The following is a 113,933-nucleotide window of genomic DNA, read 5'->3' as shown; positions in this document are numbered from 1 at the left end:
GGGCAGGTGCGTACGTAGTCGTCCGGCGGCACCTCGTGGCGCAGCGCGGAGGCGCCGCCGGGCGCGGCGGTCTCCAGGTGGATGCGGTCGGTGGCCAGCAGCACGGCGGCGACCGGCCGGCCCCCGCCGTGGCCGCGCCCGATCAGTTCGAGGCGGCCGGTGAGGACGACCGCCACCTCGCCGTGGCCCGGACCGCCGCCGCGGACCGTGAGCGTGGCGAGCTCCAGTCTGCGCGCCGCGTCGGCCACCCTGGAGCCCAGGTCGCACCAGAACACCGGCCAGCCGTTGTCGTCCTGGATCGCCACCACCGCGGCGTCCGTGCCGGGCTCGCCGCCGAGGACGCGGAGCACCGCGCGCTCCGCGCCGCCGACGGTCTCCCGCGCGAGCATCGCCAGCTCATGGGCTTCTGTCGTCATCGACCACTCTCCACCGATCCACCTCCGGACATCCCCCACTACCACTAAGGCAAGGCTTACCTTAGTTTCCATGGGCGATTTCCGAAAGCACCACCCGGCGAACCGCGCCGCCGCTCAGAACTCGTCGTCGAGACTGACCGAGCCCTCCACGGCGACCTGGTAGGCCGAGGCGCGGCGCTCGAAGAAGTTGGTCAGCTCCTGGACGTTCTGGAGTTCCATGAAGGTGAACGGGTTGCGGGAGCCGTAGCGGACCGGCAGGCCGAGGCGGGCGAGCCGCTGGTCGGCCACGCACTCCAGATAGGCGCGCATGGACTCGGTGTTCATGCCGGGCATGCCGTCCCCGCACAGGTCGCGGGCGAACTGCAACTCCGCCTCGACGGCCTCCTCCAGCATCGCGGTGACCCTCCTGCCCAGCTCCTCGTCGAAGAGGTCGGGCTCCTCCTGCCGCACCGTGTCGACGACCGAGAAGGCGAAGTCCATGTGCATGGACTCGTCCCTGAAGACCCAGTTGGTGCCGGTGGCCAGGCCGTGCAGCAGGCCGCGGGAGCGGAACCAGTACACGTAGGCGAAGGCACCGTAGAAGAAGAGCCCCTCGATGCAGGCGGCGAAGCAGATCAGGTTGAGCAGGAAGCGGCGGCGGTCGTCCTTGGTGCGCAGCCGGTCGATGTCCTCCACGGAGTCCATCCAGCGGAAGCAGAACTCGGCCTTCTCCCGGATCGAGGGGATGTTCTCGACGGCGGCGAACGCGGCGTTGCGCTCCTCGGGGTCGGGCAGGTACGTGTCGAGCAGCGTCAGGTAGAACTGGACGTGGACGGCCTCCTCGAAGAGCTGGCGGGACAGGTAGAGCCTGGCCTCCGGGGAGTTGACGTGCCGGTAGAGGGTGAGGACGAGGTTGTTGGCGACGATCGAGTCACCGGTGGCGAAGAACGCGACCAGACGGCCGATCAGATGCTGTTCGCCCGGGGAGAGCCGGGCGAGGTCGGCGACGTCGGAGTGCAGGTCGACCTCCTCCACCGTCCAGGTGTTCTTGATGGCGTCCCGGTAGCGCTCGTAGAACTCCGGGTAGCGCATGGGCCGCAGGGTCAGCTCGAAGCCGGGGTCGAGCAGGTTCTTCACGGCGGTGCGGGTGGTCACTGGCATGCCTCGCAGGACTCGGGGTTCTCCAGGGAGCAGGCGACGGCCTCCGCCTCCGGCGGGGCGGCCGCGGGTGCGGCGTCCGGCGGCGGTGCCGCCGAGCGCGCGGACTGGGCGATCCTGGTGGCCGGCCGGGAGCGCAGGTAGTAGGTGGTCTTCAGGCCGCGGCGCCACGCGTACGCGTACATCGAGCTGAGCTTGCCGATGGTGGGCGAGGCCATGAACAGGTTGAGCGACTGGCTCTGGTCGAGGTACGGGGCGCGGGCGGCGGCCATCTCGATCAGCGCGCGCTGCGGCAGCTCCCAGGCGGTGCGGTACAGCTCGCGCACGTCGGCGGGGAGCCCTTCCATGTCCCGTACCGAGCCGTTGGACTCGCGCAGCAGTTGCCTGGTGTGCTCGTCCCACCTGCCGAGCCGCTTCAGCTCGGCCACCAGGGAGGTGTTCACCTGAAGGAACTCTCCGCTCAGGGTCTCGCGCTTGAACAGGTTGGACACCTGCGGCTCGACGCACTCGTGGACGCCCGCGATGGAGGCGATGGTGGCGGTGGGCGCGATGGCGAGCAGCAGCGAGTTGCGCAGCCCCGTGGCGGCGATCCTGGCCCGCAGCGCGGCCCACCGCTCGGGCCAGGTCACGGACGGCGGGTAGTGGTCCGGGTGCAGGACGCCGCGGGCGGCGCGGGTGGCGGACCAGGCCGGGTGGGGGCCGTGCCGCTCGGCGAGGTCGCAGGACGCCTCGTAGGCCGCGAGCATGATCCGCTCGGCGATCCGGGTGGACAGGGCGAGGGCGCCGGGCGAGTCGAAGGGCAGCCGCAGCGCGAAGAACACGTCCTGGAGGCCCATCGCGCCGAGGCCCACGGGGCGCCAGCGGGCGTTGGAGGACGCGGCCTCGGGGGTGGGGTAGAAGTTGGTGTCGACCACGCGGTCGAGGAAGACCACCGCGGTGCGCACGGCCCGGTCGAGGCGGTCCCAGTCGACGGCCAGGGCGGGGTCGGCCGTCTCCCCGGCGCGGGCGTCGTCGGTGAGGAAGGCGGCGAGGTTGACCGAGCCGAGGTTGCACACCGCGGTCTCGCCGTCGTCGGTGACTTCCAGGATCTCGGTGCAGAGGTTCGACGAGTGGATGACGCGGCCCGGCTCCGCGGTCTGGTTGCCGGTGCGGTTGGCGGCGTCCTTGAAGGTCATCCAGCCGTTGCCGGTCTGTGCGAGGGTGCGCATCATCCGGGCGTAGAGGGTACGGGCGGGCAGCCGCCTGACGGCGAGCCCGCGCTCCTCGGCCGCGCGGTAGGCGGCGTCGAACTCCTCGCCCCACAGGTCGGTCAGCTCCGGCACGTCGGAAGGGGAGAACAGCGACCACTCGGTGTCGGCCTCGACGCGGCGCATGAACTCGTCCGGAATCCAGTGCGCCAGGTTGAGGTTGTGGGTGCGGCGCGCCTCCTCGCCCGTGTTGTCGCGCAGTTCGAGGAACTCCTCGATGTCCGCGTGCCAGGTCTCCAGGTAGACGCAGGCCGCGCCCTTGCGGCGGCCCCCCTGGTTGACGGCGGCCACCGAGGCGTCCAGCGTGCGCAGGAAGGGCACGATGCCGCCCGAGTGCCCGTTGGTGCCGTGGATCAGGGAGCCGCGCGAGCGCACCCTGGTGTACGGGATGCCGATGCCGCCCGCGTGCTTCGAGAGCCTGGCGACCTGGTGGTAGCGCTCGTAGATGGAGTCGAGCCGGTCCTGCGGGGAGTCCAGCAGATAGCAGGAGGACATCTGGGGGTGCCGGGTGCCCGAGTTGAACAGCGTCGGCGAACTGGGCAGGTATTCGAGGCGGTTCATCAGCCCGTACAGCTCGGCCACCTCGTCGGCCGCGGCGGCGCCGCCGTCCTTCGCGAGCCCGCACGCCACCCTGAGCAGGAAGTGCTGGGGCGCCTCGACGACCTGACGGGTCGTCGGGTGGCGCAGCAGATAGCGGCTGTGCAGCGTGCGCAGCCCGAAGTAGCCGAAGCGGTCGTCGTGGGCGGGGTCGGCGAGCGTGTCGAGCCGTGCGGCGTGCGCGCGGACGAAGCCCGCGGTGGCGTCCGCGATCAGGCCCTCGCGGTGGCCGACCGCGACGGACGCGGAGAACGAGACGGCGCCCTGCCCCGCGGCCTCCGCGGCGATGTCGTGCGCGAGCAGCCTGGCGGCGACGCGGGAGTACTGCGGGTCCTCGGCGATGAGCCCGGCGGCGGCCTCGGTGGCGAGCGCGCGCAGTTCCGCCTCGTCGGGGGCGGCGCCCGCGCCGCGCAGCGCGGCGGCCACGATCCGGTCCCCGTCGGTGTCGCGGAGGCCGGTGCACGCCTCGGCCACGGCGCGCGCGAGGGCGTCTGCGGGGCCGGTGCCGGGCGGTGCGGTGCGCGCGGTGGCGGGGGCCGCGGGCGCGATGGTCATGTGTGCTCTCCCTCGTACGACGGCCGTGGGAGGGCAGGGGGGTACGCGGGAACGCCGCGGCACGCCCGCCGACCCATCCCACGGGGCCCGGACTCGACGGCACCCGCGGCCGGGGCCGACGGGTGCGCTGCCGGCAGGCGACCGGACTCGCGGGCATGCGTGAGCATGCCCGCTCACCGTTGCGGGACAGTCCCGGACTCGCACCGGGTTCCCCTGCGGCGGCAGCGATCAGAGCATACATCTGGTGGGTGCTTATCCAAGCAACCCCCAGATATTGTGTCGCCGGGGGCCGGTCCGGTCGTAGGCCCGGCCCCCGGCCGCGCTCACTTCACCGCACGGTAGGCCGCGCCCGCCTTCGTGGCCCGGGTGCCGCGGTAGAGACCCGTGCCGTCGCCGCGGCTGGTGGAGAGGGTGAACCAGGCGTACCGCTTGACGTACGGCAGGGAGCGCAGCATCGCCGTCGACTTCTTGACGAACGCCGCCTGTTGGGCCTGGGTGGGGTAGCGGGCGGTGCCGGACGAGAAGTCCGTCAGGGCGTACTCGGTGAGCCAGACCGGCTTGTGGTAGCGGTTGTGGACGGCGGCCAGGTAGCCGCGCAGTTGGCCGGTGGCGCGCTGGGCGTCGAAGTCGCCTCCGTACCAGTGCAGGGGGATGAAGTCGACCTTGTAGTGGCGGGAGGCGGCGCCCTTCATGAAGCGGTCGAGCCAGCCGCCGGGGGTGTCGCCGCCGGTGGCCACGGAGGGGGCGCCGAGCCGCAGCCCGGTCGACTGGAGCCGGGGCCAGAGGTCGAGCGCCCGGTTCACGGTCATGTTGGCCTGGTCGCCCCGGTCGGGCTCGTTGAAGCCGAGGAGCGTTTTGCCCTGCTTCTTGGCCCGGGCCAGTTCCGCCTTGGTCACCGAGCCCGCGTCATGGATCATCGGCACGAACTCGACGCCGCGCGGCGCCTTGATGCCGAGCCTGCCCGACGACCAGGTGTAGAACCAGCCCGCCCGGGAGTTGGTGAGCGCCTTGCTGACGCCCTGGAACTGCCAGGCGCTGACGCCCTTCTTCGTCCCCGCGGCGGCCGTGGCGGCCGTGGCGGCGGGCGGGTGCGTGCCGGGTGCGTGGGCGGGGGCCGCGGCGCCCTGGCCCGCGGCGGCGAGCAGCGCGCCGAGCGCGAGCGGCACGGCGGCGAGGCGCGTGGTGTGTCGCATCGGGTCTCCTCTCAGCAGCTCAGGTGCTTGCCGGGGGCCGCGCCGAGCATCCTGGCGGCCTTCTTGTACCGGGCGACACGGTCGCGCACCTGGGCGGGGTTGCGGCCGTCGCACTCGACGGCGCCGTTGATGCTGCGGATCGTCTGTCCGAAGCCGCCGCCCGCGGTCATCGCGTGGTGGGAGGTCATGGTGCCGGGGCCCGACTGGGTCATCCAGTACCAGAGCGCGAGCTTCCAGGTCACGGCGGGCTTCTGGGCCGCGAGGTTCGGGTGGTGCAGCAGATCGGTGTGGAACGCGTCGCCCGCCGCCTTGTAGTTGTAGTTCCAACTGATCTGGAGGGGGCCGCGGCCGTGGTACGCGGAGCGGCCCGCCGGGCAGCCGTACGGCTCGGCGGCGCAGTAGGTGGGCCAGGCGGCCTTGTTCTGCTCGTTGACGTAGATGAGCCCGCTGGTCTCGTGTCCCGCGTTGGCCAGGAAGGCGGCGGCCTCGCGCTTCCTGGTGGCGGCGGTGCCGGTGTGCGCGAACGCGGGGAACGCCTTGGCGGCCTTGACCAGGCCGTCATAGCTGTAGAGCTTCTTGTGCCTCGGGAACATCGTGTTGTACTGCGCCTTGCTCACGACGAGGCCGGCGCGCTGCGCGGGGGCGGCCGACGCGGCGGCGGTGGCGAGTCCGCTCGCGGTCGCCGCCAGGGCGAGGGCGGTCAGCGCGGCCTGGACGGCGCGTGCTCTTGGCATGGTGGGGGCTCCTTGGGTCACTACGGCGAGGTCCTGGTTCTCAGAGCTTCGCGCCGAAGTCCTGTGTCCAGTACGTCCCGTACCTGGTGCCGCTCTTCTTGGCGTAGCCGACGCCTATGTGCTTGAGGGAGCAGTTGAGGATGTTGGCGCGGTGGCCGGGGGAGTTCATCCAGCCCTTGACGACCGCCTTCGGGGTCTGCTGCCCGCCGGCGACGTTCTCGGCGAGCGCGCGCCAGCCGGTGTAGCCGGCCGCCTGCGCCCTGGAGACGAGGGTGCTGCCGCCCGAGCCGTTGTGCCCCACGAAGTCGTGGTTGGCCATGTCGGCCGAGTGCCGCCGGGCGGCCTTCCCGAGGGCGGCGTTGCTCTTCAGCTTGGGACAACCCGCCTTCGTGCGCTCCGCGTTGGTCAGTTTGATCACCTGGGCGCGCCGGTTGACCGCCGTGGGCGCCGCGGTGGCCGACGCCGCCGGGGTGGCCGTCAGCGCGGTCGCCGCCGCTGCCAGGGCCGCCACGGCCGCGAGGTGTCGGGGCAGGGACATGGGCTCCGTTCCCTTCCGTCGTACTGCTCGGATTCCGGCCGGGCGCACACCGCGGGGCGGCGCCTGGCCCTGGGGCGTGAGCCTGCCGTTCCGTGCGGCGCGGCGGCTATTTTTTCCGCCGCGACCGCGGTTTTGTCCGCGCCGGGACCGGCGGTGCGCGGCCCATGTCACCGGCGCGGGGCCGGTGTTCACAAGAAACCCACAAAGAGTGCCCCTACGTTCCTGATTCCGCCCCGTTCCGCGGCGGCCGAACCGGCCGTCCGCGACGCCCACTCACGGAGGGGCCCGCCCTGCCATGACGACACCCACCCCGCCACCGCCGGCGGCAGCGGTACGGCGGCGCGATCCGACGGCCCGGCCCCCGGGCCCGCACGCGGATCTGGTGCTCCGGCTGCTGCACCGTCACGGGCCGCTCACCCGGGGCGAGTTGGGCGCGCTGAGCGGGCTGACGCGGACCACGCTGCACGATGTCGTCGGCGCACTCGTGGACGGCGGCTCGGTCACCGCCTCGGTGCCGAAGGCCGCGGCGCGCGGGCGTGGCAGGCCGCCGGAGCGGCTGGCGCTGAACCCGGGGACCGGGCGCGCGGTCGGGATCGAGTTCGCCAGGGCGGCGGTGCGGGTCGCCGCGACGACGGCGGTGCGCGGCGGTGTCGCCACCGCGAGCGCACCGCACTCCCCCGGCGTCCCCTGGCCGCGGCGCGTCGCGCTCGCCCGGGCCCTGGCCGCCGAACTGGCGGGGGACACGCGGCGGTGGGACTTCGTCACCGGGGTCGGGATCGCGCTGCCCGCCCCCTTCGGCGCGTCGGCGCCCGGCGGCCGGGGCGCGGTCGACCACCGGGCCCTGGCGGCGTCGGTCGGGCGCGCCTTCGGCTGCCGTGTCAGGCTTGAGCGCGCGGCGCGGCTCGCCATGCTCGCGGAGAGCGTGTGGGGCGCGGCGCGGGGCCGGGAGGACGTGCTCTATGTGGCCCTGTCGCACACCGTCGGCGGCGGCCTGATGACCGGGGGCACACTGCACCGCGGCGCCCACGGCCTGTCGGGGGAGTTCGGGCACATCGTCGCGGAGCCGGGCGGGGCGCCCTGTGTCTGCGGCCGCAGGGGCTGCCTCCAGACGCTGGCGTCGACCCCCGCGGTACTGCGCGCCGCGGGTGTGGCGGATGTGCCGGCGCTGCTGGCCGCGCTCGGCGGCGCCGGTTCCGCGGCACGCTCCGCGCTGGGCGTGGCGGCCGTCCAGGTGGGCCGGGTGCTCGCGGGTCTCGTGACCGCGCTCAACACCGGCACGGTGGTGGTGGGCGGTGAACTCGCCGCCGCGGGGCCCGCCCTGCTTGAACCCCTGGAGCAAGAGCTGCGGGCGAACGCGATGCGGGGCGCGGCATGGCCGCCGCTGCTGGTGTGCCCCGCGGAACTCGGCGACTTCGCCGCCGCGCGTGGCGCGGTCGCCCTGCTGGGGCGGGCGGGGTGTGCGTAACATCGGGGTCGCAAGTGCCTTCGGCAAGCGAACCGTTGAGGGGAGTGCGGATGGCCGGCAGAGCCGGGAGGGTACTCGTCGCCGACGACGACGCGAGCACCCGGCGCTCGCTGGAACGGGGCCTGCGGCTCGGTGGGTTCGACGTGGCGCTGGCCGACGACGGCCGTGCGGCGCTGGAGTCCCTCGACCGGTTCCGGCCCGATGTCGTCGTTCTCGATGTGTGCATGCCGGGGCCGACGGGGATCGACATCTGCCGGGCGCTGCGCGAGAGCGGCGACGACATCCCGGTCCTGATGGTGTCGGCGCTCGACCAGGTCGGGGACCGGATAGCCGGGCTCCAGGCGGGCGGCGACGACTACCTCGTCAAGCCGTACTCGCTCCAGGAGCTGACGCTGCGACTGCGGGCCCTGCTGCGCCGCCGCCTGCCCGCGGGGCCAGGACCGGGCCCGCTGCGCGTGGGCGGCCTGGCCGTCGACGCGGCCGGGCACCGGGCGAGCCTCGACGGGACGCGACTGCACCTGACGCCGCGTGAGTTCCGGCTGCTGGAGACGCTGGCCAAGCACCAGGGCATGGTGCTGACGAGGCGTCAGTTGCTGGACCTGGTATGGGGTCCCGACACCCGGGTGCGCGCCGACGCGGTCGACACCTACGTCAGCTATCTGCGCCGCAAGACCGAGTCCGACGGGCGCCCCCGCATCCTGCACACCGTGCACGGTGTCGGATTCGTGCTCAGGGCCGAGGCGGCCGGGGCGGGAGCGCCCGCGCCGTCGTGAGGCTCTCCACCCGCCTGGCCCTGTCGGCCGCCGTGATCATGCCGCTGATGGTGCTGGCCACCAGCTATGTGCTGGTGCGCTGGTTCGCCTCCGACCTGCGCCTCGAACAGAACAGGCAACTGCGGTCGAGGGCCACGGTCATCACGCACAACGCCCAGGCGTACCTCCAGGCGGTGGAGGCCCACAGGCCCGTCGTCGCCCGGCGCGCACGGCGCCGGCTGATCGCCTCGTCGCTCGACATCGGCTTCCGTCTGAAGGGTCCCGAGGGCGTCGTCAGGGGCGGCTCCCAGCCCGGTGCGCCCCTGCGGTTCCCGCCGCACGCCGGGCATCCGGTCACGGTGGGCTCGGGCGCCGCCGACGGCACGCGGTGGGTCGCCCTGTCGCGGCGCGTCGCCCCGCGGAACCACCCGCTTCCCGTCCGCCCGAACCTGTGGATGTACTCGCCCGACACCGCCTACCAGCAGCGGCTTGCGACGGTACGGGAGCGCGCGCTGACCGCGGCCCTGGTGTCGGCGCCGGTGACCGGCGCCGTCGCCTGGCTGGTCGCGAGCCGGGCCGCGCTGCCGCTGCGGCGCCTCCAGCGCCGCGCGAGCGGGCTCGACCCGCGGGTCTCCGCCGTACGCCTCGACCACAGGCCGACCCGGGTCACCGAGGTCGACGACCTCGCCCGCACCCTGGAGACCGTGCTCGACCGCTACGACGAGCAGGCGGCGCGCACCTCGGAAGCGCTCGCCACGGCGCGGTCGTTCGCGGCGGCGGCCTCCCACGAGCTGCGCAACCCGCTGACGAGCATGCGCACCAACCTCGACATCCTGACGGAGTACGGGGACCTCGACGCCGCGGAACGCGACGAGGTGCTGCGCGACCTCGGCCGCGAACACACCAGGCTCCTCGGGCTGTTGGTGATGCTGCGCACCCTCGCCCAGGGCGACCTCGTGGAGCTGGACGCCTTCGCACCGCTCGATCTCGGGGAGCTGGTACGGGAGTCGGTCACCGGGCTGCGCGACACCCACCCCGGCGCGAAGGTGACCACGCGGATCACCGGCGGGCTGCTGGTGCACGCCTGGGGCCAGGGGCTGCGCAGCGCGGTGGACAACCTGCTGGCCAACGCCGCGCGGCACGGCCGCTCCCCGGACGGGCGGGCCCGGATGGAGGTGGGACTCGCGGCGGTCCTCGACGGCGGGCGGCAGACCGCGGTGCTGACGGTCGACGACCACGGGCCCGGCATCCCCGCGGACCGGCGCGCCGAGGTGTTCCGGCGTTTTTACCGGGGCCCCGACAGCCCGGGGTCCGGCCTCGGGCTCACCCTCGTCGTCCAGCAGATCGCCCTGCACCAGGGGCGGGTGGCCGTCCAGGACAGGCCCGACGGCGCGCCCGGCACCCGCTTCGAGGTACGGCTGCCCGTCACGGGACCCAAGGACGTCGAGCAGGGGCTGCCGCTGCTGCGCAGGGACTGGACCGTCCTGTCGTGAGCCGGGGGCGCGCTCAGCTCTCCCCCGGGGCGCGGTCCGTCCCGGTGCTCCTGGCGAACTCCGCCGCCAGGGTGTCGAGTTGGTGCGCGGTTCCCTGTTCGCGCCACTCCGGGCGCTCCTGGCCCGGCAGGTACATCCCGTGCTCGGTCAGCACCACGAGGGTGCCCGTACCGTCCGCCGAGAACTCGACGCTGGTGACGGACACGGTCGACAGCACGTCCCCGGTGCGCAGGGTGGACGTCGTGAGGATGCGCTCGTCGGCGACGATCTCGGCGTAGCGCGCCTCGTGGGTCAGCGGGCGGCCCTCGCCGTCGAAGCCCCTGACCGTCTCCAGGCCGCCGACCGCGAAGTCCTGGGAGTACTCGGCTCCCTGGGCCATCCAGCGGCCGCGCGCCTCCGCCGAGGCCCACGCCTCGAAGACGCGCGGGACGGGGACCGGGTACCGGCGTTCGAGCGTGAACGTCGCATGGGTGACCTCCATGATCACTCCTCCTTGAGATAGTCGTCGAGCCGGTCGAGCCGCCTCTCCCACTCGGTGCGCTGGGCACCGAGCCACCCCTCGGCCTCGCGCAGCGCCGCCGGTTCGATCCGGCAACTGCGCACGCGGCCGGCCTTCTCGGTGACGATGACGCCCGCGCCCTCCAGCACCCGGAGGTGCTGCATCACCGCGGGCAGCGACATCGCCAGCGGCTCGGCGAGCACCTTCACGGCCGCGGGACCGCGCACCAGCCGTTCGACTATCGCCCGCCGCGTCGGATCGGCCAGGGCCTGGAAGACCCGGCCGACCCGATCGAGACCAGATTGGTTAGGCATGTACTTAACTATCACGCGGGACCGCCAAATAGTCAAGCACTCGCTTAACTATTGAGGGCGGGCCGGCCGCGGCTACGAGCGGCGTCGTAGCGCCGCGCGGGCGGGCACCGCGACCGCGAGCAGGGCGAGTCCCGTGCCCACGGCCGCGAAGGACCCGTACAGCAGCGGGGGCACGTAGGGGTTCTCGCCCGTCATGCCGCGCATCATCGGGACCAGGGTGGCCGCGGCGATCGCGGAGCCGATGACCACGCCCACCGCGGAGACCAGCAGGGCCTCCCAGCGCAGCATCGTCAGCACCTGGCGCCTGGTGGAGCCGACGAGGCGCAGCGCGCCCAGCTCGCGGCGGCGGTCGAGGACCGTCATCACCAGGGTGTTGACGGCGGCGACCGCGGCGAAGCCGCCGAGGACCGCGGCCATCATGTTGTTGGACCAGGCGCCCAGCTTCGCGTCGAGGCTCTGCTCGGTGGCGTAGCCGGAGGCGTCGGTGACGTCGCCCAGGGCGCCGAGGGCCCGCCGCGAGCCGCCGCGTACCAGCAGCGCGGAGTCGAAGCCCGAGGTGACGTGCCCGGCGAGGGAGGCGCGGTCCATGGTCACCGTGGCCAGGCCGAGGCCGCGGCCGTAGACGGCGACGACCTCCGGGCGCACCTCGGTGCCATCGGGGAGGTGGAGCGGGAGCCGGTCGCCGACGCCGACGCCCGCCGTGTCCGCCAGGGTCCTGTCGACGGCGACACGGCCGGTGCCGAGCCGTCCGAGGCTGCCCTCGCGCACGTCGAGGTCCTGCACCCGCGCGAGTTGTGCTCCCGAGCCGGTGACGCCCTGGGTCGCCGCGCTCTGCAACGAGCTGAACTCGCCGGAGCCGACGGGCACCAGCACCTCGGTGTCCAGCACGCCGACCGCGGTGTCCACACCCGGGGTGCGGGCGGCCCCGGCCGCGGCGTCCACGGGGAGCCCCGCCGGGTCCGTGACCACGTGGTCGGCGGTGAGGCCCGCCCGCAGTTGCGCGTCGGCGACGTGGTTCTCGCTCGTGTGCATGAAGACGAGGGTCGAGGCGAACGCCATGGCGAGCACGATCGGGGTGATCGCGGAGGCGAGACGGCGGGCGTTGGTACGGGAGTTGGCGGCGGCGAGCGCGGCGGCCGGGCCCGCGCCGCGCAGCGGGAGGCCGAAGAGGCCCGCGGACAGCCGTGCCACCAGCGGTCCGAGCAGCGCGACGGCGAGCATGAAGAGCATGACGACCCCGAGGGCGGCGCCCGCCGCGTCGTCCCCGGTGGCGGAGGCGGACACCCCGGTGAGGAAGCCGCCGCCGACGAGGGCGCCGACGCCCAGTGCCGTACGGACGGGACCAGGACGCAGCCGCTCCACCGACGCCTCGAAGAGCGCCTGTCCCGGCTTGGCCCTCGCGGGCCTGCGCCCCGCCGCCCAGCCGGCGCCGAGCGCGGTGAGCAGCCCGATGACGACGGCGGCGGCGAGGGGCAGCGCGGACACGTGCACCCGCACCGCTTCCGGGACCGCGCCGCGGTCCCCGAGCTGCCCGAACCACCAGTGGGCGAGCCCGATGCCGGGCAGGCAGCCGACGACCCCGGCGAGCGGTGCGACGAGCAGCGCCTCGCAAGCCACCGCGCGGCGCACCTGGCGCGGGGTGGCGCCGACGGCGCGCAGCAGCGCGAACTCGCGGGCCCGCTGGGACACGGAGAGGGCCACCGTCCCTGCCGCGGTGAAGACCGCGACGAGGGCGGCGATGCCGCCGAAGGAGCCGCCGATGCCGAAGAGGGTCTCCTTGGCGTAGCCGAGGCCCGGGTCCTCGACGGCGCCGCGGTCGTCGCCGACGTGCACCAGGGCGCCGGAGCCCGCCAGCGCCTTCCGCACGGAGCCGGCGAGCGCGCGGGTGCCGGTGCCGTGGTCCGGGAGCACGGCCACGGCGTCCGCCTTGCCCGGGTGGCCCGCGAGCAGCGGGGCCTGGGAGTCGGCGAACCAGGCGAGGGCGCTGCCCGCGGCGCCGTGTTTCGCGGTGTCCGCGGGCCCGGCCTCGGCGACGCCCGCGACACGGAAGTCCCGCCGCCCCGCGGCGGTCTCCAGCGCGACGGTGTCGCCGACGGCCGTCCCCGAGGCGCGGGCGGTGCCCGTGTCGAGCACGACCTCGCCCGCGCGGGGCGCCGATCCTGTGGTCAGCGCGGTGCCGGTGAAGGCGTGCGAGCCCCATCCGTGGGCGGTCAGCGCGCCGCCGGGCACGTGCGGCGTGCGGGCGCCCCGGTCCGCGCCGCCGTGCGCCGTGCGCACCGGGAAGGTGAAGTCCGGTACGGCGGCGGCCACTCCGGGCGCCCGCGCGGCCTTCGCCGCCAGGGCGACGCCCATCCGCGCCGTGTCGGGCAGCGGGGTCGCCTCCTCCTCGCGGTCCTCGCCGCTTCCCGTGACCACGCGCACGTACTGGTCGGCCGCCGCGACGACGGGCGCCTGCGCGTACCGCTCGGGCGGCACCGAGGCGCGCAGCCCGGTCTCCAGCAGGATGCCGCAGGCCGAGACGATCAGCGCGGACATCACCAGGGCGAGGAAGGTGCCCGCGAACGAGGCGGGCCTGAAGCGTACGGCCTCGCGGGCGAGTCCGTTGGGGCGCGTCATGCCGCGGCACCCGCCATCGCACCGGCCGGGGAGGTACGGGCGGCGAGCGCCGCCATCCGGGCCGCGATCCGCTCGGCGCCTGCACGCTCCAGGCTGTCGGCGAAGCTGCCGTCGGCGAGGAACAGCACGCGGTCGGCCCAGGCGGCCGCGGCCGGGTCATGGGTGACCATGACGACCGTGGCGCCGAGGGTGTCCACGGCGTGCCGCAGCAGGCCGAGGATCTCGGCGGCCGTGGTGGTGTCGAGGGCGCCGGTGGGCTCGTCGGCGAACACCACGTCAGGTCCTGTGACCAGGGCGCGGGCGACGGCCACCCGCTGCTGCTGGCCGCCGGACAGCTCCCCCGGGCGGCGCCGCGCCTTGTCGGCGAGGCCGACCCGGGCGAGCACGTCGCCCGCCAGGTGCCGGTCACGGCGCTGCCCGGCGAGCCGCATGGGCAGCAGGACGTTCTGCTCCACGGTCAGCGACGGCAGCAGGTTGAACGCCTGGAAGACGAAGCCGAGGCGGCTGCGGCGCAGCTCGGTCAGCTCGTCCTCCTTCATGCCGGTGATCTCCGTGCCGCCGAGGCACACCGACCCCGAGGTGGGCCTGTCGAGCCCGGCCGCGCACTGCAAGAAGGTGGACTTGCCCGACCCCGAGGGGCCCATGACGGCGGTGAACGTGCCGCGCGCGAGGGCGAGGTCGACGCCCGCGAGCGCGTGCACGGCGCCCGCGCCGCGGCCGTACTGCCGCCTGACACCGCGCAGTTCGACGGCGAGTCCCGGAGTGCCGGCCGGGGGCTCGGGCCGGTCGTCCTTCGGGTGCCGCCTGCCGATGCGTAGCCTCATGTTCCGCCCTTTCGCGTTCTCGTCGTGCCGACGGACGCAGCGTGCGGGGAAGGCGGTGGGCCCGGCGTCATACCGGGGAGCCGACCCGGGGGTGCTACCCCGGTAGGGGGTGGCGCGGGGCGGGCGCCGCGCCGGGGTGCTACTCGCCCGGGGCGACGAGGCCGGACTCGTAGGCGAAGACCACGGCCTGGGCGCGGTCGCGCAGGTCGAGCTTGGTGAGGACGCGGCTGACGTGGGTCTTCACCGTCTGCTCCGCCAGTACCAGGGTGCCCGCGATCTCCGTGTTGGACTGGCCGCGCGCCACCAGGACGAGCACCTCGGTCTCGCGTTCTGTGAGGGCCTTGAGCCGCAGCGCGGGCTTTCTGCGGGCGACGGGCCGCTGCCGGGCGAAGTCCGCGATGAGGCGGCGCGTCACGGAGGGCGCGAGCAGCGCGTCGCCCGCGGCGACGACGCGTACCGCCGCGATGAGGTCGGCAGGCGGCGCGTCCTTGAGGAGGAAGCCGCTGGCGCCCGCCCGCAGCGCCTCGTAGACGTAGTCGTCGACGTCGAAGGTGGTGAGCATCAGCACGCGCGGCCTGTGCTCCCCCGCGGCCCCGGCGTCCGCGCCGCCCGTGGGGGGTGACAGAAGGCGGCGGGCGGCTTCGAGGCCGTCCATCTCGGGCATGCGGACGTCCATCAGCACCACGTCGGGGTGGGTGCGCCGGCTCAGTTCGACGCCCCGCGCGCCGTCGGGGGCCTCCCCCACCACGTCGATGTCGGCCTGGGCGGCCAGCAGGGCGGCGAAACCGGCCCGCACCATGGCCTGGTCGTCGACGATGATGACGCGCGTCGTCACGTGATGTCCTCTTCCGTCACTGGTAGCCGGGCGGCGACGCGGAAGCCGCCGTCCGGCAGCGGCCCCGCGTCGAGGGTGCCGTCGGCGAGCCGCACCCGCTCGCGCATGCCGACGAGGCCGTGCCCGGTGCCGCCCACCTCCAGCGGGGCTGAACGCGGCTCGGGCGGGGGCCCGTTGACGACGAGGACGGTGAGCCGCGGGCCGTCCTCGGTGGCGGTCTCCGACACCGACACCCGGGTCGGCGCCCCGGGCGCGTGCCGTACGACGTTCGCCAGGGCCTCCTGGACGATGCGGTAGGCGGTGAGCGCCACCGCCTCGGGCACGGCGCTGTCGCAGGGGGTGAACTCCACCGGCACGCCCGCCCTCGTGGTGGCCTCCACCAACTGGCCGATCTGCGTCAGGCCCGGCTGGGGCGCGAGTTCGCCGTGCGCGTCCTCGTTGCGCAGCACGCCGAGGAGGCGCCGCATCTCGCCGAGCGACTGGCGGGCGGTGGCCGCGATGGAGGTGAACTCCTCCTGCATGTCGGGGGGCAGCCGGTGGAGGCGGTAGGCGGCGGTGTCCGCCTGCACCGTGATGACGGACATGTGGTGCGCCACCACGTCGTGCAGTTCGCGGGCGATACGGGCGCGCTCTTCGAGCAGGGTGCGGCGGCCGCGTTCCGCCTCGCTGATGGTCTCCTGCTCGGCCAGCCTGCGCTGTACGTCGTTGCGCTCGCGCAGCGCGCCCGCGAGGACGAGCGCGACACCGCTGAGGATGATGAGCAGGGTGCCGTTGCCCCTGGTGCCGTGGGGCGCGGCGAATTCGAGGCCGACGCCCGCGCCCACCGTCGCGAGCCATACGAGCAGCAGTGTCCTGCGCGGCTCGCGCAGTCCGAGTGCGATGCAGAGGGCGACGTATCCGACGATCTCCATGGGCGGGAACGGCCACGGCAGGCGCTTCTCGAAGTCGGCGCCGAGCAGGGCGAGCGCCCCCGCCACCTGGGCGGCGAAGATGACGTACCAGGACCGCAGCGGGCGGACGACGGCGGGCAGCAGCGGCGCCGTCTGGGCGACGGCGAGACCGCTCGCCAGGCCGCTGTTCATGCCGTAGTCGGCGGTGAGCACCTGGATGGTCGTGGGCAGCAGCGAGACGAACAGCACGAACGCGACGGCCCACGGCAGCAGCCGCACCCACCGACGGGAGGCACCCGCGAGCAGCGCGCGCGGGCGTGCCTCCTTCACTGTGGTCATGGGCTCCAGCTTAGGTGGGGGGCGGTGTCAGGGCAGGTGTGGCGAGTGGTGTCAGGGCACGCGCGGCTGGTGGGTGGGCCCGCTCGGGCGCAGCGGCTCCCCCACGTCGTGCAGGTGCCGCAGGGCCTGGCGGTAGGAGTCGAGGGGGCCGGTCTCCGTGTAGCGGACGCCGAGGTCGCGGCAGTGGGCCCGTACCAGGGGCCGGGCGAGCCGCAGATGGGGGCGCGGCATGCTGGGGAACAGGTGGTGCTCGATCTGGTAGTTGAGGCCGCCGAGGAGCCAGTCGGTGAGGGGGCCGCCCCTGATGTTGCGGGAGGTGAGGACCTGGCGGCGCAGGTGCCCCCACTTCTCGCCGCCGGGCTCCGGCATGTCCATCCCCTTGTGGTTGGGCGCGAAGGCGAGCCCGAGGTGGAGCCCGAAGAGCGCCTGGTGCAGCGCCGCGAACGCGAGCGCGTGCGTGAGCGGCATGGCCGCGAGGAGCAGGGCGGTGTATCCGGCGACATGGGCGGCCAGCAGGGCGCCCTCCACCAGGCGCGCGCGGCCCCGCTGGCGGCGCAGGTGCCGGAAGCCGTGGACCTTCAGGGCGACGCCTTCGAGGAGGGTGAGGGGGAGGAACAGCCACGCCTGGTGGCGGGTGAGCAGGCCGCGCAGTCCGGTGCGGGCGGCGGCCTGGGCGCCGGTGAAGACGAGGATGTCGGCGGCGACGTCGGGGTCCTTGTCGATGTGGTTGGGGTTCGCGTGGTGGCGGTTGTGCTTGTCGTTCCACCACGCGTAGCTCATGCCGAGGAGCAGGTTGCCGTGGACGAGGCCGATACGGCGGTTCGTGGCGCGGTCGCCGCTGATCTGGGAGTGGCCCGCGTCATGGCCGACGTACGCGGTGCGGGCGCACAGGACGGCGAGGGCGGGGGCGAGCGCGAGCACCCACCAGGAGCCGCCGACGAGTGCCATGGCGGTGGCGACGGCGGCAAGGCCGAGCGCGTTGGCCGCGATGCTGCGCGCGTACCAGCCGGTGCGCGGCTCCAGCAGCGTCTGCTGTCGCACGGCGCGCAGCAGGGGGGTGAACTCGCTGCCCCCGTCCGGTGGGTACTGCCCGGCGGTGGCCGTTCCTGGGTGCGGGACGAGGGGGTCTGCGGCCGGTGACATGGGTGCGCTCCTGGTGTTCGGCGGGACGGGGTGGACCGTAGGAGTGCGGCCGGGCGCGTGGCGTCACACCGGGGAGCCGGACCGGCGGTGGTACCCCGGTAGGGGGTGGGGTACGGGGCGTACGGCGTCGGTGCCCGGCCCGCGCCGTTCGGCCGGTCGACGGGCGGACGACACCGCACGGTCGCGCGGGGCGGGCATCTCCCAGGGGGAGTCCCCCGCCCCGCGCCATGGAAGGACGGCTGCGCCGTGTCGACGATCTCGCCCTCCGCGCTGCGGCGGTTGCCGCTGCGGCAGTTGGTCTGTCTCGTTTTCCTGCTCTCGGTGGCCGCCTGGGTGGCCGGGAACTGGCCGGTGATCCTCGCGGGCCTCGGCGAGCTGCGCGGCGCCGACCGCGGCTGGCTGCTCGCCGCCGTGCTGATGACCGCGGTGTGCTGGGTGCCGATCTGCCTGCTGCGCCAGGGCACCGTCGTGGAACGGCTGCCCGTGGGGCGGCTGTTGGCATCCCAGATCGCGGCGGGCTCCGCGAACCACCTGCTGCCCGCGGGGCTCGGCGCGCACATGGTGACGCTGCGGTTCCTGCGCCGCCGCGGGATACCGGCCGCGCGTGCCTGTGCCGCGCTCGCCCTCTACTCGCTGGTCCAGCCGGTCGGCCGGTACGGTCTGCTGCTCGCGCTGCTCGCCGCCCGCCCCGGCGCGGCCCCGCTGGGCGGGCCGCTGCCCGCGGAGTACGGGGTGGTGGCGCTGCTGCTCCTGGCGGGCGGGCTCGCGCTGGTGGCGCTCGTCCTGTGGTCAGTGCGGCCGCTGCGGGGTTTCGTCCTGGACCTGCTGCGCTCCGCGCTGACCGACGCGCGCGCCCTGCACACCAGGCCCGCCAGGGTGCTGGCGCTGTGGGGCGGGGCCTTCGCCTTCCCCGCGCTCCAGGGGTGTGTCCTGGTCGCGGTGGCCCGCGCGGTGGGGATGCCGGTGCCCGCCGTCGGCGTCGTGCTCGCCTATCTGGCGGCGAGTGTCGTCGCCGGGATCGTGCCGACCCCGGGCGGGATCGGCTCGATCGAGGCGGCGCTGCTCGTCGCGCTCGTCGGCGCGGGCTCCCCGGTCTCGGTGGCGACGGCCGCGGTCCTCGGGTTCCGTATCGTCACGGTGTGGCTGCCGCTGCTGCCCGGGGCCCTGGTGCTGGCCGCGCTGGTGCGCCGGAAGGTGCTGTGAGCCGGGGCGCGGCGGGCCGAGGGGGAGCGCGAGGAGCAGGGCGAGTTCCGTCCAGACGAACGCGTTGCCGCCGAGGAGGCCGCCGACGCCGCCCACGTGGAACCGCCACAGCCAGACGACGTAGCTGCACAGGACGGTGTACGCGGCGAGCGCCGCGGCCGTCGGGCGTGCGCGGCGCGGCGGCCGCAGGGCGCGGTCGGCGAGCGCGGCGAGCGCGGGGAGCAGCCAGACCAGGTGGTGCACCCAGGTCACCGGGCTGACCAGGCACGCGGCGGCGCCGGTGAGCGCGATGCCGCCACGCACGTCGCCCGCCGTCTCCGCCCTGCCGACCCGGTACGCCCACACACCGAGGACCGCGACGACTCCGCACACCCACCACGCCCCGCCCGGTTGCTCCGGTGCGGAGAGCCGGGCGAGCACGCCCTGCCAGGACTGGTTGGAGACGTACGAGAGGTCGCCGATGCGGCCGGTGTCCCAGAGCGCCGACGTCCAGTACGCGTGCGAGGCGCCGGGCGAGAGCCACAGGGCGAGCAGGGTGGCGCCAACGGCGACCGCGGCGGCGGTGCCCGCGGCGCGTCGGCGGCGGGTGACGACGAGGTAGCCCACGAAGATCGCCGGGGTGAGCTTGACCGCGGCGGCGAGCCCGATGCCGACGCCCGCCCAGCGGCTGCCGTCGGCGAGCAGCCGGGCGTCGGTGAGGACGAGGGCGAGCAGCAGCAGGTTGACCTGGCCGAAGCTGAAGCTGTCGTAGACCGGTTCCAGCATCGCGAGCAGGCAGCCGGTCAGGGTGTACGCGGTGGCGCGGTGCAGGCCGTGGCGGCGGATGAGCGGTCCCGCGAGCCGGTGCGCGATCAGTGCGAGGGCGCCGAGGTTCGCGGCGGTGCCCACGGCGAGCACGGCGGGCCAGTCGAGCGGCGACAGCGGCAGTACGCACAGGGCGGCGAAGGGCGGGTAGGTGAAGCCGTACGGCTGCCCGGGCACCCGGAAGTCGTAGAGCCCGGCGCCGCGCAGTCCCCCGGGCGAGCCGCCCCAGTAGCGCACCGCGTCGTAGTAGACCCGCAGGTCGAACCAGTCGCGGTGGTACGGCACGGTCACGACGAAGGCCGCAACGGCCGCGCACAGCAGGCCGAGGAGCGGGTACCTGCGGCGGGGCGGCCACTTCCACTGCCCGCGGCGCCGGGGCGGGTGCCCGCCGTGCGGGGACAAGTGCCCGCGGCCCCGCGCCTGTTGCCTTTTATAGGGGGACAAGTGCCCGCCGCGTGGGAGCCGTTGGCCGCGGTTGCGCGGCGCGGGCCGCCACCGCCGCGTCACGCCCCGCCGCGCCACAGCGCCCTCCCCGACTCCCGCCCCGCCAGGGCCACTTCGGCCCCCGACGTGACACGCGCCCACCACAGGGCGACCGCCGCGAGCAGCCCGCCGCTCGTGGCGAGCGCCAGTTGGAGGCCGTCCGCGGCGAGCCCGCTGGGCAGTTGGGCCAGCGCGAGCACCCCGCTCGCGACGGCCACCGCCCGCCGCGCCGCTCCCCGCGGGGCGGCCGCCGCCAGCGGGAACAGGCCCCACAGCAGGTACCAGGGGCGGATCGCGGGGCCGAGCACGGCGACCGCGACGAGGCTGAGGCCGAGCGCGTACACGGGGCTGTGCCGGGGGCGGCGCAGCCACACCAGCAGCACCGCGACGGCCGTCGCCACCAGGCCGACCGCGCGCCATGCCGCCGGGGCGAACGGCGCGAGATCGCTGCCCGCGCCGTGCAGCACCGACGCGGTCATCCGGCCGAGGAGGCAGGTGAGGGCCCAGTTGTGGCGGGACGCGGGGGTGCCGAGGGCGCCGAGCCAGCCGTAGCCGGTGCCGGTGGCCGCCGTCACCACGGCGGTGGTCACGAGGGCGACGGCGGCCACCGCACCGGCCGCCCTGAGCCACCGCCGGCGGCCGGTGAGCCCGCCCGCCGCGTACGCGGCGACGGCCAGCAGACCAAGCGCCGCGGGCGCCTTGACCAGCGCGGCAAGCGTCATCAGGACCGCGCCGAGCAGGGGGAAGCGGCCCTTCGCGGCCACCAGGCCCATACCGAGCAGCCCCAGCATCACGGCGTCGTTGTGCGCCCCGGCCACCAGATGCAGCAGGAGCAGCGGGTTGAGCGCCCCGAGCCACAGCGCCGCGGCGGGCGCGGTGCCGGCGCGGCGGGCGAGCAGCACGAGCGACAGCACCATCAGGCCCACGCCGAGCAGCGCGACGAGCCGCATGCCGAGCACCCCGGCCGACAGCTCGGCCCGCGAGGCGCGCGCGATCAGCGACGCGAAGGACAGGAACACCGGTCCGTACGGGGTCGGTGTGTCCTGCCAGACGGCGGGGACCTGCGCGGCGAGCGGGCCGCCGAGTTGGTCGGGGCCCTGGCTGTACACGTCGATACGGGCGTCCACCATCGCGCCCTGCGCCAGGTAGCTGTACACGTCGCGGCTGAACAGCGGCGGGGCGAGCACCAGCGGCGCGGCCCACACCACGAGCGTGACCACCATGCTCCGGGTGCCCGGGGGCCGCGGTCCCCGCACGGCGCGGCCGAGCCAGGCCCATGCCGCGACGAGCAGCACGAGCCCGAAGTAGGCGCCGAAGAGGCCCACCGCCGCCGCTCCCGAGGACGGTGCGAGCGACTGGCCGACGGGCAGGGCGCCCGCGCTCTCGCCGCCGACGGCCACGGCCGCGGAGCCGGCGAGCCCCAGCAGTCGGCACTTGTGTGTCTGCGGTTCGTCCCCTGGGCTCAGCACCTTGGGAGCGTGCCCGCGGCCAGTGGCGAGCAGGGAACGCGCGGTGCGCGGGAGGGAGTCAGGAGGGTGTCGGCCCGCCCGCGGCCACTATTGCAAAAGGTTTGCAGTTACGTGTTCAATGCATCGTGCTGCCCCCTCCGGGGCACGCCGTATCCGCACGTCCACCGCCGGAAGGGGCCCCACGTGCCGCCCGAACACTCCCGCCGTGGCCTCCTCGGGCTCGCCGGGGGCCTGTCGGCGGCGGCAGCGGGCGGGGCGCTGCTCACGGGCTGCGGCCCGGGCGCCGACGCCGGTTCGTCCACACCGAAGCGCGGCGGCACGGTGCGCGCGGTGTTTCCCGGCGCCGGGGTGAAGGAGACGATGGACCCGCACGCACAGCGGCAGTTCGTCGACATCGCCCGGCACAAGGCCGTCTTCGACAAGCTCGTGGACCTCGACGCCACCCTGCGCCCCGTCCCCCGGCTCGCCGAGCGCTGGAGCGCCAACGGCGACGGCACGGTGTGGCGCCTCACGCTGCGCCGGGCGCGCTTCCACGACGGGCACCTGCTCGACGGCGACGACGTGCTGTTCAGCCTGGCGCGCATCCTCGACCCGAAGGCCGCCGACCGCAGGGCGAAGGAGAGCCTGGCGCCCGTGCTCGACCTGCCGCGCTGCCGCCGCCTCGGCCCCCGTACCGTCGAACTCGCCCTCAAGGGCCCGAACGCCGAGCTGCCCGCGCTGCTCGCCATGACCGGCACCGCGGTCGTCCGCGAGGGGTACCGCGACCCGGCGCGGCCGGTGGGCACGGGCCCCTTCAGGTTCCGCTCGTTCACGGCGGGGCGCTCCTTCGCCGCCCGTCGCTTCGACGACCACTGGGCGGGCGCCCCGTACCCGGACGGGATACGGGTCCTGTCGGCGGAGACCGAGGCGCGGGCGAACGCGGTCCAGGCAGGGGAGGTGGAGTACGCGCACGAGATGAGCGCCACCTTCGCGCGGCTGGCCGAGGGCAACCCCCGTATCCGTGTCGTCGCGGCGCCGCACGCGGGCGCCGACGCGGTGGCCGCCAAGACCGACCGGCCGCCGTTCGACGACCCGCGTGCCGCGCTCGCCCTCAAGCTCCTCGTGGACCGCGAGCGCCTGGTGGAGGTCGTGTCGGGAGGGCGGGCCGCGCTCGGCAACGACATGTTCGGGAAGGGCTTCGCGTACTACCCGGCCGACGTGCCCCAGCGCGGGCGCGACGTGGCGGAGGCCAGGCGGCTGCTGCGGCGCAGCGGCGCGCTGGGCCGCCGTGTCACCTTCTACACCTCGACGGCCGCCGACGGGTTCGTGGCGGCGGCCCACCTCTTCGCGGAGCAGGCGGGCGAGGCGGGCCTGCGGGTCGACGTCGTCACCGGGCCGCCCGACACGTACTTCACCGACCAGTTGACCACGGGCACGCTCGGCAACCACCGCTGCGGCGCCATGCCCATCCCCACCTACCTCGGCGACCGCATGCTGACCAGGTCCCCGCAGAACGCGACGGCCTGGAAGCACCGCGACTTCGACGCGGCCTTCGACGCGGCCCGCTCCACGATGGCCGACGAACGCCGCCGCGCACGTTACGCGGCCCTGCAACGCCGGGTGCGCGACGAGGGCGGCCTCGTCATGTGGGGGCACTCCGACTGGCTCAACGCGGTGGCGGTCCGGCTGCACGGGGTCGCGGCGGCGCCGCCGAACACGGTCGACTGGGCGCGCTTCGACACCGTCTGGCTGGGCTGAGGGGGACGACGGTGCTCCGCTATCTCGCACGGCGCCTCGCGCTGTCCGCCGCCCAGCTCGCGGTGCTCGCCGTCCTCGTCTTCCTGCTGACCTCGCTGCTGCCGGGGGACGCGGCCACCGTCGCCTTCAACGAGCAGGCCACCCCGGGCGAGATCGCCGAAGCCCGGCACGCCATGGGGCTCGACGAGCCGCTGACCGCGAGGTTCGCGCACTGGGCGGGCGGCCTGCTCACCGGCGACCTCGGCACCTCCCTGGTCGGACACCGGCCGGTGAGCGGCATCCTCACCGGCTCCCTCGGCACCACCCTGGCGCTCGCCCTGCTCACGGCCGTCGTCCTCGTCCCCCTCGCCACCGCGCTCGGGCTGCTCACCGGGCTGCGCGAGGGCAGCCGTACCGACAGGGCCGTGTCGGCGGTCACCGTCGCGCTCAACGCGGTGCCCGACTTCGTGCTCGCGCTGTTCCTCGTCGCCGTCGTCTCCCTCAGGCTCGGCTGGCTCCCCTCGACATGGGTGGGGGTCGACGGCGGGAGCTGGTGGGGGCGGCCGCAGTTGCTCGTCCTGCCGCTGACGGTGCTGCTCGCCCGCACCGTCTGCCTGCTGTCCCGCCAGATCAGGGCGGGCACCGTCGACGCGGTACGGGCGGGCTACACCGTCCAGGCCCGCCGCCTCGGGGTCCCCCGCCGCTCCCTGGTGCTGCGCCATGTCCTGCCGAACGCACTGGTGCCCGGCGCGCAGGAACTCGCCAGGACCGGTGACCAGTTGCTCGGCGGGGTGCTGATCGTGGAGGCGGTCTTCGCCATCCCGGGCAGCGCCACCGCGCTGGTGGAGGCGGTGCGCAACCGGGACGTGCCGACCGTGCAGGCGCTGACGCTGCTGCTCGCCGCCGTCGCGCTGCTCCTCAACGTCGCCGCCGACGTGGCCTGCCGACGGCTCGCGCCCCGTACGGAGGTGCTGCGATGACCCCGCAGGCCGCTCCCCCGCGGCGCACCGGCCCCCGCAGCTCGGGGGCCTCGCGGGCCTCGCGGGTTCTCCGGTTTTCCCGGGCTTTCCGGGCTTTCCGGGTGCGGCGCGTGCCGGGTGCCGCACGGCGTGGGCGCTCGCCCGTACTGGCCGCGGTGGCCGCCGTGCTGCTCGCGCTGCCGCTCGGCGCCGCGCTGCTCGGGCCCCTCCTCGCCCCGCTGGTCACCGCGCCCGACGGGCCGCCGTACGCCCTCGGCGGCGGGCACCCGCTGGGCACCGACGGGCTCGGGCGCGACGTCCTCGTCCTGCTGCTGCGCGGGGGTTCGAGCACGCTGGGTGTCGCCTGCGGAGCCACCGCGCTCGCCTACGCCGTGGGCGGCTGCCTCGGGCTCATGGCGGCCACCACACCGCACCGCTGGGTCGACGAGGCCCTGCTGCGGCCCGTGGAACTGCTGCTACCGCTGCCCTCGCTCCTGGTGATCAGCGTGGTCGCGGTGGGCAGGCACGGCAGCCCGCTCGCGATCGCCCTCGCCGTCGCGGCCCTCAACGTCCCCGCGGTCACCCGTCTCGTGCGCGCCGCCGCGCTACGCGCCGCGAGCAGCCCGGTGGCCGAGGCGATGCGCGTCCAGGGCGAGTCACGCGCCCGGATCACCCTCGGATACGTGGGCCGCCGCACCCTGCCCGCCGTCGCCGCCGACGCCGGCACCCGGGTGACCGCCGCGGTGTTCACCGTCGCGGCCGCCAACTTCCTCGGCCTCGGCCTCGAACCCACCGCCGCCGACTGGGGAGTGACGGTGGCCGCCAACCGGGAGGCGCTCCTCGTGCAGCCCTGGGCGGTCTGCGCCCCCGCGGCGCTGCTCGTCCTCTTCACCGTCGGCGTGAACCTGCTGGCGGACGGCCTGCTCGCCCGCCGCGGCAGCGCGACCCCGGAGGCACGGTGAGCACACACGAGGTGGGCACACGCGAGGAGGTCGTCCAGGTACGGGGCCTGACCGCGCGGGCGGGGTCCGCGCCCCTGCTGCACGGAGTGCACATGACGGCCGCCGCCGGGCAGGTCACCGCCCTCGTAGGCCCGTCGGGCAGCGGCAAGACCACGACGGCGCTCGCCCTGCTCGGCGAGGCGGCACCCGGCGTCGAACTGCGCGGCACGGTACGGGTGGCGGGGGTCGACGTCGTCGACGCGCACGGTGTCACCGCCGACGCGCCCGCCGTGCGCGGCGGCACGCTCGCGTATATGCCCCAGCACCCGGGCGACGCGCTCAACCCGGTCCGCCGCACCGGTGCCGTACTGCGCGAACTCGCCAGGCTGCACGGGCGCGTCGACCGCGCCGGGGGCCTGGCGCGCGCACGGGCCGCCCTCGAAGCGGCCCAACTCCCCTCGGACCGGCAGGTGTTGCGGCGCCTGCCGCACGAGTTCTCCGGCGGGCAGCGCCAACGGGTGGCGCTCGCACAGGTGTTGGCCTGCCGCCCGCGCGCCCTCGTCCTCGACGAACCGAGCACGGGGCTCGACACGGTGACCAGGCTCGGCCTCGTCAGGGAGCTGTCCCGGCTCGCCGACGACGGCCTGGCGATCCTGCTCCTCACCCACGACCGCGCTCTGGTCGACGCCGTCGCCGACCACGTCCTCGTACTGGACGGCGGACACCTCGCCACCGGCCCGCCCGCACCCCGCCCCCTCGCCGCACCCACCGTCCAGGTCCCCGCCCCCCGGACGGTGTCCGCGCCACCGGCTCCCCCCGCGCTGCGGGTGCGCGGGCTCACCGCGTGGCTGCGCCCCCGCGGCCGTGACACCGTGCTGCGCGACATCGACCTCGACGTGCCCGCGGGCGGCTGCCTGGGCCTCGCGGGCCCCTCCGGCGGCGGCAAGACGACCCTGGCCCGCTGTGTGGCGGGGCTGCACGCCCGCCACACCGGGGCCGTCCTCCTCGACGGCACACCGCTGCCGCCGCCGCTGCGCTCCCGCGACCGGGAGACCAGGCGCCGTGTCCAGTACGTCTGGCAGGAGACCCGCGGCTCCTTCGACGAGCGCAGGACCGTGCTCGACCAGGTGGCGCGCACCGCCGTACGACTGCGCGAACTGCCGCCCACGCGGGCCGCGGAGGAGGCCGCTGACCTGCTGGAACGGCTCGGCGTCGACGCCGCCACCGCGCGCCGCGGCCCGGAAGGACTCTCCGGCGGCGAGTTGCAGCGCGCCGCGTTCGCCCGCGCCGCCCTCGCCCTCCCCCGGGTCCTCGTCTGCGACGAGATCACCACCGCCCTCGACCCCGCCGCCACCGAACGCGTACTCGCCGAACTGCGGCGGCTGCGGGACGCCCACGGCACCGCGGTCCTCTGGATCAGCCACGACCTGGCCCTGACCCGGCGGCTCGCCGCCCGTACCGCCGTCCTCGACGCGGGCCGGATCGTGGAGCAGGGCCCGACCGACGAGGTCCTGACCGCCCCCGCGTCGGACACCGCCGGGCTCCTGCTGCGCGCCGAGAGCCTGCCGCCGCGGGCCGCCCGCACCACCGCGCCGGGACACCGCCCGGCGGCACACCCACCACCGCCGCCCGAGAGGGAGACCCACCGATGACGACCACCACACGCCCCGCCGACTGGGCCGCCTGGCAGCGGAGTTGGGACCGCCAGCAGGAGTGGTACATGCCCGACCGCGAGGAGCGCTTCCGGGTGCTGCTCGACATGGTCGAGGCGCTGGCCGGGCGCTCCCCGCGCGTCCTCGACCTGGCCTGCGGCACCGGCAGTATCACGGACCGGCTGCTGCGGCGGCTGCCGCAGGCCCGCTCCACCTGCCTCGACCTCGACCCCGCGCTCATGGCCATCGCCCGGGGCCACTTCGAGGGCGACGCGCGGGTCACCTTTGTGACGGCCGACCTCACCGACCCCGACTGGCCCGGCCTGCTGCCGCACGACTCCTACGACGCCGTCGTCACGGCCACCGCCCTGCACTGGCTCGACACCGCGCCGCTGCGCCGCCTCTACGGGGCGCTCGCGGGCGTGGTGCGCCCCGGCGGCGTGTTCCTGAACGCCGACCACATGGAGGACCCCACCGCGCCCCGTATCAACGCGGCGGTACGCGCCTTCCACACCGCGCGCAGGGAGCGGGAGCAGGCGGGGGGCGCCGACGACTGGGCGGCGTGGTGGGCCCGGGTCGCCGCGGACGAGCACCTGCGCGAGCCCGCGCTGCGCCGCTTCACCCTCCTGGGAGACCCCCGCGACCCCACACCCCGGGGCCCGCGCACCGACCGCCCCACCACCACCCACTGGCACACGGAGACCCTGCGGACGGCCGGCTTCACCGAGGCCCGCCAGGCGTGGTGCTCCCCGAGCGACGCCCTGGTGGTGGCACTGCGCTGAGACGGGCGGGCGCCGGGGCGCGCAGGCGGTCGCCGTCAGTGGTTGCCGGTGTCGATGACGCAGAAGCGGTTGCCGTCGGGGTCGGCGAGCACGACGAAGTCCGCGTCGTCGGGGTACAGGTCCCAGTCGACCCGGCCGGCGCCCAGGGCCACCAGCCGCTCGACCTCGGCGGCCTGGTCGGCCGCGTCCCCGGCGTAGAGGTCCAGATGGACCCGCGGACGCTCCTGGACCGGCGTCCCACTGCGCATGAGCGCCACCTGCGCCCCGGCCCCCTCCGACGGCACGAGCACGACCCAGTCGTCGTCCATCCCGTCCCGCGGAACGTATCCCAACGCACCCATCCAGAACCTGGCCGCCCGCGGCACATCCGAGACACCCAGCACTACGGAACCGATTCTCAGCATGGGGGGATTGTCGCGTACCCCGCCGCGCACCACCTGCCCCCGCCGGAGGCCCAATGGTATAAATATTTTCTGGGTGGTCATTGCTGTTGCGACTGTGTTGCGGGAGTCATGAAGGGGTTCGACACCAGGGGGGACTGAATGCCGCGGTCCGGGGCGGACAAGACGCGTGACGGCGTTCTCACCCGGGAGGCGATTCTCTCCACCTATCTGCCCGCGTTCGTCCTCTCGCTCGGCGCGGGCATCGCGGTGCCCGCGGTGCCGACGCTCGCCAAGTCCTTCGGTGTCGGCTTCGGCGCCGCGAGCGGTGTCGTCACCGCGTTCGTCCTCGGCAGCCTCGCGGGCACCGTGCCCTCCGGCTGGCTCATCGACCGCTTCGGGCGCCGTGCCGTCCTGCTCGGGGGCCCGATCCTCACCGCGCTCATGGCCTTCGCCGTGGTGGGCACGCACTCCTTCGGCGTCCTGCTCGCGCTGCGGTTCTTCGACGGGGCCGCGGCGCAGATGTGGCTGATGGCGCGGCTCGCGGCGATCTCGCACGGGGCGGCGGCGGGCCGCAGGGGGCGCGAGGTCAGTTGGCTGTTCGGGATGAACAACTCGGGCAAGCTCGCGGGCCCCCTGGTCGGCGGCTTCCTCGCGAGCGGCAGCGGCGCGCGGGCCCCGTTCGTCATCTACGGCGCGCTCGCGCTCGTGGCGCTGCTGCCCGCGTACCGGTACGCGCAGGACACACCGCGCCGGGTGCGCGGCCGGGTACCGCGGGCGCCCCGGGAGCGGCTGGCCGCGCTGCGCCGTATCGTGCTCCCGCGGCTCGTCTACTTCGGCGTCGCCCTGTTCGCGGGCCTCACCCGCGGCCCGCTCCAGGCCGATCTGCTGCATCTGTACGCGGCGTTCGCCTACCACCTGGGCCCGGCCCAGATCGGCTACCTCTCGACCGCTGCCGCGGCGCTCACCCTCCCCATCGGCTTCATCAGCGGCTGGCTGATGGACCGTTACGGGCGCAAGCGCACGATGGTCCCCGGCTTCACGGGCGTGACGCTCGCCATGTGCGCGCTGGCCGCCTCCGCGCTCTTCCACCTGTCCCTCGCCTGGTACGTGGTCCTCTTCCTGATCGGGGTGGTCGCGCAGGCGCTGACGGGCGGTTCCATCCAGACGGTCGGCGCGGACGTGGCCCCGGCGGAGGGCCGCGGCATGTTCCTCGGCCTGTGGCGGTTCACGGGCCAGGGCGGCCAGACCCTGAGCCCCCTGCTCTTCGCCGTCCTCGCGGCGCAGCTCGGCTACGCCTCGTCCTTCCTGTTCACGGCGGTCTCGGCGGCAGTCGTCGTACTCCTCCTGGTCCGCTACGTCCCCGAAACCGGCGCCACCACCCCCCACCCCGGGAAACCCAGCACCCCCCACCCCACCCCGAAGCCCGACGGAACGGCGGCGGACACGGGGTGAGGACGCAGTCCGCGGGGCCGGGTGGGAGACCTTAGGGTCGCGTTATGCGTATCGTCTCTCTGTTGCCCGCCGCCACCGACATCGTCGCCGAGCTGGGGCTGTCCGGGCGGCTGGTCGGGCGTACGCACGAGTGTGACTGGCCGCCGCGGGAGGTGGCGGGCGTGCCCGTGGTGACCGGGGCGGACCTCGACGCGGACGTCCTCACCAGCCGGGAGATCTCCCTGGCGGTGGGCGGGGCCGAGCACTCCGGCTCGTCCCTGTACACCCTCGACGCCGAGGCCCTGGCCGCGCTGCGGCCCGACGTGGTGCTCACCCAGGACCTGTGCGAGGTGTGCGCGGTGTCGTACGAGAGGGTCAGCGGGACCGTGCGGCTGCTCGACGCGGACACCCGGGTCCTCAGCCTGGAGCCGCGCACCCTCGACGACGTGCTCGACTGCCTCGTCACCGTCGGCGAACTGCTCGGCGTCCGCGAACGGGCCGAGCGGCGCCGGGAGGAGCTGCGGGCGCGGCTCGACCGGGTGCGGGACGCGGTCGGGGGGCGGGAGCGGCCCCGTACCGCGGCGATCGAATGGCTCGATCCGCTGCGGCCCGCCGGGCACTGGGTCCCCGACCAGATCACGGCCGCCGGGGGCAGCCCCCTGCTCGCGGCGCCCGGGGAGCACACCGCGGCGATGGCCTGGGAGACGCTACGGGAGGCGCGGCCGGACGCGGTCCTCGTCATGCCGTGCGGCTTTCCTCCCGAACGGACGTTGCGCGAAACGGAGTTGCTGACGCGCCTGGCGGGCTGGGCGGACCTGCCCGCGGTACGGGCCGGCCGGGTCTGGGTGCTCGACGGGCCCGCCCACTTCAACCGCCCCGGCCCCAGGGTGGTCCGCGGGGCGGAGATCCTGGCCCGGCTCCTGCACGGTGTGGAGGCGGGTGCGCCGGTGGCGGACGGCGAAGCGCTTCCGTTCCCCCTCCCGCCGAACTGACCACCGTCTAGGGCGAATTCGCCACCGACGGCACGGCCTCGTCCCCACTCCCGGCGCCCGCCGTCACCTCAGCGGTGTCCGAACTCCGCCGGGCCCCTCTCGGCGAGGGCGGTCATCCCCTCCTTCTGGTCCTCGGTGGCGAACGCCTCGTGGAACAGGCGCCGTTCGAAGCGGACGCCCTCGGCGAGGGTGGTCTCGAAGGCGCGGCCGACGACCTCCTTGGCCAGCATCGCGACCGGCAGCGGCAGCTCCGCCACCGTCCCGGCGACCGCGAGCGCCTCCGTGAGCAGGTCGTCCGCGGGCACCACCCGGGAGACGAGACCCGCGCGCTCGGCCTCCTCCGCGTCCATGGTGCGTCCCGTCAGGCACATCTCCATGGCCTTCGCCTTGCCGACCGCCCGCGCCAGCCGCTGGGAGCCCCCGATGCCCGGGACCGCCCCGAGCCCGATCTCGGGACGGCCGAAGACCGCGGTGTCGGCGGCGAGCAGAATGTCGCACAGCAGGGCGAGTTCGCAGCCGCCGCCCAGCGCATACCCGGCGACGGCCGCCACGGTGGGAGTGCGCAGCCGGCCCAGCCGGTCCCAGGCCGCGAACCAGTCGTCGCGATACGTGTCAGGACAGCCGCGCGGCTGCCTCTCCTCGGTCTCGGCACCGGTGGCGAACGCCCTCGCCCACCCGGTGAGCACCAGGCAACCGCACTCCGGATCGCGGTCAAGTGCCTCGCAGGCGGCGACCACCTCGTTCATGAGCTGGAGGTTCAGGGCGTTGAGCACCCGCGGCCTGTTGAGGGTGAGCAGGGCGGTGCGGCCCTCGCGCTCCACGAAGATCGTCTCGTAGTCGTACTCGTACTCGTCTGTGGTCATGACGGCTCCCCGCCGGTGCGGTAGGTCAGTTCGCGCGCGGGGGCGCGAACGGGCGAAGACGCCGTCAGCCGACGGCGGCGGGGGACGGGAGGGGCCTTCGGCCCGGGTGCGGACGGCGGGGGCCGGGGAGTGGGGAGTGCGTGCGGCGCGGCGGTGCCATGCGTGTCAGCTCCATCCTCGTGGACAACACGGAACTTCCCGCGGCCGGTATCCTGACTCCCGGTTCAGCGCGCGCCGTCCGCCTTCCCGACATCTCGCTCGTCAGTGGCGTCCTGCTCGACAGCGTGCTCCCCGGTCACAGTGGCGGGACCGTGCCGGAATCACACCGGCTTCCCTGCACCGCGGGTCCGGCGGCATTCTACAGACGGGCTTTCCGGTAAATCCACCGGCCGAAAGCGCCGGGTCAGGCGGTGACGGGCCCGGCGGCCCCGGCCGCCCCATCCGCCCCGGCCGCCCCATCCGCCCCGGTCGGCGGCTCCGCGCCGCGCAGCAGATAGGTGTCCATGATCCACCCATGCCGGGCCCTGGCCTCGGCCCTGACCCGCCTGATGCGGTCGGCGACCTCGTGCAGCGGGCCCGCGACGAGCAGTTCGTCCGGCGTGCCGAGGTAGGCGCCCCAGTAGATCCACACGTCCTCGCCCCCGACCCGGGTGAAGGACTCGTGCGCGTCGAGCATGACGACGATGTCGCCGTCGCCGTCCTGGGCCGCCACGTCGGCCATGCGGCGGGCCGGGGTGATGTGGACGGGGCGCCCGACGCGGTTCAGCGGGATGCGGTGCCGGGCGGCGAGCGTCGAGACGCTGCTGATGCCGGGGACCACCTCCACGGTGAACGGGACGGCGCCGCGCTCCTCGATGGCGGCGAGGATGCCGAGCGTGCTGTCGTACAGGGAGGGGTCGCCCCACACGAGGAAGGCCCCCGTCCCGCCGGGCGCCAACTCCTCGGTCATGAGCCGTTCGAAGGCGTCGGCGCGGCGCCCGCGCCAGTCCTCGACGGCGGCGGTGTACTCGGAGCGGTTCATGGGACGGCGGTCCCGGCTCGGGTCCGCCACCTCGACGACGCGGTACGGGCCCCGCGCGTGCTCCTCGATCATCCGGTGCCGCAGATCGGTGAGGGACGCCTTGTCCCGCCCCTTGCCGACGATGAAGAAGACGTCCGTGCGGCCGAGGGCCCTGACGGCCTGGAGCGTCAGTTGCTCCGGGTCACCCGCCCCGATACCGACGACGAGGATCGCGCGCTGCTCCGTACTCATTCCCGCAGTCTCCCACCACGGCCCACACCCTCCGGCATTGAAAATGATTTCCGTTCTTTATTACGATGCCGCAACACCGGCCGCACCTCGCTGGCGGCTCGGAAATTAGGTTAGCCTAACCTAATCATCCACCGCGCCCGCCGGACCCGTACCGCGCGCGGTGGACACCAACGGGGAAAGGGGCTGCCATGGCCGGGACCAGTCAGGGAGCGGTGGGCAAGGAGAGCGGGGCCGTGGCCGGGGCGGCGCCGCCGCGGTCCGGGCTCGTGCTGGCGGTGGTGTGCCTGTGCCAGCTCATGGTGGTGATCGACATCTCGGTGGTGAACGTGGCGCTGCCCGCCATCCGCACCGACCTCGGCTTCAGCCCCAACGCCCTGCAATGGGTGGTGAACGCGTACACCCTCACCTTCGGCGGCCTGCTGCTGCTCGGCGGGCGCCTCGCCGACCTCGTCGGACAGCGCCGCGCCGCGGTGGCCGGTCTCGGCCTGTTCGCACTGACCTCACTGCTCGGCGGACTCGCCCAGAACCAGGGCGAGTTGATCGCCGCCCGCGCGGTGCAGGGGGTCTCGGGCGCCGTACTGCTGCCCGTGAGCCTGACCGTGATCACCACGACCTTCGCCGAGGGGCCGGCCCGCCACCGCGCCCTCGCCATCTGGGGGGCGGTCGCGGGCGCGGGCGGCGCCGTGGGGGTCCTGCTGGGCGGGGTGCTCACCGAGTACCTGAACTGGCGGTGGGTGCTGTTCGTCAACGTCCCCATCGCCGTGGTCGCCATCGCGCTCGCCGCCGTATGCATCCCCGGCGCGGGCACCGCACGGCGGACACGTCTCGACGCGGCCGGGGCGATCCTCGCCACCGCCGCCATGACCGCCCTCGTGTACACGGTGGTGCGCACCGACACCTACGCCTGGGGCTCGCCCCAGACCCTCGGCGGCCTCGCCGCTGCGGTACTGCTCGCGGGCGCGTTCCTCCTGGTCGAACGGCGGGTGGCGGCGCCCCTCGTACGCCTCGGGATACTGCGGGCCCGCTCGCTCTCCGTCGCCTGCCTGGTCGTCTTCCTCATCGCGTGCGGCCAGTTCGCCGCCTTCTACTTCGCCTCCCTCTACCTCCAGGGGGTGCTGCACTACAGCCCCCTCAAGACGGGGCTGGCCTTCGTGCCCTTCAGCCTCGGGGTGGTCGCCGGGACCGTCGTCGCGGGCAGGCTCATGTCCCGCACCGGGCCCAGGGCGCCGCTGATCACCGGCCTGGTGCTCGGCGCGGTCGGGATGGGCTGGTTCGGCCAGGTCAGCTCCCAGGGCAGCTTCACCAGCGACATCCTCGGGCCCTCCCTGGTCACCTCTGTCGGCCTCGGCATGTGCATGGTGACCAATACCGCCGCGGCCACCACGGGGGTCGCGCACGCCGAGGCCGGACTCGCCTCGGGCCTGCTCAACACCGCCCGCCAGGGCGGCGGCAGCATCGGCCTCGCGGTACTCGTCACGGTCGCCACCAACGTCACCCGCCACCACACCGAGCCGACCGGCCTCGCCGCGGCCACCTCCGGCTACGCCCGCGCCTTCCTCATCGCCGCCGTCCTCCTCACCGTCGCCGCCCTCGCCGCCCTCGCCCTCCTCCCGGGCAGGCCCCGCCCCACACCCGCCGACCGCTAGACAGTCCCGTACGTCCTCCGCCGGACGCGCGCGACCGCCTCCGGGGCACCGGCTCGACCCGACGCCGACACCCACTGTTCGCCCGGTGCGGCGTCGTGGCCGTCGGCCACCGGCGGCGGCAGGGGATGTCAGCGTTCTGTCGGCGCGATGTAGGCGTAGCGGTACAGGCTGGTGGTCATGGCTGAGCTTCTCGCACCGTCCGACGACGGCCGTACCGTCACCGCCCTCGACGAGGGAACGGGGCCGAACCTGCTGGTGGTCCACCCGGGCGGCGGGGACGCGACGGCCTGGGACGGTGTCGCGGGCCACCTCACCTGCGACTTCCGCGTCGTCAGGCTCCAACGGCGGATCTACGTTCCCGGAGCTGAGGTCGCGCTGCCCCACTCGATGGCCGTCGAGGCGGCCGACATCGTCGCCGTCGCGGCCCTCCTTGAGCGGCCCGTGCTGCTCGTGGGGCACTCCTCGGGCGCCGTCGCCGCCCTGGAGGCCGCCCTGCTGGACCCGTCCCCGTTCGCGGGACTGGTCCTCTACGAACCTCCCATGCCCACCAGGGAGTTGACGGCCGGGGCGGCGGGCGCACGTGCCCGCGCCGCGCTCGACGGGGGCGACCCGGTCGAGGCGATGCGGATACATATGCGGGACATCGTGCGCATGCCCGCGACCATGGTCGACGCGATGTTCGCCGACGAGCACGCACGAGCGGCGCTGGCCGCGAACGCGGCGGCACAGATCGCGGACAACGAGGCGATCGACGCGCTCGGCGTCGGAGTCGACCGCTTCGGTACGCTCGCCACCCCGACGACCCTGATCGAGGGCGACCTCAGCCCCGCCCACCTCCGTGAACGCGTGGCAGATCTGGCGGCAACCCTGCCGAACGCCCACACCCTCACCCTCCCGGGCCAGGGCCACATAGCCCACCTCACCGCCCCCACCGCACTCGCCGACACCATCCGCGCCGCGGCGGGACGGGTTCTCCACCGTTGACCGTTGACCGGTGAGCGGCGACCGATCCCGCGAACGCAGCACGCAATTCCCGGATCGCAGTGCCATTCCGCGAATCCACTCGCTGCGGGTACTCGGCTCGACAGGCAGGACCTGGTGACGGGACGGCGCGCGACGCCGCTGCCCGACAACTACTGCCCCGGGGACATCGAGGACAGCGCCCGGGATCGGGCCGCTCCTGTAGGACCAGATCAGGGACCCGGTCGCCTACCCGGCGTGAAGCTTGCGTCGGCCGTCCCGCTCCGAGGTGACGAGATGCGCGGCCTCCAGGAGTTCAAGGTGCTGGCTGACTGAACCAACTCGCCTGCCTGTCAAGGTGCGACGAGGCCGGCCGAGGAGTAATCGCAGGGCCCGGCCACAGCATCTCGCGTAGAAGGCAGGCAGAGCGTCCACGGACGCCTGTCGCGCGGGTGCAACGTGTGTCAACGGCCACCGAGCAGACCACCGAGCAGGTCGCCCAGGAGGCCGCCGCCGGGTGGGACCGACGGTTCCGGTTCGCCAGGTGACGGAGGTGAGTGCGGTTCGGGCCCCTTCGTCGCAGGGGGTGTCGTGGCCGGTTCGTCAGCTCCCGGCGTGCCTTCGGCACCATGCGGCGCCTCAGTGGGCTGCTCGGCCGCATCTGCCGCGGTGCCCCGTGTCGGCGCGCCAGAAGGGGACCGCGATGCCCCGGTAGAGGTTGCCGGGCCCGAAGCGACGTCGTGGGTCGGGGCCGTGACGGGGGACGAAGGGCGAGGCGTGGCAGCGTGAGCTGCTGCCCCGGTGTTCGTGGGCGCAGGGTGTTCGGGTCCTCGGCTGTCGCCTGAGCCTCGGTCGTCCTCGGAGAGGCCGGGGAGATTCCAGGGCGCGCGGGCGTCCCCTCCCATCACGGTGAACGCCATGGCCGCGGCGGCAGCGACACACCCTGCGACAGCCCCCCAGCCGATCCTTCGCAGCCGGAGGCCGCGTCGGCCCGAGTCGTCGACGAAGACGGGTTTCCGGGAGACGTCGCCTTGTGTGCTTGCCGCCCCGTCCAGAGGAGCCCCATGCAGGGGAACTCCCCCTCCGTCGCCCTTGTCCGCGTCTTCGGCACACCCGTTGTCGGCATCGGCGGCTGGTCCGACGGGAGCTTCCGGTTCTGGCCGCGTGCCTGGGCGGGTTGCTCTCCACGGCCCGTCGGAAGCGGCGGGTGGGGCGGAGCACGGGGGCCGGACTGCGTCGAAGACCCTCAGTTCAAGGAACGCGTTGCCGTCCGAAAGCGCGGCACTTCGGCTCGGTGTCTCTCTCCCGCCCCTGAGGGAGGCCGCCCTTGCGGCCACGCGGTGGGGTCTGTCGTCGTCGGACGACCGTCCTATGTCCTCGTTCATGATTTTCTCCACCGGCCCTCTGGGGCCGTGCGTTCGCGGAACATGGGCGCCGCCCGCGACTCGGCGGAGCGTGGGCCGACGGATGGGGGCATGAGCCGTGTCACGGCTCGTCGGAGAGAGTGGCGTAGACGACCACGTTGGAGGCGTAGCGGTGATCGGCCGCCGAGTAGCGACCTCCGCAGGTGATGAGGCGAAGCCCCGGGTAGTCGAGGTTCCTGTAGACCTCGACGGTGGGGAACGTCTGCTTCTCGTACGTGGCGACCCGGTCCACCGTGAACCGGGCAGTACGCCCGTCCCGCCGCTGTACCGACACCGTGTCGCCCCGGACCAGCTTGGCGAGGTCGAAGAACACGGCCGGGGCCCCGTTCCATGTGACGTGTCCCGCGATCACCGCGGGCCCGGTCTCGCCGGGTGTCGGGCCGGGGCGGTACCAGCCCGCGTCCGACGGAGTTCGCGGCGTCGTCATGGCATCGTGCCCGTCGGTATCCAGTGCTTCGAGCGGCGCCGACACGTGAAGGGCGGGGATGGAGACTCGCTGCGGACGCGACGCGGGCAAGGCCGGGGCCGCCGTCCGCGCCGTGCCCCCACCGTCGCCGGTGGAACCGGAGGAGGACGGAGCGCCCGAGGCGGTCGGGGTGGGCTCCGCGTGCCGTGCTTGTCGTCCCCCGGCGTCGGCGGGTGGGGCGGGCTTCTGCACGGCCACTCCACGGGCCAGGAGGAGCCCACCCACGACTACGAGCACGGCCGCGGCGGCGAGAAGAGCCCAACGCCGACGGGGATGATCGCGCCCGGAGCCGTCCAGCCGCTCGGGTGCCCGTGCCACGGGCCGTCAGCTCTGCCGGTTCGTACGGGAGTCGCCTCGCGGGTTGACGACCGCGGGCCGACTGCGGCGCCACACGGCAAGCAAGGCAGCGGCTCCGAGCAGCGCCGCGCCGCCTCCCGCCAGTAGCCCGGGCGACTCGACGCCGCTGGTGCTGCCGCTCCCGGTCTCGACGCCGCCGACCGGCATCGAACCTACCGCCGCGCCCTTGACCATGCCGCAGTCCGCCGGCGCCGTGGCCTCTTGTGGGAGCTTCGGGTCGAGTTCACTCTTGCCCTTGCCGAAGTCGTACTTGTCGTTGGAGTTCGGGTCGATGCCGTGTTGCACCAGGTGCAGATCCTTGATGTGGTCGGCGACGTCCTGCGAGACGGTGAGGGTGCGTGAGTACGACAGCTTCCCGTCCTTGTCGGCCACCGGCATCCGGTCGACGGCCAAGCCGCTGTCCTTGGACGTGTCCCCCTTGGTGGTCAGGGAGATGTTGATGTCCCCGTACATGGGAATGCCCTCGGCGGTCGTGACGATGCCGTCATGGTCCTTGTCCGCACTCGCGTCCGGGCAGTGGAAGTCGTGCCCGTCGGTCGAGCCGTGAATGTGCTGTGCGTGGGGCTGTCCGGGCACGAGTCCACTCGCGTCGATCTTCACCGTCAGCTTGGTGCCCTTGATGCTGAGCAGGGCCGCGCCTTTGGCTCCCGAGTTGTTGAGCGGGTCCAAGTTGATCTGATACGTATGCCCGGCGTCGGCCGCCTTCGCATTGTCGGCGGCGATCGACGGCGCCGTGCCGCACAGGACGAGAGCGGCGGGCACGGCGATGAGGGTGGTGAGGCGGGCGGTGCGGTGTACAGCCACGATGATGCATCCCCTTCGGACTGGCGTGGGCGCCTTCCCTGGGCGGAAACGGCCTACGTGGGGTATCCGGCGCGAACACCCATCCGGATTGGTCGCCGCTTCAAAAATTCTTACGAGGGAGGGCCGACCAGACGGAAACGGCCACGGCCCGGCCGCTATCGCCGACGGGCCGCCGCTTGCGAGGTGACGAAGGTCAGGAAGTCACGGACCGCGCCCGACGGCGGCACCTTGGGGCCGAGCCAGACCGCGCGCAGGCTGCGCCGCAGGTCGATGCCGTCGATCGGGATGCGGTGCAGTCTGCCGTCCCTGAGATCCGCATCGACCGCGAGCGAGCTGAGGATGGCCGGCCCCGCGCCCGATCGGACCGCGGCCAGGACCGCTGCGGTGGTGGGGAGCACCATCGTCGGCTCGGCCGGGCGCGCTTCGTCGCCCAGGGTTGCGGCGAGGGTCACCTTGAGGGTGGCCCATTGACCCGAGCCCTCCTCGCGCGCGACGAGCGGGGCCCGCAGCAGGTCGGTCGCGTCAAGGCGGCGGCCGGTGCGGGCCCACGGGTGGTCGGCGACGACGACCAGCATCAGCTCGTCGGCGGCCACGACGCGCGACCGGACGCCCTCGGGGATGCTCGGCCCCCCGACGAAGCCGAGATCGGTCTGCCCGGAGACCACGCGGTCGATCACCGTGGTCCAGTTCGAGCTGTCGAAGTGGATGTCGAGCGGCGCGACCCCACGCTCCCGCGCGTCCTGCTGCAACGCGGCGAGCCACTGCGGCAGCAGATGCTCCGCGATGGTGAAGCTGGCGCTGACGCGGAGTCTGCGCCGACGGTCGTTGCGCAGCTCGGCGAGTCTGTCGTCCATGTCGCGGGCCGCGGCGAGCAGGGCGTGCGCGAAGCCGAGGACCTCGGTCCCGTCCGGCGTGAGAGTGGTGCCGAGCCGTCCGCGGACCACCAGGGGAAGCCCTGTCTGGGACTCCAGCGATCTGACCCGCGACGAGATCGCCTGCTCGGTCACGCCGCGCTCGCGCGCGGCGCCCGACAGACTGCCCCAGCGGGCCACGGCCACCAGTACCTCAAGGCTGTCGAGGCTGGGCATCCGGCTCCGGAGCGCCATCGCGGTGGCCTCCCTTCGCCGACACGTGGTCCCTCGTCAGACCGCCACGCGGCCGGGCGATGCAACCGTACCCGTCCGGCAGGACACCGCCGCCCGCCTCGGCCCGGCCCCGGACGCCTGCCCAGACCGCGTGCACATGGCGCCGTGACGGTCGCAGGGGGCACCGGCGACGGGTGGCATACGCGGGACACTCGGCGGCGTCGCCTCCGTCGGCCCATGAGTCGGCCCCGGCCTCCCGGCTGCTCCTACGCCTCGGGCCGAGCCGGGCGGAGCACTGTCCGGGCGGCTCCTGAAGCACCCCTCCCCAGGGCGGTGTTGAGCAGTCCGCCGCCGAGCACCGAGCGCCGTTCGCGGGGGCTGAGGTCGGCGAGGACCTCGAAGCTGTCTCCGCCCTCGATCCGGGCGGTCAGCCGTTGTTCGCCGGCGGCCAGCGCCGTCCGTACGCCGTCGATCCGGATGCGGGCGCCGACCGGGATCGCCCCGAGGACCGCCGGGTCCGCGACGCGGAGCGGGAGGACGCCATAGTTCACGAGGTTTTTACGATGCGTGCGGGAGTAGCTCAGCGCCAGCGCGAAGCGGAGGCCCATGAGGCGCGCGCCGGCGGCGGCCTGCTCGCGGCTGGAGCCCTGGCCGTAGTTCCGGCCGCCGATGATCACGTGGCCGTCGACACCGGCAAGCGCCTCGGCCCGCTCGACGTACGTCGGATCGGTGCGGGAGAAGAGGTAGCGGCTGATCGCCGGGAGGTTCGAGCGCAGCGACAGTGTCCGCTCGCCCCCGGGGAGGATCTCGTCGGTCGACACGTCATCGCCCACGCGCAGGATCACCTCGCAGGTGACGGAGGCCGGGATCGGGTCGAAGATCGGTGCCCGGTCGGCGCGGCTCCGGGCTCCGTGCGCCCCCTCCGCCGAGGGCGGCACCAGAAAGTCGGTGCTGACGACGTACTCCTCGACGCTCGGCGGGGCGTAGGCCGGGTAGCGGATGCCGAGGTCCTCCTCAAGGTCGCGGGGGTCGGTGATGACACCGGTCAGCGCCGCGGCCGCGGCCGTCTCCGGGGAGCAGAGGTAGACCGCGTCCTCGGGGGTCCCTGAGCGTCCGGGGAAGTTGCGCGGCATCGTGCGCAGGCTGATCTGGCCCGGCTCCATCGTCTGCCCGATTCCCACGCAGCCGAGGCACCCCGACTGGTGGATGCGGGCGCCGGCCTGGAGCAGCGCGCCGGCACCGCCGAGCTTCGTCATGTTGAGGACCGCCTGTCGGCTCGACGGGTTCACGTCGAAGGAGACTCCGCTCGCCGCGGCCCTGCCTGCGACCAGTGCCGCCGGGACCATGTAGTCGCGCAGGCCGGAGTTGGCGGAGGAGCCGATCACCACCTGGGCGACGGGACGGCCGGTCACCTCGCGGACCGGTACGACGTGGGCGGGGCTCCCGGGAAGCGCGATGAGCGGTTCGAGCCGTGACAGGTCGAGGACCTCGCTCCCGGCGTCGTACGTCGCTCCCTCGTCGGCGGCCAGCGGGACCCAGACGTCCGCACGGCCCTGGAGGGCGAGGAAGTGCCGGGTCCGCGCGTCGGAGGGGAAGACCGAGCTGAGCGCCCCCAGCTCCGTACCCATGTTGGCGATGACGTGCCGGTCCATCGCGGAGAGACAGGCGAGGCCGGGGCCCGAGTACTCGATGACCTGGCCGGCCAGGTCGTCGACACCGTGCCGGCGGAGCAGCTCCAGGACGACGTCCTTGGCGCTCACCCAGGCAGGCAGGGCGCCCTCGACGCGGACCCCGAAGACCCGTGGGCGGTCGAGGTAGAGCGGGCTGCCCGCCAGGACCGTGGCGAGGTCGAGGCCGCCGACGCCGATGGCCAGCATGCCGAGCCCGCCGGCCGAAGGCGTGTGGCTGTCGGCCCCGGCGAGCAGGGCGCCCGGCACGCCGAACCTGGCCATGTGGACACAGTGGCTGACGCCGTTGCCCGGCCGGGAGAACCAGATGCCGAGCTTGGCACAGACCTTGCGGAGGTAGGTGTGGTCGGAGGCGTTGTCAGGACCGATCTGGAGCAGGTTGTGGTCGACGTACTGGACGGCGAGCGGCACCGCCACCCGCTCCACCGCCATCGCCTCAAGCGCGGCGCACACGGCCGGGCCGCCGGAGTCCGGCATCAGGGTCTGGTCCACCCGGAGCGCGATCTCCGTTCCGGTGGCCGCCTCGTCGGAGAGCACATGGGAGGCGATGAGCTTCTCGGTGAGGTTCTGGGGCACGTCCGCCTCTTCTGCCGGGTCTTGGTCGGATGCGGGGATCAGTCGGCCGTCGTGGCGCGATCGGGTGCGGTGCCGGGGCGCCGCCGCAGCAGCACGCCCCGTAGCGACGCGTAGCCGACCACGGCGGCGAGCACGCACCACAGGACGACGGCCGTGGTCGAGCCGAAGAAGTACGAGACCTGGTTGTCGCCGAGCCGAAGGGCGCGGTCGAGGTTCGACTCCATCAGCGGGCCGAGGACGAGGCCGAGGATCATGGGTACGAAGGGGTAGCCGCCCGCGCGCATCGCCAGGCCCACGAGGCCGAACAGGACCACGAGGAACAGGTCGAACATCATGCTCCGGGTCGCGTACGCGCCGACCAGGCCGAGGACCAGGATGGGCGGGACCAGCAGCCCGGGACGGACGCGGACCACCGAGCGCATCGGGATCGCCAGCAGGATGCCGAGCGGGAGGATGAGCAGGCAGCACAGGAGCAGGCCGAAGAGCACCGTGTAGACGAAGGGGCCGTTGTCGCGGATCAGCGTCGGTCCCGGGGTCAGGCCGTGCAGGTAGAGGGCGCTGAGCATCACCGCGGCGGTCGCGCTGCCCGGGATGCCCAGCGCGAGCGTGGGTACGAGCGCCCCCGCCGTCACCGAGGTGTCGGCCGCCTCGGAGGCGACGATCCCCTCGGGCGAGCCCTTGCCGAACAGCTCGGGGTGCTTGGACGTGCTCTTGGCGCGGGCGTACCCGACGAAGCTCGACACCGCGGTGCCGGCACCCGGGGCGATGCCGATGACCAGGCCGATGACCGCCGACCTGACGATCACCCAGGGGTACGAGACCGCCAGCCGCATGCCGTGCCCGGCCTCGCCGACCTCGCTCCGGAGAGCGGCGACACCGGCGCGGACGACGCCCGTGAACGAGCGGTCGGCGGACGCGGTGTCGGCGTCGGCCGGGTCGGCACGCCGACGCGACCGGCCGCCGGTCCCGACCGTGGCGGACAGGGCGACCATCCCGGCGACGGCGAAGAGCCCGACGATGATGGTGGGCAGCGGGATGCCGTCCGCGAGCGGGAGCAGGCTGAAGGTCATCCGGCTGGCACCGCTGACCGGATCGAGGCCCACGGCGCCGAACAGCATGCCGGTGGACGCGGCGAGCAGGCCCTTGACGACGCTGCTGCCGATGACCGTGGCGATGACCATGAGACCGAAGAGCAGCACGATGCACATCTCGCGTGAGCCGATCTTCAGCGCGAGCTGGCTGAGCGGGTGGATCACGACGACGACCGCTGCCGCCGCCAGGACGCCCCCGGCCGCCGACCCGGTCCGCGAGATCGCGATCGCCAGGGAGGACTTCCCCTGCTGGGCGAGCGGATAGCCGTCGAACGCCGTGGCGGCCGCGCCCGGCGTGCCGGGGATGTTGAGGAGGATCGCGGGGACGGAGCCCGAGAAGGTGTCGCCCGCGTAGATCCCGCCCATGAAGATGAGGGCGTTCGTCGGCGACATCGTCAGGGTCAGCCCGAGCACCAGCGCGGCGGCGTTCGAGGCGCTGAACCCGGGGAGCAGGCCGGCGCCGAAGCCGGCCAGCAGGCCGAGGACGACGAAGAGAAGGCTGGAGAGGGTGAACAGGTCGCTCAGCCCCGCGGAGACGTCGGCCATCTCAGATCACCAGCCCGCGCGGCAGGGTGCTGACGTCGAAGAGCACCGTGAAGACCACGTACATCACCGGCAGGCAGCAGACGGTGGTGACCGCCGCTCTCGCCACCGGCACCCGCAGGAGCAGGAAGCCGGCGAGGAGGAAAACCGCCGTCGAGGTGTAGAAACCGAGCACCTGCATCACTCCGGCGTACCCGGCGAGCGCGAGGACGAGCGCGATCGAGCGCCAGTGCGTCCGCGCCCGTACGAGCACGCCGTCCTCGTGGCCCGACGGCGTACGGTCGGACTCGTCGTCGGGCCCGCGCCCGTCATCGGGCGGCGCCGCCCGCCTGCGGACGAGTTCGGCGGCCAGGTCGACGACGGCGAGGACCAGGACGGCTCCCGCGACGATCGCGGGATAGGCGAGCGCGGTGCCCCGAAGGCCGCGGATGCTGTGTCCGTAGACGAGGGCGAGCACGACGCAGAGCGCGGGGAAGAGCGTCTTGCGGATCAGGGTCATGGCCGGTGTCCGGTTCGTGGTCGGCGGCACGTCACTTGGGTTGCAGCTCGGGGTACTTCGCGATGACGGACTTGAGCTGCGGGATGGACGCGTCGACCTTGTTGTCGAAGGCGGACGGGGAGTCGGTCTGCAACTGCCCGAGCGAGTCGCTCTTCTTGAGGACCGTGTGATAGGCCGTGCTCGACCTCGCCGCGGCGAAGGCGTCCTGGAGCTTCTTGAACCGCTCGGGGTTCTCCTTGGCGCAGCCGGCGGGCACGCCGAGAGTGGTGAACGACTCGTTGACCGGGAAGCTGCCGCCCAGCGCCTTCGAGAACGTCGGGACGTCGCCGATCTGCTTCGCCCAGTTGTTCCTGTCCCAGGAGAGCGCCAGCGTGGTGGTGCGCGAGCGGATGCTCGCACCGTTGTAGATGCCGTTCTCCGAGGCGTCGACCTCACCGGCGAGCAGCGCCTTGCGGGCGGGGCCGCCGCCGTCGTACGAGACGATGTTGAACCGCGCCCCCGTCCTCTCCTCCAACTCGACAAGCGACGGGTAGTAGTTCGAGGTGTACTGGGAGATCCCGACCTTGACCTTGCCCGGGTGCCGCTTGGCGTAGTCGATGAACTCGGCGAGCGTCTTCCAGGGCGAGTCCTTGCGTACGACGAGGATGGCCGGGTCGACCGCGAGGCCGCCCAGGGAGCGGAAGTCGTCGTAGGTGTAGTCGACGTTCTTCTGGGTCAGGTAGGAGAACTGGATCTGCGGGGTGACGATCCCGACGAGGGTGTTGCAGTCCGGGGTGGCGCGGTGCGCAAGCGCCAGGCCGACCGCGAGTCCGGCCCCCGGCCGGTACTGCACGTTGATCTTGGTTCCGAGCTGCTTCTGAAGGACGGGGAGGAACGGGCCGATAATGGTGTCCTGTGATCCCCCGGGCGAGGTCGCGATGATCAACTGCATCGTCGATGCGGGCCACTTTCCGCTGCCGCCTCCGCCGACGCCGCTACAGGCGCTCGCCAGCGTTGCGGCGAGTCCAAGGCCCAGAACGGGCGCCAGCGCACGTCGGATTCTTCTCATTACGTCAAGCCCTTTCAGGGCGCGCCAAGGCGCATCGTTGCCAGGTCGGCGGCGGTCGAAAACGGGTCACGACGTCCCGGCGCACGTTGGCAGGCTTCCCGGGTGGCCACGGCACCGGGACGCCCCCGAGCGGCTTCTCAAGCACCGCGCCAGTGACTTAATTGGATCTTTCTACTTGCGAATACGACTGGTCAAGGCTGGAAATCGCAAGGTGACCCACTCTCTCCTTGGGACCACCCAAGTTGGTGCTGGGGCCGACAGCAGGGCATCCGGGGGCCGAGCGGCTCATCCACGAAGTCCGGACCGGATTGCCACTGCGCGAGGCCGCCATGACTGGAACGGGTTTGTCGGTGAGGGCGGCCCGGTGCCGATGGAGAGCAGCCCCAGAGCTCGCCGCAGCGGCGTGGCCCCGATCCCGCCGGCTGCACGGGCGATGTTTTGTGCAGAATCTTCTGGAGGCCCAGGAGCGGGCGGTCCCCGCTCGCTTCCGGCCTTGGCCCGCCGCTGCCCTTGGACCGCTCACCCCACCAGAAGCGCCGGACGAAATCTGAGCGGTTGCTGCGCCGTCCCAGGCGTGCGGCGATCGCACCGCAGGCGTCTGCCCCCAGTGCCAGCCTGGCCGGCCTTGAGTACACCGGCCACTCGTTCCAGATCGTCGGCGTAGAAGCTGTGGAGAAGATGTCACCGCCCGCCTCGTCCGCATGCCGGGCCGCGACCTGATAGCTCTTGATACGGATCGCGTTGGGTGTGAGGGCTGCGGCGACGCCGAGTTGCCCGGCCACCCATCGGGTAACGGCCGCCAGGTCAATCACGTCCAGGACCTTGGTGCCCACCTCGGGTGGAGGTCCGTCCGGCTCCGCCTCGCGTTGCTCCGCTTCCTCCGCGTCACCGTTGTCCGGGCCTTGGCCGGATACTGCACTGTCGCCCGGGGTGTAGTCAGTGAGCCGGGCAGCAGCAGAGCGCTGGGAGCGGCGACCGGTGCGGTGGGCGCCGGGCTGGGTCCCCTTGCGGGGGCGGTGACCGCGAAGGCGATCGAGCAGGACGGAGGTGACGGTGGTACGGCCTGAACAACGGTGCGCCAGACCTCTGGGGCAAGACCGCCCCAAGAGTCCGCTGGACCACTCCCGACCGCAGAAATCAGACCGCCACGAGCCGGACCCGATCGCCGCAGAGCTTAACCATGTCGTCGATATCGGAGGTCAACATGACCACCGGGCGGTGCTGTCGCAGGGCGGCCTCGGCGACCGCTGCGTCGATCGCGTAGTTATGCCCATGCAGACCGGCGTCCATGAGCAGCTTCGAGGCTGCCCTCGCTTCCTCGTCGCCCACCGGAACTACGCGCAGTCCGGAGAGCACCCAGTTCAGGCGGGCCTTGTTCGTGCGGGCGTGGACGGCCTCGATGATGGCAAGTGAGCTGGTCACGACCTCCATGCCACGTGAGCGCGCCTCAGTGATCAGAGCCACCACCTGCTCATCGTCGGCGAGCAGCTTGGGCCAGGGCGAGGAGAGCCTGACGGCCGGTGGTCAGGCGCCGCCACCGGGTCCCGATCCCCCCCTCACCGCACAGCGAGTCGTCCGGTCAGGTACCGCAGGGTGCGACGGGACAGGTCGATCGACGACGGATAGACAAGCACACGAAGCTCCTGGCAGACAGCGGATCTTGGTCGCGAAACCGTCAACCAGGAGCTTCGTGTTCCATAGATCCGTCCAACACCCGACCAGCGCCATCAGGTTGGAAAAGGCTCACTGTCTGAGACCCAGCACGAGCATCTCCATCTCATCCCAGCACCATCCCAGCACGGGAAAACACTAAGGGCCCGACTCCGAAGAGTCGGACCCTCTCTGAACTGCATGTTTGCCAGATCGACGACGTGGTGATATCTCAGCGGCTACACGTTAAACCGGAACTCCACCACATCCCCGTCCCGCATCACATAGTCCTTGCCCTCCATGCGGGCCTTGCCCGCTGCTCGGGCTTCGGGTACTGAGCCTGTGGTGATCAGGTCGTCGTAGGAGATGACCTCCGCCTTGATGAAGCCCTTCTGGAAGTCCGTGTGGATGACTCCGGCGGCCTGGGGGGCCGTGGCGCCCTTCTTGATGGTCCAGGCCCTCGCCTCCTTGGGGCCCGCCGTCAGATAGGTCTGGAGGCCGAGGGTGTCGAAGCCGACGCGGGCCAGGGTGACGAGGCCCGGCTCCTCCTGGCCGACGGACTGGAGGAGTTCAAGGGCCTCGTCGTCGTCGAGTTCGGCGAGGTCGGACTCCAGCTTGGCGTTCAGGAAGATGGCCTCGGCGGGGGCGACCAGGGCGCGCTGCTCGTCCTTGAACGCCTCGTCGACCAGCTCGTCCTCGTCGACGTTGAAGACGTAGAGGAACGGCTTCGTCGTCAGCAGGTGCAGGTCGTGCAGCGGCTCGGCGCGCTCCGTGCCCTGGGCGATGCCCGCGGCGAACAGGGTCTGGCCCGCGTCCAGGATCTCCTTCGCCTCCTCGACCGCCCGCACCTGCGCCTGGAGGTCCTTCTTCACCCGGGACTCCTTCTGGAGCCTCGGCAGCACCTTCTCGATGGTCTGGAGGTCGGCGAGGATCAGCTCGGTGTTGATCGTCTCGATGTCGTCCTTCGGGGACACCCGGCCGTCCACGTGGACGACGTTCTCGTCCTTGAACGCGCGGATGACCTGGCAGATCGCGTCGGACTCGCGGATGTTCGCGAGGAACTTGTTGCCCAGGCCCTCGTTCTCGCTCGCGCCCCGCACGATGCCCGCGATGTCGACGAAGTCGACCGTGGCAGGCAGCACCCGCTGCGACGAGAACAGCTCGGCGAGCTTCCCCAGCCGGGGGTCGGGGACGCCGACCACGCCGATGTTGGGCTCGATCGTGGCGAACGGGTAGTTGGCCGCCAGCACGTCGTTCTTGGTCAGGGCGTTGAACAGGGTCGACTTGCCGACATTGGGCAGACCGACGATTCCGATCGTGAGCGACACGTTGCGACTTCCCGGATGTCTGGGGTGGCAGGATGGGCCGGCCTTGGCCGGATGAGGGGCCGTGCGGGGCCGGCGCGCGGGCGTCGGCCGATCCACCAGTCTACGGCGTGGCGCGCCCCTCCCGGCCGTGGGCGGGCGCCGCCGGTTCGAACACGGCACGGCCCCTTTGGTCGAACGCAGGGCCAAGGAAGACCAAACGGCGTGTCCAACGAGTGGTTCGGCACATCATCGCACCTAAGTTGTTCCCGTGGATCATCCCAGGACGCGTCCCCCACAGACCCGCCCGCGCCGGACCGCACCGCTGCCGCCGCAGGGCGGCCCGCCGAGGCCGGCGGCACTCCCCCCGCTCCCGAGCACCACGTCGCCGCGCCTCCGCAGGCCCGAGGCCGAGGCCCGGCCGCGGCGCCCCTCAGGGCCCCCGCCCGGCGCCGCGCGGCCCCGGGTCTCGCCGGTCGCCCCGTATGTCTCCCGGGTGGTACGGGCGCTGAAGGGGGCCCCCAACCCGCGTCTTACCGGGCTCGGCGGCGGGCTCTTCTGCGCGGCCGTGATGCTCCTCGTCGCCTGCGCCGACCGCCTCGTACTGGGCAGTTCGCCCGTGGTGTACGGGGTGGTGTTCCTGCCGGTGGCGGCGCTCAGCGCGCTCTGGGTGCGGGGCGCGGACCTGGTGGCCGCGCCCGTGACGGTGCCGATCGGTTTCGCGGTGGGGGTGCTGCCGATCTGCGGTGGCACCGGGGGCTTCGGCGGCGAGATGATCGGCCTTTTCACCTCGCTCGCCCTGCACGCGGGCTGGCTCTACGGTGGCACGCTCATCGCCGGGGTGATCGCCACCGTGCGGAAGGTGCGGCTGATGCGCCGCCGGTTCGCCGCCCGCGCCGCCGCGCCCCGCGCTCCCCGGCCACGGGGCTACGCGGAGCCGGCGCTCAGAAGCGCGGGCGGGGGACGGATGGGCTGACGGGGGCGGCGGATCGGGGCCCTCAGGTCAGCAACCCCGGGGCCGGGGCCCCCGAGCCGGGGGCGGTGGGCTCGCAGGGCCTGTGGTCGGCGGTCGGTGGCTGAGCGGCGGCGAAGGGGCCCGCTGGGCAGGAGCCTGCGGGCCTCCGTCGGCTAGCGGCGTTGGGCCGCCCGCATGGCCGCGCCGACGATGCCCGCGTTGTTCTGGAGCTGGGCCGGGACGATCTCCGCCCTGATGCCCTTGATCAGCGGGACGAACTTCTCGGCCTTGCGGCTCACGCCGCCGCCGATGATGAACAGCTCGGGCGAGAACAGCATTTCCACGTGCGCCAGGTACTTCTGGACCCGGCGGGCCCAGTGCTCCCAGCTCAGGTCGTGGTCCTCCTTGGCCTTCGACGAGGCGTGCTTCTCGGCGTCGTGGCCGTGCAGCTCCAGGTGGCCGAGTTCGGTGTTGGGGACCAGCCTGCCGTCGACGAAGAGGGCGCTGCCGATGCCGGTGCCGAACGTCAGCAGGATCACCGTGCCGCCGCGGCCCTTGCCCGCGCCGAACTCGATCTCGGCGACGCCCGCCGCGTCCGCGTCGTTCACCACCGTGACCGGCAGGCCGCCGAGGCGCTCGCCGAGCAGCTCCCTGGCGTCGGTGTCGACCCAGCTCTTGTCGACGTTCGCCGCCGTGCGCACGGTGCTGCCCGCGGTCACCACGCCGGGGAAGGTGATGCCGACGGGACCCTTCCAGCCGAAGTGCTCCACGACGTCCCGTACGCCGTCGGCCACCGTGTCGGGCTTGGCCGGACGCGGGGTCAGTACCTTGTGGCGGTCGGCCGCCAGGTCCCCGCGGTCGAGGTCCACGGGCGCGCCCTTGATGCCGGAACCGCCGATGTCCACACCGAAGATCTGCATGTCCTTACCGTACGACCCCCGTCACACGGGGTCGCGCCGGGCGGGTCAGGCGCTCTCGGCCGCCGGCCGCTCGCGCGCCTCGGCCTGCCGCTGGTCGGCCTCGGCGCGCAGGTCGCGGCGCAGCTCCTTCGGGAGCGAGAACGTGATCGACTCCTCGGCCGTCTTCACGATCTCCACGTCCTCGAAGCCGCGCTCGGACAGCCACTCCAGGACGCCCTCGACCAGGACGTCCGGCACGGAGGCGCCCGAGGTGACGCCGACCGTGGCGACCCCTTCGAGCCAGCTCTCGTCGATCTCTGACGCGTAGTCGACGAGGTGCGCGGTGCGCGCGCCCGCCTGGAGGGCGACCTCGACGAGCCGCTTGGAGTTGGAGGAGTTGCGTGAGCCGACGACGATGACCAGGTCGGCCTCCGCGCCCATCTGCTTCACCGCGATCTGGCGGTTCTGCGTGGCGTAGCAGATGTCGTCGCTCGGCGGCGAGAGGAGCTGCGGGAACTTCTCCTTGAGGGCGCCGACGGTCTCCATGGTCTCGTCCACGGACAGCGTCGTCTGGGAGAGCCAGACCACCTTCGAGGGGTCGCGGACCTCGACCTGCGCCGCCTCCTCGGGGCCGTCGACGAGGGTGATGTGCTCGGGGGCCTCGCCCGAGGTGCCGATGACCTCCTCGTGGCCCTCGTGGCCGATCAGGAGGATGTCGAAGTCCTCCTTCGCGTAGCGCACGGCCTCCCGGTGCACCTTGGTCACGAGCGGGCAGGTCGCGTCGATGGTGGCGAGGCCGCGGGCGGCCGCCTCCTCGTGCACCACGGGCGCCACGCCGTGCGCCGAGAACATGACGATGGAGCCCTCGGGGACCTCGTCGGTGCGCTCGACGAAGACGGCGCCCTTCTTCTCCAGGGTCTGGACCACGTACTTGTTGTGGACGATCTCATGGCGTACGTACACCGGGGCGCCGTACTGTTCGAGGGCCTTCTCGACGGCGATCACCGCACGGTCCACCCCCGCGCAGTAGCCACGGGGGGCTGCGAGGAGAACGCGGCGGACGCGGCGGGCTGGCGTGGCTGTCATGGCATCCATCGTAAGGGTGAGCCCCCGGCGGTTGTGATCCCCTCTTCGGGCGGGTTTCACGAGCTGCCGACGGCAAAGGCGGGCGCGGGCGCGTATGGCCGCGAAACGGCGGGTCCTGGCGGGTCCCGGGCCCGGGGCGCTGTCGGTGGCGGCGGTTACGCTCGCGGCATGGCTGTGAACACGTCCGTGGACGCCCCGCTGCCGGTCGGCCAGGTCTCCAGGATGATCGGGGGCTGGATCGGCAGGCTCGGCGCGATCTGGGTGGAGGGGCAGATCACCCAGCTCTCGCGGCGCCCGGGCGCGGGCGTCGTCTTCCTGACCCTGCGCGACCCGTCGCACGACATCTCGGTGGGCGTCACCTGCTACCGGCAGGTGTTCGACTCGGTCGCGGACGTCGTCGCCGAGGGCGCCAGGGTCGTCGTGTACGCGAAGCCGGAGTGGTACGCGCCGCGCGGCCAGCTCTCGCTGCGCGCGGCGGAGATACGGCCCGTGGGCATGGGCGAGCTGCTCGCCCGCCTTGAGCGGCTGAAGAAGTCACTGGCCGCCGAGGGGCTGTTCGCGCCCGAGCGCAAGCGGGCGCTGCCGTTCCTGCCGCAGCTCGTGGGCCTGGTCTGCGGGCGCGCCTCGGCCGCGGAGCGCGACGTGCTGGAGAACGCGCGCCACCGCTGGCCCGCGGTGCGCTTCGAGGTGCGCAACGTCCCGGTGCAGGGCGTGCACGCGGTGCCCGAGGTGGTGCGGGCGGTCAAGCAGCTCGACGCGCTCGACGAGGTCGACGTGATCATCGTGGCGCGCGGCGGCGGCAGCGTGGAGGACCTGCTGCCGTTCTCCGACGAGCAGTTGGTCCGCACGGTGGCGGGCTGCGGTACACCCGTGGTGTCCGCCATCGGGCACGAGCCCGACCAGCCGCTGCTCGACCTGGTGGCCGACCTGCGCGCGTCCACGCCGACCGACGCGGCCAAGAAGGTCGTGCCCGACGTCGGCGAGGAGCACGAGCGGGTGCTGTGGCTGCGGGATCGCGCGCGGCGCACCGTGGAGGCGCTGGTGGAGCGCGAGGAGCGGGGTCTCGCGCACGCGCTCGCGCGGCCCTCGATACAGGACCCGTACCGGATGGTCGGGGAGCGCGAGGAGCAGGTGGGCACGCTGGTGGAGCGGGCGAGACGCACCGTGGGCCATCTGCTCGACCGGGCCGACTCCGAGCTGTCGCACACCCGCGCGCGGGTGCTCGCCCTCTCGCCCGCCGCGACGCTCAAGCGCGGCTACGCGGTCCTCCAGCGCGAGGACGGCCGCGCGGTGCGTGCGGCCCGTGAGGTGGCGGCGGGCGAGCCGCTGCACGCGCGGGTCGCCGAGGGCGACTTCACGGTGCGGGTGGTTGAGCGGGGGGAAGAGCGGGGGCAGGGGGAGAGGGAGGCGGCGGGCGGCGGCGCCGGGGAAGTCGACGAGAGCGGGGATTCCTAGAGTGGGCGGCATGAGCGAGGGTGTGGGTACGGACGGGGCGGCGCTCGGGTACGAGCAGGCGCGGGACGAGTTGATCGACGTGGTACGGCGGCTGGAGACCGGGGGGACCTCGCTTGAGGAGTCGCTCGCGCTGTGGGAGCGCGGCGAGGAGCTGGCGCGGGTGTGCCGCCGCTGGCTCGATGGCGCGCGCGCCAGGCTCGACCGGGCGCTCGCCGAGGGCGACGCGGAGGACGACGGAGAGGACGACGGGTCGCGCGGCGAGGGGCGGGGCGGCGGGGACGGTGACGAGGCCGAGGGCGGGCCCGGTGGCGGGGAGGAAGCCGAGTAGCGGGGCCGGGGGGCAGGCGGCCGGGGGCGCGTGGCGGGGCCCGGCATGCGCGAGGCCCCCGGCAGGGCAGCCCGCCGGGGGCCTCGCGCATACGTCGGGGCCGCGACGTCACCGCCTCTGGACGCCGGGCCGCGCGCCAAGGATGTCATGAACTCAGGGGCTCGCCGAACCGGCCGGGTCCGCCGCTTCTGCCTTCAGCGCCCCCGCCATCTCGGCCAGCCGCTGGAACGACGCCGTGCCCGTGACCACGGTCGTCGCCTTCTTCCCCGGCAGCACGAGGGCGTCGTACTTGGCGCCCTCGTAGCGCCGCCAGACCTGGTCGCCGATGCGCTGGGTGGCATCCGTGCGCCTGGCGCCCTGGGAGACGTCCTCGACGAAGGACGCGGGGTCCTCGGTGGACTGCTCCACGGCCACGTACTCGCCCTTCGGGTCTTGGAAGCCGAGGTGCCAGGTGTCGTCCTCGGCGCCGTCGTAGCGGACCACGGTGGGCTTCCAGGCGTGCGGCAGTCCCTCAGGGGCGGCCACGGGGTACGGGGCGGCGCGGCGCGCGGTCAGCAGCTCCACGCTGTAGTCGATCCGCTTGACCGGGGGCTCGTGGTCGTCGTGCGGGATGAACAGGTAGACGACGAAGGCGACGATGAGGATGGCGCCGAGGGACAGCACCATGTCGAACACCCGGTTGCCGCTGCGCTTGCGGCCGTTGGAGGCGGCGGGGGCGCCTTCGGCGCTGCGCGGCGCCGGGATGTCCGTCGGCGGGGCCTGGGGCGGGACGGAGGGGCCGGGGGCGGTGGGGTCGGCGGGAGTGTCAGGGGTACCCGGGGTGTCGGGCTTGCCCGTGGCGTCGGGCTCATCCGAACCGGCGGGGGTGCCGGGAGTCTTCTCGGCGGTGGCCCGTCCCGTCGTTTCGGCCGTTTCGGCCGTTTCGGTTTCTTCGGCGGGGCCTGCCGCCTCAGTCGCCTCCGCGGGCTCGGAGCGTGCGGCGGGGGCCGCGCGCGGGGGCTCCTGACCCGCCCCCGGGGTGTCGGCGCCCGTGGATGCGGGCGTCCGCGCCGCCGCGCCGTCCGTTTTGTCGTCGGTCCCGCTGTCCGTACCAGCCACGTACCCATCGTCCCAGGCGCCCGATCGCGCCATGTGACCGGCCCCGCGTCTCTTGTGGCGCTCATTCGTGGGGAAGTCCGCTCATAATGTTGGTATGCGGTGGGAGTCGGGTGACTCCTTCCGGCCGTCGTCGTACAGGAAGGTGCGCCCGATGACCGACCACCATCTCCCGTCGGAGCTTGAGGTTTCCCCCGAAGCTCCCGACCGCAATCTCGCGCTCGAACTCGTCAGGGTCACTGAGGCGGCGGCGATGGCCGCCGGCCGCTGGGTGGGGCGCGGCGACAAGAACGGCGCCGACGGGGCCGCGGTGCGGGCCATGCGGGCCCTGGTCTCGACCGTGTCGATGAACGGCGTGGTGGTGATCGGCGAGGGCGAGAAGGACGAGGCGCCCATGCTGTTCAACGGGGAGCGGGTGGGCGACGGCACCGGCGCCGAGTGCGACATCGCGGTCGACCCCATCGACGGCACCACGCTGGCCGCGAAGGGCATGCCGAACGCGGTGGCGGTGCTGGCCGCGGCCGACCGGGGCACCATGTTCGACCCGTCGGCGGTCTTCTACATGGACAAGCTGGTCACGGGGCCCGATGCGGCCGACAGCGTGGACATCGAGGCGCCGGTCGCGGAGAACGTCCGCGCGGTGGCGAAGGCGAAGCGCTCCACGCCCGAGGACGTCACCGTCGTCATCCTGGACCGGCCGCGGCACGACGGGATCATCAGGGAGGTGCGGGAGACCGGGGCCCGTATCAAGCTCATCTCCGACGGCGACGTGGCGGGCTCGGTGCTCGCGGTGCGCGAGGGCAGCGGCGTCGACCTGCTGCTGGGGATCGGGGGGACGCCCGAGGGGATCATCTCGGCGTGCGCGATCAAGTGCCTGGGCGGGGTGATCCAGGGCAAGCTGTGGCCGAAGGACGCGGCCGAGCGGCAGCGGGCGCTGGACGCGGGGCACGACCTGGACCGGGTGCTCGGCACGGACGACCTGGTGTCGGGCGAGAACGTCTTCTTCGTCGCCACCGGCATCACCGACGGGGAGCTGCTGCCCGGGGTGGGCTACCGCCCCGAGACCGCCACGACGTCGTCGCTGGTGATGCGGTCGAAGTCGGGCACCATCCGGCAGATCGACTCCACGCACCGGCTCGCCAAGCTGCGCGCCTACAGCACCATCGACTTCGACCGGGCGAAGTGAGGCGGTGACCGCGAGCCGCCCCACTCTCTGAAGTGCCGTTCCGGCGGGGGTGTCCGGCCGGGGCGTCGGGGGCCGTCCGTAGGGTGGCGTGGAGCGACTGGAGCGACGAGAGGGGTGGCGGATGGCCACGTTCCTGAAGCGTTTCGCGAGGGCGACCGGTGTGTCCTGTACGGCGATCGGCGTCTGCCACGCGGCCTACGGGGTGCGATCCGTGCCGGGCGCCGTGGACGCGAACACGACGGTGGACTCGCGTGAGCGCTTCTACGGCGCGATGTTCGCCGCCTACGGCCTGGCCTGGATCGCCGCCGCCCGCAGGTCGCCCGTGCCCGCGCCCGCGGTACGGGCGCTGGCCGGGGCCATGGCGCTCGGCGGTGTGGGGCGCGCGGTGTCGCTGGCCGACAGGGGCGGCCCGCACTGGTTCCAGAACGTGCTGACCGCCGTCGAGTTCGCCGTGCCCGCGGCCTTCCTCGCGCTCGCGGGGAGCGACGAGAGGGCCGTCGCGGAGGGTGCGGGGAGCTGAGGGGGCGCCGGGTGTCAGGCCGCGGGGACGCGGCGCCTGCGGCGGGCGAGAACCACCCTGCGCTCGGCGGCGGTGAGCCCGCCCCAGACCCCGTACGGCTCGGGCTGGAGCAGGGCGTGCTCGCGGCACTCGACCATGACGGGGCAGCGCGCGCAGACCCGCTTCGCGGCGTCCTCGCGTGACAGCCGGGCCGCGGTGGGCTCCTTGGACGGCGCGAAGAACAGGCCCGCCTCGTCGCGTCGGCAGACCGCCTCCGTATGCCAGGGCGTGTCCTGGTCCCGGCCTCCCGCGGGCGTTCGCTGAGCGGGAACGGCGACGACCTGCACGGACTGGCGCGGAGTTTGCAGCACGGTCTACTCCTGACGACGGCTTCGCGAGCGAGCGACGATGCAGCAAGGTCTACCCGCTGTACGCGGGCCTAAGCGTTGCGTTGGGGCCCACGCCGGTTCTCAGCCAGGCGCGTTGGGGAGCACACGCGCGCTACGGGAGCCGCCCCCCGAGGCCCGAAGCCCCCTCCCGGGCGGGCCCTCAGGGCACCCGGCGCGGCACCGCACGGCGAGGCCGGAGCGAATGATTCCGGCCACCCGGAGGGGCCGTGAGCGCCCGGGGGGCGATGCGTGGCAGAGGGGGCGGCAGGGCACCGGCGGGTGGCACACGAGCGGGGCGCGGTGGGCGCCACCGGCGGGACGCGGTGGGGCGCCACAGGTGAGGCGCGGGCAAGGCGCGCGGGCGGGGACGCCGCGCAGGGGGCGGCGGCTGGGGCGGGCTCGTCGAAGTGGTCGTGCGGCCGGGGCAGGGCCCGTACGGCGCCGGGGCGGCGGGTGCGTGGACGGGGCGCCGGGGCTGCTCAGAGGTCGAAGCGCTTGCGGAGCATGTCCCTGAGGTCGCTGATGACGCGGCCGCGGCGCGGCTTGGCCTCGATGTTGCCGAGCACGGTGACGCCGTCGACGAAGACGACGGGCGCCTCGGGCTCCGCGGAGTCGAGCACGTCGACCTTGAAGTTGCCGAGGACGCCGATGCCGTTGCCGCGCAGCGACACGTTCTCCGGCACCCGGATCTCGACGTTGCCGAACACCGCGTACGCCTTGATGGTCACGTGCTGGTACTCGAAGAGGGCCTCGCTGAGGTCGAGCGAGACGGTGCCGAAGATCGCGTACACCCGGGAGCTGCGGGCCACCCGCCAGCGGCCCTTGCGCTGGGTGGTGCTGAGGACGGCGACCATGGTCTCCTCCGGCGCCACGGGCCCCGAGGGCGCGGGGGGCTCGTACGCGCCGGGGCGTGCGCGCGTGGGGCGCTCGGCGGCGGGGGCCGGCAGGTCGGCGACGTACGGCTCTATCTCCCCGAAGGTCTTGGCGCGGTAGACGCCCTCGACCCGCTCGGAGTGCTCCTCCGCCGTGAGCCGCCCCTCGGACAGCGCCTCGCGCAGGATGTCGGCGGCACGGTCCCGGTCGGCGTCCGAAGCCCTGAGGCCGGTGGCGGGCGCTTGGGTCTGGGCTTGCTCGGGGCGCTTTTGGAGGTCCACGGCAGCAGCGTACCGAAACGCGATAGATCGCGACTACCCCCTGGGGGCGGAAGGCGGGCGGGGACGCCGGGCCGGGGGCGGGGCCCGGCGGGGCGTGCGCGGGGGCGGATTACGCTGAGCGGGGCCGTCCGCGTCGGCCGCGCCCCGTGTCCCTGCTGGGGTCCGCAGGGTCCGCCCCGTCTTCGCCGAGTGAGGTATGGCCGCAATGCCAGAGTTCCAGTACTCCGATCTGCTTCCCACGGGTCCCGACACCACGCCGTACCGGCTGGTGACGTCCGAGGGGGTCAGCACCTTCGAGGCCGGGGGGCGCACGTTCCTCAAGGTCGGGCCCGAGGCGCTGCGGAGGCTGGCGGAGGAGGCGATCCACGACATCCAGCACTATCTGCGCCCGGCGCACCTCGCCCAACTGCGCCGCATCGTGGACGACCCCGAGGCGTCGTCGAACGACAAGTTCGTCGCGCTCGACCTGCTGAAGAACGCCAACATCGCGGCGGCCGGGGTGCTGCCGATGTGCCAGGACACCGGCACCGCGATCGTGATGGGCAAGCGGGGGCAGGGCGTGCTCACCGAGGGCGGGGACGAGCGGGCGCTGTCGCACGGCGTCTACGACGCGTACACCCGGCTGAACCTGCGTTACTCGCAGATGGCGCCGCTGACGATGTGGGACGAGAAGAACACCGGCTCCAACCTGCCGGCCCAGGTCGAGTTGTACGCAACGGACGGCGACGCGTACAAGTTCCTGTTCATGGCGAAGGGCGGCGGCTCGGCCAACAAGTCGTTTCTGTACCAGGAGACGAAGGCGGTGCTGAACGAGCCGGCCATGATGCGGTTCCTTGAGGAGAAGATCCGTTCGCTCGGCACCGCGGCCTGCCCGCCGTACCACCTGGCGATCGTGGTGGGCGGCACCAGCGCCGAGTTCGCGCTGAAGACGGCGAAGTACGCGTCCGCGCACTACCTCGACGAGCTGCCGGCCGAGGGCTCGCCGGCCGGCAACGGCTTCCGGGACCGCGACCTGGAGGAGAAGGTCTTCGAGCTGACGCAGAAGATCGGGATCGGGGCGCAGTTCGGCGGCAAGTACTTCTGCCACGACGTGCGGGTGGTACGGCTGCCGCGGCACGGCGCGTCCTGTCCGGTCGCGATCGCGGTGTCCTGCTCAGCCGACCGGCAGGCGCTGGCGAAGATCACCGCGGAGGGCGTCTTCCTTGAGCAGTTGGAGACCGATCCCGCGCGGTTCCTTCCGGAGACGACCGACGCGCATCTGGGTACGGACGCGGAGGGCGCGGAGAGCGATGTCGTACGGGTCGACCTGCGCCGACCCATGGACGAGATCCTTGCGGAGCTGACCAGGTACCCGGTCAAGACCCGGCTGTCGCTGACCGGGCCGCTGGTCGTCGCGCGCGACATCGCACACGCCAAGATCAAGGAACGGCTCGACGCGGGCGAGGAGATGCCGCAGTACCTCAAGGACCACCCCGTGTACTACGCGGGGCCCGCGAAGACCCCCGAGGGGTACGCGTCCGGCTCCTTCGGGCCGACGACCGCGGGGCGCATGGACTCGTACGTGGCGCAGTTCCAGGCGGCCGGGGGCTCCAAGGTGATGCTCGCGAAGGGCAACAGGTCGGGGCAGGTCACCCGGGCCTGCGAGGAGCACGGGGGCTTCTACCTGGGCTCCATCGGGGGGCCCGCGGCGCGGCTCGCGCAGGACTGCATCAAGAAGGTGGAGGTCGTCGAGTACGAGGAGCTGGGGATGGAGGCGGTGTGGAAGATCGAGGTGGAGGACTTTCCGGCGTTCGTCGTCGTCGACGACAAGGGCAATGATTTCTTTGCCGCGCCGACGTCCGAGCCTACGTTCACGAGTATTCCGGTTCGGGGTGGTACGGGCGGCGGGAGCCGGGGGGTGGGCTGAGGGTTCGGGGGTTCCCCGGGTCCAGCCCCAGCCCCAGCCCCCGGGAACACATTTCGCCACTCCCGTGCTGAAACGTGAAACGTACCGGCTTCCGGGTACGCGGCCGGGGCCGAAGAGCGATGTGGGAGGAAACGGGTCATGGGTGAGGGTGGGTTTCGGGTCGAGCACGACTCGATGGGGGAGGTCAGGGTGCCCGCGGACGCGAAATGGCGGGCGCAGACCCAGCGTGCCGTCGAGAACTTCCCGATCTCGGGCCAGCGCCTGGAGCGCGCCCACATCGAGGCACTGGCGCGGATCAAGGCCGCGGCGGCGCGGGTGAACGCGCGGCTCGGCGTGCTGGACGCGGACATCGCGCGGGCGGTCGAGGAGGCCGCCGCCGAGGTCGCCGAGGGGCGCTGGGACGCGCACTTCCCCGTGGACGTGTTCCAGACCGGTTCAGGCACCTCGTCGAACATGAACACCAACGAGGTGCTCGCCACCCTCGCCACCGAGCGCCTGGGCCGCCCCGTCCACCCGAACGACCATGTGAACGCGTCGCAGAGCTCCAACGACGTGTTCCCCTCCAGCATCCACATCGCCGCCACCGCCGCCGTCACCGGCGACCTGGTCCCGGCGCTCGGCCACCTCGCGGAGGCGCTCGAACGCAAGGCGGCCGAGTTCTCCGACGTGGTGAAGTCCGGGCGCACCCATCTCATGGACGCCACCCCGGTCACCCTCGGCCAGGAGTTCGGCGGCTACGCGGCCCAGGTCAGGCACGGTGTGGAACGGCTCGAAGCGGCGCTGCCCCGGCTCGCCGAGCTGCCACTCGGCGGCACCGCGGTGGGCACCGGGATCAACACACCGGCCGGGTTCTCCGCCGCGGTGATCGAGGAGGTGGCCGCGGCGACCGGGCTGCCGCTGACCGAGGCGCGCGACCACTTCGAGGCCCAGGGCGCGCGTGACGCGCTCGTGGAGACCTCGGGCCAGCTCCGTACCGTCGCGGTCTCCCTCACCAAGATCGCCAACGATCTGCGGTGGATGGCGTCGGGACCGCGCACCGGGCTCGCCGAGATCAACCTGCCGGACCTCCAGCCCGGCTCCTCGATCATGCCGGGCAAGGTCAACCCGGTGCTTCCCGAGGCGGTGCTCCAGGTCGCGGCGCAGGTCACAGGCAATGACGCCGCGGTGGCCGCGGCAGGCGCCGCGGGCAACTTCGAGCTGAACGTGATGCTCCCGGTGATCGCCAGGAACCTGCTGGAGTCGGTGCGGCTGCTCGCCGCCGTCGTACGGCTGCTCGCCGACCGCACCGTCGACGGCATCACCGCCAACGTGGAGCGCGCCAGGGAGTACGCCGAGTCCTCGCCCTCCGTGGTCACCCCGCTGAACAAGTACCTCGGCTACGAGGAGGCGGCCAAGGTCGCCAAGAAGTCGCTCGCCGAGCGGAAGACGATCCGCGAGGTGGTGCTCGAATCGGGCTACGTGGAGCGCGGCGACCTCACGGAGGCCCAGCTCGACGAGGCCCTCGACGTGCTGCGGATGACCCACCCCTGAGCCCGCGCCCGCGCTGCCTGGACGCCCGTCCCCGTAGCCCCCGCACCGCCCTCCGAGGGCCGCCCCGGCAAACCGGCAGAACCCCACCGGCGCCCCGCGCTCCTGGCGCACCTGGCGCCGCGGGCCCGCCGGGGTGACCACCTACTATTCGTTCATGAAGGACGACGTGACACCGGCCCGCGCGGGGGACAGCGGCGGGCGCTGGGCGCCCGGCACCCACATCCTGTGGCGCTACCGCGAGAACGGCGGCACGGGCGTGCACATCTGCCGCCCCGTCACCGTCGTGCGCGACACCGCCGAGCTGCTGGCGGTGTGGATGGCCCCCGGCACGCCCTGTGTCAGGCCGGTGCTCGCCGACGGCACACCCGTGCACCGGGAGCCGCTGGTCACGCGCTACCGCAAGCCGCGCACGGTGTGCACGGTCCCCTGGGCGGGCACAGGACTGCTCAAGCTGGCCAGACCTGGCGACCCGTGGTCGGTGTGGCTGTTCTGGGAGCAGGGCTGGCGGTTCAAGAACTGGTACGTGAACCTGGAGGAGCCCCGGCTGCGATGGTCGGGCGGGGTGGACTCCGAGGACCACTTCCTGGACATCTCGGTGCTCCCCGACCGTAGCTGGAGCTGGCTCGACGAGGACGAGTTCGAGGCGGCGCAGACGGCGGGTCTGATGGGCCGGGAGAAGGCCGCGGCGGTGCGCGAGGCGGGCCGCGCCGCACTCGAACTGATCACCGAGTGGGGACCCCCGTTCTCGGGGGGCTGGGAGGATTTCCGGCCTGATCCCTCCTGGACGATTCCGTCGCTTCCGGACGACTGGGGCCGGGCTCCCGGGGGTGCGGCTCCATGAGACTCTTGCAAGGCCCCCGTGGTGCGCCCGTAGGATCGTGTGGTTCCGCGGCGGCGGGCAGTGGCAACTCCTTTGGTCCACGCGAGTCCTGACACGACGTCATCGAGGAGCGTCAGTAACGTGCGAGGGTGGCGAGCGGTTCCCCGAGCGCGGCGGCCGGTCAACGCGGGTAACCCCGCGGCCGGGAACCGCCGAAGCCACCGCGGCGTTGTGTGGCGCCCGCCCTGCCGGTCACGGCGGGAGCGGCACGGCCCGGATGCGTCCCCGGCGGCCTGGAGCGCATCGGACGGGGTTTCGATTCCGTTCCCCGGGCCGCCAATGCGGGTATCGGGTCTCCGGCGGGACGAGTCGCGCCCCGGCGCGCCCCGTAAGGACCGCGCGGGGAGCGGCGCCCCCGCCACGGCACACTCCCCCAGCACCCCCAGACCGACCCGCGCAGTACCCGAACGCCAGCAGCACTTCGGCCGGCGCGCCAGAAACCGCGTGACGCACCTGGTGACGCATGGACGGCGCGCGCGGCGCGCGGCCCCGGACGGACGGATTCGACACGCGTGACGGAGCATCCCACCTCCCCTGAGGGGCGGCGGCCCGAGGCCGCGCGCCCGCCGCAGCCCGCGGACCCCCGCGGGGTACCGCTGAGCGCCCCGGAGGCGCCGCGGGCCCCGAGACCCGGCATGCCGCCCGCGCAGCCCGTCGCCGCCGCCCAGGGCGGCGAGCACAGCCAGTCGCCCGCCGAGGAGACCACCGGGCCGAGGGCCCGTCCGGCGCCCGCCATGGAGGCGGGCGGCGGCTCCTGGCGCCCCGAGCCAGGCGCTGAGCACTCGGGGGCCGCCGCGGACCCGTATCTGGCCGCCGCGGCGGGCGCCGACGCGGGGCGGCTCGTGCCGCACCCGGCGAGCGGCGGCGCGCCGCACGGGGCGCTGCTGCGCGACGGCGACCGGCTGCGGTTCGTGGGCGCGGCGACCCGGCGCATCGCGCGCGGCATGGACCTCGACGAGATCGTGATGGGCCTGTGCCGGGCGACCGTGCCGACGTTCTCCGACGCGATCCTGGTCTATCTGCGCGACCCGCTGCCGGTGGGCGACGAGCGGCCCGCGGGCCCCATGGTGCTGCGGCTGCGCCGCTCCGACCGGCTGCGGCCGCTCGACAACGGCACGGACGGCGCGGAGCTGGGCGCCGACCCGCTCGACCCGACAGGTGGTCCGCTGCTGCCGCCGCCCGCGCCCGAGCCGGAGTTCGTGGTCGCGGGCGAGCTGTGCGAGGTGCAGCCGGGCGGCGCGCTCGCCGAGGTGCTGCGCGGGGTGCGCCCGGTCTTCACGGACGCGCCCGCGGCGCTGGCCGCGCTGCCGGAACTGCTGGGCGGCAGTGGTGGTGTGCCCTCGGGCAGGCGGGCCATCCTGGCGCCGCTGCGGGGCAGGCGCCGGGTGATCGGTGCGGCACTGTTCCTGCGCGGTCCCGAGCGGCCCGTGTTCGAGAGTGACGACCTGCTGGTCGCGGCGCAGCTCGCGACGCACAGCGCCCTCGGTATCGACAAGGCCATGCTGTACGGGCGCGAGGCGTACATCGCGGACGAGTTGCAGCGCACCATGCTCCCCGAGACGATGCCGCGGCCCACCGGGGTCAGGCTGGCCTCGCGCTATCTGCCGGCGGCGGAGACCGCGCGGGTCGGCGGCGACTGGTACGACGCGATCCCGCTGCCGGGCAGCAGGGTGGCGCTGGTCGTCGGGGATGTCATGGGGCACTCGATGACCTCGGCGGCGATCATGGGCCAACTGCGGACCATGGCGCAGACCCTCGCGGGCCTCGACCTGCCGCCAGAGGAGGTGCTGCACCACCTGGACGAGCAGGCCCAGCGGCTCGGCGCCGACCGCATGGCGACCTGCATCTACGCGGTGTACGACCCGGTGTCGCACCGCATCACCGTCGCCAACGCGGGCCATCCGCCGCCGGTGCTGCTGCACCTGGGCGGCAGGGCCGAGGTGCTGCGGGTGCCGCCGGGGGCGCCGATCGGGGTCGGCGGTGTCGACTTCGAGGCGGTGGACCTGGACGCGCCCGCGGGCGCCACACTGCTGCTGTACACCGACGGCCTTGTGGAGTCCCGGCTGCGGGACGTGTGGACGGGCATCGAGCAGTTGCGGGAGCGGCTGGCCGCGACCGCGCAGCTCACCGGGCCCGACCACGCGCCGCCCCTTGAGGCGCTGTGCGACGAGGTGCTCGACATGCTGGGCCCCGGCGACCGCGACGACGACATCGCGCTGCTCGCCGCCCGCTTCGACGGGATCGCGCCGAGCGACGTGGCGTACTGGTTCCTCGACCCGGAGACGGCGGCGCCCGGCAGGGCGCGGCGCCTGGTGCGCAGCGCGCTCGCCCGCTGGGGCCTCGACGACCTGGTGGACTCGATGGAGCTGCTGGTCAGCGAGGTGGTGACAAACGCGGTCCGGTACGCGTCACGGCCGATCACGCTGCGGCTGCTCCGTACCGACGTACTGCGCTGCGAGGTCGGCGACGACGTGCCGCAGTTGCCCCGGCTGCGGCAGGCACGCGCCACCGACGAGGGCGGGCGCGGCCTGTACCTGGTCAACCGGCTGACCAGGCGGTGGGGCGCGACCCGGCTCAGCACGGGCAAGGTCGTGTGGTTCGAGGTGCCGACCAACGGGACGACCTGAGCGACGCCGCGCCGACGCCGCCCCGACGTCCCGGGGCCCGGCCCCGGCTTCCGACGCCGGCCCCCGCGCCCGCGGGCCCAGGCCGTGGCCGGGAGCCGGAGGCTAGAAGCCGAGGTTCCGCGGCGGCGGCACCCCCGGGCTCGTGGAGGGGCCGCCGGTCGGGTCGCCCGGCGGGTCCTCGCTTGTCGGGGGCGACTCGGGGCCGCCAGGTCCTCCGGGGTCGCCGCCCGGCGGTGACTCGGGTCCCGTGGGGTCGTCGGAGGGCGGCTGCTGGCTCGAAGGCGGCGGGCTGGAAGGCCCGTCGGACGGCTCGTCGCTCTCGCCGGTGCCGTCGCCCGGGTCCCGGGTCTGCCGGGCCGGCGGGTCGGACACCCCGGCGCCCTTGTCGGTGTCCAGGTCGAAGCGGCTCGGCTCGCCCATGGCGTCGAAGGTGTACGCGGCCCAGATCTGCGCGGGGAAGCTGCCGCCGTCGACCCTGGGCAGGCCGCCCGCGCCCTTCATCGGGACCTGGGCGCCGCGCTTGACCACCTTGCCGTCGTCGCCCTTGGTGTCCTTCGCGGCCTCGCCGAACAGGCCGACGGAGGTGACCAGGTCGGGCGTGTAGCCGGTGAACCAGGCCGACTTGTTGTCGTCGGAGGTGCCGGTCTTGCCCGCGACCCGCTGCACGGGGCTGCGTACCGCGGAGCCGGTGCCGTCGTCGACGACGCCGGTCAGCACCGAGGTGACCGAGTCCGCCGCCGCCCTGCTGACGACCTGGTCGCCGGGGCTTTTCGGCAGGTCCACCGGGGCGCCCTGGCTGGTGGCCGACTTGACGATGTGCGGGGTGACCCGCTTGCCGTGGTTGTCGAGGGTGGCGTACACCCCGGCCATCTCCAGCGGGCTCGCGCCCATGGAGCCGAGGGTCTGGGCGGGCACCACGGGCAGCCCGTCGACGTCCATGCCGAGCTTGCCCGCGGTCTTCATCACCTCGTCCATGCCGACGTCCACGCCCATCTGCGCGAAGACGGCGTTGATGGACTTGTTCATGGCCCGCTGCACGGTGACGGGGCCGTAGTCGACGTCGTCCTCGTTGGGCGGCGCGAAGGGGATGTCGCTGCCCTTGACGGCGCGTTTGCTGGTGCCGTCGTAGACGGTGTCGGCGTTGATGGGGACGCCGTCCTGGGTCTTGGCGTCCTGGTCGAGGGCGGCGGCGAGGATCAGCGGCTTGAAGGTGGACGCGGGCTGGTAGTCGCGGCGGGTGGCGTTGGACGTCCAGTGGTCGGTGAGACTGGTGCCGCCGTAGAGGGCGACCACGTCGCCGTTCTTCGGGTCCACCGAGACCGCCCCGGCCTGTACGTCGGCGTCGACGGCGCGCTGCTTCGGGGCGAGCCGGCTGCGCAGCTTCTGCTTGACCGCGCCCTCAAGCTCCTTCTCCTTCTTCTTGTCGATGGTGAGCGTGACCGTCCAGCCGCCGGCCTCGAACTCGGCGTCGGATATCCCCTTCTCCTTCTCCACCTCCGCCTTGGCGGCCTGGACGAAGTAGCCCTCCTGGCCCTGGAGTCCGTCGGCGGCCTTGGGGGAGCCGGGGACGGGGAACTTGAGCCCGCCGCGCTCGGCCGCGCCGAGCCAGTGCTCGTCGACCATGTTGTCCAGGACGTAGTTCCAGCGGGCGGTGACGAGTTTCTTGCCGCTGTCGGTGGCCTGCGTCCAGTCGTACTGGCTGGGGGCCTGGAGCAGCGCGGCGAGGTAGGCGCCCTCGGCGACGTCGAGGCGGCGGGCGTCCTTGCCGTAGTACGCCTGCGCCGCGGCCTGGATGCCGTACGCGCCGCGGCCGTAGTAACTGGTGTTCATATAGCCCTGGAGGATGTCGTCCTTGGACTTCTCGCGGTCCACCTTCAGGGAGATGACCAGTTCCTTGAGCTTGCGGGTGACCGTCTGGTCCTGGTCGAGGTAGTAGTTCTTGACGTACTGCTGGGTGATCGTCGAACCGCCCTGCCTGCCGCGCCCTGTGACGGTGTTGAACAGGCCGCGGGCGGTGCCCTTGAAGTCGACGCCCTGGTCCTTGTAGAAGGACTTGTTCTCCGCGGCCACGAAGGCGTGCTGGACGTCCTTGGGGACTTCGGAGAGGTCGACGTTCTCCCTGTTGACCTTTCCGGTACGGGCCATGACCGTGCCGTCGCTGTACTTGAACACGTTGCTCTGGAGCTGCGCTTGCGCATTGCCCTCCGGCACGCTGACGACCAGGTACAGCACCACGAAGGCGCCGATGACCAGCAGGCAGAGGCCGAAGAAGGCGCCGAGGATCTTCTTCCAGGTGAAGAAGCGGCGTATGCCGCGCCGGGGGGCGCGGCCCGGCGCCACCCGGCGGCCACCGTGCCCCCCTGCTCGTCGCTCGTCCGCTCGTCCCATGGCTGTGCCGCTCCGCCCTGTCCTCGGTGTCCGTGGCCGTGTCCGTCGACGCAGGTGCGGGCGCGGTCAGTTCAGAAAGCTAACACCGCACGCCGGGACAAAGGGCCGCCGATCCGGCCTTTTGGGGCGTGACAATCAGCACCCGCCTCAATGGAACCGACGTGCGGGGGCCGCGGAAGGTTGCCCCGGGGACCGGGGCAGGGGCCGCCGCCCGCGCGGGTCCGCGTGCCGCCGCCGCGGAGGCGGGGCGGAGGCGGGGCGGCGGTCCCGCCGGGGTTCCGGCAGGTCCCATCGGGTCTCCACGAGTTCCCCCGGGCAGGTATACACAGCACGTATACATGGTGTGTATAGTGCTCGGCATGTCCATTGGCCACACACTCCTGGGGCTGCTCGAATCCGGGCCGCGCCACGGTTACGACCTCAAGCGCGCCTTCGACGAGAAGTTCGGGCACGACCGTCCGCTGCACTACGGGCAGGTCTACTCGACGATGTCGAGGCTGCTGAAGAACGGCCTCGTCGAGGTCGACGGCGTCGAGTCGGGCGGCGGCCCCGAGCGCAAGCGGTACGCCATCACCGACGCCGGCATCACCGACGTCGAGGAGTGGCTGGCCACCCCGGAGAGACCGGAGCCGTACCTCCAGTCGACCCTCTACACCAAGGTCGTGCTCGCGCTCCTCACCGGCAGGGACGCGGCCGACGTCCTCGACACCCAGCGCGCGGCGCACCTGCGCACGATGCGCACCCTCACCGAGCGCAAGCGCGGCGGCGACCTGGCCGACCAGCTCATCTGCGACCACGCGCTCTTCCACCTCGAAGCCGACCTGCGGTGGCTCGAACTCACCGCGGCCCGGCTCGCCAAGCTCGCCAAGGAGGTCACCTCATGATCCCCACGGGAGCGCTGCTCGCCGCCGAGGACCTGCACAAGACCTACGGTGCCACGACCGCACTCGACGGCGCCTCGTTCGCCATCCACCCCGGCGAGGTCGTCGCCGTCATGGGGCCCTCGGGCTCGGGCAAGTCGACCCTGCTGCACTGCCTGGCCGGGATCGTCACGCCCGACGCGGGCACCATCACGTACGACGGCCGTGAGCTGTCGTCCATGAGCGACTCGCGGCGCAGCGCGCTGCGGCGCGGCGAGTTCGGCTTCGTGTTCCAGTTCGGCCAGCTCGTGCCGGAGTTGAGCGCGGTGGAGAACGTGGCGCTGCCGCTGCGGCTCGGCGGCACCGGGCGCAGGCCGGCCGAGTCCGCGGCGCGCGGCTGGCTGGAGAAGCTGGAGGTCGACGATGTGGCGGGGCGCCGTCCCGGTGAGCTGTCGGGCGGTCAGGGCCAGCGGGTCGCGGTGGCGCGGGCGCTGGTCACCGGGCCCCGGGTGCTCTTCGCCGACGAGCCGACGGGCGCGCTCGACTCCCTCAACGGGGAGCGCGTGATGGAGCTGCTGACCGACGCGGCGCGCTCGGCGGGCAGCGCGGTCGTCCTCGTCACGCACGAGCCGCGGGTCGCGGCCTACTCGGACCGGGAGATCGTCGTCAGGGACGGCAAGTCGCGGGACATGGAGCGAGTCGGATGAGCGACCCCACGCCCAACGGCCCCACACGCGACGGCCCCACACCCGACGGCCCCGCATCCGGCGCCTCCGCATCCGACACACCCTCACCCGGCGGCCGCACGCCCGGTGGCCCCGCATCCGGCGCCACGGCGCCCGGCGGTGTCCGGCGCTCCTGGGCGCACGATCTCGCCATGGGCCTCAGGTTCGCGTTCGCCGGGGGCCGGGAGAGCTGGGTCCGTACGGCGCTGACCGGCGTCGGCGTCGGCATCGGTGTGGCGCTGCTGCTGATCACCACGGCGATCCCGACCGGGCTCGGACACCGGCACGACCGCGAACGCGCCCGGGACGACTGGTCGATCTCCGCCGCCCACAAGTCCGACAGCTCCCTGCTCGTGGCGGACGCGGGCACCAGCTTCCACGGCGAGGACGTACGGGGCCGCCTGCTGGAGCCCGAGGGGGCGCACGCGGCGCTGCCGCCCGGCGTGCGGGCGATGCCGGCGCCGGGGCAGATGGTGGTCTCCCCCGCCCTTGCCGACCTGCTGAAGTCCGACGGCGGCGCCTTGCTGCGGGACCGGCTGCCGTACCGGATCACCGGCACCATCGAGGACTCCGGCCTGGTCGGCCCCTCCGAACTCGCCTACTACGCGGGCGCCGACCACATCAAGGCCACAGAACACGCGGGCAGTGTCCGGCGGATCGACTCGTTCGGCTCCCCCGCACAGCACGAGGCGGCCGACCCCATCCTGCTGCTCCTTGTGATGATCATGTTCGTGGCGCTGCTGATGCCGGTGGGCGTGTTCCTCGCGGCGGCGGTCAGGTTCGGCGGCGAGCAGCGCGACCGCAGGCTCGCGGCGCTCCGGCTGGTCGGCGCCGACGCCCTGATGACACGGCGGATCGCGGCGGGCGAGGCGCTCGCCGGGTCGCTGCTCGGGCTGCTGGTGGGCGCCGGGCTCTTCTTCGTCGGGAGATCGCTCGCGGGCCGGGCGGTGGTGATCGACGTCAGTGTCTTCCCCTCCGACCTGACCCCGGTGCCTGGGCTCGTCGCGCTGGTGGCGGTGGCGGTGCCGCTGTCCGCGATCGGGGTGACGCTGTTCGCCATGCGGCGCGTGGTGATCGAGCCGCTGGGCGTGGTGCGCACCGCGAAGCCCCCGCGGCGGCGGCTGTGGTGGCGGCTGCTGCTGCCGCTCGGCGGTCTCGCGCTGCTGTACCCGATGGTCGGCCAGAGCCGCGCCAACCCCGACTTCAACGAGTGGATGGTCATCAGCGGCACCGTGCTGCTGCTCGTCGGGATCACCGCGCTGCTGCCGTGGGTGGTCGAGACGGCGGTGTCGCGGCTCGGCGGGGGCGGCGTCCCCTGGCAGCTCGCGGTGCGCAGGCTCCAGGTGGGCGGCGGCTCCGCGACCCGGATGGTCAACGGCATCGCGGTGGCGGTCGCCGGGGCCATCGCCCTCCAGATGCTCTTCTCCGGCGTCCAGGGCGACTACGTCCGCAGGACGGGCAACGACGTGAGCCGGGCCCAACTGTCCGTCGGCCTCGCCCTCGGCACCTCCCCCGAGGCCGCCGACGCGGCCGTGCGCGGCACCGAGGGCGTGGCCAGGACCATCTCGGTCGGCCAGACCACCCTGACCAACACCGACTCGGGGAAGGAGGCGGACGCGTACCTCCAGTTCACCGTGGGCGGCTGCGCGGCGCTGCGCGAGGTCGCGAGGATCGGCTCGTGCCACGAGGGCGACGTGTTCGCGATCGACGACGCCCCGTACGACCAGGACACGGAGGTCTACGCCCGTACCGGCGCGACCCTGTACACCGACCCGGGTGCCGACGGTGTCGACGCTCGCGCGACGGCGTGGAAGCTGCCCGAGGTGGGCACGGCAGGCACCCGGGAGGACCCCACGGGCAACGACTCGCGTGGCCTGCTCGCCACCCCGTCCGCCGTGCCCGACGCCGTGAAGGCCATGCTGGGCCCGCAGATGTACATCGGCCTCGACCGTTCCGTGCCGGACGCGGAGGAGCACGCGCGCAACGCCGTGGCGCACGTCGACGCGCTCGCCGACGTCCAGGCCCTGGACTCGACGGAGCAGGCGCGCTCCTTCACCTCGCTGCGCACCGGGCTCCTCGTCGGCGCGGTCTGTGTGCTGGCGCTGATCGGGGCGAGCCTGCTGGTGTCCCAGCTCGAACAGTTGCGGGAGCGGCGCAGGCTGCTGTCCGCGCTGGTCGCCTTCGGCACCCGGCGCCGCACGCTCGGCCTCTCGGTGCTGTGGCAGACCGCGATCCCGGTCGCACTCGGCCTGCTGCTGGCGACGGGGACCGGGCTGCTGCTCGGCACGGTGCTGTTGAAGATGGTCGGCGCGACGCTGTCGGTGGCGTGGTCGGACGTCGCCCGGATGGTGGGCGCGGGCGCGGCGGTGGTCCTGGGGGTGACGGCGCTCGCGCTGCCGCCGCTGGCCCGGATGCTGCGGCCGGACGGGCTGCGGACGGAGTAGGGGTGGGCGCGGGCGGGGCCGGTCAGCCGGTCTCGCCCGCGCCGCCGCCGGGCGTCGGTACCGCGTCCGCGCCCGCGGCGGGGTCGGCCGGGGCGACGGGCGGGATCGGGACGGCGGGAGTGACGGTGACGGCCGGGCCCTTGTCGCCGGTGTGCGGTACGGCGATCTGTCCCGCCGCGTTCTTGCGGGAGTACGCCCGCAGGAATCCGACCACGGTGTTGGTGACCGCGACGAGCGGCACCGCGACGACCGCGCCGCCGATCCCGGCGACGAGGCCGCCGGCGGCGACCGAGAGCACCACGGCGAGCGGGTGCACCCGCACCGCGCGGCCCAGGATGAACGGTTGCAGGATATGGCCCTCGATCTGCTGCACGGCGAGCACGACGACCAGCACCATCACGGCCGTGAACACGCCCTGGGTGACGAGCGCGACGACGACGGCGAGCGCGCCCGACACGACGGCGCCGACCAGCGGGATGAACGCGAACAGGAAGATGAACACGGCCAGCGGCACCGCCATCGGCACGCCGAGGAAGAAGATGCCGAGCCCGATGAAGATCGCGTCGATCAGCGCGACGATGACGGTGCCGCGCACATACGCGGTCAGGGTGCGCCAGGCGCGCGGCCCGGCCCCCGCGAGTCCCGGCCTGGCCTGGGAGGGGACGAGCTTGAGCGTCCACTCCCAGATCCGGCGGCCGTCGTAGAGGAGGAACAGGGTGGAGAACATCGTCAGGAGGATGCCGGTGAGGGCCTCCACGATGACGGTGACGCCCTCGATGCCCTTGGACGTGATCTCGTCGGTATTGGCCCCGACGGCGTCGCGCAGGCTCTTGGCGATGTCGTTGATCTGGTCCTCGGTCACATGGAACGGGCTGTTCAGCAGCCAGCGCCGCAACTCGTCGATGCCGCCCTGGACCTGGGTGGAGAGGTTGTCGAGGTTCTCCAGCACCTGCCAGACGACGAACCAGCCGACGAGGCCCATGATGACGAAGCCGGAGATCGCGGTGAGCGCGGTGGCGACGCCGCGGGGCAGCCCGAGCCGCTTGAGGCGGGCGACGGTCGGCTGGAGCAGCGCGGTGATCAGCAGCGCGGCGACGAACGCCAGTACCACGAGGCGCACGGCGCTGATGACGCGCATGAGGACGTACAGGGTGCCGGCGAGGATCAGCAGCCGCCATGCGGCCTCGGCCGCGACCCGTACCCCCCAGGGCACGGCGGCCGCCGGGTCGGGCTTGGACGGTATCGCGGGCGCGTAGGCGGGCGGCGGGGGTACGTGGTCGGCCACTTCGGCCATGCCGCCCCCGGCGGCCCCGGTCTCGGACTCGCCCGGGAGGTGGTGCTCGGCCTCCTCCTTCTCGGCGGCCGCCTTGCGCTCGCTGAGCTTCTCGCCCATCCGGGAAAGGCCGCCGCCCAGTTGGCCGACCCAGCTCCGCACTCCCGCCATCGCCCGTCCCTCTCCCCGTGGTCTCCCGGGTGTCCCCCGCGTCGTCCCCGCTGCCCGCGTGTACCCCTGCCGCGGTCGCCGCAGTCGTGTCGCGCGCGGCGGCGGTCCCGGTACGCCCCGAAGACTGCCCCCGAAGCACGCGGAAGAACCTACACGCCGACCGCCCCCCACCGTAGGACGGCGGGGGGCGGTGCGGGGTTGAGCGGGAGGGCGGGCGGCCTCGGGACGGTGCGTCGCGGGGCGGGCCCCCGGCCGCGCCCGGCCCCCGTGTGCTGCGGGGCCGGGCGGGTCCGGTCAGTAGAAGTTGTTGGCCTGCCAGAAGGACCAGGCGCCGCAGGGACTGTCGTACCTGCCGTTCATGTAGCTGAGGCCCCACTTGATCTGGGTGGCGGGGTTGGTCCTCCAGTCGGCACCGGCCGAGGCCATCTTGGTGCCGGGCAGCGCCTGTACGAGGCCGTAGGCGCCGGAGGAGGCGTTGGTGGCCTGGTAGTTCCACCCGGACTCGCGGGTGACGATGTTGCTGAAGCACTGGAACTGGTCCGCGGGGACCATCTGGCGCGCGATGGCCTGGACCTGGGCGACGCTGTACGAGCTCTGTGCGCTGAAGCTGGACGCGTCCCGCACGCTGTCGCGGCTGGCGGCCTCCTTCTGCTCCTCGCGCTCCTTCGCCTCCTGCTCGGCCTTGTCCTTGGCGGCCTGCTGCTTGGCGACGGCGGTCTTGGCCGCCTCCACGCGCGCCGATTCCTCGGCCGACTTCTTCGCGGCGGCGTCGGCGGCCATCGCCTGCGCGTCCGCCTGCTGCGACACGGCCTCGGTCTGGACCTGGGCCTGGGTTCCCGCGGGGATGTCGGCGAGCAGTGTGGAGTCGTCCGCCGTTGCCTCGAAGTCGTCCCCAGGCGTCGGAGTGTTGCCCGAGGCAACGCCCACGACTGCGCCGACGGTGGTGACCGCGGTGGCGGATGCCACGGCGAATCCCCGGACCGAAATCCGGCTCACACGGTGTCCTTCCAGCATCGCCCGCTTCAGCAGACCCTCACGGACGCGATCGTGCCCCTGACACTGGCCTCCCCACAATCGGGTCACGGGAGGCGCGGGCCCGGCGGCGGCCTCCCCTGGGGGGAGTTCACCGCATGGTGCTTCGGGCGGCATACGACGGTCGCTGTGAAGTTTTCGGTGTGTGCAAGGGGCCACCCCCACAGGTGCGGGGACCACTCGCGACGTACAAGTGCCGTATGCGGGGCCTGACAGGACCCAGACTCTGCCGCAGCGGGACGCCGCACCGCAATTCCGCGTTGAGTGTGAAAGCTCACACCCCGATCGGCTCAAGAGTTTTCGGCAAGCGATCGCCCATGGGGAGACCGCCCCGCTAAGCTGTTCGGCTTTTCGGGGCGGCCCGCTCCTGCCTCGCCCGATACGCCCGGCCTTGACGGCCTTTCCGTAACCGGCCGGGCGGGCTCCAGCCCTGCTCGGGCGGAAATCCGGCGAAAGGTGTCAACAGAAGTGGAAAACGGTCCGCCCGTACGCAGTAATGCCGTACTCCGCACGCACCCTCATCACGGGAAAATCTCCGCAAAGCGGAGCGTCGTGGCGGGGTCCTGACAGCGGGCCAGGGCGGACCGTTTCCGAATGTGCGCGTCGCCGGATGTCCGGTTGTTCAGATGCGTCCCTCTTCGAGCATCTCCGTCACGAGCGCGGCGATCTGGGAGCGCTCGGAGCGGGTGAGGGTCACATGTGCGAACAGCGGATGGCCCTTCAGTTTCTCGACGACGGCGACCACTCCGTCGTACCGGCCGACGCGCAGGTTGTCCCGCTGGGCCACGTCGTGGGTGAGGACGACGCGGGAGCCGGCGCCGATCCTGGACAGGACCGTCAGCAGGACGTTGCGCTCCAAGGACTGGGCCTCGTCGACGATGACGAACGCGTCGTGCAGGGACCGGCCGCGGATGTGGGTCAGCGGCAGCACTTCGAGCATGCCGCGCGCGGTGACCTCCTCGATGACCTCGCGGCTGGTGACCGCGGACAGCGTGTCGAAGACGGCCTGCGCCCAGGGGCTCATCTTCTCGGCCTCGGTGCCGGGCAGATAGCCGAGTTCCTGGCCGCCGACCGCGTACAGCGGCCGGAAGACCATCACCTTCTGGTGCTGTCTGCGTTCGAGCACGGCTTCGAGTCCCGCGCAGAGCGCGAGCGCGGACTTGCCGGTGCCGGCCCTGCCCCCCATGGAGACGATGCCGACGTCGGGGTCGAGCAGGAGGTCGAGCGCGATGCGCTGCTCGGCGCTGCGGCCCTTGATGCCGAACGCCTCGCGGTCGCCGCGCACCAGCCGCACCTGGCCCTCGGCGCTGACCCGGCCGAGCGCCTTGCCGCGCTCCGACTGGATGGTGAGGCCGGTGTGCACGGGCAGTTCCGCGGCCTCCGGCACGTACAGGGTCTCCTCCTCGAAGAGGAGGTCGACCTGTTCCGCGGCGAGGCTCAGCTCGGTCATGCCGGTCCAGCCGGAGTCCGTGATGGCCAGTTCCGCCCGGTACTCCTCGGCGAGCAGGCCCACCGAGGACGCCTTGATCCGCAGCGGGAGGTCCTTCGACACGACCGTGACGTCGTAGCCCTCGGCCTGGAGATTGCGGGCCACGGCGAGGATGCGGGAGTCGTTGTCCCCCAGCCGGTAGCCCGCGGGCAGGACGCCGGGGTCGGAGTGGTTCAGCTCGACCCGGAGCGTGCCTCCGAGGTCGCCCACGGGCAGCGGGGCGTCGAGCCGGCCGAACCGGACCCGGCAGTCGTCCAGCAGGCGCAGCGCCTGCCGGGCGAAGTAGCCCAGCTCCGGGTGGTGCCGCTTGGCCTCCAGTTCCGTGACCACGACGATCGGGAGCACGACCTCGTGCTCGTCGAAGCGGGTCAGGGCATTGGGATCGGCCAGCAGCACGCTGGTGTCGAGAACGTAGGTGCGCCGGTCGGGCATGCGGCGCTTTGTGCTGGTCACCACGGAAGGACGTACCCCCTCGGATGAGGTCGGTGAGGCGCACTCGACGCAGGCACGGGCGCCAGGAGCGAGCTGTACGCGACGGAGTCGCGGAGCTTCCCCAGGAGATGGGGTGAGGACCGGGGCTGTGGCCACGCCGCACGGGCCGAGCTCCGGCCCCCTGCGTCGTCCGTGTCCGTACGGTGGGTACGGTCCTGCTGGTGCAACGGGCCTCCCGGGCGAGCGGCCCTCTCGCCGCCCGCTGAGGGTGCGGCACCCTGTCCGGCGCCGCTTCCCGGCACCGCCTGGTGTCGACCTGGGGGAGGTATTCCCTCGAACGGCCGCCGCCATGCCACGCCGTCACCCAACACGCGGGTGAACTCCCGTCGTCGCCTCCGTCCACCAGCAGTTTTCCCTCGCCTGGCGCAGCCCCCCGGTAGCCCGTCCGATGAGAGCACTCCCTCTTATACGCCGCTGTCGGGGGGACGCTGCGGGGGATTCGCGCGGGACGCGACTTTCTGGGGCGCTCGGCACCGTCCAGCTCCGGAGGGGGCGCCGGGGCGCTCAGCCCCGTTCTCTCCTCTCGCCGCGACGGCGAGCCGCCCGGACGACGAGGGTCCGGCGACATCTCCCCGCCGCGCACCCGAGGACCGGAAAAGCCCCGCCCCCGCAGCCGCGCAGGCCCAGGAGCCTCACGCCACGACGGGGAGGGGAACAGGGGGGCCGAGCCCCTTCGGGGAGGCGGCCGGGAGGGGCGTCAGCCCCCGTACCGCCGGTGCCGGGCCGAGTAGTCGCGCAGGGCACGCAGGAAGTCGACCTTGCGGAAGGCCGGCCAGAAGACCTCGCAGAAGTAGTACTCGGAGTGCGCCGACTGCCAGAGCATGAAACCGGAGAGGCGCTGCTCCCCGCTGGTGCGGATGACGAGGTCGGGATCGGGCTGGCCGCGCGTGTAGAGGTGTTCCGCGATGACGTCGATGTCGACGATCTCGGCCAGCTCCTCGAAGCTGGTGCCCTTCTGGGCGTGGTCGAGGAGCAGGGAGCGGACCGCGTCGGCGATCTCCTGGCGGCCTCCGTAGCCCACGGCGACGTTCACGAGTATGCCGCCGCGGTCGGCGGTGGCCTCCTCCGCCTCCTTCACCACGGTCTGGGTGTGCCCGGGGAGCAGGTCGAGGTTGCCGACGTGGTGGATGCGCCAGCGGCCGTCGGCGGCGAGCCCGCGCACGGCCTCCTCGATGATGCCGAGCAGGGGGACCAGCTCGGCCTGGGGCCGGTCGAAGTTGTCGGTGGAGAGCATCCACAGGGTGACGACCTCGACCTCGGTCTCGCTGCACCAGCCGAGGAACTCCATGATCTTGTCGGCCCCGGCCTGGTGGCCCTGCGCTGCCGTGCCGCCCGACGCTCTCGCCCAGCGCCTGTTGCCGTCGAGGATGAGCCCGATGTGCTTCGGGACCTGCTCGTGGTCGAGACGGCCTTCCACCCGGCGTGCGTAAAGTCCGTACACCAGGTCGCGCAGGTTCACGATCGTCAGCCCCTCCGTGCGGATGTCGCCCCCGAAGCCGACAGCCTACCGCTGCGGAGCGGGGTGCTGACGACACGTAGCCGAACCGCTGACGTAGTTTCGTACCCATGAACGACACCTCCGCTTACCGTGCCGCCGCCGAGCGGTACGACGCCATGGAATACCGCAGGAGCGGCCGCAGCGGGCTGCGGCTGCCCGCGGTCTCGCTCGGTCTCTGGCACAACTTCGGCGACGACAGGGCGCTGGAGACCCAGCGCGCGATCCTGCGCCGGGCGTTCGACCTCGGTGTCACGCACTTCGACCTGGCGAACAACTACGGTCCGCCCGCGGGCAGCGCGGAGCTGAACTTCGGCAAGCTCTTCGCGCAGGACTTCGCGCCGTACCGGGACGAGCTGGTCGTCTCCACGAAGGCGGGCTACTACATGCACCCGGGTCCGTACGGGGAGTGGGGCTCGCGCAAGTACCTGCTGTCGTCGCTCGACGCGTCGCTGCGCCGTACGGGCCTGGACTACGTCGACATCTTCTACTCGCACCGCTTCGATCCCGGCACCCCTCTTGAGGAGACGATGGGCGCGCTGGCCTCCGCGGTGCGGCAGGGCAAGGCGCTGTACGCCGGGATCTCCTCCTATACCGCGGAGCAGAGCAGGGAGGCGGCGCGCATCCTCACCGGGATGGGGGTACGGCCGCTGATCCACCAGCCGTCGTACTCGATGATCAACCGGTGGACGGAGGAGGACGGGCTGCTGGACGCGCTGGAGGACGCGGGGATGGGCTGCATCTCCTTCGCGCCGCTCGCGCAGGGGCTGCTGACGCGCAAGTACCTGCACGGCATTCCGGAGGGTTCGCGCGCCACCCAGGGCAAGTCGCTCGACCCCGGGCTGCTCTCGGACGAGGTGGTGCGGCGGTTGCGGGGTCTCGATGCAATCGCACAGGGCCGCGGGCAGTCGCTCGCACAGCTCGCGCTGACCTGGGTGCTGCGGGACGAGCGGATGACGTCGGCGCTGATCGGCGCGTCGAGCGTGGCGCAGTTGGAGGAGAACGTGGCGGCGCTGACGGCGCCCGCGCTGACCGCCGAGGAGCTGACGGCGATCGACGAGTTCGCCGTGTCCACTCCGGGCACCAACATCTGGGCCGGGCGCGGCTGACCGCGCGCCGGATGCGCCGGACGCCCGCCCGGGGCAAGAAGAACGGGCCGGTCCGTGGGGGGGATACGGACCGGCCCGAGGGGGGGTTTCCACCATAACCCTTGGTAAGAGATGCTGCGTGCACCGGCTTGCCGAAATTACGCTCCGAAGTCGTCCGACGACAGGCGCATGGGGGAACGAATCGTCACGAACCCGGCACCCGGACCTTCTTTCAGGGAGGCGTACGCCGGGCGCACTCGCGCCCCCATCACCCATACGGGCGACCCGGAACGGACCGCTTCGAGGGCTCTCGTTTGCGTCCCGGCTCCGGGAACGCGGCGGCCGCGGGCGGCCAGGGCGTACGGCGGGGCGGGGCGGAGCGCGCGGGCGGGACGCCCTGGGCACCTCGCCTGACGGGCACCGGCCGAGGGCGGGGCGCCTCCGGGCGGTACCGCAAGCACCCCGTGACGGGACCGCGCAGCCCCCTCCGCTGCGCGACACCGCACCGCGCAGCTTTGCTGGCGCGAATTAACTTGGTCCGAACCTACGCGAGCGCACCCCGTCGAACCAGACCGCCCTTGATAACGATTTGGCAACTCCAGAGCGCGCCGCTTGGCCTTCGCATCGCCCCTTGAGGGAACAAGTGCGACTGAATGTCTGATCGTTTCCATGATTGGCCGGAATGCTCGGTTCCTGACCGGAAACGGCGGGGTGCACGGGGTGTGCGCGGGAGCGCGGTGACGCTTCAGGCGCTCGGGGCGGACGGGGTGGTTCCGGTCACCTCCAGGACCGTGGCGGCCAGGTGGTCGCGGAACCAGCGGTGGGCCGGGTCGGCCGAGTTGCGGGGGTGCCAGGCCATGCCCACGTCGACCGTCGGCAGGTCGAGCGGGATGGCGAAGGTGCGCAGGCCGAGCGCCGTGAGGGAGCCGGGGAGCCAGCCGCCGAGGGCGAGGCCGACCAGGTCGGAGTTGGCGGCGAGCAGGACCGCGCTGCTGGAACTCGGCACCACGACCGCGACCCGGCGCCGCAGCCCCTGCCGTGCGAGGGCGGTGTCGATCGGTCCCGTGCGCTTGCCCTGCCGGGAGATGCCGATGTGGTCCGCCGCCGCGAACCTGCGCACGTCGATCCGCCCGCCGAGGAGCGGGTGCCCGGCGCGGGCCAGGCCCAGCATCGGAATCCGGGTGAGCCGCCGCTTCCTTGTCTCCGGGTCCAGATGTTCGAGGACGCCCAACTCGACGTCCACCAGGCCCTGTCGGAGCGCGGGGCCGCCCTCCACCGCCTCCGGCAGGAAGACCACGTCGACCCGGGGGGCCTCCGCGCCGATCCGGTCGATGAGCGGCCCGGCGAGCCCGGCGGGCAGCGCGTCGCTGGCCTGGACGGTGAAGCTCCGCTGGAGGTTCGCCGCGTCGAAACCCGCCCCGGGGCGCAGCACGTTGTCGCAGTCGCGCAGCAACCTGCCGACCTCCTCGCGCAGTTCGAGCGCCCTCGGGGTCGGCGCGAGGCCCTGGCCCGCCCGTACCAGCAGCGGGTCGCCCACGGTGCGCCGCAGCCTGGCCAGCGTCCTGCTGACCGCGGCGGGGGACGTGCCGAGCCGCTCGGCGGCGCGGGTCACGCTGTTCTCCTGGAGCAGCGCGTCGAGCGCACGCAGCAAGTTCAGATCCATCAGCGCTCCTGAGCTGCATTTTTACGCCTGAGGCAATTATTTGCTGCTGATTCTTGCATTGCTGTCGGGGTCCGGGCGCGCCGAGAGTGGGGACGTCCCGCGGACCGCGGGGCTTCTCTTCACCCCCCTTGCTCCTCGGACCCCTTCGAACCCCTTCGGGAGACTCCTCATGTCCTCGCAGCAGTCAGCGCGCGCCGGCCGGGAGGGCGACGTCCTCGCCGTGGTCAGCCAGAGCGGCCCCACGGTCTCGTTCTTCGACGCCGCCGACGACCGGCACCTCGGCGCCCTCGACGTCCTCGCCGAGCCCCACGAACTCTGCTTCGACCCCACCCAGCGGCTGCTGTGGTGCACCCGCGCGTACCACTCGGGCTACTACCACGCGAACGGCGGCCGGTGCACCGAACTGACCGTCATCGACCCCGACTCCCGGCGCATCGTCGAAGTGGTCGACCTCGCGCCCGAGCACGGCCCGCACGGGCTCGCGCTCGACACCGCCCGGGGCCGGCTCTACGTCAGCGTGGAGGGCTCGGACGAGCGGCCCGGCGGAGTGGTCGTCGTGGACACCGCGACCCGGCGCCCACTGGGCAGGATCGACACGGACGCCGCTGGGCCGCACTGGTTCGTCGCCGCCCCCGGGGCCGGGATCGGCGCCGCGAGCAACAAGGAGGCCCCCTTCGTCTCGCTCGTCGACCTGGAGCGCGGGACCCTCACCGCGAAGGCCGAGGTCCCGGGGAGCGAGGGCATCGCCATCTCCCCCGACGGGAGCCTGGTCTACGTCGCCGCCCCCTACGGCGCCACCGCACAGGGCGCGGGGGAACGGCCCCCCAACGGGGTCCGGGTCGTCGACACCGCCACCGCGTCCGTCGTCGACACCCTGCACACCGACAGCGGCGTCGTCCCCGTGCACCTCACCTCGACAGGGCTGGTGCTCGCGGGCGAGATGGGCAGCAGCCTCGGCGTCGCCGCCTCCTTCGGCCGCCCGCGCCCCGGACGTCTCACCGTCTTCTCGGCCGACACCCGCAAGGAACTCGGCCGGATCGAGGTGGGGGTGCTCCCCCTGACCATCACCTCGTCGCCGGACGGCCGGCTCGCCTATGTTGCCTGTGTGGCCTCCTCCACCGTGGACATCGTCGACCTGGAGACGCTGGAGCGCCTGGCCCGCCTCGACATCCCCAGGCTCGACGAGCCCGGCGCCCATGGTCTTGCGTACATCCCGCGGGCGCGCTGAGCACGAGAGCGGGGGCGCGGGCGCCGTCCGAGGGCGGCTCAGGCCGCGAGGCCGCCGAGGAGCAGCCAGGCGAGGGCGCCCGCCAGCAGGCTGGGGCCCAGCGGGGCCACGTCCTTGCGGGTGAGGCGGCGCAGGGCGACCTGGGTCCAGCCGTACAGGGCGCCGAGGGCGAGGCCGGTGACGGCGCCCCCGACCAGGACCGTCCACCCGTACCAGCCAAGGGAGGCGCCCAGGGTGAGCGCCAGCTTGGCGTCTCCCAGGCCGAGTCCTGCCGGATTGGCCAGGACGAGGACGAGGTAGACGGCGCCCAGCGCGAGCGCGCCGAGGAGCGCGGTGGTCCAGGAGCCCCCGCTGCCGGGCAGCAGCGCGGCGAGCCCGAGGAGGGCGACGGTGCCGCAGGCGAGCGGCCAGGTCAGGACGTCGGGCAGCCGCCGTGACGCCTGGTCGACCAGGGCGAGCAGCACCGCCACGGGGGCGAGCGGCAGCCAGGCCGCCAACTCCGGCCGCGGCCCCGTGGTGAACGCGAGCGCCCCGCACACCACGGCCGTGACCGCCGCCGCCACCGGGGCGCGGGGGCCGAAATAGTGGGGCCGGGTGCAATGGGGCTGGGGTATCGGGTCTTTGGAGAGCGTGCTCGGGTCTTCGAGGGGCGTGCCTGGGTGTTCGGGGGCGGTGCTCGGGTCTTCGACGGGCGCGCCTGGGGCATTCGGGGGCGTGTTCGGGTTATCGGGGGCCCCGACCAGGGGTTTCTCGCCGTCGCCTGGGCAGCGGGGGAGGCCGAGCCAGCCCTTGAGGGGTCCTTCGAGGGGGCGACCCTCGGGACAGGCCACGCGCCGGGGTCCGTCCGGCTCGACCGCGAGCCGGTAGGCGGCGCGCGGGGCCAACAGGCCCGCGGCTGCTCCCCAGATGACCGCCAGCGCGGTGAGAAGTGCGTGCATGCCCATCACTCTACGTAGCGGACGCGGGCGGTGGGGAGCCTGTGGATAACTTCGTGGGGGCGCGCGGAAGCGGTGGGGATGCGGAGCCAACTCCGTTGTGGATACGGTCGTTACGGCCGCGGCCCGGGCTCGGCGGCCGACTTGGCGACCGGCACAGGGAGGTGCTTGGCGGTGGGCCGCTGGCGCAACGGGCAGGGCAGGCTTGTGGTCGACCCCTCCGAGGACGAGGGGGCGCGGGGGGCCGACGGGGCGGACACGGCCGACGGCGCGCGGGAGGCGCGGAGGGCGGCTCCGTCCGGGATTCCGCTGGAGATCGCCACGTCCTACCGGGCGCGCACGCGCGGGCTGCTCGGCAGGGACGGGATAGAGGGCGCGATCCTGCTGTCGCCCGCGAGCAGTGTCCACACCTTCCGGATGCGCTTCGCGATCGACGTCGCCTATCTCAACTCCCGTATGAAGGTGGTGTCCCTGCACACCATGAAGCCGGGCCGCCTGGGCACGCCGCGGCTGCGGGCCCGGCATGTGCTGGAGGCCGAGGCGGGTGCGATGGCGTCGTGGGGGATCAGGCGCGGGACCCGGGTGCGGGTGGAGCAGTAAGGGACGGCGGGGTCAAGAAGCGTTGAGGGGCGGGGCACTTCGGATTGGCGTTCGGGGTCAGCTTCCCGAGCCGGTGTCGGAACCTGAAGTGGTATCAGAAGAATCTGAGCCCGAGTCGGAGCCTGAATCCGATTCGGAGCGGGGGAAGGAGATTTCGACGCGGCGGTTCTTCTTCCTGCCGTCCTCGGAGTCGTTCGAGGCGATCGGGTAGTCCTCGCCGTAGCCGCGCACCTCGAAGGTGACATCGGCGCCCTGGAGGTCCTGGGCGAGTTGGCTGTGGACGGCCTCCGCGCGCTCCTTGGAGAGCTTGTCGCCGTGGGCCTCGGTGCCGAGGTTGTCGGTGAAGCCGAAGACCCTGATGAGATTGGCGCCCTGGTTCTTGATCTCGTCGGCGATCTGGCTGATGCGGGAGTTGGCGTCGCCCGAGAGGTCGGAGCTGTCCTTGCCGAACAGCACCTCGGACTGGAGGGCGAACTTCACGTCCGAGTTGGTGTCCTCGCGCCGTTCCTCGCCGCCGATGTCCTCGACGACCGACTTGATGTCCAGCACCTTGGGGTCGGCGAGGGTGGCGCCCGCGGGGAGCTTCAGGTCGGGGTCGTTGGGGTCGACCTGGACGGGGGCCGAGGCGGACGCGGAGGGGTACGGGCTGTCGTCGGCCGTGGCGTCCGGGGTGGCGAGGACTCCCAGCACGAGCACGCCGAGGGCGGCGCCTGCCGCGGCGCGGGCGCCTGCCCGGCGGGGGGTGCGGGGGGCGGAGGCCATCACGAGATCTCAATCGCGGTGTCGGGGAATCCGGGGAACTGGAGGTCGACGGAGGTGGTGGACTGGGGTGGGGCGGGGAATTGGGCGAAGAAGGAGAGCGAGCCTCCGGCCTTGATACTCGGGTCGAACGCGGCCGTGGTGAGGGGGCGGTTCTCGGTGTCACGCAGGACGTAGTACCGCTTCTTGTCCTTCGAGTCGACAAGGGTCATCGCGGCGATGGACCGTCCGGTCCCGGCGACGGCGTTCTCGGCGCCGCTCCACTGCACGGGAATGGTGAACGTCTCGCCGCCCGGGTTGTTGAACTGGCCGTTGACCGTGACGAATCCGCCGCTGTCCCGTTTGGCGGACTGGATCACCATCTCGATGCCGTCGTCGCCCTTGACGGTGGTTCCGCTCGACTCCGTGTCGTCCTGGCTTGGCTGGTCCTGCCCGTCGCCGTCCGACTGGCCCTGCCCGGCGGATGACGAGGTGCTGGCGGCGCGCTTCGAGTCGTCTGAGTCGTCCCCGTTGCCACACGACGTGACGGAGACGACCAGGGCGGCGGACACCAGCGTGACCGCACCCGCTCGCCGCAGTTTCCTGAGGTGCCGAATACTCATGGGTGGGATTCCCTTACGCTCGTTCGCTGTCAGTCCTTGGCCAGTCGGACGGTGAAGAGGTCCGCCATGTCCGGTAGCAGGTCCAGATGGTCCGGGTCGATCGACCAGTCCTTGTCGTCGCAGACGATTTTGCCCGGGGACGGCTCGCTGTCGTCGTCTTCGCCGTCATCGGCGCCGTCGCCGCCCGTCCCGCCGCCGTCATCGTCGTCGGGGGGCTCGTCGGGCAGGGTCGACGGCGGGGGGCTCTGCGCGGGGTCGAAGCCGCACCGGGGCTCGACCACGGCGGTGGCACGGGTGCTGGCGTGCTGCCCCTCGGTGCCGGGCAGGATGGTGTCACCGACCGGCTTGCCCGACTCGACCTGGACCGTGAATCCCCAGCGGCCGTCGTGGAGGAAGTCGCACCCGACGCTGCGGCCGTCGTTGAGCGAGGCGTATCTGGCCGCGGCGGAACAGCCGTTGTACGTGCCGATGATGTCGCCGTTCAGGATGTCGTGGAGGTAGTCGCCGTCGAGGATGTTCGCCAGGAACTCCCCCTTGAGCTGGTCACGTGACTCCTGTGCGGCGGCGAGCGCCGCGGCGTCGGCGGCCGACTGCGACGTGTTACGCAGCGCGTCGGCCTTGCCGAAGGCGAAGAAGAGCAACGCGAGAAAGAGCAGGCCGACGACCGCCGTGATGTACAGCGGTGCGGCCTGCCCTCGGTCCGACCTGGCTGCCGCGGCTATCTTCCCAGCACCGAGTTGATCTTCTCGGTGAACGCGTTCGCGATCGTGCTCCCCATGTTCGTGTTCAACAAGGCAATAATGATCGCCACCACCAGAATGATGATCCCCACATACTCGATCGCGCCCTGTCCCCGCTCGCTGTTCCTGCGGAGGCGTGTCGCCGTCGTGTGGGTCCAGTGGTTCGCGTAAGCCTTCGCGGTGGCCGCGGCCTTCAGCAGGGCGTCGTGCACGATGTTCCCCTTCGGGTCCCGTCGGCCGGGCCGACTCGGCGGAGGTCACACTGCCGCCCGTGCTTCCGGCTCCCCCGAGGTCGGTCTCGACAGCGGCACCCGCAGCGTATGCCGGGTGGCGCCGGTCGCGCATGGGTCCCCGGGCCCAACTCCGGGCCCAAATCCGCTCACGCATGGCCGCTCCCGCCTTCCGGGGCGGTGCCGAGCCAGCGGGCGATGGCCTCGCTGCGGCTGGCGGCGGAGAGCTTGGCGAAGATGCGGTTGATGTGGTTCTTGACCGTCTTCTCGCTGATGAAGCAGGTGGCGGCGATCTGCTGGTTCGTCATGCCCGACGCGATGAGATCCATGACCTCCACCTCCCGCTGGCTGAGACCCGCGGCCCTCCCCGGCGCCGGGTCACGGCGTCCTGTTGACTGTGCCATATCAGATTGCGAAAGCGAAGGGTCTTGACCTAATTGTTGCGGGGTCGCCTTCGACCGAACTACCGCCGATCGGGAGGGCCTTGGCAGGAAACGCCGGGGGCGGGCCGGGCGGCCGGTGTGTGCGGGTGCAGTTTGCACTGCGGGGGGTGGTGTGGTGCCGAGTGCGTCGGGGAGCCGGCCGCCGTGGTCCTGGGTCTGGCCGCGCAGGGCGGCCAGCAGGGTACCCGCGGCGGTCCTGGTGAGCGGGGCGCGGCCCGCGGTGATGTCGTGCACGGCCCCCACCAGTTCCTCGACGGTGAACTCGCCGTGCACAAGATAGCCGCCCGCGCCCCCGCGCAGTGCCGCACGGACGATTTCCGCCTCGCCGCTGTACGTGAGCATGAGGACGGGGGCGATACGGGAGAGGTGGGGCAGGGCGGAGATGCCGTCGACGCCCGGCATGCGGACGTCGAGGAGGATCACGTCGGGGCGGTGGCGCAGCGCGGCGCGGTACGCCGCGTCGCCGTCGGCGGCCTCGGCGACGACCTCGATGTCGGGGCGTCCTGAGAGCAGCACCGTGAGGCCCGCCCGTACCACCGGGTTGTCGTCGGTGACGACGACGCGCAGCGGCGCCGCGTGGCCCTCGGCCGGTGCGGGCGGCGGTGCGGGGGCCGGGGTGTGCTCGGAGCGTGCCGCGGAGTTTCCGGAAGCGTGCTGCGAGACGTGCTGGTTCGCGGTGCTCTCCGGGGTGTTCTGCGCGGGGTGGGGTTCCTGGTGGTCCGGCATGCGTGCGGCCTCCTCTCACGGGGCTCTCACGGGTGGTGCGGCGGCGCGGGGGCGCCCGCGTTCAGGGCGGGTTGTCGCGTGGTGGGGCGGTGGCGGCCTCGGGGGTCCTGTCCTCGGGCGGCCCCGCGGCAGGGGGGAGGGCGGGGAGCGCGGGCGGGGCCGGGGCGCGGGGGCCTGGGGCGGTGAGGGCGGCGAGCGGGACGTCGACGCGTACCTCGGTGCCGCCCGTGGAGGTGCCGCGGCCGACGCGGATACGGGCGCCGAGGGCGGCGGCGCGCTCCACCATGCCGACGAGGCCGAAGTGTCCTTCGCGGCGCAGGGCGTCGAGGGTGAGCCCTGCGGGCAGCCCCGTGCCGTCGTCGTGGACGGTGACGACGAGCTGGTCGCCGTCGAGGCCCGCGCTGACGTCGAGTTGGCCCGCCCCCGCGTGCCGGTGGGCGTTCTCCATGGCCTCCTCCGCGATGGCGAGGAGCTGGCGGGCGACGGCGTGCGGGACGGGCGGGATGCGGCCGCCCTGCGGCAGGTAGACGGCGCGCAGCCCCGAGCGGGCCCGGAAGTCGGCGGTGGCGGCGGAGAGTTCGGCGGCGATGTCGACGCTGGTGTCGAGCCCCGACTCGCGGCGCAGGTCGGAGAGGAGTTCGCGGGACTCGGCGGCGGCGCGGCGGGCGGCGCGGGCGACCAGGCCCGCCTGGTGCTTGACGGTCATGGGGTCCATGCGGTCGGCGGAGTCGGCGAGCCCTTCGGCGGCGAGGGAGAGCCCGTGCAGCGTCTTGGCGACGGAGTCGTGCATATCGCGGGCGAGGCGGGCGCGTTCGGCCTCGACGGCCTCGTTGACGGCGAGTCTCGCGCGGGTCTCGGTGAGGGCCTGGGAGGCGGCGCCGAAGCGCAGCAGCAGGCCGCGCAGGGTGCCGCCGACGGCGCCCGCGAGGGCGCAGCCGCCGACGAGGAGGAGCGCGGAGGTGCCCGTGCGGGCGTCGGGGTTGACGGCGTACGCCCCGGCGAGCAGCAGGATCTGGAGGGCGGCGAAGATCCCGGCGCCGCGCCAACTGTAGACGAGCCCGGCGAGCAGCGGGGTGCAGACGGAGACGAAGCCGAGGGTGGAGTTGGGGGACGCGGTGAAGAGCAGCAGGGCGCCGAAGAGCATGTCGAGGGCGAGCAGGGAGGGGTGGCGCAGCAGTATCGGGCCGAAGCGCTCCCAGTCGCGCATGAGGACGTACGAGACCATGAAGGTGACGAAGACGGCGGCGCCGACGAGCCAGGCGGCGAGGCCGTTCTCGGCGGTGGTGAGGGCGAAGGGCGCGGCGATCGCGATCATCGCGAGGCGGAAGCCGAAGAGCTGGCGGCAGAGCGCCTGGAGGGCGTTGACCTGGAGCGGCAGCGTGGGCACATGGCCGACGGGGTCCGCGGGGTCCGTGCTGCCCGCGGTGTTGCCCGCCTCGATGCCGCGCCCGGTCCGCCGCCCGCGCATGTCAGCCGCCCAGCAGGTCGTTGAAGTCGACCCCGGAGGCGTAGTAGAAGCCGACCGAGATCAGGATCATGGTGGCGGGCAGCATAATGCTGGTGACGATGAGGGTGGCCTTGGGGACGGCGCGTGACGCCTTGCGGCGGGCGTTCTGGGCGTCGGTGCGGCGCATGTCGTTGGCGATCTGGATGAGGGTGTCGACGATGGGGGCGCCCAGTTCCTCGCCCTGCTGGAGGGCGCTGACGAACATGGAGACCTGTTCCGAGTCGTTGCGCCTGCGCAGTTGTTCGAAAGCCTCCCTGCGGCTGATGCCCATGTCCATCTGGCGCAGGGTGATGCGCAGTTCGTCGGACCAGGGGCCCGAGTACTTCTCGGCGACGCGTTCGAGCGCCTGGCGGAAGCCGAGCCCTGCGGAGACGACGACGGCGAGGACGTCGAGGAAGTCGGGGAGGGTGCGCTCGATGTCGTCCCTGCGGCGGCCGATGGCGACCCGGATGATGACCTCGGTCCAGAAGAAGCCGTAGACGGCGAAGATGATCGCGAGCAGCAGTTGGCCGCTGAGCAGCATCACGACGGCGGCGACGGTGCCGAGGGCGGTGAAGACGGCGCGGCGGGCCGCGTAGCGGTCGAGGGTCATGCCGCCCGGGTTGCCCGCCATGTCGAGCTTGCGGCGCATCCGGTCGACGCGGCGCGGGCCCATGAGGCGCAGCACGGTGGGGGCGTGGCGCATGCCGAGGCGGTCGACGGCGGAGCCCGTGCGGCTGGTGCGGGTGGCGCCGACCTCCAGGGCGACGGCGAGGTCGTCGGGGAGCTTGGCGTCGGCGCGGTAGAGCCTGACCCCGGCGAAGACGCCGTAGACGGCGAGGGCCATGACGGCGGCGAGGAGCAGTTCCATGGTGTGTCTCCCCCCGCTCAGATCCGGACCCGGGTCATCCGGTTGATCAGGAAGGCGCCGAGGGCGTAGAGGGCCGCGGAGACGATCACGGCGAGCTTGCCGATGAAGGAGCGGGTCATGTCGTCGAGGGCGCCCGAGCGCATGCCGTTGATGATGAGCAGGAAGCCGAGGCCGAGTACGGGCACGGCGACGGCGGTGACCTTGACCTGGGAGAGCAGGGTGACCACCTCGCGGCGGGTCTCCTTGCGCTCCTCCAGGGTCTCGGTGAGGTTGCGCAGGCTGGAGACGATGGCGCCGCCCGCCCTGTTGGCGAGGATGAGGGTGGTGACGAGGACGGTGAGTTCGCGGGAGGGCAGCCGCTCGGCGAGTTCGTTCATGGCGTCGTCGAGGGAGTGGCCGATGGCGAGCTGGTCGGCGACGGTGCGCAGTTCGCTGCCCGCGGGGTCGTCGAGTTCGTCGGCCGCCATGGCGATGGCGGTGCGCAGCGCGAGGCCCGCCTGGGTGGCGTTGGCGAGGATGCGGGTCAGCTCGGGGAGTTGTCCGATGAACGCTTCGGTGCGCCGTCCGCGCTGCCAGTTGAGGTAGGCGGACGCGCCCCAGACGGTGACGGCGGCGGCGATCAGGCCGAAGAAGTCGGTGAAGACGGCGCCGACGACGAAGTAGGCGACGAGCAGCGCGGCGACGGTGTAGACGGTGTACTCGCCGGGGGTGACGTCAAGGCCGGTGGTGGCGATGCGGCGTTCGAGGCGCTTGCCCGCCCTGGTGCGGCGCACCCGGCGGTCGATCCCGGCGAAGCGGCGCGCGCGGCCGGGGGGCGGCGGTATCCGGCCCGCGGCGGCGAGGCGTTCGACCAGGGCCTGTTGCTGGGCCCGTCCGGCCGCGAAGACGTGCAGGCCGACGACGGCGAGCACACAGGCGAGCAGTGCGGCGCCTGCCGCCAGCAGGGAGTAGTCCATGGGTCGGTCGGCTTTCCTCGGGGCTGATGCGGGTCGGTGGGGGTTGAACGGGGTCCGTTGGGGGTGGTCCGGGCGGTGTGTGGCGGTGTGCGTGGAGTGGTGGGTCCCCGGAGCATTGTCGCGGTACGGGGCCGGTCACGGAAGCGGCCCCCGGCATTACGGGCGGTGAAGTCCTGGTGTGCGCCCGGGGGGTGGCGGCGTGTCAGGGGCCCGCGCGCGCCGTCGACGGGCCGTCAGGTGAGGGAGCGGCGCACGACGAGCTGGTCCTCGTGGGAGGCGACGCCGAAGACCGGGGAGACCGCCTCGTTCTTCATGTACAGGCGCTCGGCGACCCCGCGGGGCAGCGGGAAGTACTCGAAGCGGCCGTGGATACGGCCGTCGGGGCCCATGGGCTGGGCGTTGAAGCGGCAGGCGGTGGCGAAGCGGTACTCCTCCCTGCCGTGCGAGTCGACGAGGGCGATCTCGGTGACCCTGCGGGCGCCGTCGGCGAACCGGGTGAGCTGCACGACGACCTCGACGGCGCTGTTGATCTGGTCCTTGATGGCGACGAACGGGATCTCCACCTCGGACATGGACGCCAGTGTCTGAAGCCGCATCAGGGCGTCCTCGGCGCTGTTGGCGTGCACGGTGGCGAGCGAGCCGTCGTGGCCCGTGGACATGGCCTGGAGCATGTCCAGGGTCTCGCCGCCGCGCACCTCGCCGACGATGATGCGGTCGGGCCGCATGCGCAGCGAGTTGCGCACCAGGTCGCGGATGGTGACGCGGCCGTTGCCCTCCACGTTGGGCGGCCTGCTCTCCAGGGTGATCACATGGGACTGCTGGAGCTGGAGTTCGGCGGAGTCCTCGATGGTGACGATGCGCTCGCCCTCGGGGATGAGACCGGACAGGGCGTTGAGCAGGGTGGTCTTGCCGGTGCCCGTGGCGCCGGAGACGATCACGTTGAACTTGGCCCTGATGAGCGCGGCGAGCAGCATCGTCATGTGCTCGTCGAGGGAGCCGAGGGCGATCATCTCCTGGAGGGTGAAGGCGCGCGGGAAGCGCCTGATGGTCAGCACGGGCCCGGAGAGCGACAGCGGTGGAATGATCACGTTGACGCGCTCGCCCGAGGGCAGCCGGGCGTCCACCATCGGATTGGCCTCGTCCACGCGGCGGTTGACGGTGGAGACGATGCGCTCGATGGTCTGCATCAACTGCTCGGCGGAGCTGAACCTGAGCGGAAGCTGTTCGAGCCTGCCGCCGCGCTCCACGTAGATCCGGTCGGGGCCGTTGACCATGATCTCGCTGATGGAGGCGTCTTCGAGGAGGGGTTCGAGGATGCCGAGGCCCAGCGCCTCGTCGACGACGCGGCGGATCAGGACGGCGCGCTCCTGTGTGGACAGGACGGGGCCCTCGCGGCTGATGATGTGGCCGAGGACGCGTTCGAGGCGGACCCGGCGGTCGGCGGCGGCCAGTGCGGACATCTCCGCGAGATCGATCTCCTCCAGGAGCTTGGCGCGGTAGACGCCGACGAGGTGGTTCTCCTCGTGCTGGCCCGCCCCGGGCTCTGGGCTGTTGATCCGGGACCTGAGGCTCATTGTCGTCACTCCTTGGCGGTGCCAGGGGCCCCCGACGGGGGCCGGTGCGGCACCTTCGTGTCCTGCTGCTCCGGTATGGGGCGGGCGGGCCTGTCGGATCGGTGCGGGGCGCCGGGCGGCCCCCGTGGTCAGTCGTCGCGTGGCATGGTCACGGTGCGCTCCGCGCTGCCGAAGCCGACGCCCGGCACGAGGGACGGGATGTCCACACGCACGGTGACGGTCACCGAATCGCCGCCGCCCCCGCCGCCGGAGACGTGCGCGTCGAGCCAGCCGCTGACGGCGGCGCGGCCCGCGGTCTGCGGGTCGGTATCGGCGTCGGGCTGCGCGGCCACCCGGGCGGCGGCGCGCGCCGCCGTCCCCGCCTGCTGTACGGCGAAGATCGCGAGGCCGAGCTGGACGGCGGCGACGGCGACCAGCAGCAGCACGGGCAGCAGCCCGACGTACTCGATGGCGACCTGGCCGCGGTCGTCGCGCCGGGCACGGCGCCGCCACGGACGCGGCTCCCCCGCGCTCCGGCCCCGTATCGCCGCCGGGGGCTCGTGGCCGTCCGTGGGTGCCCTCATCGGTCGCTCTCCTCGGCCGCGGCGGCCGTGCCGGGCACGGTGATCGGCATATTGACGGCGCCGGGGAACAGCAGCGGCACCTTCAGGTCGACATGGGCCTCGACGAGCCCGGCCCCCGAGGCGCCGCAACTGATCGAGGCGCTCCACGCGGCCGGGAGGTCCTGGCGGGCCGCGGTCTCGCAGTCGTCGCCGACGGCGGCGGCGCGCACCGCGCGGTCGGCGGCGTTGCCCGCGAGGACGAAGGTGTAGCCGACGATCGCCGCCTGCCACAGCAGCACGACGATCACCAGGATCGCCGGGGTCATGGAGACGAACTCCAGCGCCACCTGGCCCCGTTCGCCGCCCGCCGCGCGCAGCCGCCGCCGCAGGGCGCGCACCGGGACGGCCCGCGCGACCGCCGCGCCGCGCACGCCCCGTAAGACCGGCGCGCCCCGCGCGCCTCGCGCACTCCGCAGGGTCCACGCGCCCCTCGTACCCCGCGCGGTCCACACGCCCCGTGAGGCCCCCGTGGCCCGTATGGTCACCGCTCGTCACCCCCACCCATGACCGTCAGCCGCCGCCCAGGCTCTTGCGGGGCGTGCCACTGGGTGTACTGCCCGCTTCGAGGCTCCGCTGACCCCGGCGGCGGGCACCGAATCCGGCGGAGCGCCTGCCGCGGCCCTGGGGCGCGCCGTCCTGGGCCCGTACCAGGCCGAGTTCGCCGGCGAGCGCCCACAGCGCCTGCTTCACCGTGGACTTGGCGTCGAGGTCCTGCATACGGCCCGCGTCGAGGACGCCCTGCAACTCCTTGAAGGCGGCGGGGACCGCGGTGGCCGCGACCCTGGTGCCGGTGATCTTCTGGACGAGCGGGGGCTGGATCTCGGCGCCCCGCGTATGCCGGTTGACCACGGCGACGGTCTCCTCGGCCTTGCGGATCTGGAGGCGGCCCCAGAGCCGTACGACGCGCTTGGCGGCGCGCACCGCGACCACGTCGGGCGTGGTGACGAGCACGGCGGTGTCGGCCATCTCGACGGCGGCGGCGTTGGCGCTGCCGAGCTGGGTGCCGCAGTCGACCACGACGACGTCGAAGCGGGAGCGCAGGGCGCTGAGGATCTGCCGCACCGAGCGGTCGGCGACCTCCTCGCCGCGCTCCCCCTCGGCGGGCGCGAGCAGCAGCGCGATGCCGGTCTCGTGGACGAACAGGGCGTCCTGGAGCACCCGGGGCGAGATGTCGCGCACCGCGGCGAGGTCCACGACGGAGCGCCGGAACTGCACGTCGAGGAAGGAGCCCACGTCGCCCGACTGGAGGTCCATGTCGACGAGCGCGACCGTGTGCCCCGAGGCCCTGGCGGCGAGCGCGAGCTGCACGGCGGCGGTGGTGGCGCCGACGCCGCCCTTGGCGCCCGAGACGGACACCACGGTGCCGCCAGGGCCGCTGAGGACGTCGCCGCCGCTGCCGAGGTGACGGCGCACCCCGAGGGCCCACTGGGCGGCGGTCTGCACCCTGCTGCCCAGTTCCTCGTAGCTGAGCGGCAGTCCGACGACGCCGCGGGCGCCGGAGTCCATGGCGGCGGAGAACAGGCCCCTGCTGGCGTCGGTGGTGATGAGGACGACCCCGACGGCGGGGAAGCGCAGCCCTATCTCGCGGATGAGTTCGAGCGCGGGCACGGGTCCGATGCGCTCGTGGACGAGGACGACCTCGGGCAGCTCGTCGAGGGACTCCCCGGCGAGCCGCGCAAGGGTGTCGAGCAGCGAGGTGGAGTCGCCGAGCGGCGGCGCCGGGTCGGTGTCGGGGAGCTGGCCGAGCAGGGTGATGACGGACCTGGCGACGTCGAGGTCGCCGACCGCGGGCAGGATTCTCGTGCTCATCCGGACCTCACTACCTCGCTGCCCGCCGTTGCCCCGGCGGCCGTCACTTGCTGTCCTCGTCGAGGGTGTACGAGCGGTCGCCGGGGGGAACGTCGGCGGCGGCGCCGGGCGCGTTCAGGGCGAGCCTGACGTGCTCGGCGAACGACTCGGCGTAGGCGACGCGCTGGGCGTCCGCGGGGTTCAGCGCGAACGTGATCGGCACCGCCTCCTGGGGCCCGTCGCGGTTGTCGTCGCGGTTGGGGTCGAGAGCGGTGATCTTGCCGACGTCGGTCACCCTGGCGTCGGTGACGATGATCCTGGAGAGCGACTTCTCCTTGTCGTTGTCGGCGGCGAAGGTGGCGTAGATGTTCACCCGCGCGCCGGGGGTGATCTTCCCCGCGACCCCGGTCTCGGCGTCGATCATGATGGCGATCTCCTGCTCGCCCGGCTTCAGTTCGGGCTGCTCGACGATCATGTCGGACTGGAGCAGGGAGCCCTTGCGGAGCGTGGTGACGGCGACCTTGCCGCGGATGTCGGCGAGATCGGTGACCGCGGTGTCCGAGAGCCAGCGCTTCGGCAGGGACACCTTGCGGAACGCGCCGTCGTCCAGCTTGGTGTACGGCGCGACGTCCCGGGCGAGTTCGTACGCGGTGACCTCGGGCCCCACCTTCGAATTCGCGTCGCTGATCACGGAGATGACCCCGAAGAACGCGGCTATCGCGCACAGCACGGAGACGATGAGGAGGATGACTCCACGGCGCTGACGGGAATTCATGGGCGGCACAACCTCGTTAGGGACGCGGTTCGGTCGGGTGGCGGTACGGGCCGCGGCCCCGCGGCGGCCGGGGCGGCGGGGGCGGTCACGGCCTGCGGGCGGGGCGCGCCCCGTCGCCTATGGCGGCCACCGCGCGGTTCTCCCTGGGGGTCAGCGGCGCCCCGCAGAAGCAGCAGCGGTCTCCTATCAGCTCCATGCCGCACCAGTTGCAGCGCTCCCTGCGCACCGAGGACACGAGCTGGTGGATGACGGAGACGTCGGGCAGGTGCGCGGCGAACTCGACGAGGCGGGACGTGCCCCACCAGCCGGGCGAGTCGGCGGGCAGCGCGGCCTCCTGCACCCCGCCGACCCGCCAGGAGGGCGCCAGGGTCTCGGTGACCCAGTCGGACTGGAGCTGGCCGCGCGCGAGGGTGAGCCGGGTGGCGTACTCGGGCCCCGTCAGGCGGGCGTCGCCGCCGACCCTGACGAGCTGGGGCGTGGGCCCCGTGACGACCCCGAACTGGCTTCCGGGCACCCAGGACCTGGCGTGCGTCTTCAGGTCGACGGGGACCCGGTCGAGCCGGGTGACGGACGCGAGGAGCGCGCCCGCGTGGATGTAGTGCGCGAGGAGTCTCGCCGCGGCGGCGACAACGCCCGCGCTGAAGTCGCAGACCGAGAGCTGCCGTAACTGCCGCGCCAGCACCGCGATCCCGAGCGGCGGCAGCGCGGACTCGACGAGGGCGATGCGGTCGCTCTCCAGGATGGCGCGCACGGTGTGCAGCCGCCGGGCGTAGGCGGTCTCCAGCGTGGCGGGGTGGACGACGACGACATAGCCGAACTGCTCCTGGAGCAGGTGCATCTCGGCGAGCGCGTCGTCGAGCGACTGCTCGTCCGGCGGGCGGAGGGCGACGGCCGTCGGGGTCTGCTGGTCGGTCGGAGGCAGCACCAGATCCGCCCTGGTCACTGCGATTGCGGTCGGCACGGCGCTTCCCCGTTCACTCAGGTCACCGACAGTCCCTGCCACCGCTACCCGGAGTGGCGCAGAGCTGCACGAGGAACCTTATCCAGGACTTTGCGGGCAGAGAAGGTGCCCAAGTCCCCGCCGGGGTCGGTCCGTAGCTTCCAGAGGTCTTGACAACACGATTGGTCTGAACCAGCTTGTAGCCCAGCGGTGGCCACCGTTTCCCGTACGAGCATTCAGGAACCGACACGCACAACGGCCCTGGGTCGACGACCGACCCCCCACGCCAATCCCCCCACCGGAGGCCGCAGTGGACCGCGCAGCCAAGCACACCGACCCCCGTAGGCACGGCAGACCGCGGCGGAGCCGCACGGCCCTGGCCGCGCTGGTGACCGCGGCGCTCGCGGCCGCCGGGTTCGCCCTCGCCGGGCCCGCCATCGGCGCCGACGACGGCGACTCCCCGCAGGCGGCGGCGCACTCGGCCGCCGCGGTGCCCGAGCACGCCGTGACCGGCTACTGGCAGAACTTCGACAACGGCGCACAGGTCCAGACCCTGGCCGACGTGCCCGACCAGTACGACATCATCGCGGTGGCCTTCGCCGACGCCACCGCCACGCCCGGCGCCGTCGACTTCACGCTGGACTCGGCGGGCCTCGGCGGCTACACCGAGGACCAGTTCAAGGCCGACATCAAGGCCAAGCAGGACGCGGGCAAGAGCGTCGTCATCTCCATCGGCGGCCAGAACGGCACCGTGTCGGTGAGCGACGACGCCTCCGCGAGCGCGTTCGCGGACTCGGTGCACTCGCTGATGGAGGAGTACGGCTTCGACGGCGTCGACATCGACCTGGAGAACGGCCTCAACTCCACCTACATGTCCCAGGCGCTGAAGTCCGTCGACCAGCAGGCGGGCGGCGGCACCGTCATCACCATGGCGCCGCAGACCATCGACATGCAGTCCACGTCGAACGAGTACTTCAAGACGGCCCTGGACATCAAGGACATCCTCACGGTCGTCAATATGCAGTACTACAACAGCGGTTCGATGCTGGGCTGCGACGGCAACGTGTACAACCAGGGCTCGGTCGACTTCCTCACCGCGCTCGCCTGCATCCAGTTGCAGGGCGGCCTCGACCCGTCGCAGGTCGGCCTCGGCGTACCGGCGTCCAGCAGCGCGGCGGGCAGCGGCTACGTCGACCCGGGCGTGGTCAACGACGCGCTCGACTGCCTCACCCAGGGCACCAACTGCGGCTCGTTCAAGCCCGACACCACCTGGCCCGGCCTGCGCGGCGCCATGACCTGGTCCACCAACTGGGACGCGTCGGCCGGCAACGCCTGGTCGGACAGCGTCGGCGCCCACGTGCACGGCCTCTAGGCCCCTACGGACCCCCGGCGGCCACGCCCCTCCCCGAGCGGTCCGGCGCGGTCGGCCGCGGACCCACAGGACCGGGCCGGCGGCAGCCCACACCCCCCACACAGCTCCACCGGGCTGCCGCCGCCCCTCCCCGGCGTGACCACACCCCCACGGTTCACAGCGCCGCCGCTCCCCCGGCGGCGCTGTGGGCCGTTCCGTGCGTGGTACGGCGGGGGTTCACCAGGGCAGGTCGCGCACCTGCTGGACGCAGAGCACGACGAACAGCAGCCCGCCGAGGACCAGCATCGCGTTGCTCAGCAGGCCGTTGCGCCACTGTGCGGGCGTACGGGAGGAGTTGAGCATCCAGACGAGGGTGAGCGCGAGGAAGGGCATGAAGAACGCCCCCAGCACCCCGTACGCCACCACGAGCCCGAAGGGCTGGTTGAGCCAGAGCAGGCACATCGGCGGGAACGTCAGCCACAGCAGATACGCGCGGAAGGCCACCGAGCGCTCCTGACGGCCCGCCGCCACCTCCGCGACCACGCTCCCCGCCTCCTCGTCACCCTCCTCGTCACCCGAAGCGGCAGGCGGCGCCGACGCGGCCGCGCGGGCCGCGCGCAGGCGCTCCACGAAGTCCGCGAACATCAGGCTGACGCCGTGCCAGACGCCGATCACCGAGGTGAACGCGGTCGCGAAGAAGCCCACGAGGAACAGCTTCGCGGTGAAGGAGCCGAATCGCCGCTCCAGCAGGTTCCCGAGGTCCACGAGCCCCTTGTCGCCGGAGGTCAGCACGATCTGCGAGCCGTGCAGCAGCTCGGCGCCGACGATCAGCATGGCCACCACGAAGATGCCGGTGGTGATGTACGCGACCCGGTTGTCGAGCCGCATCACCCGCATCCAGCCCGTGTTGGTCCAGCCCTTCGCGTTCACCCAGTAGCCGTACGCGGCCATGGTGATGGTGCCGCCGACGCCGCCGATGAGGCCGAGCGTGTACAGCAGCGACCTGTCGGGCAGCACCGGCGCGAGTCCCGCGAAGGCCGCCCCCATGTCGGGCGCGACCCGCGCGGCCACGTACACGACCACCACGAACATCACGCCGACCAGGACCGTCATCACCTTCTCGAAGACGGCGTAGCGGTTGAACCAGACGAAGACGAGACCGGCCACGCCCACGATCACCGCCCAGGTCTTCACGCCCGGGCCGTCGGGCCAGAGCGCCGCGAGCGGCAGCGCCGACGACGACATCGCGGTGGCGCCGTACACGAAGCCCCAGACGACCACGTACACCGCGAAGTAGCCGGTGGTCCAGGAGCCGAGGGTGCGCCAGCCCTCGAAGATGGTGCGTCCGGTGGCGAGGTGCCAGCGTCCCGTGGCCTCGGCCAGGGAGATCTTCACCAGGCAGCCGATCACGGCCGCCCACATCAGGGTGTAGCCGAACTTGCTTCCGGCGATGAGGGTCGCGACCAGGTCGCCCGCGCCGACCCCGGTCGCCGCCACCACGATGCCGGGGCCCACATAGCGCCAACGTGCCTTGCGGGGGCCGGGTGGTGGGGCATCCGTACCAGTACTGTCCGCAGTCTTGGCCATGCGTCACAAGGATGCGGGTCGCGCCCGCGCGCACAAGGGGGCAACCGCCTCGCGCAGGGGCGCGTGGGGCGGCGGGAGGCGCCGGGTCAGCCCTTGCGGGCCTTGTCCCCGGAGCCGGACGTCTTCTTGTCCTGGTCCTCGGCCTGGTCCTGGGCCCGGTCCTCGTCCTCGGCCCGGTCCTTCGCCTCGCCCTCGTCCACGGACTCCTTCGACGCCTCGGACGGCTCGACCGCCTTGGACGCCTTGGCCGCCTCGGACGCCGTGGACTCGGACTCCTCGGACTCGGACTCGCCCGTCTCGTCGGGCTCGGCGGCGCCCTTCCCGGAGGCGTCTTCGGCGTCCACAGCGCCTTCGGCGTTTCCCGCGTCCTCCGAGTCGTCCTCAGAGTCGTCCTCGAAATACGTGTCGAGGGCGACGTCGAGCCGTTCCACCCACTCCTTGAGGCGGCCGCGGTTCGCCGCCTGGACCTCGCCCGGGTACCAGCGCCTGTCGGGGGTGTGGACGGTCACCGTGAGGCGGCGGCCGAAGCGGGACGTGCCGTACTCGACGGCGCCGATCTCGCTCCACTCCCACTCTGCTTCCAGCTCGTCGAGCTTGAAGCGGACCCCGGCGCCGTCGATGAGGATCGAGCCCCGGTGGTCCACGGCGTGGAAGACGGTGGGGTCGTCGTCGGCCTCGGAGGCACCGTCGGCGTCCGCCTCACCGTCGGCCGCGGCCTCGGGCTCGGTGGCGGCCTCGGTGGCTGGCCCGGTAGCGGCCTCGGCCTCCGGCTCGGCGGCGGGCTCCGCCGCGGAGGCGGACTCGGGCTCCGCCGCGGCGCCGGGGGCGGCCTCCGGGGCCTCCTCGGCGTCGTCGGCCACCGCGGGCGCGTCGGCGGCGGCCGTGGCCTCGTCCGCGTGCGCCTTCCCGGCAGGCGCCTCGTCGGTCCCGGCCGCCGCATCCGGCTCCTGCGGCGTCTCGGGCTCCGACATGAGGCCGTTGATGAAGGCAGGATCGGTCGAGGCGACCTGCACGGGCTGGATCTTCAGACCTTTACGCTGCTCCACGGCGGGCAGTATGGACGAAGAACCTGTGTTCGCGACACCCGCGCCGGTCAGCACGCCGCACGGAATCCGCCACTCCCCCGCCGCGGCGCGCCCGGGACCGGCCCGGGGACCGGTCCGGGAGCCGCCCCGGGGACCCGCCTCAGTCCAGTACGGCGAGCGCGTCGACCTCGACGAGGAGGCCCGGGGGCAGCCCCACGTAGACGGTGGTGCGGGCGGCGGGCGGCTGGGTGAGGCCCTGCTCGTCGAGGTAGGCGTTGTAGATCTCGTTCAGCTCGGCGAAGTGGTCGGTATCGGTCAGATAGATCCTGACCATGATCACGTCGTCCCAGTCGGCGCCGCCCTCGGCGAGGATGGCGCGTACGTTCGCGAGGGCCTGGAGGGTCTGCTCGCGCAGCGTGGGGCCCGCCGGTGTCGGCGGCTGGCCCTCGACGGCCGGCAGGAAGCCGACCTGCCCGGCGACCTGGAGCAGGTTCCCCTTGCGCACCCCGTGCGAGAACCGGGCGGGCGGCGCTGTGTGCGTCGCGGGGGTCAGGGCGGTCTTCGTGGTCTTGCTGGTCACGGGGTTCCCTTCGATGCGGTGTGGGCTGCGGGCGCGGTGGCCGCGGGGGCGGCGCCCGAGTACTCAAGGCTGATGGCGTCCGCGGTGCGGCGCACCAGCGGCAGCAGGGTGAGCAGTTCCTCCGCGGAGACGACCACGTTGGGCGCCGACACCGACATCGCGGCGACGACCCGGCCGTCGGCGCCCGTGACGGGCGCCGCGACACAGTTGATGGACTCCTCGTGGCCGCCGAGGTCGGTGGCCCAGCCCTGCTCGCGCACGGTGGCGAGTTCGGTGAGGAAGGCGGCGGCGTTCGGGATCGAGCGCGCCGTGTACAGGGGGAACTCAAGGCGTTCCGCGAGGGCACGCCGCTCCCGCTCGGGGAGGTCGGCGAGGAGCAGCTTGGCCACAGCGGCGACGGTGATCGCGACGGGCTTGCCGATGCGGGAGTACATCCGTACCGGGTAGCGGCTCTCCACCTTGTCGATGTAGAGGACCTCGTGCTCCTCGTGGACGGCGAGGTGCACGGTGTGGCCGCACTTCTCGTTGAGCGCCACCAGGTGCGGGTGGGCGATCTCGCGGATGTCCAGGCTCTCCACGGCCTGCTGGGCGAGCGCGAAGAGCCGGGCGCCGAGGCGGTAGCGCTGGTCGGACTGGCGGTAGACGAGGCCGTGCTCGTGCAGGGTGCGCAGCAGCCGCAGCGCGGTGGACTTGTGGACGCCGAGGCGCGCGGCCACCCGGCCGAGGTCGGCGGGGCCCTCGGCGAGCAGCGGCAGGATGGACAGGGCGCGGTCGACCGTCTGGCTCATGGGGTGGCTACCTCCTCCTGGGCGCCCGGGCGCGGCGGGCGGGCCCCTCCGGGGCCGATGCGCAGTCTGCCCCACGCGGCGTCGTCGAGCGCCGCGAGCCGGTCGGCCTCCTCGCTGCGCGCGCGTACGGGCGGCTCAGGGAGGTCGCCGGGCACGGTGAGGGCAGCGGCGGCGGCGAGGTGCCCGTGCCGCAGCCGCAGCCGCAGCGGCAGGCCGCGCAGGGTGGCGGAGAGGAACCCGGCGGCGAAGGCGTCCCCCGCGCCGACCGGGGCGACGACGTCGACGCGTGGCGCGGGCACGGCCGTGACGGTGTCGGTGCCCCCGGGCCCGCGGTGGAAGGCGGTGGCGCCCGCGGCGCCCTGCTTGACGACGAGCAGCGGGGGCTCGGGCAGCGCGGCGCGCACGGCGGCCGGGCCCCCGGTGACGCCGAGCGCGGCGGCCTCGTCGTCGCCGACGAAGACGGTGTCGGCGGCGCGGGCGAGGCCGAACAGCACGGGCGCGGCCGCGGCGGGCCCCGGCCACAGGGAGACCCGGTAGTTGAGGTCGAAGGAGACCAGGGGGCGGTGCGCGGCGCTTCCGGCGTCGGGGGCGGTGTCAGAGCCGGTGCCGGTGTCGGTGCCGGTGCCGGTGGCGGGGGCGGGGGCGAGCAGGGCGCGCAGCAGGGCGAGGCAGTCCTGGGAGAGGGCCGCGGTGATGCCGGTGAGGTGCAGCAGCCGCCCGGAGCGCGCGGCGGCGAGCGGCACGGTGGCGGGGGACATGGCGGAGGCGGCGGAGCCCGCGCGGTAGTAGGCGACCTCGGAGAGCGGTGCCTCGGCGGGGGCGCAGGGGGCGTCGGTGACGGCGCGCTCGCCCGCGGTGCGGAAGTAGATCCCGGTGGGGCGCGCCGGGTCGCGGGCGACGTCGGTGGTGTCGACGCCGTGCGCGGCGACGCGGTCGAGGAGGTGGGTGCCGAAGCCGTCGGCGCCGACCCTGCTGACCCACTTGACGCGGTGGCCCGCGGCGGCGAGGCCGCACAGCACGTTGGTCTCGGCGCCGCCGATGCCGCGCTCGAAGGTGTCGGCCCCGGCGAGGCCGCCGGGCCCCGCGGGCCGGAAGGTCACCATCGACTCGCCGAGCGCCACCACGTCGAAGGGCGGCTCGGAGGGGGTCTGGCGGGCTCCGGTGACGTTCACAGTTTTCCTCGCGGGGGATACACGCTCTCGTAAGACTCGGTGGCGGAGGGCTTCGTTGACCCGGCGTCCGGTCGGATGTTAGACAGCTTGCTGCGCCATACGCAATGACCGTTGCACAGGACGCAATCTTCTGCACGGGACGCGATCTTCGAGGAGGGGTCCATGGCGGGCGAGGGCAGCGCGGTGCGGAACGGCGGCGGCGAGGGCGCCGCGGGCCGAGGCGGCGGTTTCGCGGCCCGGGTGGCCGAGTTGGCCGGCGAGCGGATCGACCACCGCTTCAAGGGGCTGCCGCCGGACGCCGAGGGTCTTACCGTGGCGGAACTCGCCGGGCAGCGCCGCAACCTGTTCACGGGCGGCTTCACCACCCCCGTGCTCACCCTGTCCGCGGAGCGCCTTGAGCACAATCTCGCGCTGCTCGCCGAGTACACCGAGCGGCACGGGCTGCTGTTCGCGCCGCACGGCAAGACCTCGATGGCGCCCCAGCTCTTCGAGCGCCAGATCAGGCACGGCGCCTGGGGGATCACGCTGGCGCTGCCGCACCAGGTGCGGGTGGCGCGGGCGTTCGGCCTCCCCCGGCTGTTCCTCGCGAACGAGCTGGTGGACCCGGTGGCGCTGCGCCATATCGCCGCGGACCTCGACACGGACGACGGCTTCCGCTTCGTCTGCTACGTGGACTCGGTGCGCGGCGTGGAGCTGATGGACGCGGCGCTGCGCGGGACTCTCGCAACACCCCCTGGGCGCCCGCTGGACGTGGTGGTGGAGCTGGCGGCGGGCGATGAGGCGCGTACCGGGGCGCGCGGCGAGGCGGAGTGCAGGGCGGTCGCGGACGCGGTGGCGGCCACCGGGACGCTGCGCCTGGTGGGCGTGGCGGGCTACGAGGGCGAGGTGCCCGAGCCCACGCCCGAGCGGGTGCGCGCCTGGCTGCGGCGCCTCACGGCGCTGACCGCCGACCTGGACGCGGAGGGCAGGTTCGCGGGGGCGGAGGAGATCGTGCTGAGCGCGGGCGGCAGCGCCTGGTTCGACGCGGTCGCGGACGTCTTCGCGGAGGTCCCCGAGCTGTCGAGGCCGGTGCTGAAGCTGCTGCGCTCCGGCGCGTACGTCTCGCACGACGACGGGCACTACCGCCGCCTCACGCCGTTCAACCGGGTCCCGGCGGAGGGCGGTCTCGAACCGGCGTTCCGACTGTGGGCGCAGGTCGTCTCGCGGCCCTCGCCCGGGCAGGCGTTCGCCAACGCGGGCAAGCGGGACGCGGCGTACGACCTGGACCTGCCGGAGGCCCAGGTGGTGCGCCCGCTCGGCGCCGGGGGCCCGGGGGCGCCCGCGCGGGCCACCGGGATCGAGGTCACCGGCCTCTCCGACCAGCACACCTGGCTGCGGACCACGCCCGAGGCCAGGCTCGACGTCGGCGACTGGCTCGGCCTCGGCCTGTCCCACCCCTGCACCTCCTTCGACAAGTGGCAGCTCATCCCGGTGGTCACGGCCGACGGCACGGTCACGGACTACGTACGCACCTTCTTCTGACCTGCCAGCCTCCACCGATACCGATACCGATACCGATACCGACCGCCCGACACGGCCCGCCGACCGGCGCCGCCCGCCGGGTCCCCTACCGCACCGACCACAGGAGCCGAGGCCCCATGGACCTGGTCATCGAGGGCGCCACCGTCGTGGACGGCGGCGCGGGGCCCGCGTACCGGGCCGCCGTCGGCATCACCAACGGCATGATCACGGAGATCCGCCGGGAGGGCACGGGCCGGGCGCCGACCGGGCGGCGGCGGCTCGCGGCGGACGGCCTCGTGCTCGCGCCCGGCTTCGTCGACATGCACGCGCACAGCGACCTGGCGCTGCTGACCGACCCCGAGCACCTCGCCAAGACCGCGCAGGGCGTCACCCTTGAGGTGGTCGGGCAGGACGGCCTCTCGTACGCGCCGGTCGACGACAGGACGCTGGCCGAGGTGGCGGAGGCGATCGCGGGCTGGAACGGGCCCGCGCTGCCCACCGTGACCTGGCGCTCGGTCGGCGGCTATCTGGACCGGCTCGACCACGGCTTCGACGGCGCGGGCATCGCGGTGAACGCCGCCTACCTGGTCCCGCAGGGCTCGGTGCGGATGCTGGCGATGGGCTGGGCGGACCGCGCGCCGGACGCCGGGGAGCTGGACGCCATGCGGCGGCTGGTCGCGCAGGGGATGCGCGAGGGCGCCGTGGGGATGTCGTCGGGGCTCACCTACACACCGGGGATGTACGCGCGGGACGCGGAGCTTGCCGGTCTGTGCCGGGTGGTGGCGGCGCACGGCGGCTACTACTGCCCCCACCACCGCTCGTACGGGGCGGGCGCGCTGGAGGCGTACGCGGAGATGGTGGACCTCGCCAGGGAGTCGGGCTGCCCGCTGCACCTGGCGCACGCCACCCTGAACTTCACCGGCAACGAGGGCCGCGGCCCCGAACTGCTCGCGCTGCTCGACGCCGCGCTCGCCGAGGGGCTCGACATCACCCTGGACTCGTATCCGTACACCCCGGGCAGCACCACGCTCGCCGCGATCCTGCCGAGCTGGGCGGGCGAGGGCGGGCCCGCGGCACTGCTTGAGCGGCTGCGGGACGACGGGACCGCGGCACGGATCGGGCACGAGATGGAGGTGACCGGGTCCGACGGCTGCCACGGGGTGCCGGTGGACTGGGACACCATCGAGGTCTCGGGCGTACGGGACCAGGCGCACCGGGCGTATGTGGGGCACACCGTGGCCGCGTACGCGGCCGGGCGCGGGGAGCGGCCCTGGGCGGTGGCGCGGGCGCTGCTGGTCGCCGACCGCCTCGGCCCCACGATCCTCCAGCACGTGGGCCACGAGGAGAACGTGCGCACGATCATGCGGCACCGCGCGCACACCGGCGGCTCCGACGGCATCCTCCAGGGCGCGCGGCCGCACCCGCGCGCCTACGGCACGTTCCCCCGCTACCTGGGGACATATGTACGGGAACTCGGGGTGCTGTCCCTTGAGGAGTGCGTGGCGCATCTGACCGGGCGGGCGGCGGCCCGGCTCGGGCTCGTGGACCGGGGCCTGGTGCGCGAGGGGTACCGGGCGGACCTGGTGCTCTTCGACCCGGAGACGGTCGCGTCCGGCGCCACGTTCGAGGCGCCCAGGACCACGCCGACGGGGATTCCGTACGTACTGATCGACGGCCGCTTCGTCATCGCGGAAGGCCGCAGGACGGACGTGCTGGCCGGGCGCGCGATCCGGGGGCGCGGCGCCGTGCCGACCGGCTGAGCCGGTCCGCGGCCCGGCGGCAGCCCCTGCCTGAGCGGCCGCGGCCCGCCGCGGAGCGCCCCTCAGCGCACCCCGTGTGGCCGGAACTGGATGCTGATCCTGGGGCCCGCGTGCCGGGTCGTCTTGGGGATCGCATGCTCCCACGTCCGCTGGCAGGAGCCGCCCATCACGATCAGGTCGCCGTGCCCGAGCGGGCGGCGCAGCGCGGTGGCGCCGCCGCCGCGCGGGCGCAGCGCGAGTTCCCTTGGCGCGCCGACGGAGAGGATCGCGACCATGGTGTCCTCGCGGGAGCCGCGCCCGGTGCGGTCGCCGTGCCAGGCGACGCTGTCGCGGCCGTCGCGGTAGAGGCAGAGCCCCGCGGTGGCGAAGGGCTCGCCGAGTTCGTCCGCGTAGTGGCGGGTCAGGGCGTCCCTCGCGGTGGCGAGCACCGGGTGCGGCAGCGGGTCTTCCGCGCCGTAGTGGGCGAGGAGGCGGGGCACCGCCACCGTGGCGTCGTACATCTTCCGGCGCTCGGCGCGCCACGGGACGCCCCGCGCGAGGGTGTCGAACAGCGCCGCCGAGCCGCCGAGCCAGCCGGGCAGCAGGTCGATCCAGGCGCCATCCCCGAGCACGGTCCTGCGCAGCCCGGCCGGGTCGCCGAGCCGGATCTCGTCGCCCTGGTCGAAGAGCGACCCCTGGAGCGCGCCGAGCACGGCTTCGGACATATCACCGGACATGGGACCAGCATAGCGCGGCATACGAACAGTTGAGCGAACGTATTTCGCCAGCGGAGGCCGGGGGCAGGGGGCGCGTGGTGCCCCGCGTGGCGCATCTCACCCGAACGCACCCGGGTCCGCGCCCCCACTCGTTTTCCAAGCCCGGCGGGGGCGGCGACCCGGTCTTCCGCCGGGCCGCGGCCCGGCGCGCTTTCGATGGCGGCGCGCACGGCTCCGCTTCCGCCGCCGCGCGCCGTGGCGCGGCCGTGCGCGCCACCGGCGGCGGGCCGCGCCCGGCCGTAGGGTGACCGGCATGCAGGTGATTCAGTCGACGAAGCTCGCCAATGTCTGTTACGAGATCCGGGGCCCGGTCCTCGAAGAGGCGATGCGTCTTGAGGCGGCGGGTCACCGCATCCTGAAACTCAACACCGGCAACCCGGCCGCGTTCGGGTTCGAGTGCCCCCCGGAGATCCTGGAGGACATCCTCCGCAACGTCGGCGACGCCCACGGCTACGGCGACGCCAAGGGCCTCCTGGCGGCCAGGCGCGCGGTGGTGATGCACAACCAGACCCTCGGCATCGAGACGGACGTCGAGCACGTCTTCGTCGGCAACGGCGTCTCCGAGCTGATCGTGATGGCGATGCAGGCGCTGCTCGACGACGGCGACGAGGTGCTGGTCCCGGCCCCCGACTACCCGCTGTGGACGGCGGCGGTGTCGCTGTCGGGCGGCACCGCGGTGCACTACCGCTGCGACGAGCAGTCGGACTGGATGCCGGACCTCGCGGACGTGGAGAGCAAGGTCACCGACCGCACCAAGGCGATCGTGATCATCAACCCGAACAACCCGACGGGGGCCGTCTACGACGAGGACATGCTGCGCGGCCTGACCGACATCGCCCGCCGGCACAACCTCCTGGTCTGCTCGGACGAGATCTACGACAAGATTCTCTACGACGACGCCGTCCACACCCCGACCGCGGCCGTCGCCCCCGACCTGCTGACGCTCACCTTCAACGGGATGTCCAAGGCGTACCGGGTGGCCGGCTACCGGGTGGGCTGGATGGCGCTCTCGGGGCCCCGGGCGCACGCGGACTCGTACATCGAGGGCCTGACGATCCTGGCGAACATGCGGCTGTGCGCCAACATGCCGGGGCAGCACGGGGTGGTGGCGGCGCTGTCGGGGCGGCAGTCCATCGCGGACCTGGTGCTGCCGGGCGGGCGGCTGCGCGAGCAGCGCGACACGGCCTATGAGCTGCTGACCGCCATCCCGGGTGTGACCTGCGTGAAGCCGAAGGGCGCGCTGTACCTGTTCCCGCGGCTCGACCCCAAGGTGTTCAAGATCAAAGACGACCGGCGGATGGTGCTCGACCTGCTGCGCCGGGAGAAGATCATGGTGGTGCACGGGACGGGCTTCAACTGGCCGGAGCACGACCACTTCCGGGTGGTGACCCTGCCGTCGGCGGCCGACCTCACCGACGCGGTCACCAGGATCGGCTCCTTCCTGGACGGCTACGGGCAGCCCTGAGGCACGGCCCGCCACGCCCGCGGCCGGGCCGCCCCGCCGCCCCCGCGGCTCAGGAGAGCGCGGCGGCGGGCTCGGCGGACGAGCGGCCGGCGTACGCGGCGTGGGCGTCCATGCGCTCGGCGGAGAGGATCGCGGCGGCGGTGTCGGCCCGCGAGGCGGCGACCACCAGGGCGCGGCCCGCGAGCGCGTGCGCCCTGCGGTGCAGCCCGGCGAGCGCGCCCGGGTCCGCGGCGCCCGCGGCGGCACGGACCGGCTCGGCGCCGCCGCGCAGCCGCGCCACCTGCCGGGAGAGCCGCTCGGCCGCGGCGTCGAGATCGGGTTCCGGCGCGAGGGCGCGCAGCTCGTCGGTGACCGCGAGCAGCGCCGAGAAGTGTCCCGCGAGCTGGATGTCCAGCTCTTCCTGGCGTGACCTGTGCGGGAAGTCGGCGGGGGTACGTGCCACGGAGTGGACCGACTTCGTGCGGATCGGCTCGTACATGGGGGCCTCCTGAGTACTACGGGAAACCATCCTACCTTGGATCAAGTCTAAAGTTGAGCCGGGTCGTACTCGATCCGGCCGCGCCGGGACCAGTGTCCCGCACGCCGGGCACCGGGGGCCTCCCGGTCCTCCCGGGCACCGCAGGGGCGGGCGCGCACCACCCGACCCGTACCGTTGCATACCGGGATGTCCGCGTCACCCTCCGTTAACCGAAGTCATCGGGGAACGTTGGATTCCGGGAGCACTGTCCTCCATGTGAAGAGAATCCTCGCGATCGTCTTCGGGATCGCGCTCATCGGCGGCATCACGGCCGTCCTCCTGTCCCAGGGCGACGCGGACGGGAAAAACGGCGAGAACGGGAACGGCACGGCAACGACGACCGTGCGCGGTGTGATCGGCTCGGAGAAGGCCGCCTTCTTCTCCGACCCCGACGTGAAGAAGGCGCTCGCGGACGAGGGGCTGAGCGTCCGGGTGGACACCTCGGGCTCCTGGGCCATGGAGGACAGGGACCTCAAGGGGTACGACTTCGCGTTCCCCAGCAGCAAGGAGCCCGCCGACGAGCTGGCGGCCAAGCTGCACGTCCAGGACGCCCCCGCGCGCCCCTTCTACTCCCCGCTCGTGGTCGCCACCCACCGCGCCACGGCCGGCGTACTGGCCGCGAACGGCCTGGCCACCCTCAGCGGCAAGGGCGTCGGCACCCTGAGGATGGACGCCTATCTGAAGGCGGCGAAGGCCGACCGGCTGTGGCAGGACCTCAAGGGGGCCTCGGGCCACGCCGAGCTGACCGGCACGCTCAGCATCACCACCACCGACCCGCGCACCTCCAACTCGGGCGCGCTCTACCTCGCCGCCGCCTCGTACGTCGACAACGGCGGCCAGGTCGTCTCCGACGAGGCGGGCGTCGAGCGGACGGCGCCGCTGCTGCGGAAGCTGACCGCCGTCCAGGGCAGCCAGCAGAGCAGTTCCGAGCAGCCGTTCACCGACTTCGTCAGCGGGGTCGGCAACCCGCTGGTGCTCGCGTACGAGTCCCAGGTCGCCGCGCAGCTCATCCAGCGGGACGCGCCCGACGACCTGGTGGTGCTCTACCCCGACACCGAGGTCACGAGCGACCACAACCTGGTGCCGCTGACCGCCGCGGGCAAGAAGCTCGGCGCGCTGCTCAGCGACGATCCGGGGCTGCGGAAGCTGGAGGCCAGGTTCGGTTTCAGGCCGCGCGGCGGAACGGAGTTCGCCGACGCCACCGCGGGCCACAAGGACCACATCAATCAGAGTCTGTCCGGAGTGAAGCAGGCACCAGCTCCCCGGGCCGACATGCTGCGTGACATGGCCCGCAGGGCCGCAGGGGGGACGTCATGACGACGGAACACAGTGGGTTCACCCACGACAGCACGAGCGTGGACGCCGGGGACTTCGTCCTCACGCCGCCCGACCCGGTGCCGCCCGTGCCCAAGGACAAGGCGGGCGGCCTGGTGCCGGTGGACGACGCGGTGCGCGAGGAGATGGCGCGCAAGGCCGCGGAGTACGTCGGGCAGATCGCCGGACTCGACGCCAGGTCGCCCGAGTTCACCAGCAGGATCGGGGAGATCGTCGCCCTCGGCAACGGGGAGATGCGCGGCGCGGCCCAGCAGTCCAACCGGATGCTCCAGCGCGCCGTGCGCAGCCTGCCGGGCGAGGGAAAGGGCGAGGACGCGCAGACCAGGGTGGCGTCCTCACTGGTCGAACTGCGGCGCACCGTCGAGGACCTGGACCCGCGCGACATGCCGGGCGGCAGGGCGCGGCGGCTGCTGTCGAAGCTGCCGGGCGGCAACAGGCTCCGCGACCACCTCGCCAAGTACGCCTCCGCACAGGGCACGTTGAACCGCATCGTCGGATCGCTCCGCGGCGGCCAGGACGAACTGCGCAGAGACAGCGCCGCGTTGCAGTCGGAGCGGGTCAGGCTCTGGGACACCATGGGCAAGCTCCAGGAGTACGCGATCCTCTCCCAGGCGCTCGACGAGGCCGTGGAGCGGCACATCGCGGGCGTCGAGCCGCGCGACCCGGAGGCCGCCGACGCGCTCCGCGCCGACGTGCTCTTCCCGGTCCGGCAGAAGCACCAGGACCTGCTGACCCAGCTCGCGGTCTGCGCGCAGGGCTATCTGGCGATGGACGTCGTACGCCGCAACAACGAGGAGCTGATCAAGGGCGTCGACCGGGCCGCGACGACCACGGTGTCCGCGCTCAGGATCGCCGTGATGCTCTCCACCGCGCTGGAGAACCAGCGCAAGGTGGTCGAGCAGGTCAACGCGCTGCGCGGCACCACGGAGGAGCTGATCAAGGGCAACGCGGAGATGCTGGCGTCGCAGTCGGGCGAGATCCAGCGCATCGCGGCCGACCCGGCCGTCGGCGCGGAGACGCTGCGCACCGCCTTCCAGCAGATTTACCGCACCCTGGACGCCATCGACACGTACAAGGTGCAGGCCACCGAGTCGATGGCGGCCACCGTCGAGTCGCTGACGGCCGAACTCCAGGGGGCCGGCGCCTATCTGGAGCGGTCGCGGCAGGCGGGGGCGCTGGAGGGATGAGAACGCGCACCCCGCGCCGCGCCGCCCTCGGGGCTGCGGCGCTGCTGGCCGCCCTCGCGCTGGTCACCGGCTGCACAGGCGGCAACGGCGGCGGCGACGGCGGCACTTCGCCGACCGGCTCGCACGCCGCCGACGACGTCCGGGGGACCCTGCGGGTCCTCGCCTCCTCGGAACTGTCCGACATGAAGCCGGTGCTTGACGCCGTGCGCGAGGACAGCGGGATCGAGGTCGAGCCGACCTACTCGGGCACCGTGGACGCCGTCGACCAGGTCGCCTCGGGCCGCGCCGACGGGAAGTACGACGCCGTCTGGCTCTCCTCCGACGACTATCTGAGACTGCACGAGGGCGCCACCGACAAGGTGGTCTCGGAGACCGCGATCATGTCGTCGCCCGTGGCCATCGGGGTGCGCCCGGCGGCCGTGAAACGCCTCGGCTGGGACGCCTCGCACGTGACCTGGGCCCAGGTGCACGACGCGGTCGCGCAAGGCGAACTGACCTACGGCATGACCGACCCGGCGCGCTCCAACTCCGGCTTCTCCGCGCTCGTCGCGGTCGCCGCGGCGCTCTCCGGCGCGCAGTCCGCGCTCAGCGACGCCGATGTGCGCACCGCCACGCCGAAGCTCAAGGAGTTCTTCCGGGGCCAGCAGCTCACCTCGGGCTCCTCCGGGTGGCTGGCCACGGCGTACAAGCACCGCGGCGACGTGGACGCGCTCGTCAACTACGAGTCCGTACTGCTGTCGATGAACCGCGACGACCACACGGGGCTCACCGTGATCAGGCCGAGCGACGGCGTGGTCACCGCCACCTATCCGCTCTCCGCGCTCTCCTCCGCCGACGACCACGCCAAGGACCTGGTCGCCGCCCTCACCGACCGGCTGCGCAGCCCCGAGGCGCAGGGCACCATCACCGACCGCACGCTGCGCAGGCCGGTGGTGTCCTCGGTGGACCCGGCGCCCGGGATCGACGGCGGCAAGCGGCGCGAACTGCCGTTCCCCGGCAGCAAGTCGGTCGCGGACGGCCTCGTGGACGCGTACGAGAACAAGCTGCGCAGGCCCTCGCGGACCGTCTACGTGCTGGACACCTCGGGCTCGATGGCCGGGGACAGGCTGAAGCAGCTCAAGGGCGCGCTCACCGGTCTGACAGGGGACTTCAGGGAGCGCGAGGAGGTGACGCTGATGCCGTTCGGCAGCTCCGTCAAGCAGGTGCGCACCCATGTGGTGGACCCGGGCTCCCCCGACGAGGGTCTTGCCGCGATCCGCTCCGACACCGAGGCGCTGACGGCGTCGGGCGACACCGCGGTGTACAGCAGCCTCGAAGAGGCGTACGACCACCTCGGCAGCGGCTCCGCCGACGCGTTCACCTCGATCGTGCTGATGACCGACGGCGAGAACACCACGGGCCCCGGCGCCGGCACCTTCGACGGCTTCTACGCGAAGCTCCCCGGGTCCGGCAGGGGCACCCCGGTGTTCCCGATCGTGTTCGGCGACTCGGACCGCGGCGCACTCCAGCACATCGCGGACCTGACCGGCGGCCGCCTCTTCGACGCGCGCAAGGACTCACTCGACAACGCCTTCGAGGAGATCCGTGGCTACCAGTGACGGCGGGCCAGGGGCGGCGCGGCGGCCCTGGTGGGCGTATCTGGAGTCCCGCAAGAACATCGCGGGGATGGCGGGCGGCGTCGTCGGCCTCGTACTGGCCCTCACCGGGGCCGCGGGCGCCCTGTGGCCGCTGGCCGTCGCCGGCCTCTACGCGGCGGGCGCGCTGATCGCGCCCCCGGAGCGGCCCCCGGCGCCCGGGTTCACCGACCCGGCCGAGCAACTGGACGCGCTGCGCGCCGACTTCGAGACGCTGTACGAGTACCTGGGCTCGGTGGACCTGCCCGACGCGCCGACGCGCGAGCTGACGGCGCTGACGGACGTGCTCGCGGCCCTGCTCGAAAGGGGCTGGGTGGCCGAGGCGCTGGCGGACGACCCCGAGGGCCTGCACAAGGTGGCGCGGGCGATCCGCGGCGACATCCCGGAGGCGGTGGACGCGTATGTGCGCACCCGCTGGTGGGACCGCCTCGGCCCCGGCACGCAGTCGCCCGAGCGGGCGCTGAGCCACCATCTGTCGCTGATCCACCAGGACGTGCGGAAGGTGGGCGAGGCGCTGGCGGAGGAGCAGCGGCGCCGCCAGGACATCATCGGCATCGACCTGGAGAGCCGGCGCGAGCAGGGGTAACGGGCCCGGGGCGGGCCGAGGCGGCGGGCCGGGGCCGCGGAGGGGGCACGCGGGTTCCTCCGGCGCCCCGCGGGGCGGCCGTCACGTCCGCCCCGGAGGAACCCGCGTGAGTACGCTCAGCCGAGCCGGGCCACCAGCGACCTGTACTGGTCCCACAGCTCGGCGGGGGTGTGCTCGCCGAAGGTGTTCAGGTGCTCGGGGACCAGGGCGGCCTCCTCGCGCCAGACGTCCTTGTCGACGCCGAGCAGGTAGTCGAGTTCGGCGTCGGTGAGGTCGAGGCCCTCGGTGTCCAGGGCGGACTTGGCGGGCAGCACCCCGATGGGGGACTTCACCCCGTCGGCGCGCCCTTCGAGGCGCTCCACGATCCACTTCAGCACACGGCTGTTCTCGCCGAATCCTGGCCAGACGAAGCGGCCCTCCGCGTCCTTGCGGAACCAGTTGACGTAGTAGATCCTCGGCAGCTTCGACTCGTCGCCCTCGCGGGCCACGGACGCCTTGCCCATGTCGATCCAGTGGCCCATGTAGTCGCCCATGTTGTAGCCGCAGAACGGCAGCATGGCGAACGGGTCCCTGCGCAGCTCCCCCACCTTGCCCTCGGCGGCCGCGGTCTTCTCCGAGGCCACGTTGGCGCCGAGGAAGACCCCGTGGTTCCAGTCGAAGGACTCGGTGACCAGCGGTACGGCGCTGGCCCTGCGCCCGCCGAAGAGGATCGCCGAGATCGGGACGCCCCTGGGGTCCTCCCACTCGGGGGCGATGATCGGGCACTGGGCGGCGGGGGTGGTGAAGCGGGCGTTGGGGTGGGCGGCGGGGGTGGCGGACCCGGGCGTCCAGTCGTTGCCCTTCCAGTCGGTGAGGTGGGCGGGCGGCTCGTCGGTCATGCCCTCCCACCACACGTCGCCGTCGTCGGTGAGGGCCACGTTGGTGAAGACGGAGTTGCCCCACAGGGTCTTCATCGCGTTGGCGTTGGTGGTCTCGCCGGTGCCGGGGGCGACGCCGAAGAAGCCGGCCTCCGGGTTGATGGCGTAGAGCCGGCCGTCCTCGCCGAAGCGCATCCAGGCGATGTCGTCGCCGATGGTCTCGACCGTCCAGCCGGGGACGGTGGGCTCCAGCATGGCGAGGTTGGTCTTGCCGCAGGCGCTGGGGAAGGCGGCGGCCACGTACTTCGGCTCCGCGGACTCGCCGCGCGGCGGCGTCAGCTTGAGGATCAGCATGTGCTCGGCGAGCCAGCCCTCGTCGCGTGCCATCACGGAGGCGATGCGCAGCGCGTAGCACTTCTTGCCGAGCAGCGCGTTGCCGCCGTAGCCGGAGCCGTAGGACCAGATCTCGCGGTCCTCGGGGAAGTGCGAGATGTACTTGGTGGAGTTGCAGGGCCAGGGCACGTCGGCCTCGCCCTCGGCGAGCGGCGCGCCGAGGCTGTGCACGGCCTTCACGAAGGCGCCGTCGGAGCCCAGCGCGTCGAGGACCTGGCGGCCCATCCTGGTCATGGTCCGCATGGAGACGGCGACGTAGGCGGAGTCGGTGATCTCGACGCCCATCGCGGAGAGCGGGGAGCCGAGCGGGCCCATGCAGAACGGGACGACGTACATGGTGCGGCCCCGCATCGAGCCCCGGAAGAGGCCGCCGGTGCCGTCCTCGCCCTGGAAGACCTCGCGCATCGCGGCGGGGTCCTTCCAGTTGTTCGTCGGGCCCGCGTCCTCCTCGCGCGCGGAGCAGATGAACGTACGGTCCTCGACGCGGGCCACGTCGGTCGGGTCGGAGGCGGCGTGGAAGGAGTGCGGGCGCTTGACCGGGTCGAGGCGCCGGAAGGTGCCGCGCTCCACCAGCTCGTCGCAGAGCCGGTCGTACTCGGCCTGCGAGCCGTCGCACCACACCACCCGGTCGGGGCGGGTCAGCTCCGCGATCTCGTCGACCCAGGCCAGCAGGGCCCGGTGGGTGGTGGGGGCGGGTTCTGTGGCCGGTCGGTCGGCTGCGGACAGCAGGGCATCGGACGCCACGGCATCTCCTGTTCGAGGGTTTTCTGGAGAGTTCTGGGGGTTCGGTCCCCCGGGACCCCAGGGCCCGGGGGAGGGTGCGGGCGGTCCGGAGGCTCCCACCGCACGGGACCTCCGCTCATCCGCTACTGACCGCACTCATTTGATCCTGCGCCGTACCGCGCCCATCTGTCCAGTGGGCAACACATCTGAGCGGCGTGATCGGCATCACCTCTGCCTCCGAGGGCGGGGGCCAGGGGGGTGCGGTGGGCTTGGCACCGCCGGTCCGCGCCGTCGTGGTTGCTCACCGTCGCGGCGGGAGGGAGGGGCCTGCCGGCCCCTCCGACCCGGGCTTGCCTGGGGACCTGCAGCCCCGGCCTCGCCCCCGGCAGGGCGCGCGGGGCGAGGGGGCGCCGCGCGCCCCCTCAGAACCGCCGCAACGGCGCACGACCACGACGGCGCGGACCGGCGGTGCCGAACCCACCGAGACCAAGGGGCACCCACCCCACACAAGGCAAGCCCGGCACCGCCGATCTGCCACATCGTGGTTACTCACCGCCGCGGCGAAAAGAAGGGGCCCACCAGCCCCTCCGAACCCGGCTCAGCTAGGTCCTGTCTGGTAATTCGCGTCGGATCAGGTCGCGGCGTCTGGTGCCGTGCATCGCAAGGCGGAGGGTCGTCCGCGTACTGGACGTACGT

General features: G+C 73.1%; 96 protein-coding genes, 2 pseudogenes and 2 riboswitches (1 of these 100 running past the window's edge). Of the genes and pseudogenes, 36 read left to right on the top strand and 62 right to left on the bottom strand.

Annotation, left to right across the window (positions count from 1 at the left end; all coding sequences use genetic code 11):
* The 6 genes from ACIBIW_RS12730 to ACIBIW_RS12705 all read right to left on the bottom strand — a co-directional run.
* A protein-coding gene (locus ACIBIW_RS12730; RefSeq protein WP_399335067.1) for a DUF2470 domain-containing protein crosses the window boundary here: on the bottom strand, nt 1-416 show its 5' portion. It extends 286 nt beyond the left edge of the window; only the first 416 of its 702 coding nucleotides appear in the window; it begins with the start codon at nt 414-416; the stop codon falls past the left edge of the window.
* A 114-nt stretch (nt 417-530) separates the two neighbouring features.
* The gene (locus ACIBIW_RS12725; RefSeq protein WP_399335064.1) at nt 531-1,556 is read right to left on the bottom strand and encodes a ribonucleotide-diphosphate reductase subunit beta; all 1,026 of its coding nucleotides are present in this window, start codon (nt 1,554-1,556) and stop codon (nt 531-533) included.
* Nucleotides 1,547-3,952 (bottom strand): ribonucleoside-diphosphate reductase subunit alpha, encoded by a 2,406-nt coding sequence (locus ACIBIW_RS12720; protein ID WP_399335062.1) that lies wholly within the window; start codon nt 3,950-3,952, stop codon nt 1,547-1,549. Before ACIBIW_RS12720 ends, ACIBIW_RS12725 begins: the two co-directional genes overlap by 10 nt.
* 114 nt (nt 3,953-4,066) lie before the next feature.
* Nucleotides 4,067-4,197: riboswitch (cobalamin riboswitch) on the bottom strand.
* A 78-nt stretch (nt 4,198-4,275) separates the two neighbouring features.
* On the bottom strand, nt 4,276-5,145 hold the full coding sequence (locus tag ACIBIW_RS12715; protein ID WP_399335061.1) for a glycoside hydrolase family protein: 870 nt from the start codon (nt 5,143-5,145) through the stop codon (nt 4,276-4,278).
* Between the two features lie 11 nt (nt 5,146-5,156).
* Nucleotides 5,157-5,879, bottom strand: coding sequence for a chitinase (locus ACIBIW_RS12710; RefSeq protein ID WP_399335059.1), 723 nt, complete (start codon nt 5,877-5,879; stop codon nt 5,157-5,159).
* Between the two features lie 40 nt (nt 5,880-5,919).
* Nucleotides 5,920-6,417 (bottom strand): CAP domain-containing protein, encoded by a 498-nt coding sequence (locus ACIBIW_RS12705; protein WP_399335057.1) that lies wholly within the window; start codon nt 6,415-6,417, stop codon nt 5,920-5,922.
* 295 nt (nt 6,418-6,712) lie between these two features.
* Between ACIBIW_RS12705 and ACIBIW_RS12700 the strand changes: the two genes are divergently transcribed.
* From ACIBIW_RS12700 to ACIBIW_RS12690, 3 genes are read left to right on the top strand one after another with little or no spacing between them, the layout of a single operon-like run.
* Nucleotides 6,713-7,882, top strand: a complete 1,170-nt coding sequence (locus ACIBIW_RS12700; RefSeq protein ID WP_399335055.1) for an ROK family protein — start codon at nt 6,713-6,715, stop codon at nt 7,880-7,882.
* Nucleotides 7,883-7,932: 50 nt separating this feature from the next.
* The gene (locus ACIBIW_RS12695; protein ID WP_399335053.1) at nt 7,933-8,655 is read left to right on the top strand and encodes a response regulator transcription factor; all 723 of its coding nucleotides are present in this window, start codon (nt 7,933-7,935) and stop codon (nt 8,653-8,655) included.
* Nucleotides 8,652-10,127 (top strand): sensor histidine kinase, encoded by a 1,476-nt coding sequence (locus ACIBIW_RS12690; protein WP_399335051.1) that lies wholly within the window; start codon nt 8,652-8,654, stop codon nt 10,125-10,127. Before ACIBIW_RS12695 ends, ACIBIW_RS12690 begins: the two co-directional genes overlap by 4 nt.
* Nucleotides 10,128-10,140: 13 nt before the next feature.
* On the opposite strand, the gene ACIBIW_RS12685 is transcribed toward ACIBIW_RS12690, so the two are convergent.
* The 7 genes from ACIBIW_RS12685 to ACIBIW_RS12655 all read right to left on the bottom strand — a co-directional run bounded on the left by ACIBIW_RS12685 (nt 10,141) and on the right by ACIBIW_RS12655 (nt 17,587).
* On the bottom strand, nt 10,141-10,608 hold the full coding sequence (locus ACIBIW_RS12685) for an SRPBCC family protein (RefSeq protein WP_399335049.1): 468 nt from the start codon (nt 10,606-10,608) through the stop codon (nt 10,141-10,143).
* A gap of 2 nt (nt 10,609-10,610) precedes the next feature.
* A complete protein-coding gene (locus ACIBIW_RS12680) occupies nt 10,611-10,940 on the bottom strand; it encodes an ArsR/SmtB family transcription factor (protein ID WP_399335047.1) in 330 nt (109 codons plus the stop codon).
* Between the two features lie 72 nt (nt 10,941-11,012).
* Nucleotides 11,013-13,556 (bottom strand): FtsX-like permease family protein, encoded by a 2,544-nt coding sequence (locus ACIBIW_RS12675; RefSeq protein ID WP_399335045.1) that lies wholly within the window; start codon nt 13,554-13,556, stop codon nt 11,013-11,015.
* A complete protein-coding gene (locus ACIBIW_RS12670; RefSeq protein ID WP_399335043.1) occupies nt 13,553-14,380 on the bottom strand; it encodes an ABC transporter ATP-binding protein in 828 nt (275 codons plus the stop codon). Before ACIBIW_RS12670 ends, ACIBIW_RS12675 begins: the two co-directional genes overlap by 4 nt.
* Nucleotides 14,381-14,519: 139 nt before the next feature.
* Nucleotides 14,520-15,215 carry a response regulator gene (locus ACIBIW_RS12665; RefSeq protein ID WP_399335041.1) on the bottom strand — a complete coding sequence of 232 codons (696 nt, stop codon included), beginning with the start codon at nt 15,213-15,215 and terminating at the stop codon, nt 14,520-14,522.
* A complete protein-coding gene (locus ACIBIW_RS12660) occupies nt 15,212-16,444 on the bottom strand; it encodes a sensor histidine kinase (RefSeq protein ID WP_399335039.1) in 1,233 nt (410 codons plus the stop codon). Before ACIBIW_RS12660 ends, ACIBIW_RS12665 begins: the two co-directional genes overlap by 4 nt.
* Nucleotides 16,445-16,495: 51 nt before the next feature.
* Complete coding sequence (locus ACIBIW_RS12655) at nt 16,496-17,587, bottom strand: fatty acid desaturase family protein (RefSeq protein ID WP_399335037.1); 1,092 nt, start codon at nt 17,585-17,587, stop codon at nt 16,496-16,498.
* Between the two features lie 246 nt (nt 17,588-17,833).
* On the opposite strand from ACIBIW_RS12655, the gene ACIBIW_RS12650 reads away from it, so the two are divergent.
* On the top strand, nt 17,834-18,790 hold the full coding sequence (locus tag ACIBIW_RS12650) for a YbhN family protein (protein ID WP_399335035.1): 957 nt from the start codon (nt 17,834-17,836) through the stop codon (nt 18,788-18,790).
* Between the two features lie 312 nt (nt 18,791-19,102).
* Here ACIBIW_RS12650 and ACIBIW_RS12645 read toward each other — a convergent pair.
* Together ACIBIW_RS12645 and mptB are read right to left on the bottom strand one after the other, a co-directional pair.
* A pseudogene (locus ACIBIW_RS12645) lies at nt 19,103-19,771 on the bottom strand (glycosyltransferase 87 family protein); the annotation flags it as partial.
* A gap of 326 nt (nt 19,772-20,097) precedes the next feature.
* A complete protein-coding gene (gene mptB, locus ACIBIW_RS12640; protein ID WP_399335033.1) occupies nt 20,098-21,546 on the bottom strand; it encodes a polyprenol phosphomannose-dependent alpha 1,6 mannosyltransferase MptB in 1,449 nt (482 codons plus the stop codon).
* A 183-nt stretch (nt 21,547-21,729) separates the two neighbouring features.
* On the opposite strand from mptB, the gene ACIBIW_RS12635 reads away from it, so the two are divergent.
* The 5 genes from ACIBIW_RS12635 to ACIBIW_RS12615 all read left to right on the top strand — a co-directional run bounded on the left by ACIBIW_RS12635 (nt 21,730) and on the right by ACIBIW_RS12615 (nt 27,596).
* Nucleotides 21,730-23,283, top strand: coding sequence for an ABC transporter substrate-binding protein (locus ACIBIW_RS12635; protein WP_399335031.1), 1,554 nt, complete (start codon nt 21,730-21,732; stop codon nt 23,281-23,283).
* 11 nt (nt 23,284-23,294) lie between these two features.
* On the top strand, nt 23,295-24,242 hold the full coding sequence (locus tag ACIBIW_RS12630; RefSeq protein WP_399335029.1) for an ABC transporter permease: 948 nt from the start codon (nt 23,295-23,297) through the stop codon (nt 24,240-24,242).
* Between the two features lie 110 nt (nt 24,243-24,352).
* Nucleotides 24,353-25,183, top strand: a complete 831-nt coding sequence (locus tag ACIBIW_RS12625; protein WP_399335027.1) for an ABC transporter permease subunit — start codon at nt 24,353-24,355, stop codon at nt 25,181-25,183.
* Nucleotides 25,180-26,814, top strand: a complete 1,635-nt coding sequence (locus tag ACIBIW_RS12620; RefSeq protein ID WP_399335025.1) for an ABC transporter ATP-binding protein — start codon at nt 25,180-25,182, stop codon at nt 26,812-26,814. Before ACIBIW_RS12625 ends, ACIBIW_RS12620 begins: the two co-directional genes overlap by 4 nt.
* The gene (locus ACIBIW_RS12615; protein ID WP_399335023.1) at nt 26,811-27,596 is read left to right on the top strand and encodes a class I SAM-dependent methyltransferase; all 786 of its coding nucleotides are present in this window, start codon (nt 26,811-26,813) and stop codon (nt 27,594-27,596) included. The genes ACIBIW_RS12620 and ACIBIW_RS12615 overlap by 4 nt, the downstream gene beginning before the upstream one ends.
* A gap of 35 nt (nt 27,597-27,631) precedes the next feature.
* Here ACIBIW_RS12615 and ACIBIW_RS12610 read toward each other — a convergent pair whose 3' ends face one another.
* Nucleotides 27,632-28,000, bottom strand: a complete 369-nt coding sequence (locus ACIBIW_RS12610; protein ID WP_399335021.1) for a VOC family protein — start codon at nt 27,998-28,000, stop codon at nt 27,632-27,634.
* 138 nt (nt 28,001-28,138) lie between these two features.
* Between ACIBIW_RS12610 and ACIBIW_RS12605 the strand changes: the two genes are divergently transcribed.
* Together ACIBIW_RS12605 and ACIBIW_RS12600 are read left to right on the top strand one after the other, a co-directional pair.
* Nucleotides 28,139-29,431 carry an MFS transporter gene (locus ACIBIW_RS12605; protein WP_399335019.1) on the top strand — a complete coding sequence of 431 codons (1,293 nt, stop codon included), beginning with the start codon at nt 28,139-28,141 and terminating at the stop codon, nt 29,429-29,431.
* 44 nt (nt 29,432-29,475) lie between these two features.
* Complete coding sequence (locus ACIBIW_RS12600) at nt 29,476-30,402, top strand: ABC transporter substrate-binding protein (protein WP_399335017.1); 927 nt, start codon at nt 29,476-29,478, stop codon at nt 30,400-30,402.
* Between the two features lie 68 nt (nt 30,403-30,470).
* Here the strand turns inward: ACIBIW_RS12600 and ACIBIW_RS12595 are convergent, their stop codons facing one another.
* Complete coding sequence (locus ACIBIW_RS12595; protein WP_399335015.1) at nt 30,471-31,265, bottom strand: enoyl-CoA hydratase-related protein; 795 nt, start codon at nt 31,263-31,265, stop codon at nt 30,471-30,473.
* Nucleotides 31,266-31,471: 206 nt separating this feature from the next.
* A riboswitch (cobalamin riboswitch) is annotated at nt 31,472-31,600 on the bottom strand.
* 68 nt (nt 31,601-31,668) lie between these two features.
* On the bottom strand, nt 31,669-32,517 hold the full coding sequence (gene cobF / locus ACIBIW_RS12590) for a precorrin-6A synthase (deacetylating) (protein WP_399335013.1): 849 nt from the start codon (nt 32,515-32,517) through the stop codon (nt 31,669-31,671).
* Between the two features lie 188 nt (nt 32,518-32,705).
* Here cobF and ACIBIW_RS12585 point away from each other — a divergent pair, with 188 nt between their 5' ends.
* Together ACIBIW_RS12585 and ACIBIW_RS12580 are read left to right on the top strand one after the other, a co-directional pair.
* Nucleotides 32,706-34,163 carry an MFS transporter gene (locus tag ACIBIW_RS12585; RefSeq protein ID WP_399335011.1) on the top strand — a complete coding sequence of 486 codons (1,458 nt, stop codon included), beginning with the start codon at nt 32,706-32,708 and terminating at the stop codon, nt 34,161-34,163.
* A gap of 177 nt (nt 34,164-34,340) precedes the next feature.
* Nucleotides 34,341-35,147: an alpha/beta fold hydrolase gene (locus ACIBIW_RS12580; RefSeq protein WP_399335009.1), complete on the top strand. Its 807-nt coding sequence runs from the start codon at nt 34,341-34,343 to the stop codon at nt 35,145-35,147.
* A gap of 1,461 nt (nt 35,148-36,608) precedes the next feature.
* Here ACIBIW_RS12580 and ACIBIW_RS12575 read toward each other — a convergent pair.
* From ACIBIW_RS12575 to ychF, 10 genes and pseudogenes are all read right to left on the bottom strand, one after another.
* Nucleotides 36,609-37,205: a class F sortase gene (locus ACIBIW_RS12575; protein WP_399335007.1), complete on the bottom strand. Its 597-nt coding sequence runs from the start codon at nt 37,203-37,205 to the stop codon at nt 36,609-36,611.
* A 132-nt stretch (nt 37,206-37,337) separates the two neighbouring features.
* Nucleotides 37,338-38,174, bottom strand: a complete 837-nt coding sequence (locus ACIBIW_RS12570; protein WP_399335005.1) for a hypothetical protein — start codon at nt 38,172-38,174, stop codon at nt 37,338-37,340.
* A gap of 155 nt (nt 38,175-38,329) precedes the next feature.
* Nucleotides 38,330-39,280: a LysR family transcriptional regulator gene (locus tag ACIBIW_RS12565; RefSeq protein WP_399335003.1), complete on the bottom strand. Its 951-nt coding sequence runs from the start codon at nt 39,278-39,280 to the stop codon at nt 38,330-38,332.
* Nucleotides 39,281-39,525: 245 nt separating this feature from the next.
* Nucleotides 39,526-41,523: an aconitate hydratase gene (locus tag ACIBIW_RS12560; protein ID WP_399335001.1), complete on the bottom strand. Its 1,998-nt coding sequence runs from the start codon at nt 41,521-41,523 to the stop codon at nt 39,526-39,528.
* A gap of 38 nt (nt 41,524-41,561) precedes the next feature.
* Nucleotides 41,562-43,160 carry a tripartite tricarboxylate transporter permease gene (locus ACIBIW_RS12555; protein WP_399334999.1) on the bottom strand — a complete coding sequence of 533 codons (1,599 nt, stop codon included), beginning with the start codon at nt 43,158-43,160 and terminating at the stop codon, nt 41,562-41,564.
* 1 nt (nt 43,161) lies between these two features.
* Complete coding sequence (locus ACIBIW_RS12550) at nt 43,162-43,686, bottom strand: tripartite tricarboxylate transporter TctB family protein (protein WP_399334997.1); 525 nt, start codon at nt 43,684-43,686, stop codon at nt 43,162-43,164.
* Between the two features lies 1 nt (nt 43,687).
* Nucleotides 43,688-44,587, bottom strand: a complete 900-nt coding sequence (locus ACIBIW_RS12545; RefSeq protein WP_399334995.1) for a tripartite tricarboxylate transporter substrate binding protein — start codon at nt 44,585-44,587, stop codon at nt 43,688-43,690.
* A gap of 1,254 nt (nt 44,588-45,841) precedes the next feature.
* The gene (locus ACIBIW_RS12540) at nt 45,842-46,135 is read right to left on the bottom strand and encodes a DNA-binding protein (protein WP_399335840.1); all 294 of its coding nucleotides are present in this window, start codon (nt 46,133-46,135) and stop codon (nt 45,842-45,844) included.
* Nucleotides 46,136-46,196: 61 nt separating this feature from the next.
* A pseudogene (locus ACIBIW_RS12535) lies at nt 46,197-46,338 on the bottom strand (IS5/IS1182 family transposase); the annotation flags it as partial.
* Between the two features lie 255 nt (nt 46,339-46,593).
* Nucleotides 46,594-47,682 (bottom strand): redox-regulated ATPase YchF, encoded by a 1,089-nt coding sequence (ychF, locus tag ACIBIW_RS12530; protein WP_399334993.1) that lies wholly within the window; start codon nt 47,680-47,682, stop codon nt 46,594-46,596.
* A 247-nt stretch (nt 47,683-47,929) separates the two neighbouring features.
* On the opposite strand from ychF, the gene ACIBIW_RS12525 reads away from it, so the two are divergent.
* Nucleotides 47,930-48,634: a DUF6542 domain-containing protein gene (locus ACIBIW_RS12525; RefSeq protein WP_399334991.1), complete on the top strand. Its 705-nt coding sequence runs from the start codon at nt 47,930-47,932 to the stop codon at nt 48,632-48,634.
* Between the two features lie 152 nt (nt 48,635-48,786).
* Here the strand turns inward: ACIBIW_RS12525 and ppgK are convergent, their stop codons facing one another.
* Complete coding sequence (ppgK, locus tag ACIBIW_RS12520; protein WP_399334989.1) at nt 48,787-49,533, bottom strand: polyphosphate--glucose phosphotransferase; 747 nt, start codon at nt 49,531-49,533, stop codon at nt 48,787-48,789.
* 45 nt (nt 49,534-49,578) lie between these two features.
* The gene (locus ACIBIW_RS12515; RefSeq protein WP_399334987.1) at nt 49,579-50,607 is read right to left on the bottom strand and encodes a 4-hydroxy-3-methylbut-2-enyl diphosphate reductase; all 1,029 of its coding nucleotides are present in this window, start codon (nt 50,605-50,607) and stop codon (nt 49,579-49,581) included.
* A 159-nt stretch (nt 50,608-50,766) separates the two neighbouring features.
* Here ACIBIW_RS12515 and xseA point away from each other — a divergent pair, with 159 nt between their 5' ends.
* Complete coding sequence (xseA, locus tag ACIBIW_RS12510; protein ID WP_399334985.1) at nt 50,767-52,053, top strand: exodeoxyribonuclease VII large subunit; 1,287 nt, start codon at nt 50,767-50,769, stop codon at nt 52,051-52,053.
* A 10-nt stretch (nt 52,054-52,063) separates the two neighbouring features.
* Entirely contained in the window at nt 52,064-52,381 is a 318-nt protein-coding gene (locus tag ACIBIW_RS12505; protein WP_399334984.1) for an exodeoxyribonuclease VII small subunit, read from the top strand.
* Nucleotides 52,382-52,534: 153 nt separating this feature from the next.
* On the opposite strand, the gene ACIBIW_RS12500 is transcribed toward ACIBIW_RS12505, so the two are convergent.
* On the bottom strand, nt 52,535-53,056 hold the full coding sequence (locus tag ACIBIW_RS12500; protein ID WP_399335838.1) for a DUF4245 domain-containing protein: 522 nt from the start codon (nt 53,054-53,056) through the stop codon (nt 52,535-52,537).
* Nucleotides 53,057-53,630: 574 nt separating this feature from the next.
* On the opposite strand from ACIBIW_RS12500, the gene glpX reads away from it, so the two are divergent.
* A complete protein-coding gene (glpX, locus tag ACIBIW_RS12495; protein ID WP_399334982.1) occupies nt 53,631-54,662 on the top strand; it encodes a class II fructose-bisphosphatase in 1,032 nt (343 codons plus the stop codon).
* Nucleotides 54,663-54,783: 121 nt separating this feature from the next.
* Nucleotides 54,784-55,182 carry a DUF4345 domain-containing protein gene (locus tag ACIBIW_RS12490; RefSeq protein ID WP_399334980.1) on the top strand — a complete coding sequence of 133 codons (399 nt, stop codon included), beginning with the start codon at nt 54,784-54,786 and terminating at the stop codon, nt 55,180-55,182.
* A 14-nt stretch (nt 55,183-55,196) separates the two neighbouring features.
* On the opposite strand, the gene ACIBIW_RS12485 is transcribed toward ACIBIW_RS12490, so the two are convergent.
* The gene (locus ACIBIW_RS12485; RefSeq protein ID WP_399334978.1) at nt 55,197-55,532 is read right to left on the bottom strand and encodes a WhiB family transcriptional regulator; all 336 of its coding nucleotides are present in this window, start codon (nt 55,530-55,532) and stop codon (nt 55,197-55,199) included.
* A gap of 497 nt (nt 55,533-56,029) precedes the next feature.
* Complete coding sequence (locus ACIBIW_RS12480; protein WP_399334976.1) at nt 56,030-56,704, bottom strand: DUF1707 domain-containing protein; 675 nt, start codon at nt 56,702-56,704, stop codon at nt 56,030-56,032.
* 205 nt (nt 56,705-56,909) lie between these two features.
* Between ACIBIW_RS12480 and ACIBIW_RS12475 the strand changes: the two genes are divergently transcribed.
* The 4 genes from ACIBIW_RS12475 to ACIBIW_RS12460 all read left to right on the top strand — a co-directional run bounded on the left by ACIBIW_RS12475 (nt 56,910) and on the right by ACIBIW_RS12460 (nt 63,647).
* Nucleotides 56,910-58,610 carry a fumarate hydratase gene (locus ACIBIW_RS12475; protein ID WP_399334974.1) on the top strand — a complete coding sequence of 567 codons (1,701 nt, stop codon included), beginning with the start codon at nt 56,910-56,912 and terminating at the stop codon, nt 58,608-58,610.
* 138 nt (nt 58,611-58,748) lie between these two features.
* The gene (locus ACIBIW_RS12470) at nt 58,749-60,140 is read left to right on the top strand and encodes a class II fumarate hydratase (protein WP_399334972.1); all 1,392 of its coding nucleotides are present in this window, start codon (nt 58,749-58,751) and stop codon (nt 60,138-60,140) included.
* A 154-nt stretch (nt 60,141-60,294) separates the two neighbouring features.
* Complete coding sequence (locus ACIBIW_RS12465) at nt 60,295-60,981, top strand: DUF402 domain-containing protein (protein WP_399334970.1); 687 nt, start codon at nt 60,295-60,297, stop codon at nt 60,979-60,981.
* Nucleotides 60,982-61,532: 551 nt separating this feature from the next.
* Nucleotides 61,533-63,647 carry a SpoIIE family protein phosphatase gene (locus ACIBIW_RS12460; RefSeq protein ID WP_399334968.1) on the top strand — a complete coding sequence of 705 codons (2,115 nt, stop codon included), beginning with the start codon at nt 61,533-61,535 and terminating at the stop codon, nt 63,645-63,647.
* Between the two features lie 102 nt (nt 63,648-63,749).
* Here the strand turns inward: ACIBIW_RS12460 and ACIBIW_RS12455 are convergent, their stop codons facing one another.
* The gene (locus tag ACIBIW_RS12455; RefSeq protein ID WP_399334966.1) at nt 63,750-66,035 is read right to left on the bottom strand and encodes a transglycosylase domain-containing protein; all 2,286 of its coding nucleotides are present in this window, start codon (nt 66,033-66,035) and stop codon (nt 63,750-63,752) included.
* 359 nt (nt 66,036-66,394) lie between these two features.
* Here ACIBIW_RS12455 and ACIBIW_RS12450 point away from each other — a divergent pair, with 359 nt between their 5' ends.
* The 3 genes from ACIBIW_RS12450 to ACIBIW_RS12440 all read left to right on the top strand — a co-directional run bounded on the left by ACIBIW_RS12450 (nt 66,395) and on the right by ACIBIW_RS12440 (nt 70,064).
* Complete coding sequence (locus ACIBIW_RS12450) at nt 66,395-66,919, top strand: PadR family transcriptional regulator (protein WP_399334964.1); 525 nt, start codon at nt 66,395-66,397, stop codon at nt 66,917-66,919.
* A complete protein-coding gene (locus ACIBIW_RS12445) occupies nt 66,916-67,602 on the top strand; it encodes an ABC transporter ATP-binding protein (protein WP_399334962.1) in 687 nt (228 codons plus the stop codon). Before ACIBIW_RS12450 ends, ACIBIW_RS12445 begins: the two co-directional genes overlap by 4 nt.
* 170 nt (nt 67,603-67,772) lie before the next feature.
* On the top strand, nt 67,773-70,064 hold the full coding sequence (locus ACIBIW_RS12440; RefSeq protein ID WP_399334960.1) for an FtsX-like permease family protein: 2,292 nt from the start codon (nt 67,773-67,775) through the stop codon (nt 70,062-70,064).
* Between the two features lie 22 nt (nt 70,065-70,086).
* On the opposite strand, the gene ACIBIW_RS12435 is transcribed toward ACIBIW_RS12440, so the two are convergent.
* From ACIBIW_RS12435 to ACIBIW_RS12420, 4 genes are all read right to left on the bottom strand, one after another.
* Complete coding sequence (locus ACIBIW_RS12435) at nt 70,087-71,508, bottom strand: AI-2E family transporter (protein WP_399334958.1); 1,422 nt, start codon at nt 71,506-71,508, stop codon at nt 70,087-70,089.
* Nucleotides 71,509-71,802: 294 nt separating this feature from the next.
* Nucleotides 71,803-72,522 (bottom strand): transglycosylase SLT domain-containing protein, encoded by a 720-nt coding sequence (locus ACIBIW_RS12430; protein ID WP_399334956.1) that lies wholly within the window; start codon nt 72,520-72,522, stop codon nt 71,803-71,805.
* Nucleotides 72,523-73,162: 640 nt separating this feature from the next.
* The gene (locus tag ACIBIW_RS12425) at nt 73,163-74,485 is read right to left on the bottom strand and encodes a PhoH family protein (protein ID WP_399334954.1); all 1,323 of its coding nucleotides are present in this window, start codon (nt 74,483-74,485) and stop codon (nt 73,163-73,165) included.
* A 733-nt stretch (nt 74,486-75,218) separates the two neighbouring features.
* Nucleotides 75,219-75,980, bottom strand: a complete 762-nt coding sequence (locus tag ACIBIW_RS12420; protein WP_399334952.1) for an isoprenyl transferase — start codon at nt 75,978-75,980, stop codon at nt 75,219-75,221.
* A 107-nt stretch (nt 75,981-76,087) separates the two neighbouring features.
* Here ACIBIW_RS12420 and mgrA point away from each other — a divergent pair, with 107 nt between their 5' ends.
* On the top strand, nt 76,088-77,125 hold the full coding sequence (gene mgrA / locus ACIBIW_RS12415) for an L-glyceraldehyde 3-phosphate reductase (RefSeq protein WP_399334950.1): 1,038 nt from the start codon (nt 76,088-76,090) through the stop codon (nt 77,123-77,125).
* Between the two features lie 724 nt (nt 77,126-77,849).
* On the opposite strand, the gene ACIBIW_RS12410 is transcribed toward mgrA, so the two are convergent.
* Nucleotides 77,850-78,767: a LysR substrate-binding domain-containing protein gene (locus tag ACIBIW_RS12410; protein WP_399334948.1), complete on the bottom strand. Its 918-nt coding sequence runs from the start codon at nt 78,765-78,767 to the stop codon at nt 77,850-77,852.
* Nucleotides 78,768-78,936: 169 nt separating this feature from the next.
* On the opposite strand from ACIBIW_RS12410, the gene ACIBIW_RS12405 reads away from it, so the two are divergent.
* Nucleotides 78,937-79,995 carry a YncE family protein gene (locus ACIBIW_RS12405; protein ID WP_399334946.1) on the top strand — a complete coding sequence of 353 codons (1,059 nt, stop codon included), beginning with the start codon at nt 78,937-78,939 and terminating at the stop codon, nt 79,993-79,995.
* Between the two features lie 38 nt (nt 79,996-80,033).
* On the opposite strand, the gene ACIBIW_RS12400 is transcribed toward ACIBIW_RS12405, so the two are convergent.
* Nucleotides 80,034-80,933, bottom strand: coding sequence for a prepilin peptidase (locus ACIBIW_RS12400; RefSeq protein ID WP_399334944.1), 900 nt, complete (start codon nt 80,931-80,933; stop codon nt 80,034-80,036).
* Between the two features lie 171 nt (nt 80,934-81,104).
* Between ACIBIW_RS12400 and ACIBIW_RS12395 the strand changes: the two genes are divergently transcribed.
* A complete protein-coding gene (locus ACIBIW_RS12395) occupies nt 81,105-81,530 on the top strand; it encodes a DUF192 domain-containing protein (RefSeq protein ID WP_399334942.1) in 426 nt (141 codons plus the stop codon).
* Nucleotides 81,531-81,587: 57 nt separating this feature from the next.
* On the opposite strand, the gene ACIBIW_RS12390 is transcribed toward ACIBIW_RS12395, so the two are convergent.
* From ACIBIW_RS12390 to ACIBIW_RS12325, 14 genes are all read right to left on the bottom strand, one after another.
* Nucleotides 81,588-82,292: an OmpA family protein gene (locus ACIBIW_RS12390; protein ID WP_399334940.1), complete on the bottom strand. Its 705-nt coding sequence runs from the start codon at nt 82,290-82,292 to the stop codon at nt 81,588-81,590.
* Nucleotides 82,292-82,891, bottom strand: a complete 600-nt coding sequence (locus ACIBIW_RS12385; protein ID WP_399334938.1) for a hypothetical protein — start codon at nt 82,889-82,891, stop codon at nt 82,292-82,294. The genes ACIBIW_RS12390 and ACIBIW_RS12385 overlap by 1 nt, the downstream gene beginning before the upstream one ends.
* A 29-nt stretch (nt 82,892-82,920) precedes the next feature.
* Entirely contained in the window at nt 82,921-83,613 is a 693-nt protein-coding gene (locus ACIBIW_RS12380) for a pilus assembly protein TadG-related protein (RefSeq protein WP_399335836.1), read from the bottom strand.
* Complete coding sequence (locus ACIBIW_RS12375) at nt 83,610-83,843, bottom strand: hypothetical protein (protein WP_399335835.1); 234 nt, start codon at nt 83,841-83,843, stop codon at nt 83,610-83,612. The genes ACIBIW_RS12380 and ACIBIW_RS12375 overlap by 4 nt, the downstream gene beginning before the upstream one ends.
* 167 nt (nt 83,844-84,010) lie before the next feature.
* Nucleotides 84,011-85,030, bottom strand: coding sequence for a LuxR C-terminal-related transcriptional regulator (locus ACIBIW_RS12370; protein ID WP_399334936.1), 1,020 nt, complete (start codon nt 85,028-85,030; stop codon nt 84,011-84,013).
* Nucleotides 85,031-85,091: 61 nt separating this feature from the next.
* A complete protein-coding gene (locus ACIBIW_RS12365) occupies nt 85,092-86,498 on the bottom strand; it encodes a sensor histidine kinase (RefSeq protein ID WP_399334934.1) in 1,407 nt (468 codons plus the stop codon).
* Nucleotide 86,499: 1 nt separating this feature from the next.
* The gene (locus ACIBIW_RS12360) at nt 86,500-87,387 is read right to left on the bottom strand and encodes a DUF5936 domain-containing protein (protein WP_399334932.1); all 888 of its coding nucleotides are present in this window, start codon (nt 87,385-87,387) and stop codon (nt 86,500-86,502) included.
* Between the two features lie 17 nt (nt 87,388-87,404).
* Nucleotides 87,405-88,343, bottom strand: coding sequence for a type II secretion system F family protein (locus ACIBIW_RS12355; RefSeq protein ID WP_399334930.1), 939 nt, complete (start codon nt 88,341-88,343; stop codon nt 87,405-87,407).
* A 233-nt stretch (nt 88,344-88,576) separates the two neighbouring features.
* Nucleotides 88,577-89,917: a CpaF family protein gene (locus ACIBIW_RS12350; RefSeq protein WP_399334928.1), complete on the bottom strand. Its 1,341-nt coding sequence runs from the start codon at nt 89,915-89,917 to the stop codon at nt 88,577-88,579.
* Nucleotides 89,918-90,045: 128 nt separating this feature from the next.
* Complete coding sequence (locus ACIBIW_RS12345) at nt 90,046-90,480, bottom strand: TadE/TadG family type IV pilus assembly protein (RefSeq protein WP_399334925.1); 435 nt, start codon at nt 90,478-90,480, stop codon at nt 90,046-90,048.
* Nucleotides 90,477-90,890, bottom strand: coding sequence for a pilus assembly protein (locus tag ACIBIW_RS12340; RefSeq protein ID WP_399334923.1), 414 nt, complete (start codon nt 90,888-90,890; stop codon nt 90,477-90,479). Before ACIBIW_RS12340 ends, ACIBIW_RS12345 begins: the two co-directional genes overlap by 4 nt.
* A 139-nt stretch (nt 90,891-91,029) precedes the next feature.
* Entirely contained in the window at nt 91,030-92,328 is a 1,299-nt protein-coding gene (locus ACIBIW_RS12335; protein ID WP_399334921.1) for a CpaE family protein, read from the bottom strand.
* A gap of 43 nt (nt 92,329-92,371) precedes the next feature.
* Entirely contained in the window at nt 92,372-93,082 is a 711-nt protein-coding gene (cpaB, locus tag ACIBIW_RS12330; protein ID WP_399334919.1) for a Flp pilus assembly protein CpaB, read from the bottom strand.
* A gap of 85 nt (nt 93,083-93,167) precedes the next feature.
* Nucleotides 93,168-94,025 carry a hypothetical protein gene (locus ACIBIW_RS12325; RefSeq protein WP_399335833.1) on the bottom strand — a complete coding sequence of 286 codons (858 nt, stop codon included), beginning with the start codon at nt 94,023-94,025 and terminating at the stop codon, nt 93,168-93,170.
* 307 nt (nt 94,026-94,332) lie between these two features.
* Here ACIBIW_RS12325 and ACIBIW_RS12320 point away from each other — a divergent pair, with 307 nt between their 5' ends.
* A complete protein-coding gene (locus ACIBIW_RS12320; RefSeq protein ID WP_399334917.1) occupies nt 94,333-95,394 on the top strand; it encodes a chitinase in 1,062 nt (353 codons plus the stop codon).
* Nucleotides 95,395-95,610: 216 nt separating this feature from the next.
* On the opposite strand, the gene ACIBIW_RS12315 is transcribed toward ACIBIW_RS12320, so the two are convergent.
* From ACIBIW_RS12315 to ACIBIW_RS12295, 5 genes are all read right to left on the bottom strand, one after another.
* A complete protein-coding gene (locus ACIBIW_RS12315; RefSeq protein WP_399334916.1) occupies nt 95,611-96,960 on the bottom strand; it encodes an Nramp family divalent metal transporter in 1,350 nt (449 codons plus the stop codon).
* A gap of 86 nt (nt 96,961-97,046) precedes the next feature.
* Nucleotides 97,047-98,006 carry a hypothetical protein gene (locus ACIBIW_RS12310; RefSeq protein WP_399334914.1) on the bottom strand — a complete coding sequence of 320 codons (960 nt, stop codon included), beginning with the start codon at nt 98,004-98,006 and terminating at the stop codon, nt 97,047-97,049.
* 139 nt (nt 98,007-98,145) lie between these two features.
* Complete coding sequence (locus ACIBIW_RS12305; RefSeq protein ID WP_399334912.1) at nt 98,146-98,565, bottom strand: RidA family protein; 420 nt, start codon at nt 98,563-98,565, stop codon at nt 98,146-98,148.
* Complete coding sequence (locus tag ACIBIW_RS12300) at nt 98,562-99,353, bottom strand: IclR family transcriptional regulator (protein WP_399334910.1); 792 nt, start codon at nt 99,351-99,353, stop codon at nt 98,562-98,564. Before ACIBIW_RS12300 ends, ACIBIW_RS12305 begins: the two co-directional genes overlap by 4 nt.
* The gene (locus ACIBIW_RS12295; protein ID WP_399335831.1) at nt 99,350-100,456 is read right to left on the bottom strand and encodes a sugar kinase; all 1,107 of its coding nucleotides are present in this window, start codon (nt 100,454-100,456) and stop codon (nt 99,350-99,352) included. Before ACIBIW_RS12295 ends, ACIBIW_RS12300 begins: the two co-directional genes overlap by 4 nt.
* 231 nt (nt 100,457-100,687) lie before the next feature.
* On the opposite strand from ACIBIW_RS12295, the gene ACIBIW_RS12290 reads away from it, so the two are divergent.
* Together ACIBIW_RS12290 and ACIBIW_RS12285 are read left to right on the top strand one after the other, a co-directional pair.
* Entirely contained in the window at nt 100,688-102,046 is a 1,359-nt protein-coding gene (locus ACIBIW_RS12290) for an amino acid deaminase (protein ID WP_399335829.1), read from the top strand.
* Nucleotides 102,047-102,162: 116 nt separating this feature from the next.
* Complete coding sequence (locus tag ACIBIW_RS12285) at nt 102,163-103,785, top strand: amidohydrolase family protein (protein ID WP_399334908.1); 1,623 nt, start codon at nt 102,163-102,165, stop codon at nt 103,783-103,785.
* 62 nt (nt 103,786-103,847) lie between these two features.
* Here ACIBIW_RS12285 and ACIBIW_RS12280 read toward each other — a convergent pair whose 3' ends face one another.
* Nucleotides 103,848-104,489 (bottom strand): alpha-ketoglutarate-dependent dioxygenase AlkB, encoded by a 642-nt coding sequence (locus ACIBIW_RS12280; RefSeq protein ID WP_399335827.1) that lies wholly within the window; start codon nt 104,487-104,489, stop codon nt 103,848-103,850.
* A 304-nt stretch (nt 104,490-104,793) separates the two neighbouring features.
* Here ACIBIW_RS12280 and ACIBIW_RS12275 point away from each other — a divergent pair, with 304 nt between their 5' ends.
* On the top strand, nt 104,794-106,005 hold the full coding sequence (locus ACIBIW_RS12275; RefSeq protein ID WP_399334906.1) for a pyridoxal phosphate-dependent aminotransferase: 1,212 nt from the start codon (nt 104,794-104,796) through the stop codon (nt 106,003-106,005).
* Between the two features lie 49 nt (nt 106,006-106,054).
* On the opposite strand, the gene ACIBIW_RS12270 is transcribed toward ACIBIW_RS12275, so the two are convergent.
* Nucleotides 106,055-106,483, bottom strand: coding sequence for a hypothetical protein (locus tag ACIBIW_RS12270; RefSeq protein ID WP_399334904.1), 429 nt, complete (start codon nt 106,481-106,483; stop codon nt 106,055-106,057).
* A gap of 255 nt (nt 106,484-106,738) precedes the next feature.
* Between ACIBIW_RS12270 and ACIBIW_RS12265 the strand changes: the two genes are divergently transcribed.
* Genes ACIBIW_RS12265 through ACIBIW_RS12250 form a run of 4 tightly spaced genes read left to right on the top strand, consistent with a single transcriptional unit; the run spans nt 106,739 to nt 111,264 of the window.
* Nucleotides 106,739-107,839 carry a hypothetical protein gene (locus ACIBIW_RS12265; RefSeq protein ID WP_399334902.1) on the top strand — a complete coding sequence of 367 codons (1,101 nt, stop codon included), beginning with the start codon at nt 106,739-106,741 and terminating at the stop codon, nt 107,837-107,839.
* The gene (locus ACIBIW_RS12260) at nt 107,836-109,044 is read left to right on the top strand and encodes a toxic anion resistance protein (protein ID WP_399334900.1); all 1,209 of its coding nucleotides are present in this window, start codon (nt 107,836-107,838) and stop codon (nt 109,042-109,044) included. The genes ACIBIW_RS12265 and ACIBIW_RS12260 overlap by 4 nt, the downstream gene beginning before the upstream one ends.
* Nucleotides 109,041-110,642, top strand: coding sequence for a substrate-binding domain-containing protein (locus ACIBIW_RS12255; protein WP_399334897.1), 1,602 nt, complete (start codon nt 109,041-109,043; stop codon nt 110,640-110,642). The genes ACIBIW_RS12260 and ACIBIW_RS12255 overlap by 4 nt, the downstream gene beginning before the upstream one ends.
* Entirely contained in the window at nt 110,629-111,264 is a 636-nt protein-coding gene (locus ACIBIW_RS12250) for a hypothetical protein (protein ID WP_399334894.1), read from the top strand. The genes ACIBIW_RS12255 and ACIBIW_RS12250 overlap by 14 nt, the downstream gene beginning before the upstream one ends.
* A 116-nt stretch (nt 111,265-111,380) precedes the next feature.
* Here ACIBIW_RS12250 and ACIBIW_RS12245 read toward each other — a convergent pair whose 3' ends face one another.
* Entirely contained in the window at nt 111,381-113,240 is a 1,860-nt protein-coding gene (locus tag ACIBIW_RS12245; RefSeq protein ID WP_399335825.1) for a phosphoenolpyruvate carboxykinase (GTP), read from the bottom strand.
* Nucleotides 113,241-113,933: the final 693 nt, after the last annotated feature.

It is taken from the genome of Streptomyces sp. NPDC050560, from assembly GCF_044457285.1.
Classification (GTDB): domain Bacteria; phylum Actinomycetota; class Actinomycetes; order Streptomycetales; family Streptomycetaceae; genus Streptomyces.
The sequence above is the reverse complement of the archived record's forward strand: the minus strand, read 5'-3'. Positions and strand labels throughout refer to the sequence as shown.

Excerpts from the sequence above, each read along its gene's own strand:
- ACIBIW_RS12725 (WP_399335064.1), bottom strand. The coding sequence starts at position 1,556 with ATGCCAGTGACCACCCGCACCGCCGTGAAGAACCTGCTCGACCCCGGC.
- ACIBIW_RS12720 (WP_399335062.1), bottom strand. The coding sequence starts at position 3,952 with ATGACCATCGCGCCCGCGGCCCCCGCCACCGCGCGCACCGCACCGCCC.
- ACIBIW_RS12715 (WP_399335061.1), bottom strand. The coding sequence starts at position 5,145 with ATGCGACACACCACGCGCCTCGCCGCCGTGCCGCTCGCGCTCGGCGCG.
- ACIBIW_RS12710 (WP_399335059.1), bottom strand. The coding sequence starts at position 5,879 with ATGCCAAGAGCACGCGCCGTCCAGGCCGCGCTGACCGCCCTCGCCCTG.
- ACIBIW_RS12705 (WP_399335057.1), bottom strand. The coding sequence starts at position 6,417 with ATGTCCCTGCCCCGACACCTCGCGGCCGTGGCGGCCCTGGCAGCGGCG.
- ACIBIW_RS12700 (WP_399335055.1), top strand. The coding sequence starts at position 6,713 with ATGACGACACCCACCCCGCCACCGCCGGCGGCAGCGGTACGGCGGCGC.
- ACIBIW_RS12695 (WP_399335053.1), top strand. The coding sequence starts at position 7,933 with ATGGCCGGCAGAGCCGGGAGGGTACTCGTCGCCGACGACGACGCGAGC.
- ACIBIW_RS12685 (WP_399335049.1), bottom strand. The coding sequence starts at position 10,608 with ATGGAGGTCACCCATGCGACGTTCACGCTCGAACGCCGGTACCCGGTC.
- ACIBIW_RS12680 (WP_399335047.1), bottom strand. The coding sequence starts at position 10,940 with ATGCCTAACCAATCTGGTCTCGATCGGGTCGGCCGGGTCTTCCAGGCC.
- ACIBIW_RS12675 (WP_399335045.1), bottom strand. The coding sequence starts at position 13,556 with ATGACGCGCCCCAACGGACTCGCCCGCGAGGCCGTACGCTTCAGGCCC.
- ACIBIW_RS12670 (WP_399335043.1), bottom strand. The coding sequence starts at position 14,380 with ATGAGGCTACGCATCGGCAGGCGGCACCCGAAGGACGACCGGCCCGAG.
- ACIBIW_RS12660 (WP_399335039.1), bottom strand. The coding sequence starts at position 16,444 with ATGACCACAGTGAAGGAGGCACGCCCGCGCGCGCTGCTCGCGGGTGCC.
- ACIBIW_RS12655 (WP_399335037.1), bottom strand. The coding sequence starts at position 17,587 with ATGTCACCGGCCGCAGACCCCCTCGTCCCGCACCCAGGAACGGCCACC.
- ACIBIW_RS12615 (WP_399335023.1), top strand. The coding sequence starts at position 26,811 with ATGACGACCACCACACGCCCCGCCGACTGGGCCGCCTGGCAGCGGAGT.
- ACIBIW_RS12610 (WP_399335021.1), bottom strand. The coding sequence starts at position 28,000 with ATGCTGAGAATCGGTTCCGTAGTGCTGGGTGTCTCGGATGTGCCGCGG.
- ACIBIW_RS12605 (WP_399335019.1), top strand. The coding sequence starts at position 28,139 with ATGCCGCGGTCCGGGGCGGACAAGACGCGTGACGGCGTTCTCACCCGG.
- ACIBIW_RS12600 (WP_399335017.1), top strand. The coding sequence starts at position 29,476 with ATGCGTATCGTCTCTCTGTTGCCCGCCGCCACCGACATCGTCGCCGAG.
- ACIBIW_RS12595 (WP_399335015.1), bottom strand. The coding sequence starts at position 31,265 with ATGACCACAGACGAGTACGAGTACGACTACGAGACGATCTTCGTGGAG.
- cobF (WP_399335013.1), bottom strand. The coding sequence starts at position 32,517 with ATGAGTACGGAGCAGCGCGCGATCCTCGTCGTCGGTATCGGGGCGGGT.
- ACIBIW_RS12585 (WP_399335011.1), top strand. The coding sequence starts at position 32,706 with ATGGCCGGGACCAGTCAGGGAGCGGTGGGCAAGGAGAGCGGGGCCGTG.
- ACIBIW_RS12580 (WP_399335009.1), top strand. The coding sequence starts at position 34,341 with ATGGCTGAGCTTCTCGCACCGTCCGACGACGGCCGTACCGTCACCGCC.
- ACIBIW_RS12565 (WP_399335003.1), bottom strand. The coding sequence starts at position 39,280 with ATGGCGCTCCGGAGCCGGATGCCCAGCCTCGACAGCCTTGAGGTACTG.
- ACIBIW_RS12555 (WP_399334999.1), bottom strand. The coding sequence starts at position 43,160 with ATGGCCGACGTCTCCGCGGGGCTGAGCGACCTGTTCACCCTCTCCAGC.
- ACIBIW_RS12545 (WP_399334995.1), bottom strand. The coding sequence starts at position 44,587 with ATGCAGTTGATCATCGCGACCTCGCCCGGGGGATCACAGGACACCATT.
- ACIBIW_RS12540 (WP_399335840.1), bottom strand. The coding sequence starts at position 46,135 with ATGGAGGTCGTGACCAGCTCACTTGCCATCATCGAGGCCGTCCACGCC.
- ppgK (WP_399334989.1), bottom strand. The coding sequence starts at position 49,533 with ATGCAGATCTTCGGTGTGGACATCGGCGGTTCCGGCATCAAGGGCGCG.
- ACIBIW_RS12515 (WP_399334987.1), bottom strand. The coding sequence starts at position 50,607 with ATGGATGCCATGACAGCCACGCCAGCCCGCCGCGTCCGCCGCGTTCTC.
- xseA (WP_399334985.1), top strand. The coding sequence starts at position 50,767 with ATGGCTGTGAACACGTCCGTGGACGCCCCGCTGCCGGTCGGCCAGGTC.
- ACIBIW_RS12505 (WP_399334984.1), top strand. The coding sequence starts at position 52,064 with ATGAGCGAGGGTGTGGGTACGGACGGGGCGGCGCTCGGGTACGAGCAG.
- glpX (WP_399334982.1), top strand. The coding sequence starts at position 53,631 with ATGACCGACCACCATCTCCCGTCGGAGCTTGAGGTTTCCCCCGAAGCT.
- ACIBIW_RS12490 (WP_399334980.1), top strand. The coding sequence starts at position 54,784 with ATGGCCACGTTCCTGAAGCGTTTCGCGAGGGCGACCGGTGTGTCCTGT.
- ACIBIW_RS12475 (WP_399334974.1), top strand. The coding sequence starts at position 56,910 with ATGCCAGAGTTCCAGTACTCCGATCTGCTTCCCACGGGTCCCGACACC.
- ACIBIW_RS12470 (WP_399334972.1), top strand. The coding sequence starts at position 58,749 with ATGGGTGAGGGTGGGTTTCGGGTCGAGCACGACTCGATGGGGGAGGTC.
- ACIBIW_RS12465 (WP_399334970.1), top strand. The coding sequence starts at position 60,295 with ATGAAGGACGACGTGACACCGGCCCGCGCGGGGGACAGCGGCGGGCGC.
- ACIBIW_RS12455 (WP_399334966.1), bottom strand. The coding sequence starts at position 66,035 with ATGGGACGAGCGGACGAGCGACGAGCAGGGGGGCACGGTGGCCGCCGG.
- ACIBIW_RS12450 (WP_399334964.1), top strand. The coding sequence starts at position 66,395 with ATGTCCATTGGCCACACACTCCTGGGGCTGCTCGAATCCGGGCCGCGC.
- ACIBIW_RS12445 (WP_399334962.1), top strand. The coding sequence starts at position 66,916 with ATGATCCCCACGGGAGCGCTGCTCGCCGCCGAGGACCTGCACAAGACC.
- ACIBIW_RS12440 (WP_399334960.1), top strand. The coding sequence starts at position 67,773 with ATGGGCCTCAGGTTCGCGTTCGCCGGGGGCCGGGAGAGCTGGGTCCGT.
- ACIBIW_RS12435 (WP_399334958.1), bottom strand. The coding sequence starts at position 71,508 with ATGGCGGGAGTGCGGAGCTGGGTCGGCCAACTGGGCGGCGGCCTTTCC.
- ACIBIW_RS12430 (WP_399334956.1), bottom strand. The coding sequence starts at position 72,522 with ATGCTGGAAGGACACCGTGTGAGCCGGATTTCGGTCCGGGGATTCGCC.
- mgrA (WP_399334950.1), top strand. The coding sequence starts at position 76,088 with ATGAACGACACCTCCGCTTACCGTGCCGCCGCCGAGCGGTACGACGCC.
- ACIBIW_RS12410 (WP_399334948.1), bottom strand. The coding sequence starts at position 78,767 with ATGGATCTGAACTTGCTGCGTGCGCTCGACGCGCTGCTCCAGGAGAAC.
- ACIBIW_RS12405 (WP_399334946.1), top strand. The coding sequence starts at position 78,937 with ATGTCCTCGCAGCAGTCAGCGCGCGCCGGCCGGGAGGGCGACGTCCTC.
- ACIBIW_RS12400 (WP_399334944.1), bottom strand. The coding sequence starts at position 80,933 with ATGCACGCACTTCTCACCGCGCTGGCGGTCATCTGGGGAGCAGCCGCG.
- ACIBIW_RS12390 (WP_399334940.1), bottom strand. The coding sequence starts at position 82,292 with ATGGCCTCCGCCCCCCGCACCCCCCGCCGGGCAGGCGCCCGCGCCGCG.
- ACIBIW_RS12385 (WP_399334938.1), bottom strand. The coding sequence starts at position 82,891 with ATGAGTATTCGGCACCTCAGGAAACTGCGGCGAGCGGGTGCGGTCACG.
- ACIBIW_RS12370 (WP_399334936.1), bottom strand. The coding sequence starts at position 85,030 with ATGCCGGACCACCAGGAACCCCACCCCGCGCAGAACACCCCGGAGAGC.
- ACIBIW_RS12365 (WP_399334934.1), bottom strand. The coding sequence starts at position 86,498 with ATGCGCGGGCGGCGGACCGGGCGCGGCATCGAGGCGGGCAACACCGCG.
- ACIBIW_RS12360 (WP_399334932.1), bottom strand. The coding sequence starts at position 87,387 with ATGGAACTGCTCCTCGCCGCCGTCATGGCCCTCGCCGTCTACGGCGTC.
- ACIBIW_RS12355 (WP_399334930.1), bottom strand. The coding sequence starts at position 88,343 with ATGGACTACTCCCTGCTGGCGGCAGGCGCCGCACTGCTCGCCTGTGTG.
- ACIBIW_RS12350 (WP_399334928.1), bottom strand. The coding sequence starts at position 89,917 with ATGAGCCTCAGGTCCCGGATCAACAGCCCAGAGCCCGGGGCGGGCCAG.
- ACIBIW_RS12345 (WP_399334925.1), bottom strand. The coding sequence starts at position 90,480 with ATGAGGGCACCCACGGACGGCCACGAGCCCCCGGCGGCGATACGGGGC.
- ACIBIW_RS12335 (WP_399334921.1), bottom strand. The coding sequence starts at position 92,328 with ATGAGCACGAGAATCCTGCCCGCGGTCGGCGACCTCGACGTCGCCAGG.
- cpaB (WP_399334919.1), bottom strand. The coding sequence starts at position 93,082 with ATGAATTCCCGTCAGCGCCGTGGAGTCATCCTCCTCATCGTCTCCGTG.
- ACIBIW_RS12315 (WP_399334916.1), bottom strand. The coding sequence starts at position 96,960 with ATGGCCAAGACTGCGGACAGTACTGGTACGGATGCCCCACCACCCGGC.
- ACIBIW_RS12300 (WP_399334910.1), bottom strand. The coding sequence starts at position 99,353 with ATGAGCCAGACGGTCGACCGCGCCCTGTCCATCCTGCCGCTGCTCGCC.
- ACIBIW_RS12295 (WP_399335831.1), bottom strand. The coding sequence starts at position 100,456 with ATGGTGACCTTCCGGCCCGCGGGGCCCGGCGGCCTCGCCGGGGCCGAC.
- ACIBIW_RS12290 (WP_399335829.1), top strand. The coding sequence starts at position 100,688 with ATGGCGGGCGAGGGCAGCGCGGTGCGGAACGGCGGCGGCGAGGGCGCC.
- ACIBIW_RS12285 (WP_399334908.1), top strand. The coding sequence starts at position 102,163 with ATGGACCTGGTCATCGAGGGCGCCACCGTCGTGGACGGCGGCGCGGGG.
- ACIBIW_RS12280 (WP_399335827.1), bottom strand. The coding sequence starts at position 104,489 with ATGTCCGAAGCCGTGCTCGGCGCGCTCCAGGGGTCGCTCTTCGACCAG.
- ACIBIW_RS12275 (WP_399334906.1), top strand. The coding sequence starts at position 104,794 with ATGCAGGTGATTCAGTCGACGAAGCTCGCCAATGTCTGTTACGAGATC.
- ACIBIW_RS12270 (WP_399334904.1), bottom strand. The coding sequence starts at position 106,483 with ATGTACGAGCCGATCCGCACGAAGTCGGTCCACTCCGTGGCACGTACC.
- ACIBIW_RS12260 (WP_399334900.1), top strand. The coding sequence starts at position 107,836 with ATGACGACGGAACACAGTGGGTTCACCCACGACAGCACGAGCGTGGAC.
- ACIBIW_RS12255 (WP_399334897.1), top strand. The coding sequence starts at position 109,041 with ATGAGAACGCGCACCCCGCGCCGCGCCGCCCTCGGGGCTGCGGCGCTG.